The organism is Xanthomonas sp. NCPPB 2866, from assembly GCF_041475745.2.
GTDB lineage: Bacteria > Pseudomonadota > Gammaproteobacteria > Xanthomonadales > Xanthomonadaceae > Xanthomonas > Xanthomonas arboricola.
In genome coordinates, this window is the sequence record NZ_CM192975.1 from 4290822 (window position 1) to 4406164 (window position 115343).

The following is a 115343-nucleotide window of genomic DNA, read 5'->3' on the forward strand; positions in this document are numbered from 1 at the left end:
GCCTCGGCGCCGATCTCGACCTTCAGGAACAGGTTGATCTCGCGCGACTGCTGCACGCTGCCGGCCAGCAACTTGACGTTGTCCAGCGCGATCGACAGCCCCAGCGGCAAGGCCAGCGCCAGCGCCATCACCACGATGGTCAGCAAGGTGGCCCACGGCTTGCGCATGGCACGGCCCAGGCTGAAGGCGATGCTGTGCAGATGATGGTCGATCCACACGCCGACCCGCGAGGGGGCGACGGCTTCGGTATTGGCGGGCTTGCTCATTCGGCCAGATCCTGCGGCGAGATGTCGTCGACCAGGCGGCCGTGATCCAGGATCAGCACGCGCTTGCGCATCTGCTTGAGCAGGGCCAGGTCATGGCTGACCACCAGCACGCTGGTGCCGCGCGCGGGCAGTTCGGCGAACAACTGCATGATTTCCGCGGCCAGCGCCGGATCCAGATTGCCGGTGGGCTCATCGGCCACCAGCAGGCGTGGTTCGCCGACGATGGCGCGGGCGATGCCCACGCGCTGCTGCTCGCCGGCCGACAACTGCGACGGCAAGGCCCGCTCGCGATGGGCCAGCCCGATCCGCTCCAATGCCGAGCGCACGCGCTTGCCGATCTCGGCACGCCGGGTGCCGCGCAGGATCAGCGGCAACGCCACGTTCTCGGCGATGCTGCGGTCGTTGAGCAGGCGATGGTCCTGATAGACCGCACCCACCTGGCGACGGTGCAGCGGAATCTGCCGGCCGCGCACCTTGAGCAGGTTGCGTTCGCCCAGCAGCACCGCGCCCTGGCTGGGCCGCTCGCTGAGGTGGATCAATTTGAGCAGGGTGCTTTTGCCGGCGCCGGAGTGGCCGGTCACGAACAGCATCTCGCCATCGGCCACTTCGAAGCTGACATCGGTCAGCGCCTGGTGGCCACCGGCGTAGTGCTTGCTGACGTTGTCAAAACGCAGAACGGTCATTCAGCGATTATGCCGGAGCGCCAGCGCTTGCGTCGCATCGCCGGAGCCCGGCAATGCGACGCAGGCCGCAGGCGATCAGTTGCCGGACACCAGCGAGCGCAGGCGACGGCCGATGCGGCTCAACAGCGACGGGCTGCCGGACGGCTTGGCGGCGCTGCGCACCGGCTTGGCGACCACCTGGGTGGGCTTGCGCGGTGCGGCAGGTGCGGCGACCGGTGTGGAGGCCACTGCCGGCTCGGCACCTTCGACCGGACGGCCGTTGCGACGACGGCGCCGCTTGCGTGGTGCGCGCTCGGCATCGGCCACGATGGTGGAAGGCGCCTCGACCGACGCCGCCGCAACCACCGGCGTTTCGGTCGGCGCTGCCGCTGCCGGGGCTTCGCCCTCCACACGCGGCTTGCGACGCGGACGCGGCTTGCCATCGGCACTGCCGCCGTCGCGGCGACCGCCGCCACTGCCGCTGCGCGATGCGCCACCCGAACCGCTGCGACCACCGCCGCGGCGCTGCTCTTCGGCAGCACGCTGTTCGCGCGCCTCGCGGAAGATGGTGCCCACGCTGTCGCCAGCATCCTCGTCGGCCTCTTCGCCTTCCACCGGTACACGCGCGGTGCGCGGCAGCGGCGTCAGCAGCTCGGAGGTCACCGGCTCGACCGGGATCTTCTGCTCGATATAGGCCTCGATGTCCGGCAGGCTCATCGCATAGCGCTCGCAGGCGAAGCTGATCGCATCGCCCTCTTCGCCCAGCCGCGCGGTACGGCCGATACGGTGCACGTAGTCTTCCGCATCGAACGGCAGGTCGTAGTTGTAGACGTACTTGACGCCGTCGATGTGCAGGCCGCGCGCGGCCACGTCGGTGGCGACCAGGATTTCGAGCTGGCCCTTCTGGAAGCGGTTGAGCAGCGACTCGCGCTTCTTCTGCGGCACGTCGCCCGACAGCACGCCGACCCGGTAGCCATGCCGCTCCAGCGTGCGCGCCACGCGCTCGACGAACGCCTTGGTATTGACGAACACCATGGTGCGCGCGCCTTCGCTGCGCGACAGCAGGCCCAACAGCAGCGTCTGCTTCTCTTCGTCGGACGGGAAATAGATGCGCTGGCGCACCCGTGCGGCGGTGATGCTCTCGGTTTCGACGACCAGCTTTTCCGGCTCGTTCATGTGCTCGTAGGCGAGCTCGAGCACGCGGTGGCTGAGCGTGGCCGAGAACAGCAGGGTCTGGCGGGTGCCGCGCTCGGGCATGCGCCGCAGCAGGAAGCGGATGTCCTTGATGAAGCCCAGGTCGAACATGCGGTCGGCTTCGTCCAGCACGCAGATCTCGCAGGCATGCAGCGAGACCACCTTGTGCTGCTTGACGTAGTCGATCAGCCGGCCCGGGGTGGCGATGATCACGTCCACGCCCTGCTGCAGCAGCTCGCGCTGCTTGTCATAGTCCACCCCGCCGTAGACCAGCGCAAAGCGCAGGCCCAGGTCGGCGCCGAACTTGACCGCATCCTTGTGGATCTGGATCGCCAGCTCGCGGGTCGGCGCCAGGATCAGCGCGCGCGGGTCTTCCGGCTTGCGGTCGGCCAGCGCCGGGCGGATCAGCAGGCGGTTCATCACCGCCACCAGGAACGCCAGGGTCTTGCCGGTGCCGGTCTGGGCCTGTCCGGCGACGTCGCCGCCCGGCAGCGCGACCGGCAGGGTCAGCGCCTGGATCGGGGTACAGCGGGTAAACCCGGCGCTCTCCAGCCCGGCGATCAGCGCCGGATGCAGGTCGAACGTGGAAAAAGTCAAATCGGTCAGCGGTTTGTCGCTCATTATTCCGTCTTCGTGAGGCGCCCTGGGCAGCCCGGGCGCGGCTTGCATCGATGCCGACAGCGTCGCAAACTGCGGCTGTTGTGGCGGACAGCGCGGCTTCAGGACTGACACTTGATTCAGTCGCGCAATGCCCCAGTTTAACGCAATGTAGCGGCCTGCCCGTTCGGGCGGGCCGTTTTGGTTTCCAGGAGACCCAACGTGAGCGATAAGGTTCAACATGTCGGCGATGCCGACTTCGATACAGCTGTACTGCAATCCGGCGAACCGGTGCTGGTGGATTTCTGGGCCGAGTGGTGCGGACCCTGCAAGATGATCGCCCCGGTGCTGGACGATCTGGCCGATACATACCAGGGCAGACTGAAGGTTGCCAAGGTCAATGTGGACCAGAACCGCGCCTTGGCCATCAAGTACCACGTGCGTTCGATCCCGATGCTGTTGCTGTTCAAGGATGGCCAGGTGCAGGCCACCCAGATCGGTGCGGTTGGCAAGGGCCAGCTGACCCAGATGATCGACAAGACCCTGGGCGGCGCGGCCGCCTGAGCGAGCGGGCGTCCAGCGATGGGCGCCCCGTGATGCGCCAGCAGTTAAATCCTGCTGCGGCAGGCGCTTGCGCGGTTGCGCGCAGCGGTGATAGTGTCAGTCGATCCGGAGCACGTTCGTGCGCCGACGTACCCCTCTAGAAACCTCTTCTAGACTCCCATCACCTAAAGTTCGCCCCCCAGCCGGGCGCTCGCACTCTTAGCGAGGAATCACGCACTTGTCCGATCATCCTTCCTCCGATACCGGGAGCAGCGTCGACGCTCCTGTCGAGAAGCGCGTGCGCAAGCCGCGCGTGAGCAAGACCGCCGCTGCCACCGACGACGGTGGCGCGCAGCAGCCCAACCTGCCCTTGCCCGCCAGCCCCGCACCCGACGCTCCACGTGCCCCGCAGGCACCGTCGCACGCTGCCGATTCGGCACCGGCGCAGACGTCCGGCGATGGCGCTTCTTATGCCGGTAACGCCCCCAGCGCCAACCAGGGCAGCCAGGGCAACGACACCCATGGCGACTCCCGCGAGGGTGGCCAGACACAGCAGCAGCGCTTCAATCAGGCGCAGCAGCAACAGAACCAGAATCAGGCGCAGCACCGGGGCCAGGGCCAGAACCAGGGTCAGCCCCAGGCGCAGGGTCAGGGTCAGGGTCAGGACCAAGCCCAGAATGGCGGCCAGCATCAGCAAGGCCAGGGCCAGGGCCAGGGGCAGAACCAGCAGGGCAACCGCCGTGACCGCTTCCGCAACCGCCGCGACCGTGGACGCGACCGCTTCGGCAACGAAGGTGGTGGTGGCATGCCGTCGTCCGATGGCAGCAATGAGCCGTTCGTCGCGCGCCCACACCCGGCCGTGCCGGAAGGCTTCCCGGTCTACTCGCTGAGCGATCTCAAGCGGATGCCGGCGCAGAAGCTGCTGGATATTGCCGACCAGCTCAACATCCAGGAAGGCGTGGCACGCGCGCGCAAGCAGGACGTGATCTTCGCCCTGCTCAAGGTGCTGACCCGCCACGGCGAAGGCGTTGCCGCCGACGGTGTGCTGGAAATCCTGCCCGACGGCTTCGGCTTCCTGCGTGCCGCAGAAGCCAGCTACCTGGCCGGCCCGGACGACACCTATATCTCGCCCAGCCAGATCCGCCGCTTCAACCTGCGGACCGGCGATCACCTGTCCGGCCGCATCCGCTTCCCGAAGGACGGCGAACGCTATTTCGCGCTGTCGATCGTCGACACCATCAATGGCGAGCCGCTGGAAGCCAGCAAGAACAAGGTGCTGTTCGAGAACCTGACCCCGCTGTTCCCGCGTCGCCGCTTCCGTCTGGAGCGTGGCGATGGATCGACCGAGGACATCACCGGCCGCATCCTGGACCTGATGGCGCCGCAGGGTAAAGGCCAGCGCGCGCTGATCGTCTCCCCGCCCAAGGCAGGTAAGACGATGATGATGCAGCAGGTGGCCACGGCCATCACCAGCAATCATCCCGAAGTGCACATGATCGTGCTGCTGATCGACGAGCGCCCGGAAGAAGTGACCGAAATGCAGCGCACCGTGCGCGGCGAGGTCATCTCCTCCACCTTCGACGAACCGGCCGCGCGCCACGTGCAGGTCGCCGAGATGGTGATCGAGCGGGCCAAGCGCCTGGTCGAGCACAAGAAGGACGTGGTGATCCTGCTCGACTCGATCACCCGTCTGGCACGCGCCTACAACAACGTGGTGCCCAGCTCCGGCAAGGTGCTCACCGGTGGTGTGGACGCCAACGCGCTGCACCGTCCGAAGCGCTTCTTCGGTGCGGCCCGTAACGTGGAAGAGGGCGGCTCGCTGACCATCATCGCCACGGCGCTGGTGGAAACCGGCAGCAAGATGGACGAGGTGATCTACGAAGAGTTCAAGGGCACCGGCAACAGCGAAGTGCATCTGAACCGTCGCATCACCGAAAAGCGCGTGTACCCGGCGATCGACATCAACCGCTCGGGCACGCGTCGCGAAGACCTGCTGATCGAGCCGGAGCTGCTGCAGAAGATCTGGATCCTGCGCAAGCTGCTGCACCCGATGGACGAAATCGCGGCAATGGAATTCCTGCTGGACAAGATGAAGACCACCAAGTCCAACGACGAGTTCTTCAGTTCGATGAAGCGCTGAGTCGGTCGGTATTCTCGACAAGAAAAAGCCCCGCATTGCGGGGCTTTTTTTGTGGGTGCGTGGTTGCTTGCAATCACAAGCCTGGTTGGTCGAGTGCGCGGTTCCCTCGCCGCTCGCGGGACACACCGCAGGTACGTACGTGTAGGCTCGGGAGCGGCATCCTCGCCGTCCGCGGTCCCGCAAGCGGCGAGGACACCGCACCAGGAAGTTGATCGGCAGGGCCAATACCTGCCTATCGCCGCGTCTGCGTTGGGATGCCAGAAGGCTTTGCAGGGTGCTTGTTGAAAAGCCTGCCTTCTCTCGGTTTGAAATGGAACGCTGGTGGGACGCGCTGTGACTCAAACAACAAACCTCATGCTCTGCTCGCAAACATGCACACCGACCATTTCGACGGGTCCTTGCCCGCCCATCGTCGCGGGACCTTACGCGGCATGGATGCCGCGTAAGAGCCTACAAGGACGTACTTGCGTCGTGTCCCGCGAGGGTGGGGGGGCCAAGGGCCCTGCAGCCAACTGGCAGATCAGCTGCCTTGTAGCCAAGCCCTGATAAGCCGTCCGGCAGCGAACGATCAAGACCATCCGCTCTGCAAGCAACAGGCGTGAGGTAGCTTCGCCAGCCGCGCTGATGTTGGCTTCGCGCTTAAGTTCCTTGCAGCGGCGTCACCAGCCGCACACCTTCTCCGCGTGCGGAGAACAAGCCACTACCCGGCAGCGCATCCGGACTGTCGGTCGATGCCGACGCATCGCGCTGCTCGTGCCAGGGCGCCGGCTGACGCGGGCCCGGCAGATAGGATTGCCACTTTTTGGTTTGCTTTGCAGCGATCGAATTGCCTGGCCAGGATTCGATGGCGAAGGTGACCGGAACCCGCATGACCCAGTACGGCGCGTCGGCCTCGGCGCCTTGCGTTGGCGGCACAAATGTCCAGCCTCGCGCCTTGGCGATTGCAACGTCGGCAAACGCCTTGCGCCAGCGCGGGCGCTTGGATTCCGGCGCCAGCGTGGTCAGGTTGACCTGCTCGGCGACTAGATCTTCGACCTTGCCATCGCGCCCGACCTTGAGCAGCAGATAGACCACCCCGGTCACACCTTCTCGAAACGCATGCTCAGGGTACGCAGGTGCCGGCATGTCCTTGGCAGCGACGCTGGCTGCAGCTTGCTCCTGGCTGCCGAAATGCGCGCTGCGAATCGATACGGAATAGGTGCCGTTATCGGCCGGCTTGGCGACCAGCAGCAGATTCATCAGCAATTGCGCGGGCAAGGCGCTCCCATCGTCTTTGACAGGGTCAAAGCGCCAGGAAGCGATCGATTGTTTGACGCGGTCGCGGACCACTAGCGGCAGGCTTGCTTCGTCAGTGAGCTTGACCTCCGTAACGGTACCGTCCGGCGTCAGCGTCAATTCGCCTGCGATATTCATGCTGGCCTCCATCTGTGCCTGTACCTGCGCGGCACTGGGAACTGCCTGCACGCCGCTGACACTCGCCATTGCCAACAAAATGCCCAAGCCCAAGCGTTGCTTCCACTGCATGACCGCACTCCATGGTTATTGAGTTTCGTTGTACCAGCTTGGCGCATACGCGTAAATCGTCAGGCCAGTTTTCGCGAGTCTGCGTAGGGCGGGGTGTCGGGGTAGTCGTCCTCGCGCAGGCGGGTTTGCAGGTCGCGCCACCATTGCGGGTCGAATAGTTCCGGGTGCAGGTGCTTGACCGCTTCCAGCTGCGAGGGTGGCAAGCCCATGAACAGCGCGAAGCGCTCGGGGAACACATCGCGCGGGCCGACGTGGAACCAGGGCTCGGCAGCCATCTGTTCTTCATAGGTGGTGGCGGTCGGCCAGTCGCGGAAGGTGCATTCGGTGATCAGGCACAGCTCGTCGTAGTCGTAGAACACCGCGCGCTGATGGCGGGTGATACCGAAGTTCTTCAGCAGCATGTCGCCGGGAAAGATATTGTTGCGCGCCATGTCCTTGATCGCCTGGCCGTAGTCCAGCGCGGCCGCATGCGCGGCTTCGGGCAGCTGTTCGCGCAGGTAGAGATTGAGCGGGCGCAGGCGGCGCTGCACGTAGCACAGCGCGATCAGCACGTCCTGGCCATCTTCGCTCAGGCTCGTCGCACAGCTGGTCTGCAGCTCGTCCAGCAACGCGGGCGAGAAACGCGACTTGGGAAACCGCAGGAAGCGATACGGCTGCGCGTCCAGCAAGCGGCCGATGCGATCGAGCTGGAACACCAGCTCGTATTTGCCTTCGACCTGCGCACGACTCATGGTCTTGGGATAGGCAAAGCGGTCGCGAATCAGTTTGAACACCAACGGATAACTGGGCAGGGTAAATACCACCATGACCATGCCGGGCGTGCCATCGGCATGCACCAGTTGTTCGGAGGGATGCGCCTGGAAATGGCTGAAAAACGTGCGATAGCGTTCGGTCTTGCCCTGCTTGGCGCGCCCGAGCATCGTGTACAGCTCGTCGACCGGCTTGTGGGTGAGCAGGCTGCGCAAGAACACCACTGCGTCGCCGACGGTGGCCAGATCGGCCTGGAAGTAACTGCGCGAGTTGCTGAACAATTGCGCGACGTCGCTGCGCCGGGTCAGCACCGCTTCGGCACGCAGGCCGGCGTCGTCGTTGACCAGGGCGATGACGCATGGCGAGAAGCGATGTTCGCCGAACACGCGGCCGACCAGGTAGGCGCGCCGTTCGCGATAGAACACCGTCTCCAGCAATTCCACGCTGCGCACCGGGTGCTCGCCCCAGTGCGCGAGATCATCGAGCAGGCGCACCGCGATCGCCGCTGCACAGCGGGTGCGATGCGCATACGGAACGTCGAAGGAATAATCGCCGAGCACGCGCACCAGCATGTCGGTCAGCCGGCCGGGCGAGACCGCATAGGTGTGCCGCGCAACCGGCACCGTGATCGCGTCGGTCGGCTCGATATCCAGCGCGATGAATTCGATCTCCGCATCCACGCCGTGGGTGCCGAAGTAACGCCGGGTCAGGGTGTTGTAGAAGGTCTTGTACAGCTCCTGGTCGATCAGCCCGCTCAGCAGCGCGGCGTAATGCACGCGTGCACGCATCCACAGCGCGCGATCGTGCGCCTGCCCCAGCAGCACCGCACGCAAGCGCAGCATGCATTCGCTGATGTACTGGTCGTACAGCGCGATCCGCGCCACCGCATCATCGCGCGCGCCGCTCCAGTCGCGCGTTTCAAAGCGCTGTTTGGCGCGTGCGGTGATCTCGGCAAACCGGGCGTGGTAATCCTCGAAGGCGTCGTACACGGCATGGGCGATCGCCAGCGCACGGCGCTCGGACTGTGGCGGTAACGGGAGCTGGCTCATGCCGGCAGTGTACCCAGCGCATGTTGCGACGTGCAGCGGAGACAAACGATCCATCGAACAGGCGCACAGTCGGCCAAATGCCGAGACTGCTCGCACCGAGGCGCAGGATCTCTCGCAGGCAAGGCACTGCCAGGTCGTGAGGCCTGGCACGCAACGACCGTGTTCTCGCTGTTGCGCGCAAACGCCGGAAACGACAAGGCCCGCCCCTCATCGAGGCGGGCCCTGCCTGTTGCACCTGCTGGACGCACCGCCAGGCGGTGCGCTGGATCAGGCCTTCAGCGTGGCCAACACGTCGTTGAAGGTCTTGCTCGGGCGCATCGCCTCGCTGACCTTGGCCAGATCGGAGTGATAGTAGCCGCCGATCTCGACCGGCTTGCCCTGGGCGCCGTTGAGCTCGGCCACGATGGTGGCTTCGTTCTCGGTCAGGGCCTTGGCCAGCGGTGCGAACTTGGCCTGCAGGGCGGTGTCCTCGGTCTGCGCAGCCAGGGCCTGCGCCCAGTACATCGCCAGATAGAAGTGGCTGCCGCGGTTGTCCAGTTCACCGACCTTGCGCGCTGGCGACTTGTTGTTGTCCAGGAACTGGCCGTTAGCGACGTCCAGCGCCTTGGCCAGCACCGTGGCCGACGGGTTGTCGTAGCGGTTGCCCAGATGCTCCAGCGAGGCGGCCAGGGCCAGGAACTCGCCCAGCGAATCCCAGCGCAGGCTGTTCTGCTCGACGAACTGCTGCACGTGCTTGGGCGCCGAGCCACCGGCACCGGTCTCGAACAGGCCGCCACCGGCCATCAGCGGCACGATCGACAGCATCTTGGCGCTGGTGCCCAGCTCCAGGATCGGGAACAGGTCGGTGAGGTAATCGCGCAGCACGTTGCCGGTGACCGAGATGGTGTCCTGGCCCTTGCGGATGCGCTCCAGCGAGAAGGTGGTCGCTTCCACCGGCGGCAGGATGCGGATATCCAGGCCGTTGGTGTCGTGATCCTTCAGATAGGTTTCGACCTTGGCGATGACCTGCGCATCGTGCGCACGCGCCTTGTCCAGCCAGAACACCGCAGGCGTCTCGCTCAGGCGCGCGCGCTCGACCGCCAGCTTGACCCAGTCCTGGATCGGCGCGTCCTTGACCTGGCACATGCGCCACAGGTCGCCGGCTTCCACCGCATGTTCGAACACGGTGGCGCCGGTGTCGTCGGTGACCTTGACGGTCCCGGCGGCGGCAATCTGGAAGGTCTTGTCGTGCGAACCGTATTCCTCGGCCTTCTGCGCCATCAGGCCGACGTTGGGCACCGAGCCCATGGTGGACGGATCGAATGCGCCATGCGCCTTGCAGTCGTCGATCACCGCTTGATAGACATCGGCGTAGCAGCGATCCGGGATCACTGCCTTGGTGTCCTGCAGCTTGCCTTCGGCATTCCACATCTGACCGGAGTCGCGAATCATCGCCGGCATCGACGCATCGACGATCACGTCGCTGGGCACATGCAGGTTGGTGATGCCCTTGTCCGAATTGACCATGGCCAGGGCCGGGCGCTGCGCGTATTCGGCCTGGATATCGGCCTTGATCTGCGCCTGCTGGTCGTCCGGCAGCGTGGCGATGCGTGCGTACAGGTCGCCGATGCCGTTGTTGGGGTCGAAGCCGACCGACGCAAGCGCTTCGGCATGCTTGCTCAGCGTGTCCTTGTAGAACTCGCCAACCACCACACCGAACAGCACCGGGTCGGAGACCTTCATCATGGTGGCTTTCAGATGCACCGAGAACAGCACATCCTTGGCCTTGGCATCGGCGATCTGCGCGTCGATGAAGCTGGCCAGCGCGCGCTTGCTCAGCACCGCGGCATCGACGATTTCGCCGGCCTTGACCGCCACCTTGTCCTTCAACACGCTGCTGCTGCCGTCGTTACCGACGAACTCGATCTTCAACGCGCCGGCGGCCGCCACGGTGGCGGATTGCTCGCTGCCGAAGAAGTCGCCGTCGTCCATATGGGCCACGTGCGACTTCGAATCGCTGCTCCACTTGCCCATGCGGTGCGGATGCTTGCGCGCGTAATTCTTCACCGACAGCGGCGCGCGACGGTCGGAGTTGCCTTCGCGCAAAACCGGATTGACCGCGCTGCCCTTGACCTTGTCGTAGCGCGCCTTGATGTCCTTTTCGGCATCGTCCTTGGGCGTGTCCGGATACGCCGGCAGCGCATAGCCCTGACCCTGCAGTTCGGCGATGGCGGCCTTGAGCTGCGGCACCGAGGCGCTGATGTTGGGCAGCTTGATGATGTTGGCTTCCGGCGTGGTGGCCAGCTCGCCCAGCTCACCGAGGTCGTCGGCGATCTTCTGCGCGTCGCTCAGGTGCTCGGGAAACAGCGACAGGATGCGGCCGGCCAGCGAGATGTCGCGGGTTTCGACCACGATGCCGGCAGTATTGGTGTAGGCATCGATGATCGGCAGCAGCGACTGCGTGGCCAGATACGGTGCTTCGTCGGTGAGCGTGTAAATGATCTTCGGTGTCTTCGACATAAGGTGCGATGGCTCGTGTGGTCGGAAGGAGCGCCGGCGTTGTTGGCACTGGCGTTGGCGTGCGCGACGGGGGTCGCTGCTGGCACGCCGATCGGCCGGCGCGTGGAACGCGGCGATGGATCAGCACGGCATTGTCGCGTCTGAGCCGCGCCCGGGTAAAGCGACCACAGGCGGATGCTCCATCCCGCCACTCGGCCAATGCGATGGATGCAGCTGTAACGAATGTGCCGGCTGAGAGAATTACGCAGAAAAAAGGGCGCGATCGTGTGATCGCGCCCCGATGGCCTGCTTAATGAGCGTTGGGGCAGCGCGATGGACGCGCGTGTCCGACATGCTTGGGATCAGTGCGCTACCCAGGTTGCGAGCACGCATCCCTATCTGCAGACTGCCTGCTCGCGTGGCTGCTTACTTGACCGTGATGGTCTGCGGAGTGCCCGCCGGCTTGCCATCCACCATGACCTGCGCGGTGTAGCTGCCAGCCGGCCAGCCATCGGGCTTGCTGAAGCTGAGGTTGGTGGTTTCCGGGCCAGTCGTGGTCAAGGTGGCATTCTGCTCGCCGGCCACCTGGCCATCCTGATAAGTGAGCTTGGCTGCGACCGCCACATTGCTCGCGCTGCCATCGGTTTTCACCGAGACGATGATGGTGTCTTTGCTGCCGATGTTGGCCGACGGGGTCACCGACTTGTCGGCGGTCGCCGTCGTGCCGACCACTACGCTTGACACCGTGACTGCCGAACCCATTGCGGCTGCGGTATCAGTGCTGGCAGCGCCGGTCGCGGTGCTCTGGTCGGCCTGATCGCTCGCCGGCGGTGTTGCGGCCGGGCCTGGCATCGCCTCGGTGGCAGCCCCGGAGGTCGGATCCTTGGACACGCTGTCGTCGTCGGCCTTCTTGCTGCAGCCCGACAGGGCGAGAACGCCGGCAAGGGCAATGGCGAGGGTGCTAGAAACGGATGTAGTACGCATGGATCGATCTCCGGATATCAGAATAAAAGTGGGTTTCGAAAGGTGCCAGGGGTGCGGTGCGCCTATGACTTCGGCGGCAACTGCAGGACCTGACCTGGAAAGATCTTGTCCGGATCCTTGAGCGTTTCGCGGTTGGCCTCGAAAATCCGCGGCCACAGGTTGCCGTCGCCGTAATGACGCTTGGCGATGCTGGACAGACTGTCGCCCGCCTGCACGGTGACCGATTCGCCGACCAGCTGCGCAGTGCTCTGCACGCTGGTACGCACGTTGGAGAAATCCGCCGCTGGCGCGACGTCTGCGGTGCTGTCGACCGAGGACGTCACGTTGGAAAAATCTGCTTTCTTGTCGACATTCATTGCCGCAATCCCTTTGCATCACGATGACTGCAGGGTGCGCGGCGCGCTGTTAAGCGTGGATCGCGCCACCGTGAAGCTGGCGCGAGCCTTGAATGGGCGCGATTACTGGCGCAGGTCGCGGAAGATCGATAGCGGCGTCGGCACGCTGGGCGAGCTGCGCAAGGGGTTGATGTCCAGCCCGCCACGGCGGGTATAGCGCGCTTCCACCACCAACCACTCGGGCGCACAACGGAGCAGCACGTCATGGAAGATACGCTCTACGCATTGCTCGTGAAACTCGGCGTGGTCGCGGAAACTCACCAGATAGCGCAGCAGGCCTTCGCGGTCGATCGGGGCGCCGCGGTAGCGCAACGTGACGCTGGCCCAATCCGGTTGACCGGTGACCGGGCAATTGGACTTGAGCAGGGCCGAGGTCAGCACTTCTTCCACCACTGGTTGTGCATGCGCCGCCAGATATGCGGCATTGGGCGGGCCGTAATCGTCGATGCTGACATCCAGTGCGTCGATCGACTCGCCCTCACCCACCGCATCGATCGGCGGCAGACCGAATTCCACCACCACATCGGCACCGGCGCGCGTGGACAGGTCGGAGGCGATGCGCATACGCACCGCTTCGGCGCTATTGAAGCGGGTGGCATTGAGCGAATTGAGATACAGCTTGAGCGACTTGGATTCGATCAACGACGGCGACTCGCTGGGCACGTGCAAGGTGGCGGTGGCCACGCACGGCTTGCCCTGCGCATCGAGCCAGCTGAGTTCGTAGGCATGCCAGCGGTCGCGGCCGATGAAGGGCAAGGCCCCCGTCAGGCCGATCGCCTCGCGCCCGGCCGCGCGCGGAATCGGGAACAACAGCGACGGATCGTAGCCATTGGGATAGGCGACCTCACGACCGAGGGTGGAATCTTCTGGGGTATTCATCGCGCCATTTTAGGCCGAGCGGGCTGGCCGTGAGGTGTATAGCGGACGCTGGAGCACGCTGGCAACAAAGGCAGCGGGCCGTCAAGCGACCCGCCGCCCCACACGATCACCAACGCTCAGCGGGAACCGCGCAACTGCACACGATTCCCGATTCCCGATTCCCGATTTAGCCAGCCTCCCCCTGATGCAGGTAATCCAATGACACCTGCAACAGCGCGCGCAGGCCCACATCCAGCGACGATTCGTCGAGCAGGAACTGCGGCGAATGGTTGCTGGGCGCGGTGGCCGGGTCGATGCCCTTGGCGGTGGAGCCGACGAAGAAGAACATCGACGGCACCTGCTGGGCGTAGAAGGAGAAATCTTCCGCGCCCATCTGCAGCGGCGGTTCGTAGACATTGTCGGCGCCGACCACGGCCTGCAGGCTGGGCAGCATCCTGGCGGTCAGCGCCGGGTCGTTGACCGTGGCCGGGTTGCCGGGCTGGTCCGGCACCTGCGCCTCGACCTTGGCCCCGTGGGCGGCAGCGGTGTGCTCGGCCACCGTCTTGAGGTCGGCGAAGATCTGCTGGCGCATGGCTTCGTCGAAGGTGCGGATGGTGCCGACCATTTCCACGTCGTCGGGGATGATGTTGTAGCGGATGCCGCCCTTGATCGCGCCGAAGCTCAACACCGCCGGTTGTTTGGACAGGTTGGCGCGGCGGCTGATCACGGTCTGCGCGGCACCGATCATGTCGGCGCTGGCCACGATCGGGTCGATGCCGTTCCACGGCGCCGAGCCATGCGTCTGGCGGCCGATCATCTTGATCGCAAACCGGTCCGAGGCGGCCATCAGCGGGCCGCTGCGCACCGCAATCTTGCCGGCCTGCACGCTGGAGAACACATGCAGGCCGAACACCGCCTGTGGCTTGAAGTCGGCGAACAGGCCTTCCTTGAGCATCAGCGAGGCGCCGCCCTCCTCGTTGCCGGGCGCGCCCTCTTCGGAGGGCTGGAAGATCAGCATCACTTCGCCAGGCAGCTGCTCGCGCATGCCGACCAGCGCTTCGGCCACTCCGAGCAGGATCGCGGTGTGGGCGTCGTGGCCGCAGGCGTGCATCACCCCGACCTGCTCGCCGCGGTACTCGGCGGTGACCTTGGAGGCATACGGCAGGCCGGTCTGCTCCTTGACCGGCAAGGCATCCATGTCCGCGCGCAAGGCGATCTTCGGACCCGGCTTGCCGCCCTTGATGATGGCCACCACGCCGTGATGGGCGATGCCGGTACGCGGCTTGAGGCCGAGCTTGCGCAGCTGCGCGGCCACGGTGGCGGCGGTGCGCTCCTCGCGGTTGGACAGCTCCGGGTGCTGGTGGAAGTCGCGGCGCCACTGCACCAGCTTGCTCTGCAACGGCGCGGCGGCGGCCTGGACGTCGGGCCGGGGCGCGGCCTGGGCGGCGGCCAGGGTGGGCAGGGCGAGCAGCAACGCGCTGGTCAGCAGGCGGGAGTGGCGCATCAGCAATCCTCTAAAGATGGTCGCTTAATGTAGTGCAGGTGCACGCTCGGTGGGCTGCAGTGGGGCTCGATTCAGTCCTGCGGTCAACCACATCGGCCCTGACGCGTTGCCGCTGCATTGCATCTGTGAACGCTGCAGTCGTTTCGTCCGGCGGGCCGTTACTTCAGTAACGCTCAATTGCCTGATCGCAACGATATGCTTCGCACAGCCGCCCCACGGTCGCACCAGCGCCCGGCCCGCCCTCAGGAGTTGTCGCATGTCGCGTTTTTGGAAGATCACACTGCTGGTCGTAGCGGTGCTCGTCGTGGTGTTCGTCGCAATGCGGATGTTCGGTGGGGGCAACCACGGCAAGCGGGCGGACGCGCCGGACGGCAATGGCACCGAGAACAGCGGCCCGGTACCGGTCACGGTCGTGGCCGCCACCACCCAGGATGTGCCGGTCTACGCCAGCGCGCTGGGCACGGTGACCGCGCTCAATACCGTCACGGTCAGCCCGCAGGTCGGCGGCCAGCTGATGAGCCTGAATTTCAAGGAGGGCCAGGAAGTGAAGAAGGGCGAGCTGCTGGCGCAGATCGACCCGCGCACCCTGCAGGCCAGCTACGACCAGGCACTGGCGGCCAAGCGCCAGAACCAGGCGCTGCTGGCGACCTCGCGGGTGAACTACCAGCGCTCCAACGACCCGGCCTACAAGCAGTACGTCTCGCGCACAGACCTGGATACTCAGCGTAACCAGGTGGCGCAGTACGAGGCGGCGGTATCGGCCAACGATGCACAGATGCGCTCGGCGCAGGTGCAGTTGCAGTTCACCCGCGTGACCGCGCCGATCGACGGCATCGCCGGCATCCGCGGCGTGGACGTGGGCAATATCGTCAGCGCCAGTTCCACCATCGTCACCCTGACCCAGATCCGCCCGATCTACGTGTCCTTCAACCTGCCCGAGCGCGAGTTGCAGGCGGTGCGCAGCGGCCAGGCGGCCGCCCCGCTGGACGTGGCAGCGCTGGACCGCGGCGATGCGCACGTGATCAGCGGCGACGGCAAGCTGGAGGTGATCGACAACCGCATCGCCGCCGACAGCGGCACCTTCGGTGCGCGTGCGATCTTCGCCAACACCGACAATGCCTTGTGGCCGGGCCAGTTCGTCAACGTGCGCCTGCAGCTGCGCACCATCTCCGGCGGCACCGTGGTGCCGACCCAGGCCGTGCAGCGCGGCCCGGACGGCGATTACGTCTACGTGGTCGGCAACGACAACACCGCGCAGATGCGCACCGTGGTGCAGGGCGTGGAAGTGGACGACAGCCATGTGCAGGTCACCAAGGGGCTCAAGCCAGGCGAGCGTGTGGTGACCGAAGGCCAGTTCCGGCTCAAGCCGGGCAGCAAGGTCAGCGCGCTCAAGCCGGGCGAAACCCCGCCGGAGCCGACCGAGGCCGAACTCAAGGCCGCGCAGGACAAGAGCCGTGGCGGCGCCGGTGGCCGACGCAGCGGCGGCGGTCCGCGCTAACTCGCGAGCACCGGCGACGGGCCTTCCGTCGCCGGTGTGCATCGGCGCTGCGCGCGCCGGCATCGATTGACGTCTTCAGCAAGGACACCCCCCGTGGGCTTTTCGACCATCTTCATCCGCCGTCCCATCGCCACCTCGTTGTTGATGGCGGGCATCCTGCTGCTGGGCATCCTGGGCTACCGGCAATTGCCGGTCTCGGCGCTGCCGGAGATCGACGCGCCCAGCCTGGTGGTCACCACCCAGTATCCCGGCGCCAACGCGACCACCATGGCCTCGCTGGTGACCACGCCGCTGGAGCGCCAGTTCGGGCAGATCTCCGGGCTGCAGATGATGACCTCCGATTCGTCGGCAGGCCTGTCCACGATCATCCTGCAGTTCTCGATGGACCGCGACATCGACATCGCCGCGCAGGATGTGCAGGCGGCGATCCGTCAGGCCACCCTGCCCTCGTCGCTGCCGTATCAACCGGTCTACAACCGGGTCAATCCGGCTGACGCGGCGATCCTGACCCTCAAGCTCACCTCCGACTCGCTGCCGCTGCGCGAGGTCAACCGCTATGCCGATGCGATCCTGGCCCAGCGCCTGTCGCAGGTGCCGGGCGTGGGCCTGGTGTCGATCGCCGGCAATGTGCGGCCTGCGGTGCGCATCCAGGTCAACCCGGCGCAGCTGTCGAACATGGGCCTGACCATGGAATCGCTGCGCAGCGCGCTGACCCAGACCAACGTCAGCGCGCCCAAGGGCTCGCTCAACGGCAAGACCCAGTCCTACAGCATCGGCACCAACGACCAGCTCACCGACGCGGCGCAGTACCGCGAGACCATCATCAGCTACAGCAACGGCCGCCCGGTGCGGCTGGCCGATGTGGCCAACGTGGTCGACGGGGTGGAGAACGACCAGCTCGCCGCCTGGGCCGACGGCAAGCCGGCGGTGCTGCTGGAAATCCGCCGCCAGCCCGGCGCCAACATCGTGCAGACGGTGGAGCAGATCCGCAGCATCCTGCCGCAGCTGCAGGCGGTGCTGCCGGCCGACGTGCACCTGGAGGTGTTCTCCGACCGCACCGAAACCATCCGCGCCTCGGTGCACGAGGTGAAGTTCACCCTGGTGCTGACCATCGCGCTGGTGGTGGCGGTGATCTTCGTGTTCCTGCGCCGGTTGTGGGCCACCATCATTCCCTCGGTGGCGGTGCCGCTGTCGCTGGCCGGCACCTTCGGGGTGATGGCATTTGCCGGCATGTCGCTGGACAACCTGTCGCTGATGGCGCTGGTGGTGGCGACCGGGTTCGTGGTCGACGATGCGATCGTGATGATCGAAAACATCGTGCGCTACATCGAACAGGGCAAGAGCGGGCCGGAAGCGGCCGAGATCGGCGCCAAGCAGATCGGCTTCACCGTGCTGTCGCTGACCGTGTCGCTGGTGGCGGTGTTCCTGCCGCTGCTGCTGATGCCGGGCGTGACCGGGCGCCTGTTCCATGAGTTTGCGTGGGTGCTGTCGATTGCGGTGGTGATCTCGATGCTGGTGTCGCTGACGCTGACGCCGATGATGTGCGCCTACCTGCTCAAGCCCGACGCCCTGCCCGAAGGCGAGGACGCGCACGAACGCGCCGCGGCCGCCGGCAAGACCAACCTGTGGACGCGCACCGTGGGCGCCTACGAGCGCAGCCTGGACTGGGTGCTGGCGCACCAGCCGCTGACCCTGGCGGTGGCGATCGGCGCGGTGGCGCTGACCGTGGTGCTGTACATGGCGATCCCCAAGGGCCTGCTGCCCGAGCAGGACACCGGCCTGATCACCGGCGTGGTGCAGGCCGACCAGAACGTGGCGTTCCCGCAGATGGAGCAGCGCACCCAGGCGGTGGCCGCGGCGCTGCAAAAGGACCCCGCCGTGACCGGCGTGGCCGCCTTCATCGGCGCCGGCACCATGAACCCGACCATCAACCAGGGCCAGCTGTCGATCGTGCTGAAGACGCGCGGCGACCGCGAGGGCCTGGACGAGGTGCTGCCGCGCCTGCAAAAGGCGGTGGCCGGCATTCCCGGCGTGGCGCTGTTCCTCAAGCCGGTGCAGGACGTCACCCTGGACACCCGCGTGGCCGCCACCGAGTACCAGTATTCGATGTCGGATGTGGACAGCAGCGAGCTGGCCACCTGGGCCGGGCGCATGACCGAGGCGATGCGCAAGCTGCCCGAGCTGGCCGACGTGGACAACAACCTGGCCAACCAGGGCCGGGCGCTGGAGCTGAGCATCGATCGCGACAAGGCCAGCATGCTCGGCGTGCCGATGCAGACCATCGACGACACGCTGTACGACGCCTTCGGTCAACGCCAGATCTCCACCATCTTCACCGAGCTCAATCAGTACCGGGTGGTGCTGGAAGTGGCGCCGGAGTTCCGTAGCAGCACCGCCTTGATGAACCAGCTGGCGGTGGCCAGCAACGGCAGCGGCGCGCTGACCGGCACCAATGCCACCAGCTTCGGCCAGCTGACCTCGTCCAACTCCTCCACCGCCACCGGCGTGGGCGCGCAGAACACCGGCATCGTGGTCGGCGCCGGCAGCATCATTCCGCTGGCCGCACTGGCCGAGGCCAAGGTCACCAACACGCCGTTGGTGGTCAGCCACCAGCAACAGCTGCCGGCGGTCACGATCTCGTTCAATCTGGCGCCCGGCCATTCGCTGTCGCAGGCGGTGGAGGCGATCGAGCAGGCGCGCCAGGATTTGAAGATCCCCACCCAGGTGCATGCGGCGTTCGTCGGCAAGGCGGCCGAATTCACCGGCAGCCAGACCGATATCGTATGGCTGCTGCTGGCCTCGATCGTGGTGATCTACATCGTGCTGGGCGTGCTCTACGAGAGCTACATCCACCCGCTGACGATCATCTCCACGCTGCCGCCGGCCGGCGTCGGCGCGCTGCTGGCGCTGATGATGTGCGGGTTGAGCCTGTCGGTGGACGGCATCGTCGGCATCGTGTTGCTGATCGGCATCGTCAAGAAGAACGCGATCATGATGATCGACTTCGCCATCGACGCCCGCCGCGACGGCGCCAACGCGCACGAAGCGATCCGCCGCGCCTGCCTGCTGCGTTTCCGCCCGATCATGATGACCACCGCCGCCGCGATGCTGGGCGCGTTGCCGCTGGCGCTGGGCACCGGCATCGGCTCGGAACTGCGGCGTCCGCTCGGCATCGCCATCGTCGGCGGCCTGCTGCTGTCGCAGCTGGTGACGCTGTACACCACGCCGGTGATCTACCTGTACATGGAACGTGCCGGCGAGCGGCTACGCGATTGGCGCGCACGGCGTGCCGCCCGCCGCGACGGCGTGCCCCCGGCCTCCACTTCGGAGCGCCCGGCATGATGACCGGCGCAGCGATGGCTGATCGGATTACCGGACCGCGGCTTCGCCTGCGCGCAGGCGCGCTCGGGCGTGGCGCTGCCCCCGCTTGCCGAATCCCTAATCCCGATTCCCAAATCCCGGCACCACAGCCATGAACATCTCCGCGCCCTTCATCAAGCGCCCGATCGGCACCGCGCTGCTGGCGATCGGTTTGTTCGTGATCGGATTGATGTGCTACCTGCGGCTGGGCGTGGCGGCGTTGCCGAACATCCAGATTCCGGTGATCTTCGTGCACGCCACGCAGTCCGGCGCCGATGCCAGCACCATGGCCTCCACCGTCACCGCACCGCTGGAACGCCACCTGGGCCAGCTGCCCGGCATCGACCGCATGCGCTCCTCCAGTTCGGAGAGCAGCAGCCTGGTGGTGCTGGTGTTCCAGAGCAATCGCAACATCGATTCGGCCGCGCAGGATGTGCAGACGGCGATCAACTCCTCGCAATCGGACCTGCCGTCCGGGCTCGGCACGCCGATCTATTCGAAAGCCAATCCGAACGACGACCCGGTCATCGCCATCGCACTGACCTCGGACACGCAATCGGCCGATGAGCTCTACAACGTTGCCGACTCGCTGCTGGCGCAACGGCTGCGCCAGATCACCGGCATCAGTTCGGTCGATATCGCCGGCGCCTCCACGCCGGCGGTCCGCGTGGATGTGGATCTGCGCGCGCTCAACGCGCTGGGCCTGACCCCGGACGATCTGCGCAATGCGGTGCGCGCGGCCAACGTCACCTCGCCGACCGGATTCCTGTCCGACGGCAACACCACCATGGCGATCGTGGCCAACGATTCGGTATCCAAGGCCGCCGATTTCGCCCAGCTGGCGATCTCCACCCAGTCCAATGGCCGCATAGTGCGGCTGGGCGACGTGGCCACCGTCTACGACGGCCAACAGGATGCCTATCAAGCGGCCTGGTTCGACGGCAAACCGGCGGTGGTGATGTACGCCTTCACCCGCGCCGGCGCCAACATCGTCGAAACCGTGGACCAGGTGAAGGCGCAGATTCCCGAGCTACGCGCCTACCTGCAGCCCGGCACCAAGCTGACGCCCTACTTCGACCGCACCCCGACCATCCGCGCCTCGCTGCACGAGGTGCAGGCCACGCTGCTGATCAGCCTGGCGATGGTGGTCCTGACCATGGCGCTGTTCCTGCGCCGCCTGGCGCCGACGCTGATCGCGGCGGTCACCGTGCCGCTGTCGCTGGCCGGCTCGGCGCTGGTGATGTACATGCTGGGCTTCACCTTGAACAACCTCAGCCTGCTGGCGCTGGTGATCGCCATTGGCTTTGTGGTCGACGATGCGATCGTGGTGATCGAAAACATCATGCGTCATCTGGACGAAGGCATGCCGCGTCTGGATGCCGCACTGGCCGGTGCGCGCGAGATCGGCTTCACCATCGTGTCGATCACTGCCTCGCTGGTGGCGGTGTTCATTCCGATGCTGTTTGCCAGCGGCATGATCGGCGCGTTCTTCCGCGAGTTCACCGTGACCCTGGTGGCGGCGATCGTGGTGTCGATGCTGGTGTCGCTGACCTTGACGCCGGCGCTGTGCAGCCGCTTTCTGTCCGCACATACCGAGCCGGAAAAACCCAGCCGTTTCGGCGCCTGGCTGGACCGCATGCACGAGCGCATGCTCGCGGTGTACACGGTGGCGCTGGATTTCTCGCTGCGGCACGCCTTGCTGCTGTCGCTGACGCCGCTGCTGTTGATCGCCGCCACCGTCTTTCTCGGCGGCGCAGTCAAGAAGGGCTCGTTCCCGGCACAGGACACCGGCCTGATCTGGGGCCGCGCCAATTCCAGCGCCACGGTGTCGTTTGCCGACATGGTCAGCCGCCAGCGCCGCATCACCGACATGCTGATGGCCGACCCGGCGGTGAAGACCGTCGGCGCGCGGCTGGGCTCCGGCCGGCAGGGTTCCAGCGCCTCGTTCAATATCGAATTGAAGAAGCGCGACGAAGGCCGCCGCGACACCACCGCGCAGGTAGTCGCACGCCTGAGCGCCAAGGCCGACCGCTACCCGGATCTGGATCTGCGCCTGCGCGCGATCCAGGACCTGCCCAGCGACGGCGGTGGCGGCACCAGCCAGGGTGCGCAGTACCGCGTTTCGCTGCAGGGCAACGACCTGGCGCAGCTGCAGGAATGGCTGCCCAAGCTGCAGGCGGCGTTGAAGAAGAATCCGCGCCTGCGCGATGTCGGCACCGACGTGGATACATCGGGTCTACGCCAGAACATCGTGATCGACCGCGCCAAGGCCGCGCGCCTGGGCATTTCGGTCGGTGCCATCGATGGCGCGCTGTATGGCGCCTTCGGCCAGCGCTCCATTTCCACCATCTATTCGGATCTCAACCAGTACAGCGTGGTGGTCAATGCACTGCCCTCGCAAACGGCAACGCCCAAGGCGCTGGACCAGGTCTTCGTGCCCAACCGCGCCGGCCTGATGGTGCCGATCACCTCCGTCGCCACCCAGGTGCCCGGGCTGGCGCCGCCGCAGATCGTCCACGAAAACCAGTACACCACGATGGATCTGAGCTACAACCTCGCACCGGGCGTGAGCACCGGCGAGGCGGACCTGATCATCAAGTCCACCGTGGAAGGCTTGCGCATGCCAGACGGCATCCGCCTCAGCGGCGACGACAGCTTCAACGTGCAACTCAGCCCCAACTCGATGGGCGTGTTGCTGCTGGCCGCGGTGCTCACCGTCTACATCGTGCTGGGCATGCTCTACGAGAGCCTGATCCATCCGGTGACCATCCTGTCCACGCTGCCGGCCGCCGGCGTCGGCGCACTGCTGGCGTTGTTCCTCACCAACACCGAGTTGTCGGTGATCTCGATGATCGCGCTGGTGCTGCTGATCGGCATCGTCAAGAAGAACGCGATCATGATGATCGACTTCGCGCTGGTGGCGCAGCGCGTGCACGGCATGGATGCGCGCGCGGCCGCACGCGAGGCCTCGATCGTGCGCTTCCGCCCGATCATGATGACCACGATGGTGGCGATCCTGGCCGCGGTGCCGCTGGCGGTCGGCCTGGGCGAGGGCTCCGAACTGCGTCGCCCGCTGGGCATCGCGATGATCGGCGGGCTGATCTTCTCGCAGAGCCTGACCCTGCTCAGCACCCCGGCGCTGTACGTGATTTTCTCCTGCCTGAGCGAACGCTGGAAGGCGCGTCGCGCACGTGCGCGTGCACGCCGGGCAGAGCGCGCGGCGGCACGGCGCCCGGCGGCGTCGGCGCACTGAGGCGAAGCAGCACACGCGCCGGTCTGCACGGACCGACGCGTGCCGGCCGGCATCGCGGTTGGCCATCATCTCTCACCGTCGCTTGCCAATTGCTGGCAGGACGCCGGGGCATCGCTGCTGGCAGCGTATTCAAATGCGGCACAGTGATGCGAGCTGCAAATGCACGCTCGACTCACGCGGCTTTTGGCCAGAGCCCACGTGTTTGACCGCATCCAGACGACACTGCGACCGGAAGTTCGGCTGCCTTGACGTGTTGGACGGCAGGGATGGATCAGTTGTCGCGCGGCGGGGCTGCGGCCTGGTTGCAGGGCCCTTGCCCGCCTACCATCGCAGGACACGCCGCAAGTACGTCCGTGTAGGCGCTTACGCGGCATCCATGCCGCGTAAGGTCCCGCGATGATAGGCGGGCAATGACCTGTCGAGATGGTCGGTGTGCAAGATGCAAACCGTGCGTTACATGCGTTGTTCGGGCGACGGCGCGCCCTGACCGCTACACCAGCAACGCCTGCAGCGACGCACGCTCCAGCTGCGCGTACAACGCGCACTCATCCTGCACCTGCGCACCCAGCGCCTGTTCGAAACTGCGCTTGCTCGAATGGGCGGCATAGGCGCGTTGTTCGGCGCCACCGAGATTGGACTGGAAGATACCGGCCGCACTCACCGGCAGAAAATCTTCATAGATGATCGGATCGGCACTGAGCAGACCGAGCGCAATCGCGGTTTCTGCCGGCATTGCCGCCACCTGCGCGGGGTCGGCACGTCCGGCCTCGGTCAGCGCATAGCGGAAATAGCCCAGACCTTCCTGACGCAGCACGGCTTCGTCGTCGGGAAACGCCACGAACGCGGTCTGCAGCCGCGTGGCGTAATCGGTACCGGTGCTGCCCGCGCCATCGCTGTCGCGTGCCTGCGCCAGCAGCGCGTCGTACAGCGCGCGGCCCTTGGGCGTCAGCGCGAGCCCGCGTTGTTCGATCTCGCCGAAGCGCGCGGTGTGCGTGCCGTGCTCGGCCTGCCCGCTGTCGCCGACAAAGCGCACCGGCTCCTCCAGTGCCTTGAAACTGGTCTGGCGCAGCAGGATCGGCACCCGCCGACGCGGCGGCCCTTCGATCACCGCCTTGGCGTCGATGCCGGCGCGCTGCATCTGCGCCTGCGCCGCATCGATATCCAGCGTGCGTGGCGTCAGGTGGTTGATATGCGGCCCGTGGAAGCTCACCACGTCGGCGATCAGCTTGTGCGCCTCGCTCAGCGCGCGGTAGGTCGGCAGCGACACCGTGGCATCGCCATGCCAACGGAAGGTTTCCAGCGCTTCGTCCACGAACTGCTGCGCCTGCGCCGCCTCCAGCCCGCCGTGGCGCTCGTGCTGCTCGATCAGCTCCAGCGCGGCGGCGGTGAAGATCTGCCGCTGCTCCAGGATCTGCGCCGCCTGCGTCCGCAGCGCGGCGTCTTCGATCAACTCCAGCCGCAGCAACGAGGTGAACACGCGAAACGGATTGACCGATAGCGCCGCCTCGTCGATCGGGCGGAACGCAGTGGAATGCACCGGCACACCGGCCACCGACAAATCGTAATAGCCCACCGGATGCATGCCCATCACCGCAAACAGCCGCCGCAACGTGGCCAGTTCCTGCGCCGTGCCGACCCGGATGGCACCGTGCCGTTCCAGATCCAGCCGCGCGCGTTCGTCGTTGCGTTGCAGGCGCGCGGCCAGGGCGGGATCGGCGCTCAGGGTGTCGGCGTTGACCTGCGCCACCAGCGTCATCAGGTCGCCGTACAACGGCACCTCGGCGCGATACATGTCCGACATCGCCTGCGCGAACAGGCTGCGGATGTGATCGGGGGAGACAAACACGGTATCGCGCATGGGCTGGTCTTGGCAGGGCCGGCCAACGCCGGCGTTGCGGCATTCTCGCCGACCGCGCCCTGCGGCGGCCAGCTGCACGGCAGCATGCCGGCGCCTGTGTTGGCGCGCAGACAGGCGCGCAGCCGATCGGTCACCTCACGTCTTGCCGCTGCGCAGGTTCCCACCAGGCGTGAAACGCATCGAGTGGCGGCTGGCGATCCGTGGCGAGCAGTCGTCCGCTGGATGCGGATGGTGGGCACGCTCGGAACCGAAGCGCACGGCGTGGTCCATGTCGGTCCTACTGCCGGCTGCGCCTGTGTGGCCGGGAGCGCAGTCACCTGGCTGGTCGCTCCGGGGATGGCCAACAAGCGTGAGAGGCCGCCAGCCTCGCCCAGGCTCAGGCCGACCCGGCGCGCATCGAACGGCCGGCACAGCTCAGGTGCCACTACTGCAGCGAGTTGACGCCGAATAGCACGCTGCCGCGCCGGTAGCCGACACCACCTTGAGCCGGCAGCCACCGGATGTGCGTGGACGGCGCGCAGGAACCGCAGCGCACGAGTGCTACACGCCGGTTCCTAGCACCGCCACACCGGCCTGGCGGCTACGCCGTCGGTTTGCCAGCCGTTCTAAAGCCCGGCCTGCGCCGCTGCCTCGGCCGCCTCGCTGGCCTGGCGCGCGGCTTCCAGCCGTTGCGCGTGATCGCCGAGCTGGCGGCGCAGCAACGCGTCCAGCGTGATCGGACGTTCCCAGCGGTCGTAACTGGCGACGATGGCGTGCCGCAACGCGCGCATATGCACGGTCTCCGGCGTGACCGACAGCCGCGCGATCACGCCCTCCCAGCCGTCATGATGGTCGCGGCTGTAGGCGCGCACGGTGTCGCGGCAGGACAACTGCAGCGTCTGCGCCCAGAAACAGGCGAAATAGATGTCGCCGGCGTGCCAGCCATGCACCTGCAACAATGCCTGCACATAGCCGCGCGGGGTGCCGGTGTAGCGCGCAACTTCGCCGATGAAGCTGTCCGGGTAGCGCTGCGCGTAGCTGCCCATGTCGGCCAGATGCTGGTCCACCCAGGCATCGCCGGTGCCCGGCGTCACTGCCGGCGCAGCAGCCGGTGCCGCAGTGGCAGGCGCAGGCGACGTCTGCGCAACTGCCAGCATCGGCAGCAGCAGCGCACTCAGCAGCGGCAGGGATCGCAACGGCGAGGTAAGCAATGAAGGCATGCGCCGATGATGCCGCATGCCCGCGTCGCTGTCAGGCCGAGCGCTTGCGTACACGCAAGTTGCATCTGCAGACTCAGGTCGCGGCGCTGGCCGCGACGGAAGTCAGCTTAGCGCGTGCTGCCGGGCCACTGCATCCAGCGCATGCACTGCCGCCGGCCAGCCGGCGGCGTCGGGCACTTCGCGCATGCGCGGCTCGTCGGCAGCCACGCCGTGCTCCTGCTCGTGCGCCCAGGTCACCGCGTACGGGGTGTAGATCCCCCAGCCGCCGATGGCCAGCACCGGCTCCACGTCCGAGCGCAAGGAATTGCCGATCATCACAAAGCGCTGCGCCGGCAGGTCGAACTCGCCCAGCACGCGCGCATAGGTCTGGGGATCCTTCTCGGACACCACCTCCACGCGCGGAAACAGATCGGCCAGACCGGATTGCTCGATCTTCTGCTCCTGATGGAACAGGTCACCCTTGGTGATCAGCACCACCGCATAGTCGGCGGCAATTGCGCTGACCGCCTCACGCACGCCGGCAATCACCTCCACCGGGTGCTGCAGCGTGGCGCGGCCGATCTCGACGATGCGCTGGATGTCGCGTGCGGCGATGCGCGCCTGCGTCAGTTCGATCGCCGTCTCGATCATCGACAGCGTCATGCCCTTGGCGCCGTAGCCAAATACCTTGAGATTGCGCCGCTCCACCGCCAGCAGGTGCTGCTGCATGCGGCTGTCGCCCAGATCCAGGTAATCGGCCAGGATCGCTTCGAAATCCGCTTCGGCAGTGCGGTAATAGTCCTCGCTTTTCCAGAGGGTATCGTCGCCGTCGAAGCCGACCAGTTGGATCGCCTGGCCGTCGCGCTGTGCAGAAGAGGTCATCGCGCCAGTTTAGCAGCGCACTGGAGCGCTGCCGCGGTCAATCCCCCGTGGCGTCGCCTGGACCGGGCTGGTAGCTGGCGAATTCGTCGCGCGACAGGCGCCCATCACCATTGCTGTCGAAGCCGGCAAAATTCTCGCGCAGGACGGGGTCGGCGCCGGCTTCGTCTACGGTCAATGAGCCGTCGGCGTCGCTGTCCAGGCTGCGGAAGGTCCGTGGCGCCAACGTGCCGGCCTGCGGCGCCAGTGCGGCCTCCGCACCGCCTTTGGCAGCCGATGGCGCTGCAGCGTCGGCCGGCAGCAAGGGCGTTGTGGCAGGCGGTGGTGGGTCGATCGGCAACGGCGCCATTGCCGGTGTTGCCGGCCCTGTGGTGGAGGTCGCACGCGACGGGTTGGCTGGCGGCAACTCCGGCGGCGCCGCGAGCGCCCACAGTGGACTCGACAGGCCGACCAGCATGGCGATACGCAGCAGCATGAGAGTGTGTCGAAGGAACGAGCGGGCAATCTAGCGCGGTGCACGTAAAGAAAACGGGAGCGACCCTGGCAGATCGCTCCCGCGTGTCCATCCTGTTACGTGGTCATGCTGCTACTTGCCGATCACGGGCATCCACGAAGCGATGCCACGGATCAAACGACAACAACTGCTCAAATGACTGCAATTGCGAAAGCTGCCTCCTGATGTCGAAAAAACACGTCAGCAAACGAACTCACTACCTTGCGACCTACTACCTCAGTTGCCTTGCGACCCACTTCCCGCTGCGCCGCCCTGCTGCTTGGCGACAAACGCCTTGTATTCGTCCGGGGTCAGCTTGCCGTTCTTGTCGGAATCGGCGTCATTGAAGATCTGCGCGAGCCCGGCATTGACCTGGGCCTCCTGTGTGCTGATGGCGCCGTCGCTATCGGTGTCGACGCTCGCCCAGGTCTGCCCGCCGCCGGACTGCGCAGGCTGTGCCGCGCTCGTGGCAGAGCTTCCCGACTGGGCCGACGTCGCGGCGGCATCCTGCTGCGTACTCTGCGCCATCGCCGGCAGCGCCAGGGCGGCGGCAAGAGCGGCGGTGGCGGCGAGCAGCGAGGTGCGGTTGCGATTCTTCATTGGGTGGTCTCCTTGGCTTGGGAATGCGCGGTGTCGCCGCACATGGCCCCACCTTACCCAGCCCGAATGAACGCAAAACCCGCCGCAATTTCCCGCAAAACATCCTCTTAACCACGCGTCGGACGTTTGCGCCTAGCCATCTGTTAGACATCGGTGAGCCAAACAGAAGCAGCTCATTCAATGCATCGAAATATGCGAACCGTGCCCCATTTCATAACGTAAATTTACGCATTCGGTGCCTCGTCATCCCAGCTTCCGGAGCTGAACAGTTTCCAACCCAGCACCACACCGGCGATCGCCCCGGCCACTTCCAGGATCACTCGCGATCCCAATTCGTTGGGATCGTGAATCTTGGCCAATGCCAGGCGCGCGTACAGCGGCGACTCCAGCCGCACGATGCTGGTGTAGACGAGATTCCAGATGTCGTAGCCGCCGCCGATGGCGACCGCGAGCAGACAGGCAATACCCAGCGTGTGCCCGTGGGTGAATTGCAGACGCCGGCCGATATGCTCGACCCCGGCGAAGACCAGCACACCCAGCACCAACGCGATCAGGCCAGCCTCCAGCGAACCGAGCAGACCGAAGTGCAGAGGCAGATTCATCGTGACGATCCAGGCAGCAGGCGCATCAGTCTAGCGGTTGCGGGTGATGGATCCCGGCCCAAGCAGCAAGCGCGAGCGCTTACGCGAACGCGGACCGGCCGGGCGCTACGAGTGCCCGATGCTGCGGCACGCCGCGCTCACGCATCGTCCTGCCCGCGCGCACTCACCTGCGCCTCGCCTTCCTCATCCCACTGCACGCTGACCGAGATCGGCTTGCAGCACACCTGGCAATCTTCGATGTAGTGCTGGTCGCCGCCGGTCAGATCCAGCGTCAGGGTGATCCACTCCCCGCAATACGGGCAGGCGATATCGATAAAACGTTCCGGGTCGGACATGGCAATTCCTTGCAGCAATTTGGGGTGATGCACAACATGGACAGGCCGGTGGCCGAGTCACCGCCTGCGGCGCGGTTGCTCAGTTGACCGGCACATCGAACGCGGTATCCGGCATCGGCTCGGGGCGGAAGGTGAAATGCCACCACTCCATCGGATAGTTGGCAAATCCCTCCGCCGCCATGGCACGCAACAGCTGCTGGCGGTGGGCACGCTGGGCGGGGCTGATGTCGCGCGCATCGGTATGCGCACGCGCATCGAAGAAATCGAAGTCGGTGCCCATCGCCACCGGCTGGCATGGGCCCTGCCGGCAATCGAGCAGGCCCAGGTCCAGCGTTGCGCCACGGCTATGCCCCGAAGTCTCGGCAATGTAGTCGCCCAACAGCGCGCGCTTGTCCACACGGGGGTAGTACTGCGCCTTGGTCGACTGATCCTGCAGATCCGCAGCCCAGGCCACGAACGCCTGCACCGCCCGCACCGGCCGGTAGCAGTCGAACACCTGCAGTCGATATCCCTGGGACTTGAGCGACCGCGCCACCCGTGCCAGCGCCTCCGCCGCCGGACGCAGCAAATAGCACGTGGGCGCCTCATACCCCGGCACCACACGCCCGGTGAAGTTGTTGCTGCCCGCATAACGCATGTCCACCGCGATCTCGGGCGCAAGGCCCTGCACATTGACCAGACCGGCTTGTGCGGCGGTTGTTGCCGAAGAGACATGCACCTCGGCAGCTGCGGCAACCAACGGCACCACCGCGATCGACAGCAGTGCCTGACAGACCGCTCCCCGAACCCGCCGACGCAATGTCCGCACCGACCTGATTTGCCTCATCGTTTTTTCCCTTGTAATCAATGGGGACATTGCACATCAGGCATCACGCCCGAATCGGTCGCCAGGATGGCGCTGGCGAACGCGACCACGATGCACTTATGAGCCTTCGCTCTCAAGCTGCTTGGCAGTAACTGGCACGCTGAGTGGTCGCAGCGGCCCGGTCAACGCATGCAGGATGCGCAAATCCTCGGCATCCAGCGTGCGGGCGTCGCTGCCGCGGTAGTGATGATGAAATGCCTGCAGCGTCGCAGCAGGATCGTCGACGCTGTAGCCGAGCAGGGCAAGCGCCTGCCAGGGATCGAAGCCTGCCGGCGCGGCGGGGGCATCGGCGGCAGGCCAGCGGCCGAAGCCGGCGTCGGCCAGGCGCTTCCACGGAAACAGCGGGCCGGGATCGTTCTTGCGGGTGGGGGCCACGTCTTCATGGCCGACGATCTGCGTACGCGGGATGCGCAGGCGGGTGCACAGGTCGTCCAGCAACACCAGCAGGCTGTCGATCTGGGCGGGCGCGAATGGCTCGCTACCGTCGTTGTCCAGCTCGATGCCGATCGAAGCGGAATTGATGTCGGTGATGGTGCCCCAGCGCCCGGCGCCGCCATGCCAGGCGCGCTGGTCGTCGCTGACCAGTTGATAGCGCGCGCCATCCTCGCCGATCAGATAGTGCGCACTGACCCGGCCGCCGCTATTGCGCCCGCGCAGCGTGCCCAGGCTCTGCGGCACCGATTGCTGGTCTGTGAAGTGCAGCACGATCAGGATTGGCCGCCGCGCGTCGTAGTTGGGCGATGGCACCCACTGGGCCAGCGGGTTGCGCTGCGGCGCATGCGCGCACGCCCCCAGTGACAGCACCACCAGGCACAGCGCGGCACGGAGCCAGGGCAATGGCGACAGCGTGGGAGCAGATGACATCGGATTCTCCTGGCAAAACGGCAAGGGCTTGCGCTGCACCAGCACCCTGATGGGCCGCGCAGGCGATGTACCCATTATCTGCCGTGCGAACGATGGCATGCAGCATGCGGCTGCGGCCAGTGGCAGACAGACTGCGAGTGTGCAGAGACCGACAGACCTTACAGCGCCGCTGCCCCCATGCGACACGCACCAGTGATAATGCGCATGCGTACACTAAAGACCGGCGCGGTTGGCGCAGGTCTACCCTGCGCTTGCCGTAATGATTTCCCGCACAGAGCCTCGCCAGTCGCTGTATCCCATCAAGAGCCCTCTTCATGCCACTGTCGCGCCGCCTGCTGACGTTGTTGCTGCTGGTCATCGGACTGTCCTGTGTTGCCGCTGCGGCAACGCCTGCCAGCCCGATACCGCACACGGCACCGTTGGCGGCCAGCGATGCGCAGCTGACCGCCGACTACTGGATCCAGCGCGCTGACAACGCGCAGACGCTGCGTATGACTGCCGCACAGATCGCCGGCTTCAATGCGCGTTTGCTGCGTGACGATGGCTCCATGCACGACCTGTCGCAGCTGGCCGAAGTGCTGCCAGCGGCCGAGGTGCGCGCGCGCATCGAAACACTGTCGGCCATGCCGACGCGTGCGCTGTACGACAGCGAAGGTCACAGCATCGATGCCTCGCGCCTTGCGACGCTGCGCCACGCACTCGCACTGGATGCACTGCCTGCGCAGGTCACGCCACGGTTTGCACTGGTGGTGCAGCGCGCGGCACTGCGCACCTTCCCGACCGCGCAACGCGTGTTCAGCACCACCGACGACCATGATATCGACCGCTTCCAGGAATCGGCGCTCTACCCCGGTACACCGGTGGCGGTGCTGCATACCAGCGCCGATGGTGCATGGCACTTTGTGCTGGCAGCCAACTATGCGGCCTGGATCGCCGCCGACCGGATTGCCGTGGGCACGCGTGAGGAAGTGCTGGACTATGCACAACGCAGCCCACGACTGGTGGTCACCGGCGCACGCGTGCAAAGCGCCTACACCCCGGAGGTGCCCGCCATCTCCGCACTGGCGCTGGACATGGGCACCAGCGTGCCGCTGCTTGGCGACTGGCCGCCGCAGCAGCCGGTCAACGGGCAGTTGCCGCAGGCCGCCCATGTCGTGCAGCTGCCGCTGCGCAACAGTGATGGTCGCTTGCAGCTGGTGCCGGCACTGATCCCACGCGGCGCCGACGTGCGCGTGGGCCCGTTGCCGGCCACGCCTGCAGCGTTGTTGCAGCAGGCGTTCAAATTTCTCGGCGAACGCTATGGCTGGGGCAACGATTACGATGCGCGCGACTGCAGCGGTTTCGTGCTGGATGTGTATCGCAGCCTGGGTATTGCATTGCCGCGCAATACCGGCGATCAGGCACGCAGCCCTGCGCTGCTGGGCGTTCCGTTCCAGGCGCAGGCCGCACTGCCGCAGCGCCTGCAACAACTTGCCCGGCTGCAGGTCGGCGACCTGATCTACATCCCTGGTCATGTGATGCTGGTGGTCGGACACGAGCGCGGTGCGCCATGGGTGATCCATGACGTGGCCGGCGCCAGTTACCGCGACGCAGCCGGCAACGTGCAGCGCGCGCGCTTGAACGGTGTGTCGGTGACGCCGCTGCTGCCACTGCTCGCCAGCGACGGCACACCGTTCGTCGACCACATCACCCGCATCCAACGCATCGCACCGATTGGCTTTCCATGAAGATCACCGGCTTTCGCCTCGGCATGCTGCGCGTGCCATTGAAGACCCCGTTCAAGACAGCAGTGCGTACCGTGCAGGCGATCGAGGACGTGGTGGTGCTGCTGCAGACCGACAGCGGCCACATCGGCTATGGCGCAGCGCCGGCCACCGCCCCGATCACCGGCGATACGCACGGCTCCATCATCGCTGCGATCCAGCATTGCATCGGGCCGACGTTGATCGGCCAGGACGTGGCCGATCTCAACCGGCTATGCGCGCTGGTGCAACACGCGCTGGAGCGCAACACCAGCGCCAAGGCGGCGGTGGAGATCGCGCTCTACGACCTGTGGGCGCAGGCCCTGGGCGCCCCACTCTACCGGGCGCTCGGCGGTGGCATGCCGCGCATCACCACCGACATCACCATCAGCGTCGATAGCATCGACGTGATGGTGGCGCAGGCGCAATCCGCGCTCGCGCGCGGCTATCGGTCGCTGAAGATCAAGGTCGGCAAGGACAGCGGCTCGGACCTCGAGCGGATCACCGCGATACATACTGCTGTCGCTGGCCGCGCATCGCTGCGCCTGGATGCCAACCAGGGCTGGACGCCCAAACAGGCGGTGCGCACCATGCGTACACTGGAACACGCCGGCATCGTGATGGAACTGGTGGAGCAGCCGGTCAAGGCCGCGGACATCGACGGGCTGGCGTTTGTCACCGCGCGGATCGACACGCCGGTGATGGCCGACGAAAGCGTGTTCTCGCCGGTCCAGGTGATCGACCTCATCCAGCGCCGTGCCGCCGATATCGTCAACATCAAACTGATGAAGACCGGCGGGCTATCCAACGCAATCCGCATCGCCGATATCGCTGGCTTGTACGGCGTGCCCTGCATGATCGGCTGCATGATCGAATCCAGCATCAGCGTGGCTGCGGCAGTGCATCTGGCGGTGGCCAAGGCCGGCAGCATCACCCTGGCGGATCTGGATGCGCCCGCGCTCGGGCAGTTCGATCCCACCGAGGGCGGCGTGCACTTCGACGATGCGCAGATCCATATCGACGACTCGCCCGGCCTGGGCATCCGCCGCATCCACGGGCTGGAGCTCTTGCCGGCTTAAAACGTCAGTAGGATCTCCAGGCCGCATTGGCCCAGGCATGGCGCCGTCAGCGCTTCTTTGCACACGCAGTCACCCGGACAGCGAACGTCGTGCATTGCTTGCACCATGCCCACCGATCATCTCGACAGGTCCTTGCCCGCTCACCGTCGCGGGACCTTACGCGGCATGGATGCCGCGTAAGAGCCTACAAGGATGTACTTGCGGCGTGTCCTGCGAGGGCGGGCGGGCAAGGGCCCTGCAACCATGCCCCAGATCAGCCGCTCTGCAGCCAGCCACAGAGGCCAACTCTCCCAGAACAACAAAACACACTCGAAGCCCGGCCAAGCAGTCGCACAAACCAGGCGCGCGCATGCGGCACACGGCCACATTGCTGAGTACAGTAGCGACATGATGGTGTGCCCAACGCGGCACCAAAGCAGCGTACTGTCTCCGTCAACCGTGTATCGCCCCCAGACTCGTCCCCCGCTCGACCCATTCCCCCCGGAGCCTGCATGCGCCTTGCCACCTTGTTTCGATCCGCTGTGCTGTTGGCGCTGGCGAGCTGCGGCAGCGTTGCCGTCGCTGCCGGGCCGATCGATGCCCTGAATCAAGCGCGCGCATTGATCGTGGTGACCACGCCGGACTGGGACAGCACCCAGGCGCGCCTGCAGACATTCACCCGTGTGGACGGCCACTGGCAACCGGCCGCACCGGGCTTCGCGGTCGCGCTCGGGCGGCATGGCAGTGCCTGGGGCGATGGCCTGCATCCGGCGCAGGCGCAAGGCCCGCAGAAGCGCGAAGGCGACGGCCGCAGCCCGGCCGGTGTATTCGCGATCGGCCCGGCCTTCGGTTACGCCCAGCAGATCGACAGCGCCATGCCGTACCAGGCGATGAGCGCCACCCACTACTGCATGGATGTGCCGAGTTCGCCGCTGTACAACCGCATCGTCGATGCCGCGCAGATCGGTAAGGCTGCAGTGGCCGGGTCGACCGAACCGATGCGCCTGGACCTGCAACATCCCGGCGATGCGCGTTACAGCGAGGGCTTCGTGATCGCCCACAATCCCGATGCGGTTCCCGGGCGCGGCAGCTGCATCTTCGCGCACCTGTGGCGCACGCCGGGCCAGTTCACCGCCGGCTGCACCGCGATGGCGCCGGCCGATATGCAAGGCCTGCTGGCCTGGTTGAAGCCCGACGACAAACCGCTGTTCGTGCTGTTGCCACGTGCCGAATACGCACGCCTGCAAGCCCGCTGGCAGTTGCCCGAGTTGAGGGAGGCAGCACGATGACCACCCCAGCTCCTGCACCCGATTCCACTGGCCTGGTCCGCGTGGTCAGCCGCTGGCAGATTGTCGGCTTGTCGATCAACGATGTCATCGGCAGCGGCATCTATCTGCTGCCCGCGGCCACCGCGGCACTGCTGGGGCCGATGAGCCTGTGGGCGGTGATGCTGGCCGGTCTGGCGGTGGCGTTGCTGGTGTTGTGCTACGCGCAGGCGGCCAGCTATTTCGACACGCCGGGCGGCAGTTACCTGTACACGCGTGAGGCGTTCGGCCCGTTTGTCGGCTTTCAGATCGGCTGGATGATCTGGCTCACGCGCATCAGTTCTGCAGCGGCATTGAGCAACGGCCTGGCCGATGCGGTGGCGCGGTTCTGGCCGACCGTGGCAACCGATCACTGGGCGCGCTTGCTGGTGGTCGTCGGTTCCCTGGGGCTGCTCACCGCCATCAACGTGATCGGCGTGAAATCGGCTGCGCGTACCGGCATCGCGCTGGTGATCGGCAAGCTGGTGCCGTTGCTGCTGTTCGTGGCCATCGGCCTGTTCTACGTGGACTGGTCGTGGGCCTTTGCCGGCACCACGCCGGATCTGCGCGACCTGGGCAATCTGGGCGAAGCGGCCTTGCTGCTGCTGTTTGCCTATGCAGGCTTTGAGAACATTCCTGCGGCCGCGGGCGAATATCGCAACCCACGCCGCGACGTGCCGTTTGCGCTGATCACCATGATCGTCACGGTCACCTTGATCTACGCCGCGGTCCAGGTCGTCGCACAGGGCACGCTGCCCAATCTTGCCGCCTCGCCCACGCCATTGGCCGATGCCGCAAGCCGTTTCGGCGGCGAAGCGCTGGCGCTGATCCTCACCGTGGGTGCCACCATTTCCATCCTCGGCACCACCAGCAATACGGTCATGCTCGGGCCGCGCTTTCTGTTCGCGCTGGCACAGGATGGCTACGGCCCCGCATTCCTGGCACGTGTGCATCCGCGCTTCCACACCCCGGCTGCGGCAGTGCTGACCCAGGGCGTGCTGTCGCTGGCGCTGGCGGTGTCCGGCTCGTTTACGCAGCTGGCATTGTTGTCGATGGTCACGCGGCTGTTTGCCTACATCGGCACTGCTGCGGCAGTGATCGTGCTGGCGCGTCGCTACCGGCAACGCACCGACACCTTGCGCCTGCCTGGCGGGCCGGCCATTCCCATCGCAGCGCTACTGCTGTCGCTGGGCCTGCTGGCCAGCGCCAGCTGGCAGAACCTGGCGGCCGCCGGGGTGGCATTGCTGGTGGGCTGGCTGATTTACCTGTGTCCGCGCAAGCCCGCATAGCGGTTTTCGCAGGACGCTCGCACAGCGATCACGCACGACTAACCGTGTCCGTCCAACGCTGCAGTTCTCACCTGCATGGGAGCTTGCGATGAAACTGCGCCGTGTCTACAGCACGCCCGATATCGAAAGTGCGCAACGCGTCATGCAGGCCGCACGCAGCGCCGGCATCGACAACGATGCGCTGTCCTTGATTGCCCGTTCGGATATCGAGCTGGAAGGCATTCCCGATGAACGCAAGGATGCCAAGACGGATTTTCTCCCTGCTGCCGCGCGCGGCGCCGCCACCGGGGGCGCTGCGGGCTTGGTCGCCGGACTGGTTGCCATCGCCGTGCCTCCGATCGGCCTCACCATCGCCGGTGCCGGCGTCATGGCGCTGGCAGGCGCCCTGGTCGGCACCTGGTCGTCTGCACTGATCGGCGCCACCGTCCCCGATCCGGTCCGCCGCCAATTCGAGGACGAAATCCAGGCAGGGCGCGTCCTGGTCATCATCGACGCCGACGAGCCCTCGCTGCAGCATGCCGAAGCCAGCCTGCGTGCCGCCGGTGCCACGCCACTACCATACGAAGCTGCATCGGCAGCGACGTGACGCGCGCCGACCACCGGCTGAATCGTTGGGCGCGGCGCACCGTGTCGCGCAAGGGCGCGCCAGAGAGCGTCACCAAGTGCAGCATGCCTTGATGCCCTCCTCACCTGTCCTGGCAACGGATTTAACACCTGCCCGCCTAGGTTAGGGCGCACATTCAACACGGAGACGAGCATGAACGTGCCGTATCAGATTCCGGGCCGCGCACCGGACGAAGACCGCAGCCAGAACGTGTCCAATTATTGGCGCGAGCGCTTCACCGAAGAACCGTATTACACCGAAGGTGACCGCTACGAAGATTACGAGGGCGCCTATCTCGCAGGACACCAAGCGCGCATCCGCGAAAACGCCCGCGCCTACGATCAGGTGGAAGCGGAATTGCACCGCGAGTGGGAAGCCAACCGAGGTACCGATGGCCTGAGCTGGAGCAAGGCCCGTCACGCCGTCAAGCGTGCCTGGGAAAATGCGACAGACTTCGTGACTGGCGACAACAAGTCCAAGCCCTGAAAACAACAACGCCACCGTCGAGGTGGCGTTGTGGTATCAATCTGTCTGTATTGCATCAGTCCAGCGGTGGCGGTACTGCGCGAGAGTAATGCGATGCGTTGGCGACATCCATCGCATCGCGGGTGTTCTTTTGCACCGCAACCGCGCCGAACAGGCTTAATGCGTAGGCCATCGCGTAGAAACCTTTCTCGCTCAGCAATAGGGTCGCGTTGATCAGGCCGATTGCCAGTAGCAGCAGCGCGATGACCAGCGAGAACCAACAGATCGCGTAGTACAGGCCCGTCACCGGAATTCCATCTGCGCGGTCACGCACACTCTTCTGCAACGACACCGATGCGAACAGGCCAAACAACAGCAGCGTGAAGTAATAGCCTTTTTCGTTGAGCATCATCTGCGCATTCCATAGCCCGACCAGGTAGGCAATGCCACCCAACAGCAATGCAGCCCAGGATGCGGCGATAAAAGCAGGTGACGTTTTTTGCGTGGCAGCCATGGAAACTCCTTTTCATGGTGAAGCAGTGATGTGGGACGCACACGTCTCACAAAGAAAGTGATCTACGACAAGGCGGCCTTGAAGGCGTCGTGTAAGGTACTTTAAAACCCGACGCAGGACACGTTGCGGGAGGGCTGCAACGTCACTGCGCCCATTCCCTGGAGGACCTCATGTCTGTCCGACGTCTGCTTGCCCTGGCCTGCTCGGCCAGCTTGTTCACCGCCGCCACCGCATGTGCCGCGCCTGCCGTCGCGCCGGCGGCCGCCATTCCCAAGGCGCAGTGGCCGTTCCAGGCCACCACCGTTGCCGATTTCGACGAACCCTGGGCAATGACCTTCCTGCCCGACGGCAGCCTGTTGGTCAGCGAAAAACGCGGTGCATTGATGCGGCTGGATCTCAAGACCAACCGCAAGAGCGCCATCACCGGCATTCCGGTGGTGGCGTACGGCGGCCAGGGCGGCTTCGGCGATGTCCTGGCGCATCCGCGCTTTGCCAAAAATGGCCTGGTCTATGTCAGCTACGCCGAACCGGGACAGGGCGATACACGCGGCGCAGCGGTGGCACGCGCCACGCTCACGCTGGATGCCAGCGGCGGCGGCACGCTGTCGGACCTGAAGGTGATCTGGCGCCAGGATCCCAAGGTCACCGGCAACGGCCACTTCGGCCACCGGCTCGCGTTCGGGCCGGACGGCAAGCTGTGGATCAGTTCCAGCGAACGCCAGAAGTTCACCCCCGCCCAGGACATGCAAGCCAATCTCGGCAAGCTGATCCGTCTCAACGATGACGGCAGCGTGCCGGCCGACAACCCGTTCGCTGCGCAGGGCGGCGTTGCCGCGCAGGTGTGGTCGCTGGGTCACCGCAATATTCTCGGCCTGGCCTTTGACGGCAAGGGGCGCCTGTGGGAACACGAGATGGGCCCGCTCGGCGGCGATGAGTTGAACCTGATCCAGCGCGGCGCCAACTACGGTTACCCGATCGTCTCCAACGGCGACAACTACGACGGCACCCCGATCCCGGATCACAACACCCGCCCGGAATTTGCCGCGCCCAAGATCAGCTGGACACCGGTGATCTCGCCAGCCGGCTTTGTGATCTACAGCGGCAAGCAGTTCCCGGCGTGGCGCGGCAACGGCTTTATCGGCGGCTTGTCGTCGATGTCGCTGGTGCAGGTCTCGCTCGGCGATCAGCCGCGCGAGGTGGCCCGCTACGACATGGGCGCGCGCATTCGCGAAGTGGAACAGGGTCCGGACGGCGCGCTGTGGTTGCTGGAAGACGAAGCCAGCGGCAGCACCGGGCGCCTGCTCAAGCTGACGCCCAAGAGCAAGGCAGCAGTCGAGAACGAGGCATAACTCCGCAAGATCGCGCCCAGGGGAGTCGTGCCACCGCCACGCGTCGAATGCGTGCTGGCGGTGGCCACGATTTTCGCGGCGAAGCCGCGTTCGATTAGGTGCGGTGCATGGCGCGATACATACAGATGCGAGCAGAGCCGTGGTCACATCGACCAGGCATGCGCTTACATCTTCCCTGACCCAATGACGGCGCGCCCTTGGGCCACGTCCGTCACCGTCATCTCAAATCCCGCGTAGCAGCCGCACTCCGCTGCGTATCGCGTGAGTGCGCCCTACCACGCCCGCGGGTGTTTAGGCCTCCAGCAATTCGAACGTCACCGCCTCGCCACTCTTGGCCGAGGCGCACACCCACACATCGAACACGCCCGGCTCGGCGCCAAACACATTCTTGTGGTTGGTAAAGGCCAGTGCATCACGCGTCAGGGTGAACACCACGTCCGTACTTTCGCCAGGCTGCAACAACACCTTGCGGAAACCCTTGAGTTCGCGCACCGGACGCACCCGGCTGGCCACGCGATCGTGCACATACAGCTGCACCACTTCTTCGCCGGCCACGCGACCGGTATTGGTGACGCGCGTGGTGATGGTCAGGGTCTGGTCCCAGCCGAGCTGCGCACTGCTCAGCTGCGGCTGCGCATACGCAAAGGTGGTGTAGCTCAAGCCGTGGCCAAACGGATACAACGGCTCGTTGGGCATCTCGCGCCAGCGTGCCTTGTACTCGGACAGCGTCGGCAGTTCCGGGCGGCCGGTGCGCAGATGGTTGTAGAAATACGGCTGTTGCCCGGTCACCTGCGGAAAGCTGATCGGCAGACGCGCGGAGGGGTTGTAGTCGCCGAACAACACGTCGGCCACGCCGGTACCGGTCTGCGTGCCCAGGTACCAGGTCACTGCGATCGCATCGGCATCGCGCACCGCACCGCTCAGGGCCAGCGCGCGGCCATTGCGCAGCAGCACCACCATCGGCGTGCCGGTGGCGGCGATGGCTTCGGCCAATGCCTGTTGCGCCGGCGGCAACACGATCTCGGTGCGCGACTGCGCTTCGCCACTGAAGCGCTGCGGCTCGCCCAGCGCCAGCACCACCACGTCGGCGGCCTGCGCCGCATCGATGGCGGCGGAAATACCGCCCGGCAGTGCGTCTTCCAGGCCACAGCCCGGCACCACCGTCAGATGCTCGCTGTCGACCACCGCGCGCACACCCTGCTCCAGGGTCACGTAGCGCTGCTTGTCGCCGAACAGTGTCCAGCACCCCTCGATGTTCTCGCGGTCCTGCACGAACGGCCCGATCAACGCGATGTGCTGCCCGCTTTTCTTCAGCGGCAACACCTCGCCCTGGTTCTTCAGCAACACGATCGAACGCCGCGCCGCATCGCGCGACAACGCATCGTGCGCGGGCAGATGCGCGGTGTCGGCTTCGCGTGCCGGATCCAGCGAACGGTACGGGTTGTCGAACAGCCCGATCGCCTCCTTGAGCTGCAGCATGCGGCGCACGCTGGCATCCAGCGTGGCCATCGGCACCTCGCCGCTTTCCACCAGCGACGGCAGATGCGCGGCATAGAAGCCGCTCTGCATGCTCAGATCCAGGCCGGCCAGGAACGCCTTCTTGGTCGCATCGCGCTCATCGGTCGCATAGCCGTGCGCAATCAATTCCATGTCGGCGGTGTAATCGGATATCACCACGCCGGGGAACTGCCATTCGCCGCGCAGGATCTCGGTCAGCAATTCGTGATTGGCACTGGCCGGCACGCCGTTGATGTCGTTGAACGAAGACATCACGGTCAGTGCGCCGGCATCGAAGGCGGCCTTGAACGGCGGCAGGTGCACATCGCGCAGTGTCTGCGGCGCGATGTCCACGGTGTTGTATTCCATGCCCGCAGCCACGGCGCCGTAGGCGGCGAAGTGCTTGGGGGTGGCCAGCAGGCAATCGTCGGCCTTCAGATCGCTGCCCTGGAAGCCGCGTACGCGGGCGGCGGCAAACGCCGCGCCCAGCACCACGTCTTCGCCGGCGCCTTCCGCGCCACGGCCCCAGCGCTGGTCGCGCGCGATATCCACGGCCGGTGCGTAGGTCCAGTGCAGGCCGGCGGCGGTCGCCTCGATCGCGGTGGCGCGCGCGGTGCGCTCGGCCAGCTCGGGCTCGAAGCTGGCCGCCTCGCCCAGCGGGATCGGGAACACCGTGCGCATGCCGTGAATCACGTCCGCCGCCAGGATCACCGGGATGCCCAGGCGGCTTTCTTCCACCGCCACCTTCTGGATCTGCACGCCCAGCGCGGCGCCGACGCCATTGAACAACGAGCCGACCCGGCCTGCGCGCACCTGCTGCAGCACCTCGTCGGCGTTGAGCACATTGGCTTCGGGATTCACGTCCGGCGCGAACGGCCGCACCATGTCGGCGAACACACCCAACTGTCCGACCTTCTCTTCGACGGTCATCTGGGCAATCAGGGTTTCGATACGATCAGCAGCCATGAGATCCTTGAGAAAACGTTTACATGGCCGTCAATTCTAGCCTGAGGCGACCGCGAGGGGGCAAGTGCCGGGATTTGGAATTCGGGATTCGGGATTTGTCGGGTCCGGTTGAACCGCGCCTTGGGGCTGGGGATCGTTGGCGTGGTCGTAGATCTCGGTCCGGTGCCACCTAGGTTTTCCGGGGCGCGGCCAAGGATCGGAGCTCGCTGAGCGAGCCCGCGGCCGGTGGCCGTCAGCGGGCCCGCTCGCGCTCGATGATCACTCCCACCGCCTGCGCGCCGCGCACCGCACCGGGCTTGCTCAGCTTCAACCGCAGCCAGTGCACGCCGAACTCGTCCAGCACGATCGCCGCGCAGCGCTCGGCCAGGGTCTCCACCAACCCGAAGTCCGAGGCCTGCACGAATTCGATCAGCCGCTTGCTCACCGCCTTGTAGTTCAGTGTGTCGGCGATGTCGTCGCTGGCGGCCGGAATGCGGTTGTCGAAGCCCATCTCCAGATCGAACCGCAGCGTCTGGCGGATGCGCCGCTCCCAGTCGTAGATGCCGATCAGCGCATCGATTTCCAGGCCTTCGATAAAAACTTTGTCCATTGGGAGCCGTGATTGGGGATTCGGGATTGGGGGATTGGCAAGAGCGCGACAGACAGCAGGTAGAGGGACTAGCTTCTACGAATCTCCAATCCCCACTCCCGAATCCCGCGCCGCCGCCAGCGACGGCAAGCCAGCCATATCCCAACGCGGCGTCACATGCACTGCCGCGTCGGCGCGCTCGCCGGCCTCCAGCCGCAGCGCGCCGGCGAAGGCGATCATCGCGCCGTTATCGGTGCACAGGGCCGGCCGCGGGAAGCACACCCGGCCGCCGCGCCGCTGCGCCGCGTCCTGCAGGCGTGCGCGCAGGCGCTTGTTGGCGCCCACGCCGCCGGCCACCACCAGGGTGTTGCAGTCGGCCGCATCCAGCGCGCGCAGGCATTTGATCGCCAGCGTCTCCACCACCGCATCCTCGAACCCGCGCGCGATGTCCGCCCGCGTGGTGTCGGACTGGTCGCTGCCGCGCCAGGCCAGCAGCACCTGGGTCTTGAGCCCGCTGAAACTGAAATCCAGCCCGGGCCGGTCGGTCATCGGCCGCGCGAACTTGTAGCGCCCCGGGGTGCCGGTTTCGGCCAGCGCCGCCAGTTGCGGCCCGCCCGGATACGGCAGGCCCATCATCTTGGCGGTCTTGTCGAAAGCCTCGCCGGCCGCATCGTCCAGCGTCTCGCCAAGCACCTCGTACTCGCCCAGCGCCTTCACCGATACCAGCTGGGTGTGGCCGCCGGAGACCAGCAGCGCCACGAACGGCGGCTGCGGCGGGTCGTCTTCCATCAGCGGCGCCAGCAGATGGCCTTCCATGTGATGCACGCCGATCGCCGGCACATCCAGCGCCCAGGCCAGCGACCGCGCCACACCGGCACCAACAAGGAGTGCGCCGACCAGGCCCGGGCCGGCGGTATAGGCCACCCCATCGAGTTCGTCGATCCGCAATCCGGCCTCGTCCAGGGTCTGGCGGATCAGCGGCAGCAGCTTGCGCACATGGTCGCGACTGGCCAGCTCGGGCACCACGCCGCCGTATTCGGCATGCAGCGCGATCTGGCTGTAGACCGCGTGGGCCCGCAGCGCCGGCACGCCCGACAGCGCGGTGTCGTAGACCGCCACGCCGGTCTCATCGCACGATGATTCGATCCCAAGAACTTTCACGGCAACTCGGCAGGCAGGGACATGCGGGCTATTTTCGCAGCTTTTACCCTGCGCAGATCGGCCAGGGGCGATCTGCTGCGCGGCCGTGTGCTCGCCACCGGATCACCCGCAAGCGCAGGCTTTATCAGGCTTGCTCGCGCAGATGCCGCAGGGGGCTTGCAGGTCGTTGGCAAGTCGTTATAATGCGCGGCTCGCCGGGGCAACCCGGAAATTCCGTCACGCGAGTCCGCTCGCACCCGCCCGGGGCTCCCGGACGGAAATCCCATTATCTGGAGAACCCATGCCCAGCGTTAAAGTCCGCGAGAACGAGCCCTTCGAATTTGCGCTCCGTCGTTTCAAGCGCACCTGCGAAAAGGCCGGCGTGCTGGCCGAAACCCGCAAGCGCGAGTTCTATGAAAAGCCGACCCAGGAGCGCAAGCGTAAGGCTGCCGCTGCCGTGAAGCGTCAGTTGCGTCGTTCCTCGCGCGACGTCACCAAGCGCCAGCGCTTGTACTGATCGAACGCGGTTCCTTGCCGACGGGCATGCGCTGAAGGCGCGGCCCATCGGAGTGGAACCCAAGAGCCGGCACGCGCAAGCGTCGCCGGCTTTTTGTATTGGTCGCTGCCAGGCGACCGCTGCGTTCTGCGCAGCTGCAGAGCCGACCGGCATCGCTGCCGCCATCCGCGCCTGCCCAGCCCGACGTCCTGCACAGCCCGACTTCCTGCCGATGCACCGCGCCCGTCATGGCGCATCGGCACATCAGCAACACGCACTCCCAGGAGTTACACCATGCCCCTCAAGCAACAGCTCACCGATGACATGAAAGCCGCCATGAAGTCCGGCGACAAGCACAGCCTGGGCGTGATCCGGCTGATCAATGCCGCGATCAAGCAGAAGGAAGTGGACGAGCGCGTCGAGATGGACGATGCCGCCGTGATCGCCGTGCTCGACAAGATGGTCAAGCAACGCAAGGACTCGGTCACCCAGTTCGAAGCCGCTGCACGCGACGACCTGGCGCAGATCGAGCGCGAGGAGATCGTGGTGATCGAGCGTTACCTGCCGGCCAAGATGGGCGAGGCCGAGATCGTCGCCGCCATCCAGGCAGCCATCGCGCAGACCGGTGCCAGCAGCCCGGCCGACATCGGCAAGCTGATGGGCGCACTCAAGCCCAAGCTGGCCGGTCAGGCCGACATGGGCCTGGTCTCGACGCTGGTCAAGCAGCATCTGGCAGGCTGAGTCTTCGCCTGCACAGTGCCCTGTGCCCGATGGCCAGGGCACTGCAGCGAGCCGCCCGAGTGCGGCTGGCTGCAGCGCCGTTTCAATAGCAGCACACGCGCAACATCCAGCGCCCGCTTTCACCCGATCTTTGAACATGCCCTGTTAGAACACTTTCGCCAGCACAGGTCCGGGTGAAGCATTCCGCATGCCGGCTTCACCTCACGATGCCTGCGCGCACAACGGTATGCCCAAGGATTCCCCGCCGGTGACGAAGCTCTCAACCGAACACCTGCAGAAACATCTGAGCCGCCTGCAGCGCAGCCTGCCGATGGCACTGCTCAATCGCTTTCTCGAGATCGACGTGATGACGCAGGCCGCGTCGCTGTCGTTCTACGCCTTGCTGTCGCTGGCACCGCTGCTGGTGCTGCTGCTGTGGCTGACCGCATCGCTGTATCCACCTGCGCAGGAAGCGCTGGTGCAGCAGATCGCGCAACTGGCTGGCGGTAGCGCGGCGGAAGTGGCCGACACGGTGATCCGCAACGCCACCGATCAACCCGGGGTAGGCTCGTTGGCCGGACTGTGGAGCACGTTGCTGCTGTTCATCGGCGCCACGGCGGTGTTTGCGCAGTTGCAGAACGCCCTGAACCTGATCTTCCGCACCGACAAGCAGCGCCTGGAAGGCCTGATGGCGTGGCTGAAGAAGCGCGTGTTCTCGTTCGGCGTGATCCTGGCCCTGGGCTTCTTGTTGATCGTGTCGATGATTGCCACCACCGCGTTGCAGGTGGTGTTTGCACGGCTGCCATCGGTGCTGCCGGCGATCGGCTACATCACCACCCTGGCGCTGTATTCGCTCGCCTTCGCTTTCCTGTATCGCTATCTGCCCGATCGCACCGTCAACTGGCGGCAGGCCTTCGTCGGCGGTGTGATCACCGCGCTGTTGTTCGCCCTGGGTCGCTACGGCATCGGCCTGTACATCGCCAAGGCCGCGCCTGGCAGCGCATACGGTTCGATGGGCACCTTGGTCATCCTGCTGGTGTGGATGTACTACGCCTCGGTGGTGTTCTTCGTCGGCGCCCTGCTGACCGCGGTGATCGACGAGCGCGTGCGCTCGCATCGCAAGCTGCGCGAGGCCGGCGTGGATACGGACAACCTGCCGCCGGTCGCCGCCGAACCAGACGCCACGCTGCAGCCGCCGGAAGCACCGACGCGCAGTTGATTGCGCATGCGGCGCGTGCCCGAGCGGCATACGCCGCTTTGCTGAGGGCCCTCGCTCACTGAAATCGGCGCGCGCCGGCGGCTGGGATATCCTAGCGGGATGGCCCGCATCCCCGACGCATTCATCGACGAACTGCTTGCACGCACCGACATCGTCGAGGTGGTGGGCGGTCGCGTGCCGCTCAAGCGTCAAGGCAAGGAATACTCGGCGCGCTGCCCGTTCCATGACGAGCGCTCGGCCTCGTTCACGGTCTCGCCGACCAAGCAGTTCTATCACTGCTTCGGCTGCGGCGCGCACGGCACCGCGATCAGCTTCCTGATGAATTACGACCGCCTCGAATTTCTCGATGCGGTCGACGAGCTGGCCAAGCGCGCCGGCATGGAAATCCCGCGCGAGACCCAGCAACGCACCCCGCAGCAGCAGGACGACAGCCGCGAGCTGTATTCGGCACTGGAAGCGGCAACCAAGTTCTTCCAGCGTCAGCTCGAGGGCAGCGAACGCGCCCGCGACTATCTGGACAGCCGCGGCGTGGATGCCGACAACCGCGCGCGTTTCCAGATCGGTTACGCGCCCGATGGCTACAGCGCACTGAAGGACACGCTGGGCACCGATGCGCGCCGCATGAGCGTGCTCGAACGCGCCGGGCTGTTTTCCAAGAACGATCGCGGCCATGTCTACGACAAGTTCCGCGACCGGGTGATGTTCCCGATCTTCGACCGCCGCGGCCGCGTGATCGCGTTCGGCGGACGCATCATGGGCGCGCCGGCCGACGGCCGCGACCCGGGGCCGAAGTACCTCAACTCGCCGGAAACCGCGCTGTTCCACAAGGGCCGCGAGCTGTACGGCCTGTGGCAGGTGCGCCAGGCCAATCAGAAGATCGAGCGGCTGATCGTGGTGGAAGGCTATATGGACGTGGTCTCGCTGTTCCAGTTCGGCGTCACCCAGGCGGTGGCCACACTGGGCACGGCGACCACGCCAGAACATGCCGAGTTGCTATTCCGTAACGCGCCGGATGTGTACTTCTGCTTCGACGGCGACAACGCTGGCCGCAAGGCGGGCTGGCGTGCACTGGAATCGGTGCTGCCACGCATGAAGGACGGCCGCCAGGCGTTCTTCCTGTTCCTGCCCGATGGCGAGGACCCGGACACCATTGTGCGCAAGGAGGGCGCGCAGGCTTTCGATCAGCGCCTGAAGCAGGCCACGCCGCTGTCACAGTTCTTCTTCGACGAGATGTCGCGCGAGATCAACCTGCACACGCTCGATGGCAAGGCACGGCTGGCCGAACGCGCCAAGCCGATGCTGGCACAAATTCCCGAAGGCGCGTTCGGCGACCTGATGAAGCAGGAGCTGTCGCGCCTGACCGGCGTGGGCGTCAGTCAGGCGGCGCAGGCGTCCACATCGCAGGCACGGCCACCTGCCCGCATGGGTGCGCCTGCGCAGAAACGCAGCCTGGTGCGCGCGTCGATCGCGATCCTGCTGCAGCGTCCGTCGCTGGCGATGAGCCTGGAGGGCGACCACGATTTTTCCGGCCTGCGCCTGCCCGGCATCGACCTGTTGATGGAACTGCTGGCACTGGTGCGGCAACGCCCGGAAATCAGCACGGGCGCGCTGCTGGAACACTTCGCCGAACGCGACGAACAGGCCGCGCTACAGAAACTGGCCGCACAGGCATTGCCCGGCGACGAACACAGCTGGGCGATGGAACTGCATGACGTCGTTGCGCAACTGGACAAGCAATTGCTGCGTCAGCGCCTGGACGAACTGCAGGACAAGCAGCGCGCGCAGGGCCTGGACGACACCGACAAGTACGAATTGCGCGAGCTGTTCAAGGCGCTCGCTGCGTTGTAGTGCGGGTAGCGCGAGGGGATCGGTTTACGCTGTCGTGTGCGGGCCAGGCGCGCACGCTGCACGACACCATGGCCCAGTTGCACCGGCAACTGCTGCAGCAGCGCATCGAAGAGCTGTAGACAAGGCAACGCGCACACGGACTCGACGAGATCGACCAGCGCGCCCTGCTGCGCCTACGTCGAGGCGCGCGCCGAGCACCTGGCGCATGCTGTCAGACCACCTGTTGCCGACGCAGCCGGCCAGCGCTGGCCGCCGCATGCAGATGCGCGCTCATAGCTGCTTGAACAAGGTCTTGGCCATCGAGCCGAGCGCCGCGCTGACCGCTTCGATCTTGTCGGCATCGGCCAGTGCGGCGTGGCCGGCATGCGCGGTCAGCCGCTCGATCAGGGCATCGCGCGCGGGCGCTTCGTCGGCACTCTGGCTCTGCGGCGTACCGGACACCGGCGTGAGCCATGGGGCAATCAAGGCCTGATAGGCGGTGGTGTGCTGGGAAGCCATCTGCTCGAGAAATTGCAGGACCGTCGTGGGGGTGCCGGTGAGCGTGCCGGTCAGCGGCTGGTTGGCGATCTGCCGGTAGTTCACCGTGGACGCCACCGCATTGGCGATGGCCACATCGACCAGCACATCGATCTCCTTGATCGGCGCGTTCCCGTACAGCGTCTTGATCTGGCTGAGCATCGGCACGGTCCAGGCATGCGGCACGCAATCGAGCGTGTTCCACAAGTCGGCATTCCAGATCTGATACGGCGCCGCGCCCGGCGCTGGAGAGGGCAATGCCTGCGCATACAGCGCGGCGAACCCGCCGTTGCCCGGCGTGGCGCCGGCGGTGGGATAGCAGTGCACGACGCTGAAATTGTCCAGTTTGCCGTTGCTCTTCAACCAGGTCGCCAAGGTCGGCGACAGCGCACCGCCCAGGCTGTGTCCGGCAAAGATCACCGTCGCCTTGCTGCCATCCAGCGCTTGCAGGAAATCCAGCAGCGTCGTGTTCGGCGCCAGTGCGGTGGAGGGGCTGACCATGTTGAGCAGATGCCACACACCGGTGGCGGCCCCCATCGAGATGACCGCCGAACCTGGCTTGACGGGTTTCTTCGCCGCAACCGGCGCGGTGCCGAGCAACGGCGTGTAGGTCGCAAAATCCACCACCGAGGACACATCGAAGTCTTCGGTGAACCAGTCGTAGAGCGACTCCGGGTTGGTGGCGCTCAACGCGACCACATACGCCTCGCCGATGCCCGGCATGGCGTCGGTATGGGCCACGTACATGGCATTGCCCGACAGCGACGAATCGGCCGCCTGCCAGACCTGCGGCCCCCACACCAGTTGCCAGTCGCCGATCCGGTCCTGGGTGTCGGCCGATGCCAGCGTCTGCAGCAACGTGGCCTGGTAGTCCGCCTGCAACGCCGGCTGGCTGCCCCTGCGATCGCCCACCCAGTTGGCCAGGGCGGAAAGCGCAAAGGTCTGTTGATATTGGTCGTAATGCATGGACTGGCTCCTTTCCTTAGGCCTTGCGTGGAAACACGAGCGAACACGGACGCGGCGCGCGGACACCGTTCGGGCACGGAGGCGCGCGGCGTGTGCAACCGGAATCTAACAAAGGATGTGCGTGCCAGAAGCGCCCGCGCAGCGGAATCTCGACGCATCGCACGAATCGCTCACCACCCCACGCGGCGCCGTCTGCAGTGCTGCAGGCAGGCGCAAGCGCACGCTGCTGCCGGAGCCGGTGCGAGCACGCATGCGTCCCCGGCCTGCGCTGCGCGGCCGACTCGCACGGTGCACGCTGGCCTCTACAATGGCACTCTGCAGGCAGCCCTCCCCCTGAATACGCACGATGATCAAACACTGGCTGGCGCGGTTGCGCATTGATCCATTCACCCTCGCGCTGCTGTGCACGGTCACGCTCGCCTCGTTCCTGCCGGTCTCCGGCACCGCCGCGGCGGTCATGGACGATGTCACCGACGTGGCGATCGCCGCGCTGTTCTTCCTGCACGGCGCGCGCCTGTCGCGCGAGGCGGTCAAGGCCGGCGCGCTGCATTGGCGCCTGCATCTGGTGATCCTGGCCTGCACCTTCGTGCTGTTCCCGCTGCTGGGGCTGTTGTTCAAACCGCTCGCGCATCTTGCGCTGACACCGGAGCTGTATATCGGCGTGCTGTTCCTGTGCGCGCTGCCGTCCACGGTGCAATCGTCGATCGCCTTCACCTCGATGGCGCGCGGCAACGTGCCGGCGGCCGTGTGTGCCGCCTCGCTTTCCAGCCTGCTGGGGGTGTTTTTCACACCGTTGCTGATGGGCGCCCTGGTCGGCAGCCAGGGCGCGATGGCGCACCCGGCCGAGGCAATCGGCAAGATCCTGCTGCAGTTGCTGGTGCCGTTCCTGGCTGGCCATTTCATGCGCCCGTGGATCGGTGGCTGGGTCGAACGGCATCGCGCGGTGCTGCGTTACACCGACCAGGGCACCATCCTGCTGGTGGTCTACACCGCCTTCAGCGCATCGGTGAACGAAGGCCTGTGGCAGAAGACACCGTTGCCGGCCTTGCTCGCGGTGCTCGGTGCCGCCGCGCTGTTGCTGACGGTGGCGATGCTCTCGATCACCTTCATCGCGCGGCGCCTGCGCTTCAACCGCGCCGACGAGATCGCGATCGTGTTCTGCGGTTCGAAGAAGAGCCTGGCCACCGGCGTACCGATGGCCAAGGTGATGTTCGCCGGCGGTGGCCTGGGCGCGATCGTGTTGCCGATCATGCTGTATCACCAGCTACAGCTCATTGTCTGCGCATTCGTGGCCGCGCGTTATGCGCGCAACGCGCCGGGCGAGCCGCAGATCACTCCCGGTGGTCATTGAAGGTAACGGCCACTGCACGGCGGTGGTCTGATCGACGACACATGGCGCAGCCCACGCGGCGTGCCCTGCAAAGGCTTGCTTGCCGCCGGCGCGTTGCCTGCGCGCCATCGCCGGCCCGCTACGCCCGACGCGACACCGGTTCGCGTTGCATGCCGGCGCCGGTTGTAAGCAGATATACAACGGTTATGACGCACTCCGACGCTGGCACGGTGCCGCTCGCTAGAGTGTTCGATCCACCTTGCCGCCCCCATCGGTGATTGCCATGACGCTATCGTTCCGACGCCCTGCCCCGTCCCTGATCGCGCTGCTGGCGGTGCTGGCCACGCTCACTGCCTGCAACAAGCCTGCCACGCCGCCAGCCCCGACACAGACCAAGGCGGCCGCCACGCCGGCACCCGCGTCCAGCATCGCCTGGCGCGAGGGCGATGTCGAAGATGCCTTCGCCGAGGCCAGGGAAAGCGGCAAGCCGATCCTGCTGTACTGGGGTGCGGCCTGGTGCCCGCCCTGCAATCGCCTGAAGGCCACCTTGTTCAAGGACCCGGCCTTCATCGCCCGCACGCAGCAATTCGTGGCGGTGCATCTGGACGGCGATTCGGAGGGCGCGCAGGCCTGGGGCGAACGCTTCGGCATCAAGGGTTACCCGACCATCATCGTGCTGCGCCCGGATCGCAGCGAGATCACCCGCCTGGCCGGCGATGCCGACAACGCGCGTCTGGCCGATGTGCTGCGGGTCGCGGCCAAGAGCACCAGTACCGCCAGGCAACTGCTCGACACCGCATTGCAGACCCCGCAGCAGCTCAGCGCGGACGACTGGGCCGTACTCGGCAACTATGCCTGGGGCACCGACGATCGGCTGGTCAAGCCGGAGCAGGCCGTGGATGTGCTCACGCGCCTGTCCAGGTCGGCGCCGCAGCCGGCGCTGCAACGCAGCTTCGCCCTGGCGGCGATTACCGCAGCCAAGGAACCGCCTGCTCCCAGCGCGGCGTCGCGCACCTTGCTGGAAGCGGTGCTGGCCGATCCGGCAGAGGTGCGCGCCAATCTCGGCACGCTGAGCTACATGCCTGCACGGCTGGTCGCCGCTGCCAGTAGCGATGCCGGTGAGCGCACCGCCTTGTCCAATGCGCTGAATCTGGCATTGGACAAGGTCTACGCCGACACCGCACTGCCGATCGCCGACCGGCTCGGCACCGCGTATGCGCGCATCCAGCTGGCACGCCTGGCACAAGGCCAGCCCACCGAAACCGAGGCCAAGGGCCCGCAACCGCCGTTGCCCAAGGCCGTGGTCGACACCGTGCAGCAACGCGTGCAATGGGCGACCGACACCGCCAGGACCGATGAGGAGCGCCAATCCACCATCAGCACCGCCGCGGCATTGCTCGGCGAGGTGGGCGACCGCAGCGGCGCCGAACAGTTGCTGCTGGCCGAGTTGACGCGCAGCAAGACGCCTTACTACTACATGCCCGAGCTGGCCGATCTGGCCGAACAACGCGGCGATAAGAAGACCGCGTTGTCCTGGCTCAGGAAGGCGTACGAAAGCGCGCAAGGCCCCGCCACTCGCGTGCAATGGGGCGTGATGTACGTGGATGGCCTGATCCGGCTCAGCCCGGACGACACCGCCGGCATCGAGGCCGCTGCCACGCAGGTGATCGGCGAGCTGGCCGGGCAGCCCGATGGCTACCGCCAACGCACCCGGCAGCGCTTCGCCACGCTGGGCGCCACGTTGAAGACCTGGAGCAAGCAGCATCGCCAGGAAGGCAATGCGGTGCTGACGCGCCTGCAGCAGAAGATGCAGAGCAGCTGCGACAGCAAGAACACCAGCGACTGCGCCAGCTGGTTGAGCTGAGCCGGCGTGAGCGAGCAGCCCGCTACGCGGCGAATTTGAGTGCATTAAGTAGCGATTGCGCGCCGTATGCCCAACGGCACGCACAACGGGTGTGTAAGAGCGAGATGGGCCGGTCCCAGCCACCGACCGCATCGGCCTGACGGCTGCCTCGGTCGCAGCCCTATCGATCGCCTTGATGGCAGCAGCTGGCATTTGCTGCCGCTAGCGCACCCACGGCAACAGCAGGTGGTCCACCATCAGAAACGCGAACAGCGCCATCAGGTAGACGATGGAGTAACCGAACATCTTCATCGAGAACAGCTCGTCCGGCGGGTCGAGCATGCGCCAGGCGTACCAGAGGAACACCACGTTGAGCACCACCGCGCCGCCCAGGTAGAACAGCCCACTCATGCCCACCGCCACCGGCAGCAGGGTCACGATCGCCAGCAGCACCGTGTACACCAGGATCTGCTTGCGCGTATGCGGCACGCCATGGGTGACCGGCAGCATCGGGATCGCCGCCTTGGCGTAATCGGCACGGCGGAAGATCGCCAGCGCCCAGAAATGCGGCGGCGTCCAGATGAAGATGATCAGCACCAGCAGCGAGGCGTTGATCCAGTCGGCGCTGGTCGGCAAGCCAGTCACTGCGGCCCAGCCCAGCATCGGCGGCGTGGCACCAGCCAGGCCGCCGATCACGATGTTCTGCGAGGTCGCACGCTTCAGGTACACGGTGTAGATCACCGCGTAACCGATCAGCGACGCGAACGTCAGCACCGCGGTGATCACATTCACCCAGACCACCAGGATGGTCATGGAGATCACGATCAACACGCCGGCAAACAGCAGTACCTGCCACGGCCGTACCTTGCCCACCACCAGCGGGCGCCACGAGGTCCGCGCCATCTGCGCGTCGATCTTGGCGTCCAGCAACTGGTTGATCGCTGCCGCCGCCGACGCCGCCAGCCAGATGCCCAGAAAACCCAACGCACCGGTGCGCACCTGCACCCACGTCGGCACATCGGGGATGGCCAGGAACATGCCCACCAGGGCGGTGAACACGATCAGTGCCACCACCTTGGGTTTGGTCAGATCCCAGTAATCGCGTGCGCTGACAGCCATGCTCACTCCGGCGCGCGCAGCCGCGCCAGCAGCGAGACCAGCACGAACAACAATGCGACCGCGCCGCCGTTATGCAGCACCGACACTTCCAGCGGCAACGCCAGCTTGACGTTGAGCATGCCCAGCGTCACCTGCACCGCCACCAGCACCGCCAGCGCACCGGCCCACACCCGCATGCCCGGCGAACGCGACAGCCGCCAGGCCAGCCACCACAGGTATAGCGCCGTCGCAATTGCCCACAACCGGTGCGCCATCTGGATGGCGATACGCGCTGCGCCATCGAGCACACCGCCTTCGTAATCCACCCCGATCCCGCGCCACAGCGTGAAGCCTTCGCGGAAGTCATGCGGCGGCCACCACTGGCTGACGCAGCGCGGGAAATTGTCGGCCGACCAGCTACCGCCGCCGCAGGCCAGCGCCGCGTAATTGGCACTGACCCAGCCGCCGAGGGCGATCTGCAGGCCCAGCACCGCCACGCCCGCACGCAGCAGCCACTTGAGCCGCGAGGCATCGGCCAGCGTGATCGGCAGGTGGGTCGCGCGCCAGGCCATCCACACCAGCAGCGAGAACATCAGCATGCCGCCGAGCAGATGGCCCATCACCACGATGGGTTTGAGCAGCAGCGTCACCGTCCACATGCCCAGCAGCGCCTGGAAGATCACCACCGCCAGCGTCAGCACCGCCGCACGCGCCAGGTCGATGTTGCTCCAGCGCAGCGCCGCCAGCAGCAGGATGGCCTCGCCGGCAATCGCCACGCCGAACGCCAGCGCGTGCCAGCCGGACATGTACAGCGGAATCGACAAGGCCACCAGCACCGCGGCAGAGACCACCTGGGCGATGCCCATGCGGCGGCGGCGCACCGCCAGCAACGACAGCACCAGCACCTCCACCCCGAGCGCGCCGGCCAGGAAGCGGTGCACCTGCTCGCGCCAGGCCTTGTGCGATTCCAGCGGCCGGATCTTGCTGGCCACATGCGTATTGGCTTCGTCGCTGGTCTGCGGCCAGGTAACGCGGCCGTAGCAGGTCGGCCAGTCCGGGCAGCTCATGCCGGCATCGGACAGGCGCACGAACGACCCAAACAGGATCGTGCTCGCAGTGAACAACGCAGCCAGCCAGGCCATGCGATGGAAGTGGCGGAACAATGCCGGTGGCGCAAACAGATTCATCGAAACGGGCTCACATCAGTTTCAGCAGTTTGACCAGATCGGCACGCAGGCCGGCCGGGTCGAACCCCGGGGCGTACCGCAGGATCACGAAGCCATTCGGGTCGATTACATACACCGGCACGCCGGCGGCATCGTTGGCACGCGGCAGGCCCTGCCGCAGCCGCGCGTCGTCGCGCAGCACACGCAGGGCCGGCATCGGCGGCAGACCGGCCGGCGGGGCGCCGATCCACAACACCTCCACCTTGTCGGCGCGATGCCCGAGCAGCTGCCACACCTTGTCCAGTTCGGCCGCCAACATCACGCACTGCTGCGTGCAGCCGGCAGGCGGTGCGAGCGCAATCCGCCACACACGTTCGGCAGGCGTCCAGGCATACGGCTGCCCGTCCGCGCGCACCGGCACCAACCCGCGCAGGTCCGCGGGCGGCTTGAGCAGTTCGCCGTGATTGCGCATCGATGCCGGCTGCCATCCGGAGAAGCGCAGCACGCCGGCCAGCAGCATCGAGCCGAAGAACAGCACCGCCAGTGCAATCAGCATCCTGCGGCCGCGTTTGACCGAATGCGGCGTGGCCGATGTGGAGGAGGTCATGCCGGCGATTTTCTCATGCCGCAGGCGTCAGTGCCCGCGTTGACGGCGGCGACGCGCACGCCAGCTCAGCAGCGTCGCGGTGACCAGCACGGCCGCGGCCAGACCGAACCATTGCACCGCATAACCCAAGTGCCGCGCGGGTGGCAGCGTGTTCGGCAGCATCTCCAGGTCGCGTGCATACCCGACCGGCAGGGCGGGATCCAGGCGCAGGACCTGCGACGAAATGTCGCGCCTGCCCAACGCGCTGCGCAGGGCGCTGGTATCCAGACGCGTGGCCAGCCAGGTCTGCGGCGCATTGCCGGCGGCCAACGCCGGCCCGATCGCAAGTCCGGCCGAGGGCGGCGCACTCAGCAAGCCCTGCAGTGTCCGGGTGCCTTGCAGCGGGGTGATCGTCGGCAACTGCCGATTGGCCGGCAACGGCAGCCAGCCCAGATCGACCAGCAGCGTGACCGGGCTGCCTTGCGGCGCGGCAAGTTGATAGATCCGCACACCGGCACGCCCGGCATGCAGCTGATTGTCCAGCAGCACCTGCTGCGGCAGGAACCGCACCTCTCCGCTCACCCAGGCCAGCGCATGCGGCGTGGCCAGCGCCTGTACCAGGGTCAACGGCGTCTGCCGCACATGCGCCGCGCGTTCCAGCAACGCCTGTTTGTCGTGCATGCGCTGCAGCTGCCACTGACCAAGCGCCGCAAACCCCGCACTGACCAGCACGGCCAGACACCATCCCAACACCGCCGTGTGCTTGCGCGTCATGACAAGCGACGCAAATAGGCGTGCAATGCCGCTACCACGCCGACGACCACCGGGGCTGTTGTGAACGATTCGCTCAAGACGTTGCTGATTGTCGCCTTCCTGATCGTGATCCTGTGGAACCTGGGTGCGGGCCTGTACTACCTGCTCACCGACCGTGGCGAAACCAAGCGCACCGTCAACGCACTGACCTGGCGCATCGGTCTATCGGTCGCACTGATCGCCGTCGTGATCCTCGGCATCTACACCGGCTGGATCAAGCCGCATGGGCTCGGCCGCTGACGCGGCCGATGGATTGGGGATTGGGGATTGGTAACAGCAAACGCAGATCGCTCTTGCGAATCCCCAATCCCGACTCCCCAATCTCCGCCCTCAAAGTACATACACGAACAGGAACAACGCCAGCCATACCACGTCGACGAAGTGCCAGTACCAGGCCGCCGCTTCGAAGGCGAAGTGGTTGTCGCGGGTAAAGTGCCCGCGCGCCACCCGCAGCCACATCACCGCCAGCATGATCGTGCCCAGCAGCACGTGCATGCCGTGGAAGCCGGTGAGCATGAAGAAGGTCGATCCGTAGATGCCCGATCCCAGCGTCAGATTGAGCTCGGTGTAGGCGTGGATGTATTCCTCGGCCTGCAGGAACAGGAACACGCAGCCCAGCAGCACGGTCAGGCCCAGCCACAGCAATAACGCCCCACGACGGCCGCCCTTGAGCGCGTGGTGCGCAATGGTCAAGGTCACGCCGGAACTGAGCAGGATCAGCGTATTGATCAGCGGCAGGCCCCAGGCCGGGATGGTCTGGAACTGCCCACCGATCGTGCCGGGGCCATTGGTCGGCCATGCAGCGGAATAGCCGTTCCACAGCAGCTCGTTGGTCATCACGCCATCGCCTTCGCCGCCCAGCCAGGGCAGCGTCAGCACACGCGTGTAGAACAAGGCGCCGAAGAAGGCGCAGAAGAACATCACCTCGGAAAAGATGAACCACACCATCCCCATGCGGAAGGAGCCGTCCACCTGGCGGTTGTAGTGCCCGGCGTTGGATTCGCGGATGACATCGCCAAACCACATGAACAAGGTCGCCAGCAACATCGCCATGCCGACGAAGAACGTCCAGCGCCCCCATGCCGCATCGTTGAGCCAGCTGGCCACGCCGATCATCATCACGAACATCGCAATCGACCCGACAAAGGGCCATTTGCTCTGGCTCGGGACGAAATACGCATCGGCGTTGGGACTATGGTCGGCCATGGCGTTGCTTCCGTGTCGGTGCTGCGTGTGGATGAAGGATCAAGGCGCCGCGCGCGGCGCGCTGGATGCGCCACCGCCCTGCAACTCCGAGGTCAGGGTGTCGTTGCGATAGAACGTGTAGGACAGGGTGATCGTGGTGACTTCCGGCGGCAGTGCCGGGTCGACGATGAAACGCAGCGGCATGTCGCGCGTTTCGCCGGCCTGCAACGCCTGCGCGGTAAAACAGAAGCATTCGGTCTTGTTGAAGTATCCGGATGCCCGCGCCGGTGCGACCGATGGCACCGCACTGCCGACCACTGCCCGCGCACTGTCATTGCGCGCGAAGTACAGCGCCTCGTTGAGTTCGCCCGGCACCACATCCATCGTCATCTGCTCGGGATGAAAGGTCCACGGCAGTTTGGAATTGACCCCGGCATCGAACTCCACCCGAACCGTGCGTTTGCCAGCCCCTGCAGTCGCAGCTGCATTGCCACGCGTACTGCCCGGCGCGCGCTCCATGCGGATGCCGAAGACTTTTTCGCACGCGATGCGATACAGCGGCACCAGCGAAAAGGTCAGCACGAACACGCCCAACACCACGCCCAGCAGCTTGAACAGGCCGGCCGTCGGTGCAGGTGCGGGCGCCCGCGCGTTCACCGCCCGATGACTCCCGACGCAATGAAACCCGCATAGATCAGCAGCGCGATGATGCCGACGGTGATCGCCGTGCGGCGCACCGCACGACGCTGTTGCGCCTGCCGTTCGGCAGCGGAGAGCAGACGTGCCACAGCCGGCGGCGCGGACTCAGTGACCGATGTCTTCATGCGCAAGATCTCCAGGCTTGATCACCGGCGGCACGGTGAAGGTATGCGCAGGTGCCGGCGACGGCACCGTCCACTCCAGTCCCTTGGCGCCTTCCCAGGCACGTGCGTCGGCCTTGGCGCCGCTGCGCAGCGAGGCGAGCAGGATGCCGGCCATCAGGAACGGCGTGGCGAACATGCCGAACGCGCCGATCGAGCTGATCAGGTTCCAGTCGGCAAACACCACGTTGTAATCGGGGATCCGCCGCGGCATGCCGGCCAGGCCAAGGAAATGCTGCGGGAAGAACAGCAGATTGACGAACACCATCGTCCACCAGAAATGGAACTTGGCCCAGGTCTCGTTGTACATCCGCCCGGTCCACTTCGGCCACCAGTAGTACACCGCCGCAATCAGCGCGAAGACCGCACCGGTAACCAGCACATAATGGAAATGCGCGACCACAAAATAGGTGTCGTGATACTGAAAATCCGCCGGCACGATTGCCAGCATCAAACCCGAAAATCCACCGATGCTGAAGAGAATCACGAACGCCACCGCCCACAGCATCGGCGATTCGAACGTCAGCGAGCCCTTCCACATCGTGCTGACCCAGTTGAACACCTTCACCCCGGTCGGGATGGAGATCAGCATCGTGGCAAACATGAAGTAGATTTCGCCGCCCAGCGGCATGCCCACGGTGAACATGTGGTGCGCCCACACGATGAAGCTCAGGAACGCGATCGCCGCGATCGCATAGACCATCGCCTGATAGCCGAACAGCGGCTTGCGGCTGAAGGTCGGGATGATCTCACTGACCACGCCGAACGCCGGCAGGATCATGATGTAGACCTCCGGATGCCCGAAGAACCAGAAGATGTGCTGGTACATCACCGGGTCGCCGCCGCCGGCCGCATTGAAGAAGCTGGTGCCGAAGAACTTGTCGGTCAGCAGCATGGTCACCGCACCGGCCAGCACCGGCATCACCGCGATCAGCAGGAAGGCGGTGATCAGCCACGCCCAGCAGAAGATCGGCATCTTCAGCAGGTCGATGCCCGGCGCGCGCATGTTCAGCACGGTGGCGATGATGTTGATCGCACCCATGATCGAACTGACGCCGGCCACATGGATCGCGAACACGCTGAAGGCCACGTTGTAGCCGCCCTGCAGCGACAGCGGCGGGTATAGCGTCCAGCCGCCGGCCGGCGCACCGCCGGGCAGGAACAGCGTCAGCAGCAGCAAGGTAAACGCCACCGGCAACAACCAGAACGACCAGTTGTTCATGCGCGGCAACGCCATGTCCGGCGCGCCGATCTGCAGCGGAATCATCCAGTTGGCCAGGCCGACGAAGGCCGGCATCACCCCGCCGAAGATCATCACCAGGGCATGCACGGTGGTCATCTGGTTGAAGAATTCCGGCTTGACGAACTGCAGCCCGGGCTGCATCAGTTCAGCGCGGATCACCACGCTCATCGCCGCGCCGATGATGAACATCACGAAGGAAAACAGCAGATACAGCGTGCCGATGTCCTTGTGATTGGTCGAGAAAAACCAGCGCTCGACGAAACCGGGCTGGTGGTGTCCGTGGTGATCGACTGCGGTATGCGCCATGACGGAACGACCTCTACGAAGCGGTGCGGTTGCGGGCGATTAAAGAGCGGCGGTCGGTGCGGCGGTCGGAGCAGGCGCTGCGGCTGGGGCGGCCTCACCGGCAGGCGGTGCTGCAGGTGTGGACGCCGGCGCCGGGGTGCCGGCCGGTGCAGCAGGCGCTGCGCTGGCACTGCGACGGGCCGCCAGCCAGCGCTGGAATTCGGCCTTGGGTAGCGCTTCCACCACGATCGGCATGAAGCCATGATCCTTGCCGCACAACTCGGCGCACTGCCCGCGATACACGCCCGGCTGCTCGATATTGGTCCATGCCTCGTTGACGATGCCGGGGATCGCGTCCTGCTTCCAGCCAAGGGCCGGCACCCACCACGCATGGATCACGTCGTCGGCGGTGATCACGAAACGGATCTTGGTGTTGACCGGCAGCACCAGGCGATTGTCCACGTCCAGCAGATAATGCGGTTGCGATGCAGCGGTCGGACGCTCGCCACTCTGGCGGATGCGATCGGATTCGCGCGCCAGCCGGCTGGTGAACTCCACGCCCTGGCCCAGATACTCGTATTTCCACATCCACTGGTAGCCGGTGACCTTGACGGTCATTTCCGACTCGCGGGTGTCGTACATCGCAATCAGCTTGGCCGTTGCCGGCCAGGCCATCGCAATCAGCACCAGCACCGGGATCACCGTCCACAGCACCTCTGCCGTGGTGTTGTGGCTGAATTGCGCGGCCACCGCCCCCTTGGACTTGCGGAACTTGAAGATCGCATAGCCCATCGCACCGAACACCAGCGCGCCGATCACCACGCAGACCCACAGCGCCACCATGTGCGCCTCGTAGGCCATGCGCGCGGTCTGGGTGACCCCGCGGCCCATGTTGAGCTGCCATTCCTTCGGGTCGGCCGATTGCGCCCAGGCAACCGAGGCGCTCGACAGCGCCAGCATCGCCAAAGCCAATTTCGGATACGTCGCCTTCCAGCTGCTGCGTTGCGTCATTGCCTAGACCCTTACGTCATCGGTGACGGCCATTGGCGGCCGCGAGCAAGCGTTTCAGCGTAGTTGCCAGTTCCACACGTTCGGCCGGCCCGAGAAAACTTCCAATCTCGATCTGCTTGCCGCTGCTGACCAGCACCACCCTGTCGTCGCGTTCCATGCATAACCGCACCCAATGCGGATGTGCCTGAAACGCTGGTGGCGCATGTCCGGATGGAAACACCTCGACAACGGTCTCCCCTACCCGGATCGCTTCTTCGCGCTCGCCACTTCGCCACAACTGCCGTAGCGCCAGCGCCACCACACCACTGTGCAACAGGGCGAACACCGGCGCGAATGCATTGCCGGTCCACCACCCCAGGCCCGCAAATACCCACATCGTTCCCGCCAACACTGCGAACAGCTGCACGAATTGCCTGGCCGACAATGCCCGCGGAGGCCGCAACCGCAACTGCGTCCCGACCCCTTCGGACATCAACGGCAGTACTTCGATCATTGGCAACACGCAGCGCACTGCGGGAATGGCCCGATGGTAGACCCGCACGAACGCATGCGGCAAGCGTTTCCGGCAATCATTCGATTGCTGCAGTGCAGCTAAAAACACGCGTAAATCAATCACTTCCCGGTGCATGTGCCGATGCCCGCGGCTGCGGCCGGCAAGGATCGAGTCCGTTTTGGGCCTGCGCCGGCCACGTGCACAAAACGGCGGAAAAGTTGCCGCTTCCACACAAGTGCGCAGGGGCTGCGGCTCTCTAGAATGAGCAAGGATTCCCAGGCACCCTTCGCATGAACGCTCAGCTCGACCCGCTTGCCTCTCCCTCAGTTGCGCGCCCGCTGCTGGCGCCCGAGCTGCCTGCCGCACCCGGCGCATTGCGTGCGGCGATCACCGCCGCCTGGCTCAAGGACGAAACCGAGCACGTCCGCGAATTGCTCGACCAGGCGCGTCTGCCCGCCGCCGAACAGGCCAAGGTGCAGGCAGTGGCCGCCGATCTGGTCACCCGCGTCCGCGCACGTGCGCAGGACCAGGGCGCGATCGAAGCCTTCATGCGCCAGTACGACCTGGGCAGCGAAGAAGGCGTCTTGCTGATGTGCGTGGCCGAAGCACTGTTGCGCATTCCCGACCAGGACACCGCAGACAAGCTGATCCGCGACAAGCTCGGCGATGCGGACTGGAAAAAACACGTCGGCGGCAGCGACTCGGTGCTGGTCAACGCATCGACCTGGGGCCTGATGCTCACCGGCAAGCTGGTGCAGCTCAACGACCTCACCCGCGCCGACGTGCCGGGGGCGTTCAAGCGCCTGATCGGCCGCGTCGGCGAGCCGGTGATTCGCCTGGCAGTGCGCCAGGCGATGAAGATCATGGGCCACCAGTTCGTCATGGGCCGCACCATCGGTGAGGCCCTGTCGCGTTCGCGCAAGGGCGACAACGCCGATTACCGCTATTCCTTCGACATGCTCGGCGAAGGCGCATTGACCATGAAGGATGCGCAGCGCTATCTGCAGGCGTACCGCGATGCCATCCACGCGATCGGCCGCAGCGGCAGTTTCGTCGGTACCGATGTCTTTGCGGCGCCCAGCATCTCGATCAAATTGTCCGCGCTGTATCCGCGCTACGAGCATGCCAAGCGCGCACGCGTGATGGCCGAGCTGGTGCCGGGCGTGCTCGAGCTGGCGCAACTGGCCAAGTCCTACGGCATCGGCTACACCGTCGATGCCGAAGAAGCCGACCGTCTGGAACTGTCGCTGGACATCATCGAGGCCACCTTCTCCGACCCGTCGCTGGATGGATGGGAGGGCTATGGCCTGGCGGTGCAGGCGTATCAGAAGCGCACGCCGTATACGATCGATTTTCTCGCCGATCTGGCACGCCGCGTCGGCCGTCGCATTCCGGTGCGTCTGGTCAAGGGCGCGTACTGGGACGCGGAGATCAAGCGCGCACAGATCGAAGGTCACCCCGGCTACCCGGTCTTTACCCGCAAGCAGAATACCGACGTGTCGTATCTGGCCTGCGCGCGCCGCATGTTCGCGCACAGCGATGCGCTGTATCCGATGTTCGCCACGCACAACGCGCAGACCATCGCGGCGGTACGCGCAATCGCAACGACCAAGCATTACGAACACCAGAAACTGCACGGCATGGGCGATGACCTGTATGCCGAAGTGATTCCGGCCGATCGCCTGGGACTGCCATGCCGCGTGTACGCCCCGGTCGGCTCGCACGAGGATCTGCTGCCGTACCTGGTGCGTCGCCTGCTCGAGAACGGCGCCAATTCCAGCTTCGTCAATCGCATCACCGACGAGGACGTCGCCATCGAAGACCTGATCCGCGATCCGGTCGAAGCGGTGTCCTCGTTCGGCTCCATTCCGCATCCCAAGATTCCGCTGCCCACCGATCTGTTGCGCAGCCAGAACCAACACAGGAAAAACTCCATGGGCGCCAATCTCGCCAACGACAACGATCTGCGGCAGCTGGCCGAGCAACTCAATGCCGCCATCAAGCCGTGGAAGGCCACCCCACTGGTGCCCGGCGCGGTGATCAGCACGCAGAGCGAGGCGGTGCGCAACCCGGCTGACCGACGCGAAACGGTCGGGCACTGGCAGCCGGCCGATCCGGCCACCGTGCAGACCTCGCTGGCAACCGCCGCTGCCGCGCAGCCGGCCTGGAACCGCACGCCGGCGGCCAGCCGCGCCACCATCCTGGAGCATGCCGCCGACCTGCTCGAAGCACGCATGCCCGAGTTCATGGCGATCTGCGTCAAGGAGGCCGGCAAAACCCTGCCCGACGCCGTGGCAGAAGTGCGTGAGGCGGTCGACTTCCTGCGTTATTACGCAGCCCAGGCACGCGCGCAGTTCGGCGCACCCGAGCGTCTGCCCGGGCCAACCGGCGAATCCAACGAACTGCAGCTGCATGGCCGCGGTGTCTTCGTCTGCATCAGCCCCTGGAACTTCCCGCTCGCCATCTTCCTCGGCCAGGTCGCCGCCGCATTGGCTGCCGGCAACAGCGTGATCGCCAAGCCTGCAGAGCAAACCAACTTGATCGGCTACGCTGCAGTGAAGCTGCTGCACGAAGCGGGTATCCCCGAAGCGGTCGTGCAGTTCCTGCCGGGCGACGGCGCCACCGTCGGCGCTGCGCTGACCAATGATCCGCGCGTGGCGGGCGTCGCCTTCACTGGCTCCACGGAGACCGCGCGCGTCATCAACCGTACCCTGGCGTCTCGCGATGCCGCGATCGGCGTGCTGATTGCCGAAACCGGTGGCCAGAACGCCTTCATCGCCGACTCGTCCTCGTTGCCGGAAGCCGTCGTCAAGGACGCGATCTCCAGCGCCTTCATGTCCGCCGGCCAACGCTGCTCGGCGGCCCGCGTGCTGTTCGTGCAGGACGACATCGCCGACAAGGTCATGACCATGCTGGCCGGCGCAATGGGAGAGCTGAAGATCGGCGATCCTGCGCTGCTGTCCACCGATGTTGGCCCCGTCATCGACGCAGATGCGCTCAAGATCCTCGACGATCATGCGGCGCGCATGGATCGCGAAGCCCGCCCGATCGGCACCACCACCCTGGACCCCGCCACTGCCAACGGCAGCTTTTTCGCCCCGCGTGCGTACGAGCTGGCCTCGCTCGCGCAGCTGCAGCGCGAAATTTTCGGGCCGGTCCTGCATGTCATCCGCTGGAAAGCCGACCAACTCGACGTCGTCATCGATCAGATCAATGCCACCGGTTACGGACTGACCCTGGGCGTGCACTCGCGCATCGACGAGACCATCGATCGCATCACCACGCGTGTTGCGGTCGGCAATGTCTACGTCAACCGCAATCAGATCGGTGCGGTCGTCGGCGTACAGCCCTTCGGCGGCCAGGGACTGTCAGGTACCGGCCCGAAAGCCGGCGGCCCGCATTACCTGCTTCGTTTTGCCACCGAGAAGGTCGTCACCGTCAATACGACGGCCGCAGGCGGCAACGCCTCGCTTCTGACACTGGGCGACTGAGGGCCAGGCCCACAACTATCAGGCCATCTCTCTTGGCTTGCTGAGGAAAACAAGAACCCCGCATCGCGGGGTTTTTGTTGTGCCCAGATGTCCGCACAAGGTCCCGTGCCCGTAGATCTGCATTGCGTAGAAGTAAGCGGTAGGTCATTGCCGCGCACAACGGCATCGTTGCCAGCACCTACCTCTCGGCATCGACTGAAAGTCAGAGGACAGAGGAGAGAAATAAGCTCAACCTTGGATGGTGTCAGTGACATGCGTAGGCAGCCGCGTCAGGTGCTGCATTACATGTCGATGAGTCCCCATATCACAGCGTGGCAGGGTGCCAAGGGATGCGCCTGGAGCGTCCGAGTGCCCGATTGCCCTGGCGCTACTCGGCTTCAGCTCTGCCTCTGGCTTTGCTTTAGCTCTGGCTCTGGCTTTGGCTTTGGCTTTGGCTTTGGCTTTGGCTTTGGCTTTTCGCGGTCGAATTTCGCACAAAAAGAAACCCTCAGTCCTGTTGGACTGAGGGTTTCGGGTAAAGCCCCTGGCGATGACCTACTCTCGCATGGCTTGAGCCACACTACCATCGGCGCAGCTGCGTTTCACTTCCGAGTTCGGGATGGGATCGGGTGGTTCCACAGCGCTAATTTCACCAGGGAGACGGTTGGAGCAGCGCTTGATAGCGCTCGTCTCGCATAGGTAACTTGTGACGTAGCTTGCGTTTGGTGATCTACCAACGTTCGTTGGGACCAAGGCAACTTGAGGTTATATGGTCAAGCCGCACGGATCATTAGTATCAGTTAGCTCAATACATTGCTGTACTTACACACCTGACCTATCAACCACATAGTCTATATGGTTCCTTTAGGGGGCTTGTGCCCCGGGAAGTCTCATCTTGAGGCGCGCTTCCCGCTTAGATGCTTTCAGCGGTTATCGCTTCCGAACATAGCTACCCGGCAATGCCACTGGCGTGACAACCGGAACACCAGAGGTTCGTCCACTCCGGTCCTCTCGTACTAGGAGCAGCCCCTCTCAAACTTCCAACGCCCATGGCAGATAGGGACCGAACTGTCTCACGACGTTCTGAACCCAGCTCGCGTACCACTTTAAATGGCGAACAGCCATACCCTTGGGACCGACTACAGCCCCAGGATGTGATGAGCCGACATCGAGGTGCCAAACACCGCCGTCGATATGAACTCTTGGGCGGTATCAGCCTGTTATCCCCGGAGTACCTTTTATCCGTTGAGCGATGGCCCTTCCATACAGAACCACCGGATCACTAAGACCTACTTTCGTACCTGCTTGATCCGTCGATCTTGCAGTCAAGCACGCTTATGCCTTTGCACACAGTGCGCGATGTCCGACCGCGCTGAGCGTACCTTCGTGCTCCTCCGTTACTCTTTAGGAGGAGACCGCCCCAGTCAAACTACCCACCATACACGGTCCCTGATCCGGATAACGGATCTAGGTTAGAACGTCAAGCACGACAGGGTGGTATTTCAAGGATGGCTCCACTGCAGCTAGCGCCACAGTTTCATAGCCTCCCACCTATCCTACACAGACGAACTCAACGTTCAGTGTAAAGCTATAGTAAAGGTTCACGGGGTCTTTCCGTCTTGCCACGGGAACGCTGCATCTTCACAGCGATTTCAATTTCACTGAGTCTCGGGTGGAGACAGCGCCGCTGTCGTTACGCCATTCGTGCAGGTCGGAACTTACCCGACAAGGAATTTCGCTACCTTAGGACCGTTATAGTTACGGCCGCCGTTTACTGGGGCTTCGATCAAGAGCTTCGCCTTGCGGCTGACCCCATCAATTAACCTTCCAGCACCGGGCAGGCGTCACACCCTATACGTCCACTTTCGTGTTTGCAGAGTGCTGTGTTTTTGATAAACAGTCGCAGCGGCCTGGTTTCTGCGACCCTCTTCAGCTATAGCTCGCATGAGCCACCAAAAAGGGTGCACCTTCTCCCGAAGTTACGGTGCCATGTTGCCTAGTTCCTTCACCCGAGTTCTCTCAAGCGCCTGAGAATTCTCATCCTACCCACCTGTGTCGGTTTACGGTACGGTCTTCGTGAGCTGAAGCTTAGGAGCTTTTCCTGGAAGCGTGGTATCAGTGACTTCGCCATAAAGGCTCGTCTCGGTGCTCGGTCTTAAAGGATCCCGGATTTGCCAAAGATCCAAACCTACCGCCTTTCCCCGGGACAACCAACGCCCGGTACACCTAACCTTCTCCGTCCCTCCATCGCACTCACGCGAGGTGCAGGAATATTAACCTGCTTCCCATCGACTACGGCTTTCGCCCTCGCCTTAGGGACCGACTAACCCTGCGTCGATTAACGTTGCGCAAGGAAACCTTGGGCTTTCGGCGTGCGGGCTTTTCACCCGCATTATCGTTACTCATGTCAGCATTCGCACTTCCGATACCTCCAGCAGACTTCTCAATCCACCTTCGCAGGCTTACGGAACGCTCCTCTACCGCGCATAAAACAAGTTTTATGCACCCCAAGCTTCGGTTCACTGCTTAGCCCCGTTAAATCTTCCGCGCAGACCGACTCGACCAGTGAGCTATTACGCTTTCTTTAAAGGGTGGCTGCTTCTAAGCCAACCTCCTGGCTGTCTATGCCTTTCCACATCGTTTTCCACTTAGCAGTGAATTTGGGACCTTAGCTGTGGGTCTGGGTTGTTTCCCTTTTCACGACGGACGTTAGCACCCGCCGTGTGTCTCCCGGATAGTACGTACTGGTATTCGGAGTTTGCAATGGTTTGGTAAGTCGCGATGACCCCCTAGCCATAACAGTGCTCTACCCCCAGTAGTATTCGTCCGAGGCGCTACCTAAATAGCTTTCGAGGAGAACCAGCTATCTCCGGGTTCGATTAGCTTTTCACTCCTAATCACAGCTCATCCCCGTCTTTTGCAACAGACGTGGGTTCGGGCCTCCAGTACCTGTTACGGCACCTTCACCCTGGCCATGACTAGATCACCCGGTTTCGGGTCTACTGCCCGCGACTATGCGCCCTTATCAGACTCGGTTTCCCTTCGCCTCCCCTATACGGTTAAGCTTGCCACGAACAGTAAGTCGCTGACCCATTATACAAAAGGTACGCAGTCACTCTTGCGAGCTCCTACTGCTTGTACGCACACGGTTTCAGGATCTATTTCACTCCCCTCTCCGGGGTTCTTTTCGCCTTTCCCTCACGGTACTGGTTCACTATCGGTCGGTCAGGAGTATTTAGCCTTGGAGGATGGTCCCCCCATATTCAGACAGGGTTTCACGTGCCCCGCCCTACTCGTCTTCACTGGAGTGGCCCTTTTAAATACAGGGCTATCACCTTCTATGGCCAATCTTTCCAGATTGTTTTTCTAAAGCCATTCCAGCTTAAGGGCTGCTCCCCGTTCGCTCGTCACTACTTAGGGAATCTCGGTTGATTTCTTTTCCTCCGGTTACTTAGATATTTCAGTTCACCGGGTTCGCTTCCAGCAGCTATGAATTCACTGCAGGATACTGCCGAAGCAGTGGGTTTCCCCATTCGGATATTGCCGGATCAAAGCTTGTTGCCAGCTCCCCGACACTTTTCGCAGGCTACCACGTCCTTCATCGCCTCTGACCGCCTAGGCATCCACCGTGTGCGCTTATTCGCTTGACCATATAACCCCAAGTTGCCTCGGAGCTACATGCCGTGTTGTGTGGGGTACAAAGCCACCAACGCGAACATACGACTCAATTATTTAGGGACTCGAAGTCCCCGCCTTAGCCTCAACGACACGTTTAGATAGATATCTCAAACGCTCGCTACGTCACAAGTTATAAAAGAACATGTATCAGCCTCAACGCTGATCCATATAAATTCTTAAGTGTGCACTACATTCAGAGTGGTGGGTCTGGGTAGACTCGAACTACCGACCTCACCCTTATCAGGGGTGCGCTCTAACCACCTGAGCTACAGACCCGAAGTCTTTTCACTCAATATGGTGGAGCCTGTCGGGATCGAACCGACGACCCCCTGCTTGCAAAGCAGGTGCTCTCCCAGCTGAGCTAAGGCCCCAAAAGGGACTTCGCATACCGACCTGTGCCGGTATGAATCTCTGAATGCAGGTAATTTGTGAGGACGCCCGCAAGACGATGACGTCATGCTCAAAAGGAGGTGATCCAGCCGCACCTTCCGATACGGCTACCTTGTTACGACTTCACCCCAGTCATCGGCCACACCGTGGCAAGCGCCCTCCCGAAGGTTAAGCTACCTGCTTCTGGTGCAACAAACTCCCATGGTGTGACGGGCGGTGTGTACAAGGCCCGGGAACGTATTCACCGCAGCAATGCTGATCTGCGATTACTAGCGATTCCGACTTCATGGAGTCGAGTTGCAGACTCCAATCCGGACTGAGATAGGGTTTCTGGGATTGGCTTACCCTCGCGGGTTTGCAGCCCTCTGTCCCTACCATTGTAGTACGTGTGTAGCCCTGGTCGTAAGGGCCATGATGACTTGACGTCATCCCCACCTTCCTCCGGTTTGTCACCGGCGGTCTCCTTAGAGTTCCCACCATTACGTGCTGGCAACTAAGGACAAGGGTTGCGCTCGTTGCGGGACTTAACCCAACATCTCACGACACGAGCTGACGACAGCCATGCAGCACCTGTCTCACGGTTCCCGAAGGCACCAATCCATCTCTGGAAAGTTCCGTGGATGTCAAGACCAGGTAAGGTTCTTCGCGTTGCATCGAATTAAACCACATACTCCACCGCTTGTGCGGGCCCCCGTCAATTCCTTTGAGTTTCAGTCTTGCGACCGTACTCCCCAGGCGGCGAACTTAACGCGTTAGCTTCGATACTGCGTGCCAAATTGCACCCAACATCCAGTTCGCATCGTTTAGGGCGTGGACTACCAGGGTATCTAATCCTGTTTGCTCCCCACGCTTTCGTGCCTCAGTGTCAGTGTTGGTCCAGGTAGCCGCCTTCGCCACGGATGTTCCTCCCGATCTCTACGCATTTCACTGCTACACCGGGAATTCCGCTACCCTCTACCACACTCTAGTGACCCAGTATCCACTGCAATTCCCAGGTTGAGCCCAGGGCTTTCACAACAGACTTAAACCACCACCTACGCACGCTTTACGCCCAGTAATTCCGAGTAACGCTTGCACCCTTCGTATTACCGCGGCTGCTGGCACGAAGTTAGCCGGTGCTTATTCTTTGGGTACCGTCAGAACAATCGGGTATTAACCGACTGCTTTTCTTTCCCAACAAAAGGGCTTTACAACCCGAAGGCCTTCTTCACCCACGCGGCATGGCTGGATCAGGCTTGCGCCCATTGTCCAATATTCCCCACTGCTGCCTCCCGTAGGAGTCTGGACCGTGTCTCAGTTCCAGTGTGGCTGATCATCCTCTCAGACCAGCTACGGATCGTCGCCTTGGTGGGCCTTTACCCCGCCAACTAGCTAATCCGACATCGGCTCATTCAATCGCGCGAAGCCCGAAGGTCCTCCGCTTTCACCCGTAGGTCGTATGCGGTATTAGCGTAAGTTTCCCTACGTTATCCCCCACGAAAGAGTAGATTCCGATGTATTCCTCACCCGTCCGCCACTCGCCACCCATAAGAGCAAGCTCTTACTGTGCTGCCGTTCGACTTGCATGTGTTAGGCCTGCCGCCAGCGTTCACTCTGAGCCAGGATCAAACTCTTCACTTAAAATTACATGCCCGAAGGCAAATTACTTTAGCTGCAGAAGTTCAACCACTGGCAACTTATCGCTTGCAAAGCAATTAATATGTTGCATTTTGATTAAACGTCTGCAAGATGGACAATCATCCTTCCTGCAGGCGTCCGCACAAATTACCTGCGCACACTGTCAAAGAACATTGGGAAGTGGCCTCAGCGCCGTTCCCGTCAGCTTCGTCGTTTCCGTCGAAGCGAGCCGCCCATTATAGCGGACTTTTTCTTGCCGTCAACACCTCATTTCGAGGTGGTTGACGCTGCTTCGTTTCGACCCGAAGGTTTTCTGCGAAGCGAGCCGGCCATATTAGCAGGCTTTTCATCTTCGTCAACCCCTCGTGAAGAGGAAGTTGCCGCTGCTGCACTTCAATCCGCCGTAGCGTCTTTCCGTGTAGCGAGCCGCCCATCATAGCCGGCTTTTCCGTTTCGTCAACACCCTAAATCAGGGAATTTTCGAACCCTTTTCGCTCTGGTTCCGCGTTTGCGGGGCCGTTGCGTCGGGGGAGGCGAACTATAGGCCCAAGCGGAGCATTTGGGAAGGGTTTTGTGAAAAAAATTTCACGATCTTCTTCTCTGCTGCAACGGCACGCCCTTGTGGTGCGCTATGGCAAGCCGCCGATCCGACTCAGGCGTTACGCCCCTCTCTATATAGAGGTCACCGCACAGCGGGGTTGCCGCTATGCAGCAACCTCGCGGCAGCTCAGCCGCCGACCAGCGCCACACGGGCGAAATTGCGTTTACCTACCTGGATGACACCTTCGAAGCCTGGCCCGAACTGGCGTGCCGGATCTTCGACCACTTCGCCATCGATCTTGACCGCTCGCTCCTTGAGCTTGCGCGTAGCTTCCGAATTACTTGGCGTCAGGCCGGCTGCAGTAAGCAGGCTTGCGATCCGCAGACCTTCTGCCGGTACAGCGACCTGCTGCAGCGGCAACAGGCTGGTGTCGCCCTGCCCTGTCACTACCGCGTGCCAGCCGGCGATGGCCTGCTCCGCGGTAGCAGGGTCATGGAAACGTGCGGTGAGTTCGCGTGCCAGCCGCAATTTGACCTCACGCGGGTGCAGTTCACCCGAGGCGACCTGCGCCTTCAGGCGCTCTGCTTCGGCCACGCTGATGTCGAAAGACAGCAGATCGATCCAGCGCCAGGTCAGCTCGTCGCCGATCTTCATGGTCTTGGTGACGATGTCGATGGCCGGCTCGTTGATGCCGATGTAGTTGCCCAGCGACTTGGACATCTTGGCCACGCCGTCCAGGCCTTCCAGCAGCGGCATCGTCAGCACGACCTGCGGGGCCTGGCCGTAGTGCTCCTGCAGGCCACGGCCCATCAGCAGGTTGAACTTCTGGTCGGTGCCGCCCAGTTCGACGTCCGCCTTCAGGGCGACCGAGTCGTAGCCCTGCACCAGCGGATACAGGAATTCGTGGATGGCGATCGGCTGCTGGCCAGTGAAGCGCTTGGCGAAGTCGTCGCGCTCGAGCATGCGCGCCACCGTGTGCTGCGCGGACAGCTTGATCATGTCCGCCGCGCTCATCTGGCCGAACCACTCGGAGTTGAAGCGCACCTCGGTGCGTTCGCGGTCCAGGATCTTGAAGACCTGCTCCTCATAGGTACGCGCGTTGGCCAGCACATCGTCGCGGCTCAGCGGCTTGCGGGTGACGTTCTTGCCGCTCGGGTCGCCGATCATGCCGGTGAAGTCACCGATCAGGAAGATCACCTGGTGCCCGAGCTGCTGGAACTGCCGCATCTTGTTGAGCAACACGGTGTGGCCCAGATGCAGATCCGGCGCGGTGGGATCGAAACCGGCCTTGACCCGCAGGGGTACGCCTGATTTCAGTCGCGCTTCGAGCTGATCGAGCTTGAGGATCTCCTCGGTGCCGCGACCGATGAGTGCGAGGGATTCTTCGATAGTGGCCAACCACAGACTCCAGCGGCGTTTGCCGTCAACAACGTGAACGATGTTAAACGCGGGTTAATTCCGCGCCAAATGAAAATGTTGAACAGGCTCAATGGTTTGACGCGCTGTTACAGGCTGTCTATGGTACCGGCGATTGGGCTCGCACTTCGAGCCAGCGAGGAATTTGAACGATGCAGAATTCAGAGCAGGGCCGTGCACGCAAGCGGCGCTTTCACGAACGCCTTCACGTCCTCCACGACACTGCCCTGCATCGCAAGCTCAAGGCGCATCTCCCGGCGGCGTTCAACGACCGGTGGACACGCCGTCATTGGATCCATGCCAGCCTGTTCGCGACCATCGGTGCGCTGGTGGCCACGATCGTGCCGGGCTTCTCCAACGCCATCGATACCCCGCTGTCCAGCCATTCCACGCTGGCCTTGCCGCTGCCGCCGCTGGTGCCGAGCCGCAAGCAACTGGCGCCGAGCACCGATTGGGAAATTCTGCAGGTCAAGTCCGGGCAGACGCTGAGCACCTTGTTCGGCGAGTTGGGAATCCCGACGGCGGTGATGTACCAGGTACTGGCGCATCCGGGCACCAAGGAGGCGCTGACCAAGCTGCGTCCGGGCGCCGAGATCGCCTTCGATATGCCGACGCCGGGCGAGTTGCGCGCCTTGCGCTTCGACCGCGACGACAGCCACCGCGTGGAGTTGCGCCTGCTGGGCGACAGCGTGCGCGAGAACGTCACCGAGCGGGCGACGACCACGCGCACGGTGGTGGCGAGTGGGGAAATCAGCAGCTCGCTGTACGCCTCGGCCGGCAAGTCGGGGTTGTCGCCGGCAGCGGTGGCGATCATGACCGACGAGATCTTCAAGTACGACATCGACTTCGACAAGGATCTGCAGCCGGGCGATCGCTTCAGCGTGGTGATGGACGAAACCTGGCGCGAGGGCGAGCGGATCAATACCGGCGACATCCTGGCAGCGACCTTTACCACCGGCGGCAAGACCTACACCGGCTTCCGCTTCGAGCGTGCCGGCAAGCCGGCCGAGTATTTCGACATCACCGGCCGGCCGTTGAAGAAGAGCTTCATCCGCATGCCGGTGGCCTACAGCCGCATCAGCTCGACCTTTGGCGCACGCAAGCATCCGGTGCTGGGCACCATGCGCATGCACAAGGGCGTGGACTACGCGGCAGCCTCGGGCACGCCGATCATGGCTGCCGGCGATGCGCGGGTGGTGTTCGTCGGCACCCAGCGCGGCTACGGCAATGTGGTGATCCTGGACCACGGCAGGAACTTCAGCACGCTGTACGGGCATATGTCGCGCTTCGGCAAGATCAAGGCCGGCCAGCGCATCAACCAGGGCACGGTGATCGGCTATGTCGGCATGACCGGCCTGGCGACCGGCCCGCACCTGCATTACGAATTCCGCGTTGCCGGGCAGCAGCGCAACCCGATGTCGGTGACCATGCCGCCGCCCGAGCCCTTGCAGGGTGCCGAACTGGCCGCCTTCCGCGCGCAGACGGCGCCGGCACTGGCGCGTATCGAAGGCATGGAGAAGTTGATCTATGCCGACGTCGGCAAGCCTGCCAAGGGCAAGCCGCGCGGTTGAGTGGCGGCGGCTGACTCCTCAGCCGCCGACATGGCCATCGCCGGTCGGATGGCTGCGCGGCGTTCGCGAAGGAGCTGATAGCTCATGCAACGTTGCGGCCGGCACCGGATCGCTGCCAGCGTCCAGTGGAAACCATGATGCCGACGCGACAGTCGGCGCTGCCGGTGCAGCGCTGACTATCGAGCGTAGAGCCGATTGGCCTCATCGCGAGGCATGCCGGGGCGGTTGACTCTCCCACCCCGGCTGCACAAGCTGCATGACCACTGTGCAACTGGCTCTGGCATGTCTGCTCCGGAACACCTGGAATCCCCGCTCTACCTGGGCCTGATGTCGGGCACCAGCGCCGACGGCATCGATGCCGCACTGGTGCGCTTTGCCGATGACAGCCATCGCCGCTGCGAACTGGTTGCCGGCACCACCGTGGCCTGGGAGCCGCAACTGCGCGACACGCTGGTGATGCTGGGCCAGGGCGCCGACGTGATCGCCATCGATGCGCTTGGACAACTGGATGCGCAGGTGGGGCTGGCGTTTGCGGCCGCTGCCAATCAACTGATCCGCGACAGCGGCATCGCGCGTGGGCGCGTTCGCGCGATCGGCTCGCATGGGCAGACCATTCGGCATCGCCCCAAGGCCGATCCGGCCTTTACCTGGCAGATCGGCGATGCCAGCCGGATTGCCGAGCACACCGGCATCACCACGGTGGCCGATTTCCGCCGTCGCGATGTGGCTGCCGGCGGTCAGGGCGCGCCGCTGATGCCGGCCTTTCATCTGGCCATGCTGGGCACGGGCGATGAAGACCGCGCGGTGCTCAATCTGGGCGGCATCGGTAACCTGACGCTGATCCCGCGCGATGGCGCGGTGCTGGGCTTCGATACCGGGCCGGCCAATGCCTTGCTGGACAGCTGGTGCCAACAGCATCGCGGCACGGCGTTCGATGCCGACGGTGCGTTCGCCGCCAGCGGGCGCGTCGATACCCCACTGCTGCAGGCGTTGCTGGCCGACCCGTGGTTTGCGCTGGCGCCGCCCAAGAGCACCGGGCGCGAGCAGTTCCATCTGGACTGGGCGATGCAGGCGATGCGGTCGCTGGGAGACGTGGCGCTGTCTGCGGCCGATGTGCAGGCGACCCTGCTCGAACTGACCGCGGCCAGTGTCGCCGACGCGTTGCTGCGGCTGCAGCCCGATACCCGCCGGGTGCTGGTGTGCGGTGGCGGGGTGCGCAATCCGGTATTGATGGCACGACTGGCGGCGCGACTGCCGGGCGTGGTGGTGGAATCCAGCGCGCGGCATGGGCTGGATCCGGACTATCTGGAGGCGATGGGGTTCGCATGGTTGGCCGCGGAGCTGCTCGCAGGCCGGGCCGCCAATCTGCCGTCGGTGACCGGGGCGGCCGGGCCGCGGTTGCTGGGGGCGATCCATCCGGCGTGACAGGCCTGGATCAGTTGCGAGCGCCCGCAGTCGCAGCATCCTCGCGCCGGATGGATTCGCACGCGAGGCAGCGCTGGCTGACCGTTTGCAGCTACGGACTATTCCCCGCCGGCAGCGCCTTGAGCGCGGCAATCGCTTCGGCCAGGGCATCGACTTCCGGGTGTTGCAGGCCGCCGGTGACTTCGTATTCGCTGGCGAACAGGCCCTGTTCGAGCAGATGCATCACGGTCTGGTGCTGGGTCCAGCCGCGAGCGACGGAGATGCGACGGATCCTGTCCACCAGCAATGGATCGATGTCCCGCAACACCAGATCGGTCATGCCCTGCCTCGTGCACTGCGCTGCCCCGCCTGCATCATCGGTAACCTTGGCGGCCGTTTCAATCCGGGCGCCCATCGCGGGCATCCAGCCGCGGCCACAGCCAGGCAAGCAGGGCCAGCGTGGGAACCACGGTCAGGGCGCTGAGGATGAAGAAGGTGCTGTAGGAGGTGGCCTCGACCAGGAACCCGGACACACCGCCGGCGAATTTACCCGGCAAATTGGCCAGCGACACCAGCAAGGCGTACTGGGTGGCGGTGAAATTGCGATTTGTCAGCGATGACATGAAGGCCACCAGCACGGTACCGGCGAACCCCTGGAACAGATTGTCGGCACTGAGTGCGGCGTAGAACGCCCACAATTTGCCAGGGTTCTGCGCCATCAACAAAAACGCCAGGTTGGACAGCGCCACGCCCAGGGCGGCCACCAGCAGCATGCGACGGAAGCCGAACGCCGCCACCGCCGCACCGCCGGCGAACGCGCCGACGATGCCCATCCACACGCCGAACAGCTTGGACACCGTGGCGATGTCGGCCTTGGTGTAGCCCGAATCCAGATAGAACGGCCCGGCCATCACGCCGATCACCTGATCCGGGAACTTGAACAGGCCGACAAATGCCAGCAGGACGATGCCCAGCGCCAGCCCATTGCTGGAGAAGAAACTGGAAATGGGCTGCCAGAATGCGCCGGCTACGTCGATGCGACGCACCACCGTGACCAGCGGCCGGTCCGGCTCGCGGCATACCAGGGTGGTGATGATCGGCAGCAGCATCAGCGCCGACATGGCCAGGTACGCCGAAGTCCAGTTGAGGTATTCGGCCAGATACAGCGCCCCGGCGCCACCGAGGATCAGGCCGATCCGATAGCCCAGAGTGTAGGTCGCCGCCAAGGCGGCCTGCGCGGTATCTGGGGCAATTTCGATGCGGTAGGCATCCACCACCGAATCCTGCGTGGCGCCCCAGAACGAGGCGAACAGCACCCAGGCGACCAGGCCGGTGACACTCATGTCCGGGCGCGAAAACGCCAGTGCGAACAGGCCGGCAGTGACGCCGAGTTGCGAGACCAGCAGCCAGGAACGCCGGCGGCCCAGAAACGCGGTGATCGGGAACGCATAGCGGTCGATCAGCGGAGCCCACAGGAACTTGAGCAGGTAAAAAAAGCTTGCCAGGCTGATCAGACCGATGCTGCCCAGATCCAGCCCGACGTCGCGCAGCCGGGTGGACAGGGTCTGCGAGGCGATCAACAGAAACGGCAGACCGCTGCCGAAACCCAGCAGTGCCATGGTTGCCGCCGATGGCGTGGCGAAGGCCTGCCGGATGCCGCGCAGTCCTTTGTAGTTGGGTACAGGCTTGGTCATGCGCGTGGCCGCTGGGAACGGGTGCTGATTGTTGCCGGGCGGGCAGTATCGCTAGCCGCTGCACGGATTGACCTGCCGGAAACGCATGATTGGCTCCATGAAGGATCCATCGCCATCAGGCTGCGGCCAGGCACAGCCTGCACGCACTCGACGTTGATCTCCATGGGGTGGCTAGAAGCACACCGCTGGGGGGCCTGGCCAACCGTCCCCATGCTCGTCTCTGCCAGCCGCGCGCCCTCACTCACTCCGCGTAATCCACGATGTACGGCGCGTGGTCGGAGAAGCGCTGCTCGCGGTAGATGGAGCAGGCCTTCACCTTGTCGCGCAGGCCGGGGGTGACCAGTTGGTAGTCGATGCGCCAACCGACGTTGTTGGTGCGCGCCGCGCCGCGGTTGCTCCACCAGGTGTAGTCCTGGCCCTGGGGATGCAACACGCGGTAGGTATCGACCCAGCCGCGGCCGCTGGCGGCGTTGGCGTCTTCCAGCGCATCGGCACACAGGCCGTTGAGCCAGTCGCGCTCGGGCGGCAGGCAGCCGGAATTCTTCTGGTTGGACTTCCAGTTCTTGATATCCAGCGCCGAGCGCACGATGTTCCAGTCGCCGCACAGCACGTACTGCCGGCCGCTGGCCAGCCACTGCTCCAGGATCGGCCGCAGCCATTCCATCACCTGGAACTTGTAGCCCTGGCGCAACTCGCCCGACGAGCCGGACGGGATATAGAAGGACACCACGCTGAGGTTGCCGAAGCGCGCTTCGACATAGCGGCCTTCTTCGTCGAACTCGGGCCAGCCCAGCGCGGTGCGCACTTCATCGGGCTCGTGCCTGCTGTAGATGGCCACGCCGCTGTAGCCCTTCTTGGTGCTGGCGTCGCGAAACCAGGCCTTGTAGCCGGTGGGCAGGAACTTGGGACCGGCCAGCTGATGCTCCTGGGCCTTGGTCTCCTGCACGCACAGCACGTCGGCGTCCTGGTCGGCGAACCACTCGAAGAAACCCTTGGTGACGGCCGAGCGCAGGCCGTTGGCGTTGAAACTGATGATGCGCATGAATGAAGAGCCGGGATTCGGGAATGGGGATTGGAGATTCGGGAAAGCGTACCGCATCAGCGGATGCCGCAAGGCGCGACCGGCTATGCTTTCCAATCCCGAGTCCCCACTCCCCAATCTCGTCACCATGACCGACCACCGCACCCGTTTCCTGCAGCTGGCCCTGGGCGCCGATGCCCTGCGCTTTGGCGAGTTCACGCTCAAGTCCGGGCGGCTCAGCCCGTATTTCTTCAATGCCGGGCGCTTCGATTCGGGCGCCAAGACTGCGCAGCTGGCGCAGTGCTATGCCGATGCGATCGATGCGGCCGGGGTGGAGTTCGATCTGTTGTTCGGGCCGGCCTACAAGGGCATCCCGCTGGCGACCGCACTGGCCTGCGCCTATGCCGGACGCGGGCGCGACCTGCCGCTGGCGTTCAACCGCAAGGAAGCCAAGGACCATGGCGAGGGCGGCAGCCTGATCGGTGCGCCGCTTGAGGGCCGCAAGGTGTTGATCGTCGACGACGTGATCACCGCCGGCACCGCGATCCGCGAGGCGCTGGGCATCATCCGTGGCGCCGGCGGCATTCCGTCCGGGATCGTGGTGGCGCTGGACCGGCAGGAGATCGCCTCCGAGCAGGATCGCCGCTCGGCTGCGCAGGCGGTGGCGGCCGAGGCCGGCATCCCGGTGATCGCGGTGGCCAACCTGGGCGACCTGCTTGCTTTTGCGGCAGGAAACGCCGACCTTGTGGGCTTCCGGGAACCGCTGCTGGCCTATCGTGGCCGCTACGGCACCGACACCACAGGCTGACGGCAGGCGACAGGGGGCTGCGATGATGCCGAGACACACCCGTTTGGCGTTACTCGCCGCCGTTGCGGCAGCCGTGGCCGCCGCACCTGCCATCGCGCAGGACAAGCCGGCCGCGAAGAAGCTGTATTGCTGGAACCAGAACGGCGCCCGGGTATGCAGCGATACGCTGCCGCCGGAGGCGGTCAATCAGGCGCGCGACGAATTCAACGCCAAGAGCGGCCTGCGCAGCGCCGAGGTGCAGCGCGCCATGAACAGCGACGAGCGCGCCGCAGCAGCCGCCAGCGAGCAGCAACGCCAGGCCGACTTGGCCGCCGAGCAGATGCGCCAGCGCACCGACCAGGCGATGTTGATGTCCTACCAGAGTGAGGACGACCTGCGCCGGGTCTTCAACGAGCGCATCGCCATCGTCGACAACAACATCCACACCGCGCGCTTCAACGTGACCAGCCTGCGCGAAGGGCTGGCCAGCATGCTGCGCAGCGCCGGCGACCGCGAACTGGCCGGCCAGGCGGTGGCCGACAAGCTGGCCGCCGACATCCAGCAACGCCATCGCGAGCTGATGGCGCAATTGCGTCTGCAGACCAGCTTCGAGCAGCAACGGGTGGCGCTGGACGGCGAGATCGCCGACATCCTGCAGCGCTACCGGGCGATGAAGGAGCCGCCGGCCGGCGCCGCGCCCACCGGCTGACCGGCGCAGCCGTCATTTCCGCCCGTGCAGCGCACTGCGGCGGGCGGCATTTCCCGATCCGACGCCCTGCCCGCATAATGGCCGGTCTTACTCCCTGCCCACGAGGCTCTCCCGCATGGCCCGGATCATCGCCATTGCCAACCAGAAAGGCGGCGTCGGCAAGACCACGACCGCTGTCAATCTGGCGGCCGGCCTGGCGCGCGCGCCCAAGCGTGTGTTGCTGGTGGATCTGGACTCGCAGGGCAACGCGACCATGGGCAGCGGCATCGACAAGCGCGATGTGGCCGCCTCGACCTGCGACCTGCTGCTGGGCGAAAACACCGCGGCCGAAATCCGCGTCACCGCGCCGGAAGGCTTCGACCTGCTGCCGGGCAACATCGATCTGACCGCGGCCGAGATCCAGCTGATGGATCAGGGCGAGCGCGAGCAGCGGCTCAAGCGCGCCCTGGCGCCGATCCGCGACGAGTACGACTTCATCCTGATCGACTGCCCGCCGGCGCTGTCGCTGCTGACGCTCAATGCCCTGACCGCGGCCGATTCGATCATCGTGCCGATGCAGTGCGAGTACTACGCACTGGAAGGACTGACCGCGCTGCTGGAAACCATCGAGGCGTTGCGCGCCAACCTCAATCCGGCGCTGGAAATCGAAGGCGTGCTGCGCACGATGTTCGACATCCGCAACAACCTCGCCAATGCGGTGTCGGCCGAGCTGACCGAGCATTTCGGCGACAAGGTGTTCCGCACCATCGTGCCGCGCAACGTGCGCCTGGCCGAGGCGCCCAGCCATGGCCAGAGCATCGTCGGTTACGACCGCACCTCGCGCGGTGGCGTGGCCTACCTGGGGCTGGCCGGCGAAATCGTGCGCCGCCAGAACGACCGCAACAAGGCCTACCGGCCCGTGGAGACCGTCTGATGAACAAGCCGATCCCCGCAAAGAAGCGTGGCCTGGGCCGTGGCCTGGAAGCGCTGCTGGGGCCGAAGGGCGCGGCCGCCGCCGCGGCGCCGAGCGTGGCCAGCGAGGAGGCCTTGCAGCCGGGCGACAGCCTGCGCCGGTTGCCGGTCACCCAGTTGCAGCCGGGCAAGTACCAGCCGCGCAAGGAGATGGACGAGGTCAAGCTGGCCGAGCTGGCGGAGTCGATCAAGGCGCAGGGGGTGATCCAGCCGATCGTGGCGCGCGAGCTGGCACCGGGGCAATTCGAGATCGTGGCCGGTGAACGTCGCTGGCGCGCCTCGCAGCTGGCCGGGCTGAGCGAAGTCCCCGTGGTGGTGCGCGAGCTGGACGACCGCACCGTCATCGCGATGGCGCTGATCGAGAACATCCAGCGCGAAGACCTCAACCCGCTGGAAGAAGCGCAGGCGCTGCAGCGCTTGATCGACGAATTTTCGCTAACCCACGCCGAGGCCGCCGGTGCGGTGGGCCGCTCGCGTGCGTCGGTGTCCAACCTGCTGCGGCTGCTGGAGTTGCCGGTGGCGATCCGCGTGCTGCTGGAAACCCGCCGCCTGGAAATGGGCCATGCGCGTGCGCTGCTCACCCTGGCGCCGGAGCTGGCCAGCAAGCTGGCGCAGGAAGCAGCCGACCAGGGCTGGTCGGTGCGCGAGGTTGAACACCGTGCGCAGCAGTTCGCCGCCGGCAAGGTGCCCGGCGCATTGCGCAAGGGCAAGCCGGCCGCCGCTGCGCCGCAGGCCGATATCGCCTCGCTGGAAACCGAACTGTCCGAATCGCTGGGCACCAAGGTGGTGTTCAACCACGGCCGCGGCGGCAAGGGCAAGCTGGTGATCCACTACACCGACCTGGACACGCTGGACGGCGTGCTCGAACGCCTGCGCCTGCAGCGCAGCTGAGCCTGTGCACCCGCACCAGGAGCATCCCCGGCAATGAATCCCGCCAAGGTCGATCGCAAGCACCTGCTGCATCTGACCGACCTGCCGAACGTGGGGCCGGCCTGCGAAAAGGATCTGCAGCGGATCGGCATCCGGGTTGCCGCGCAACTGCGCGGTCGCGATGCGTACGACATGTATGCGCAGCTGTGTCTGTGCACCGGCGTGCTGCACGACCCCTGCGTGATCGACGTGTTCCTGTCGATCACGCGCTTCATGCAAGGCGAGGCGCCACGGCCCTGGTGGGCGTTCAGCGCCGAACGCAAGGCAGCCCTGGCCAGCGAAGCACCGCTCAGTCTGGGGTGAGTGCGCGCATGCGACCAGGTGCGGCCATCAACCGGAGCAACCCATGAGCACTGAAGACGACCAGATCAGCCCCGGCGGCAGCACGCTGATGCTGCACGCGCAGGAAAAGGCATTCGAGCCGGCACACGGCGGCGACTGCATCGAGCAGATCAGCGCACATATCGAGCAGCACCTGGGGCCGATCTCGGCAGTGCTGCACGAAATCATCTCCGACGCCGTGCATCTGGACGTGCATGTGGTGCCCGCCACCGCGGATGTCCCGTACCTGCGGCTGGTGACCTCGGGCATGAGCGACCGGCCGATGACCCTGCCCGAGGGCGTGGAAGCGCCGCAGTACATGGAGCTGATGCTGAGCCTGCCCGCCGATTGGCCGATGGACCAGCGCGACTTCGAAGACCCGCGCCACTACTGGCCGATCCGCCTGCTCAAGACCCTGGCCCGGCTGCCGCACAAGTTCGAGACCTGGCTGGGCTTTGGCCACACCATTCCCAATGGTCATCCGGCCGAACCCTACGCACCCGGCGTGCGTTTCGATGGCGCCATCGTGCTGCCGCCGGTGAGCGCGCCCGAGGGATTTGCGCGCCTGGCCATCGATGCCGACAAGACCATCGTGTTCATGACCGTGGTGCCGCTGTATCCGGAGGAGATGGCGCTGAAACTGAAGGACGGCAGCGATGCGCTGCTGGATCGCTTCGATGCCAAGGGGATTGGGGACATCATTGCGCTCGATCGCGTCAACGTCGCCAAAAAGCGCTTCGGGCTGTTCTGAGCGCCACCTGCCTGCCCGCCCGCTTCCGATATCTCCAGGACCACTGCAATGACCATTCTCGTCACCGGCGCCGCCGGTTTCATCGGGGCCTACACCTGCCGCGCGCTGGCTGCGCGCGGTGAGTCGGTGGTGGGCCTGGACAACTACAACAGCTACTACGACCCGCAGCTCAAGCGCGACCGGGTGGCGGCGCTGTGCCCGGGCATCGACATCCGCACGCTGGACCTGACCGACCGCGACGGCCTGGCCGCGTTGTTCGATCAGATCCGGCCCACGCGCGTGGTGCATCTGGCCGCGCAGGCGGGGGTGCGTTACTCGCTGGAAAACCCGTCCGCCTACGTCGACAGCAACCTGGTCGGCTTCGTCAACATGCTCGAACTGTGCCGGCATCGGGGCGTGCAGCACCTGGTGTATGCCTCGAGCAGTTCGGTGTACGGCGATTCGGCCACCCCGCCGTTTTCCGAAGACCAGCGCGTGGACCAGCCGCGCTCGCTGTATGCGGCGACCAAGGCCGCCAACGAACTGATGGGCTACACCTATGCGCAGCTGTACGGCCTGCGCGCGACCGGGCTGCGGTTCTTCACCGTGTACGGGCCGTGGGGCCGGCCGGACATGGCGCCGCTGATCTTCAGCCGCGCGGTGCTGGCGGGGCGGCCGATCGAGGTGTTCAACCACGGCAAGATGCAGCGCGACTTCACCTTCGTCGACGACATCGTGGCCGGCGTGCTGGGCGCGCTGGACACGCCCAGCGGCGAGCCAGTGCCGCACCGGGTGTTCAACCTGGGCAACCACACCCCGGTGGAGCTGGAATACTTCATCGACGTGATCGCCCAGGCCGCCGGGCGCCCGGCCGAGAAGGTCTACCGGCCAATGCAGCCGGGTGACATGATCCGCACCATGGCCGATACGCAGCGCGCACACGCCGCCTTCGGCTTCGAGCCGGCCACCCCGGTCGAGCACGGCCTGCCGCAGGTGGTGGACTGGTGCCGCAGTTATTTCGGTGAGCGCGCCTAAGGCACAGGTTCGCTTCATGCCTGACTCAGACAGTCAGGGCACAATGCGCGATCTTTTTCGCTCAGCCTTCATCTGGCACCACGAATCCATGAGCCAACCCCAGCTTTCCGTCGTCGTCCCGGTGTTCAACGAGCGCGACAACGTCGCCGCCCTGGTCGGCGAAATCGTCGCCGCCTTGCGCGGGCTGGTGGCGTTCGAGATCGTCTATGTCGACGACCACTCGCGCGACGACACCCTGGCGGTGCTGCAAGGCCTGAAGACCACCACGCCGGAACTGCGCGTGTTGCATCACGTGACCCAGAGCGGCCAGAGCACGGCGGTGCGCAATGGCGTCAAGGCCGCGCGTGCGAGCTGGATCGCCACGCTCGACGGCGACGGCCAGAACGACCCAGCCGACATTCCCAAGCTGCTGACCGCCCGCGCCAGTGCCGAGCCGCAGGTGAAGCTGTTCGCCGGCTGGCGGGTCAACCGCCAGGATTCGGGGTCCAAGCGCTGGGCCAGCAAGTGGGCCAACGCGATCCGTTCGCGCATGCTGCACGACAACACCCCCGATACCGGCTGCGGCATCAAGCTGTTCGAGCGCGAGGCGTTCCTGGACCTGCCCTACTTCGATCATATGCACCGCTATCTGCCGGCGTTGATGCAGCGCGCCGGCTGGCGCACGGTGAGCGTGCCGGTGCATCACCGCCATCGCACCGCCGGCGTGTCCAAGTACAACAACCTCAATCGCGCGCTGGTCGGCATCCGCGACCTGCGCGGCGTGGCCTGGTTGATCACCCGCAGCAAGCGCACCGTGGTGCAGGAGCGCTGATGGAACTGCATTGGCTGGATCAACCGCTGACCTGGCTGTACTGGACCGGGCTGCATGTCACCGGCTGGAAGCTGATCGGCTATGTGGGCGCACTGATGTTCGGCGGCCGCTGGCTGGTGCAATTCGTCGCTTCCAAGCGCGCCGGCAAGCCGGTGATCCCGCGCATGTTCTGGTACATGAGCGTGGTCGGCAGCCTGATGACGCTGAGCTACTTCGTGTTCTCGGCCAAGCAGGATTCGGTGGGCGTGCTGCAGAACCTGTTCCCGGCGTTCACCGCGTTCTACAGCCTGTATCTGGATGTGAAGCATCGCGGCTGGAGGCGGGATCGGGCGGTGCATTGAGCGGGGATTGGGGAGTGGGGATTGGAGATTCGTAAGTGCGGCACTCCCGCTCCACGTTTCCGGGCTTTGAGGCGATGCTGGTTGCGTAGCTGAGCTGATTGAGCGTGCCGCATTGACTCTGCTTTCGGTGGATAACGTCAGGGGCTCGCTAGCTGGGGTCAACGCGTTTTTTCGTACGTCGCGATGCGATGGTTACCGACCTGGGATGAGGCGCGTGGCCGATGCCGCGGCTGTTTGCTCATCGGCATGCTGTGCCTATGTCCAGCGCGCTCCTCCATCGTCCGTTGTCCGGGTCGGCGCCGCTTGCGGCGCATTGGCACCTGCGGCTGTACACGCATCAGCAGGTGCCGTTGTTTGCCGACTGGCGTTGCGCGCGGGCGGCAGCGGCCAGCCTTGCGGCGGCCGGTCATTGGCAGGGTGCACAGTTGCTGTGCTGGGTGCTGCTGCCGGACAGTTGGTGCGCGCTGTTGCAGGCGCCGGGCAAGGCTGCGCTGCTGCAACTGGCTTGGGTCGCACGACAGGCGGCTGCCGAGGCGGTCAATCGCGCGCGCGGCCGTGGCGGGACGGTGTGGCAGCCGCAGATGCAGGCATCGGCGCTTGCGCCGACTGAGGACCACCGACAGTTCGCGCGCGCGCTGGTGGCGTTGCCAGTACGCGCAGGGCTGGCCGCGCAGATCGGCGGATATCCATACTGGGATGCGGTCTGGCTGTTGCACGACCACGCTGCACACGGCGCTGCGATTGCGGTGCCAGATGATCGCGCACGCATGCCGGGTCCGGGACGCAGGTGACCGTGATCGCGTGCATTCGTCTGGCTTGAGCCGGAAAGACTGATACGCGTCTTCGCCTGTCAGCCTTGCGGGATATCTGTGTGAGCGACGTCTGCTCGATCAACATTTGACGTCCAGCGGCGCCTACTCGATCAACGTCTGACGTCGAGCGGCGTCTGTTCGGGCGACGCCTGACGTCGACCGCCTACGCCTGTCGGAGCGGGCCGCGCGCTGCGGTGATGGCCTGCATCTGCCAGCGCCGAGCACGGTGTGATCGGCAGCTACGGCGCCGCGACCTGCCCTGCCCTGCCGGTACGCCGGCAGGGCAGTCGCCCGTGACGCACCGGCCGGTCAAAATTCCAGTGGATGGTCCGGCAGCAGGGCCTGCAACTGACTGCGGAACAACCCGCGAATCCGCTGCAGTGCGTCTTCGGTATCGGCCTCGAAGCGCAGCACCAGGATCGGCGTGGTGTTGGAGGCACGCACCAGGCCCCAGCCGTCGGCGAAGTCCGCACGCAGCCCGTCGATCGTCGACAGCCGCGCCGATTCGAACGGCGATTCCTCGCCAGCCTGCGCACGCTCGACAAAGCGCGCGACCAGCGCGTGCGCATCGCCGTCCACCGGCACCTTGATTTCAGGCGTGGACACGCTTTCGGGCAGGGCGTCCAACACCTCCGACGGGGTTTCCTCGCGCTGGGCCAGGATTTCCAGCAGGCGTGCGGCCGCATAGATGCCGTCGTCGAAGCCGTACCAGCGCTCCTTGAAGAAGAAGTGTCCGCTCATCTCGCCGGCCAGTTCGGCGTCGGTCTCGCGCATCTTGGCCTTGATCAACGAATGCCCGGTCTTCCACATCAACGGGCTGCCGCCGTTGCGCAGCACGTGATCGGACAACTTGCCGGTGCACTTGACGTCGTAGATCACCAGCGCGCCGGGATTGCGCTGCAGCACATCGGCGGCGAACAGCATCAGCAGACGGTCCGGGAACACCATGGCACCCTGCTTGGTGACCACGCCCAGACGATCGGCATCGCCATCGAAGGCCACGCCGATATCGGCATCGAAGCGCTGCACCATCTTGACCAGGTCGTCGAGGTTGTGCGGCTCGCTCGGGTCGGGATGATGATTGGGGAAGGTGCCGTCGATCTCGCAGTACAGCGGGATGACCTCGGCGCCTATCGCTTCCAGCAGGCGCGGTGCGATATCGCCGGCCACGCCGTTGCCGGCATCCACCACCACCTTGATCGGGCGGTCCAGCTGCACGTCGTCGGCAATGCGCTGGATGTAGGCGTCGCTGATTTCGCGCTGTTCCAGCTCGCCAGGCGTTGCCGCGGTGTGCAGGCGGCCTTCGTTGATGCGCTGGTGCAGTTCGGCGATCGCCGCTCCGGACAGGGTCTCGCCACCGATCACGATCTTGAAGCCGTTGTAGTCGGGCGGATTGTGGCTGCCGGTGACCGCCACGCAGCTGCCGGCGCGCAGTTCGTAGGCGCCGAAATACACCACCGGAGTGGGCGCCAGGCCGATGTCGATCACCTGGCAGCCGGCGCGGCGCAGGCCGTCGATCAGGCCATTGGCGAGCTCCGGGCCCGATAGCCGCCCATCGCGGCCGACCACCACCTCGCGCAGGCCCTGCGCCTGCATCACGCTGCCGATGGCCTGGCCGATCAACGCGGCGACGCCGGGATTGAGATCCTTGCCGACCACGCCGCGGATGTCGTAAGCGCGGAACATCTCGGTGGCGACCTGCACGGCCGGCACCAGCGCTGGCGGTGAGGGCGGCGCATCTGCGTCCAGCGGGCGCGCCTGGCTGGCGAGGCTGGCGTCGTGCTGCAGGCTCTGGCTGAAGGTGGGTTCGTCGGCGGTTGGCTCGCCGGCCACGCGGCGACGCGGCAAGGCGACGCGGCCACGGCTGGCCAGCACCAACAGCACGGCGATGACGAGCAGCAGCGCGGCCACGATCGCGCAGCCCACGGCGCCCAGACCCAGCGGGCCGTCATCGCGTTGTGGTACCGCGGCGGCCACGCGCAGGCCGCTGTTACCCAGGGGCCTGGCCAAAGTCTCGGCAGCATCGGCCAGCACCAGATCGCCCTGCTGGGCAACGTTGTAGCTGCCCTGGCGCAAGGCCAGGTACGCGCTGCCGGGCACTGCGATCGCATCCAGCGGGCCGGTCAGACGTAACAACGGCAGCCGCGCGTACGCCACCGCCGGTTGCGCGCCCAGGCGCACCGCTGCCGCCACGCCGAGACGGACCTGCTTGGCATCGCGCACCACGTGCACCTGCGCACGCTCGGCCACCAGTGCCGACTCGAGCAGGCTCAGCCGCGCGTAGCCGAAGTCCTTGGGATTGTCGTAGGCGGCAGCGAGGTCGCCGGACAGGACCTGCACATCCTCGGCGCCCTTGAAGCGCTCGCGGATGCTCGAGGCGGCCGCCAGCGCGTCGCCATTGGCCAACGCGGCGATGACCTGTGGCTGCTTGAGCACGGCGTCGAGCTGGCTGGCCTGCTGGGCCATGGCCCGGCTGATGTCCTGTACGGCGCGGTCGCGCGCCTGTTCCAGCTCCTGCGCAACCGCATCCTGGCGCCATTGCGCATAGCTGCTCCAGCCGAACCAGGCAGCCAGCAGCACCAACACCCCCCCCAACACCGGACCACTCGTACGCACGCTGGACATCGACTGCCTGCGCTCGTTCGCCTTGCTCATGTGACGTCCCCCGTCAGCGCACGCCGGTGTGGCCGAATCCACCCGCTCCCCGCGCGCTGTCGACGAAAGTATCCACCACTTGCAAGCCCACGCGCACGATCGGCAGGATCACCAGCTGTGCGATGCGGTCGCCCGGCTCGATGGTGAAGGCCTCACGGCCGCGATTCCAGGTGCTGATCAGCAGCGGCCCCTGGTAATCGGCATCGATGAGCCCGGTGCCGTTGCCGAGCACGATACCGTGGCGATGGCCCAGGCCCGAGCGCGGCAGGATCACCGCGCACAGCTGCGGGTCGGCCAGATGGATGGCGATGCCGCTGGGAATCAGCGCCGCATCGCCGGGTTCCAGCGTCATCGGCGCTTCCAGCGCAGCGCGCAGGTCCATGCCGGCGCTGGCGTCGGTGGCGTAGGCCGGCAGCGGCCACAGATCGCCAAAGCGCGGGTCGAGCAGCTTCACCTGCAAGGACTGGGTCGGGGTGCTCATGCCTGCAATCTCTCCGCGATCAGGGCCAACAGCTGGTCGGCCAGTTCGGTCTTGCTGCTGCTGGGGAAGGCGCGCTCGCCGCCCTGCCAGTAGGCGGTGGCGGCGTTGTTGTCGCTTTCGAAGCCGCCGCCCTCGATCCCCACCTGGTTGGCGATGATCAGGTCCAGCCGCTTGGCGGCCAGCTTGCCACGCGCGTAATGCTCCACGTCGTGCGTTTCGGCGGCAAAGCCGACCACCAGCTTCAGCGCGCCGGTCTGCGCGGCGACCTCGGCCAGGATGTCCGGGGTGCGCACCAGTTCCAGGGTCAGCGTCTCGCCGGTCTTCTTGATCTTCTGCGCGACCACCCGCTTGGGGGTGTAGTCGGCCACTGCGGCGGCGCCAATGTAGATGTCGGCGGGGAACGCGCCCAGCACCGCATCGCGCATCTGCGCAGCCGAACGCACGTCGATCCGCCGCACCCCGGCCGGGGTGGTCTGGTGCACCGGGCCGCTGACCAGTACCACGTCGGCGCCCTGGCTGGCCGCGGCAGCGGCCAGGGCATAGCCCATCTTGCCGCTGCTGCGGTTGCCCACGTAGCGCACCGGGTCCAGGTCCTCGAAGGTGGGGCCGGCGCTGATCACGATGCGCAGGCCGTCCAGTTGCGCGCTGCTGGGCACGAACGCCGGGGTGGCAGCAGCCTTGGAGGCGAGCGGCGCGGCGCTGCCGGCACCGCCGGCCAGGGCGGCGATGATCGCCGCCGGCTCGGCCAGCCGGCCGGGGCCGGACTCGCCTTCGGCCAGCGGGCCGTCCTCGGGACCGACCACGCGCGCGCCGCGCGCGGACAGGGTCGCCACGTTCGCCTGCGTGGCCGGGTGCAGCCACATGCGGTGGTTCATTGCCGGGGCCACGGTCAGCGGCGCGGTGGTGGCCAGGCACAGCGTGCTGACCAGATCGTCGGCCAGGCCGTGCGCCAGCCGCGCCAGCAGGTCGGCGGTAGCCGGGGCGACGATCACCTGATCGGCCCAGCGCGCCAGTTCGATATGTCCCATCGCCTGCTCGGCGGCGCTGTCCCACAACGTGGTGCGGGTGGGCTGCCCGGACAGTGCCTGGAAGCTGAGCGGGGTGACGAATTGTTGCGCGCCGCTGGTCATGGCGACCTGCACCTGCGCACCGGCGTCGCGCAGGCGGCGGACCAGTTCGAGCGATTTGTAAGCGGCAATGCCTCCGCCGACGCACAGCAGCAAGCGCTGTCCGTCCAGGGGGCGGGCCTGAGTGGAGCCGATCACGTCGGAGTCGTCCTACGGTTACAAGGACAACTAGATTAGCCGATGCCCCCGTCCGGCCTGATAGGCGTGAGCGATGAGCACCGGCAATCTCGCCATATGCACATTCACGACTGGCCCACCCACGAACGCCCGCGCGAGAAACTGCTGGCGCGCGGGGCGCCTGCCCTGTCCGATGCCGAGCTGCTGGCGATCTTTGTCGGCTCCGGCCTGCGCGGCCAGGACGCCGTCCAGACCGGACGCAATCTGCTGCTGCGCCACGGCCCGCTGCGCGTGCTGCTGGATCACACGGCGCCCGCCCTGGCGCGCCTGCCCGGCCTGGGTCCGGCCTCGGCCTGCAAGCTCAGTGCGGCGCTGGAACTGGCGCACCGCCACCTGCTGAGCGCACTGGAACGCGGCGACGCGCTCAGTGACCCGCCCAGCGTCGGCCGCTACTTTTCGCAGCGGCTGCGTGCGCGCCCCTACGAGGTGTTCGCGGTGCTGTACCTGGACACCCGCCATCACGCCATCGCCTTCGAGGAAGTGTTCACCGGCACCATCGACGGGGCCGACATCCACCCGCGCGAAGTGGTGCGGCGGGCGCTACTGCACAATGCCGCGGCGGTGATCGTCGGGCACAACCACCCTTCAGGCAATCCGGAGCCGTCCGAGGCCGACCGCGCGGTCACCCGGCGCCTGCTGGATGCGTTTGAGCTGGTGGATATCCGCCTGCTGGACCACTTCGTGATCGGTGACGGGCGTCCGGTCTCGCTGGCCGAGCGCGGCTGGCTGGGATGAGCGCGCGGCGGTGACCTGAACCGTCGGCCCGACCCCGGGGCGCGCGGTCGGGTAAAATCGGTGGTTTCGTTCCAAGCAGATCCCACGTGAAAGCCCAACTCCGCGCACTGATCGGCCAAGGCATTGAAGCCTTGCGCGCCAACGGCACCCTGCCTGCCGACACCCTGCCGCCGGATTTTGTGGTCGAGCGGCCCAAGACGCGCGAGCACGGCGACTTCGCCACCAATGCCGCGATGCTGCTGGCCAAGCCGGCGCGCAGCAACCCGCGCGCGCTGGCCCAGGCGCTGGTCGCCGCATTGCCGGCCAGCGACGATGTGGCCAAGGTGGAGATCGCCGGCCCGGGCTTCATCAATTTCCACCTCGCCCCCACCGCCTACCAGCGCGAAGTGGCGCATGTGCTCAAGCAGGGCCACGACTACGGCCGCGGACTGGCCGGCAACGGCCGCTCGGTGGGCGTGGAATACGTGTCGGCCAACCCGACCGGCCCGCTGCACGTCGGCCACGGCCGCGCCGCGGCGATCGGCGACAGCCTGGCGCGCGTGCTCGATGCCAACGGCTGGAACGTCAAGCGCGAGTTCTACTACAACGATGCCGGCGTGCAGATCGAGAACCTGGCCTTGTCGGTGCAGGCGCGCGCGCAGGGGCTCACCCCCGACAGCGACGGCTGGCCGGAGAACGGCTACCGCGGCGACTACATCGCCGATGTGGCCACCGCCTACCTGGCCGGCGACACCGTCGACCTGGAAGGCCATCTGGTCACCGGCGGCAAGGACCCTGCCGACTTCGACGCGATCCGCCGCTTCGCCGTGGCCTACCTGCGTAACGAGCAGAACCACGACCTGGCCGCGTTCCGCGTCGATTTCGATATCTATTTCCTGGAAAGCTCGCTGTACAAGGACGGCAAGGTCGAAGAGGCGGTGCAGAAGCTGATCGCCTCCGGCCATACCTACGAGGAAGGCGGTGCGTTGTGGTTGAAGTCCACCGACTTCGGCGACGACAAGGACCGGGTGATGCGCAAGTCCGACGGCACCTACACCTACTTCGTGCCGGACGTGGCCTATCACCTGACCAAGTGGCAGCGCGGCTACGAGCGCGCGATCACCGAGCTGGGGGCCGATCACCACGGCTCGCTGACGCGCGTGCGCGCCGGCCTGCAGGCGCTGGAACTGGGCATCCCGCAAGGCTGGCCGGAATACGTGCTGCACCAGATGGTCACGGTGATGCGTGGCGGCGAGGAAGTGAAACTGTCCAAGCGTGCCGGCAGCTACGTCACCCTGCGCGATCTGATCGAGGAAACCAGCGCCGATGCGGTGCGCTGGTTCCTGATCGCGCGCAAGCCCGACTCGCAGCTCACCTTCGACATCGACCTGGCCCGTCAGCAGAGCAACGACAACCCGGTGTTCTACGTGCAGTACGCACATGCCCGCGTCTGCAGCGTGCTGCGGCAGGCGCAGGAGAAGGGCTACAAGTACGAGCAGGCGCATGGACTGGCCGAGCTGGCGCGCCTGGACGACGAGCATTCGCTCAACGTCATGGTCGAGCTGTCGCGCTATGCGGAGGTGGTGGAAATCGCCGGGCAGACGCTGGAGCCGTACCAGATCGCGCAATACCTGCGTGAATTGGCGCACGCCTTCCACACGTGGTATCACAACACCAAACTGCTGGTGGACGATGCCGCAGAGCGCGACGCCAAGCTCACCCTCGCCGTCGCCACGCAACAGGTGCTCGCCAACGGCCTGGAACTGCTTGGCGTCAGCGCCCCAGAAAAGATGTAAGCCGGGCCGCATGGCCCGCAACGACGTGATTCGGAGAAGTGGTAGATGGCAGCACGACGCGGTAAGAGTCAGGCGCGACGCAACACCAGCAATGGCACCCCCGGTTGGGTGTGGTTGGTGGCGGGCGCTGCGATTGCGGCAGTGATCTTTCTGGCCGCGCCCAACCTGTTCAAGAAGGATGGCGACGGCTTCCTGCGCGTAGGCCCGCGCGCCAACCCCGACGCGCAGCCCGAGCCGGTGGCCGATGCCGACGTGGATACGCCGGCAGAGCTGCCCAAGCCCAGCGCGCAACCGCCCAAGCCGCAGGCCAAGCCGGGCGATGCGCAGACCCAGTACGACTTCTATACCTTGCTGCCCGGCAAGGAAGTGCAGATGTCCGATGCCGAACTGGCGGCCAGCGCGCGCGCCGAGGAAGCTGCACGTGCGCGCGCCGCATTGGAAGGCAAGCCGGTCGCGCCTGCACCGGGTGCGAGTGTGGCGGCAGCCACGCCGGCCGCCAGCGTGCCGGTCCCGTTGACCGAAACTGCCGCCAGCGCGCCGAAGCCATTGGCCGAGACCGCCCCGGCACGCCCGGCCGCCACCCCGGCCCCGGCCAGCACTGCGGCACTGAGCACGCCGGCTGCAACCGCTGCGCCGAAGCCGGCAGCGACGGCAGCAGCTGCCACCCCGGCAGCTACCTCTGCAGTGACCGACAACACCCGCTACATCCTGCAGGCCGGCTCGTTCGGCGCCTCCGGCGATGCCGAATCGACCAAGGCCAAGCTGGCGATGATGGGCCTGGCCGCACGCGTGGAGTCGGCCGACATCAGCGGCAAGACCGTCTACCGCGTGCGCATGGGGCCGTACGGCAGCGCCAGCGAACTGGCAGAAGCCAAGCAGAAACTGACCGGTAGCGGCTTGCCCGCCATTGCGATCAAGGCGCAGTAGCCGCCGTGCTGCAGCGCACCGCCGGCCTGTGGTTGTGGTGGGGACTGATCGGCGCGGCGCACGCCACCGAGCAGATTCCCGACCGCATCCGGATCGACGGGCAGGACGCGGTGCTGCTGGCCGAGCCATTGGCGCCGGTGCTGGACGACCAGGCCACCTGGCAACGGTTCGTGGCGCATGCGCGGCCGGCGCTGGGCAGTTGCAGTGCAAACTGGCGCGGCTACCAGGCCGATTGGCGCGTGGAGCAGACGCAGGTGCTGCTGGATCGCATCGTCATCGGTGCCTGCGACACCGCGCCGCCGGCGTTACCGCTCGAGGTGTTGTTCCCCGGACGAACCGCCCCAGTCGCCGCGGACTGGATCGATGGCGAGCTGGTGATCGCCCTGCCAACCGCCGCGAGCACCGGCGACAGCGCACCCGGCACCGCAGAAGCACCGTATCTGCTCCTGCAGGTGCAGCACGGCCGCGTGGTGACGCGCGAGCCGCTCAGTGAGGCAGAGTTGCGCGCGCTTCGCGCCCAGGCCAACACACCTGGTCCTGCCACCACACCCTGATCCCTTTGCCTGATCCCCTCGTTCGCAGGAGTTATCCCCCATGTCCAAGACTGTTCTGATCACCGGTGCCACCTCCGGATTCGGCAGCGCCGCCGTGCGCCGTTTTGCCGCCGCCGGCTGGAAGATCATCGCCACCGGCCGCCGCGCCGAGCGCCTGGACGCGTTGGCGGCCGAGCTGCCCGCCGGCCAGGTGCACACCGCTGCCTTCGACATGCGCGATGCGCAGGCCCTGTCGGCAGCGATCGACGCATTGCCGGCCGAGTTTGCCGACATCGATGTGCTGGTCAATAACGCCGGGCTGGCGCTGGGCACCGCGCCTGCACAACAGGCCGACCTGACCCAGTGGCAGCAGATGATCGACACCAATGTCACCGCGCTGGTCACCCTCACCCACCGCCTGCTGCCGGCGCTGATCGCACGCCGCGGCGCCATCATCAACATCGCCTCGGTCGCGGCGACCTACCCCTACACCGGCGGCAACGTGTACGGCGGCACCAAGGCGTTCGTGCAGCAGTTTTCGCTGGGCCTACGCGCGGACCTGCACGGCACCGGCGTACGCGTGACCTCGATCGAACCGGGCATGGCCGAAACCGAATTCACCCTGGTGCGCACCGGCGGCAACCAGGCCGCCTCCGACACGCTGTACCGCGGCGCCACCCCGATGACCGCCGAGGACATCGCCGAGCAGATCTTCTACGTCGCCAGCCTGCCGGCGCATCTGAACATCAATCGGCTGGAAATCATGCCGGTCACGCAGTCGTTCGCCGGTTTCCAGGTGGCGCGCGACGCGCAGTGACGGTGGCCTCCAACGCCAATGCCTCGGTCGCGTCGCGATCCGATGGTGGGTTGGTCGGCGCGTTGGCAGATTGCGCCGCATCCAAGCTGGGTACGGCGCTGCAACCGGCGCACCGCCAGGGATGACGAAAACGCCGCGCATTGCGCGGCGTTTTGCTTTACCCGGTCAGCCGCGATCGGCGGCAGCCAACGGCTGCGCGCTTGGCCGCAGCGTCCTGTCGCGCAGTTGCAGGAACGGGCGCTCCACCGCGTAGTGCAACAGTGCGCCACCCAGCACTGCCACCAGGCCATACACCGCAAATGCCAGCACGCCCCGCCCCTCCAGCGCCGGGCCGAACCAGCCCTGGGTGAGATGGAAGACGGCCTTGTGGGTCAGATACAGGCTGTAGGAGATGGCCGCCAGCCATGCCGCGCCCGGCACGTGCAAACCGCCAAGCACACCGCTGCTGGCGGTGCCGGCGAGCACCAGCAAGGCCAGCCCCAGCGACAGCACCGGCCAGCCCACCGCATTGCCGAGCAGGCCGGTGCGCTCGCGGAACAGCCACAGTGCCAGCGCCAGAATCGCCACGCCGGCACACAGGATGGCGTTGCCGTGTTGCTGCAGCCGTTGCCACGTCATGGGGCGAAACACCTTCAGCACCGCCAGCACGACACCGGCCAGCAGACCATCCAGACGATTCCAGGTCGGGTAGTAGATGTCTTCGATAAACCAGTTGCGCTGCAGACCGACGCCAGCGCTGTCCAGGGCGGTGTTGTGCCACCAGATGCCGGCACGCAGCGCGATGCCTGCAACCACGACCAGCACGCAGAGCACGCCAAAGCGTGCGGCCGAGGGCCGACGCAGCAGCAGCGTCGCCAGCAACGGAAACACCAGATAGAAATGTTCTTCCACGCACAACGACCAGGCGTGCGAGAACGCGGCGTCACGGCCGTAGTCGACGAACAGGTTCAGGGTGAAGGTGACGAACATCCACCACGGCGCCAGCCCGGGCGACTCGCGAAAATCCGGCCACGCCATGTAGATCACCAGCACCAGCAAGAACGCCGGCAGGATGCGAAACGCGCGGCGCAGATAGAACTCCTTGAAGTCCAGGCGTTGCCCGCGCGCCAGCGGCCTAAGCACCTGCGTGCCGATCAGAAAGCCGCTCAGGACGAAGAACAGGTCCACGCCCATCCAGCCGTAGCGCGACAACCACGCCCAGTCCGGCCCCAGACCGCCGACCACGAAGGAATGGAACAGCATCACCCAGACAATGGCGAGGCCACGCAGCAGATCGAGAGCGGGGTAGCGCATGCGGGCGATGCAAAGCCGAGGGAGCCCGATTGTGCCGCATCCTACCGATGCGACGATGCCGGCGCTGGCCGCAGTCGCCAGCTCGGATCAGCAACGCAGACGTTGTTTCCACCTCACTCAGTCGTGCAGGCATGGTCCGGTCGACCACCTATCGGCGGCGGCAATAGGCCCCAGCGCCCCACCCGTGCAGCAGCCAAGGGGCTTCGATGAGGCTATCCACATTGCCGCAGCCAATCCAATGTTGACGCTGTGGCTCCCCCACAGCGTCATCCATCACGGATCCGCCTGTGTCACGCGACGGCCTGCTGCTCGATCCGCACGGCCGGCGCCACCGACAGCGCCGGTTGCAGCAATCCCCAGGCTTCCAGGTGCTCCACCGCACGGCCGATTCCGTCCTCCTCGCGGATGCGCTGCCCCAGCGCGCGCGCCGCTGCGCGCATGCTCGGCGCGCTGGCCTGGCCGATGGCATCGGCCAGGGTCTCCGGCTGCAGCCCGACCCGTGCAAGCGCCGGCGGGGCGACGCCGCGTTGGGCCAGGCAGTGCGCCCAGAACGGCTGGTCATAGCCGAACGGCAGCACCACCGACGGAATCCCCGCAGCCAGCGCCGCACCAGTGGTGCCGGCACCACCGTGATGCACGGCCACCGACACCCGCGGAAACAACCAATCGTGCGGTGCCTGCTCCAGCTGGAAGAAGCGCTGGGCATCGTCGGATGCGTCTTCCGCGGCCGCCAGCCCGCCCCAGCCGCTGGCCAGCAGCGCGCGTTGACCGGTCAGACGCACCGCCGCCTTGACGATGGCGGTGAGCTGGGCCGCATCGCTGCTGATCATGCTGCCGAAACCGATATACAGCGGCGGCGGGCCGGCCTGCAGAAACCCCTGCAGCGCGGCCGGCGGCTGCCACTGCGGCTGCGGCAACTGCCAGAAACCGCTGACCTGGGCCCGGTCCGGCCAATCCGGCGGGCGTGGGCACAGATGCTCGCTGTAGCCATACACCACGCGCTGCGCGCTGCGATCGGGGCCGCTCCACGGATATGCCGGCAGCCCCAAGGCCGGGCGCACGATGCCGTTGAGCGCCGGGCGCATCAGCTGCCAGCCGGCAAAGCGCACCGCGTGATGCAGCGCCACGCTCACCAGCCCGGGCAGGCGCACGGTGGGCATGACCATCAACGGCACATGCCGCGAGGCGGTCAGCGGCTGCAATTGCGTGAACACCACCGGCAGGCCGTAGGCCTGGCCCAGGCTATGCGCCAGCAGGCTGGCGCTGCCGACGCCGAGAATCAGGCCGGCATCGGCACAGGCCGCGCGGCCCTGCTCGGCCCAGTCGCGCGCCCACTCCAGCAGCTGCGCGCGCAAGGTGCCCCAGATGCCGCGCCAGCCACCGCGCATCTCGGCGACGTCCGGATGGCCCTGCAGCAGTTTCTGGTGATCGCCGCTGAGCGGGAAGAAGTCCAGCCCATTGGCGCGGATCAGCGCTTCGAAGTTGGCACTGGTCAGCACCCGCACCGGGTAACCGCGCGCCTGCAAGCCACGGCCCAGCGCGATGATCGGGCGCACATCGCCATGCGTGCCCAGGGTGGCGATCAGCACCGGGCGCCGGCGTCCCGCGTTGAAGGAAGACTCAGGCATATTCGGCCACCCCGTCGCTGGCGGTGGCGATGCTGCCATCGCGTTGTGCGGCTTTCGTGGTGGCCGCGTGCAGCAGTGCGCTGAGCGTGGCCGCATGCGTGGACGACAGCATCGAGTGGTGGTCGCTGTCCAGCACATGCAGCTGCAGGTTGCGCACATACGGGCGCCAGGCCTGCGGCCGGTAATCCACCCACACCGTATCGTCGCCGCCGGAGGTCATGCGCACGCTCGCTTCGACGAACACCACATCCTGGTCCAGCGGCTTGGGACGATGACGCCGCGCCAGATGCAGGTGGTGCTGGGTCATGCCGCCCATGTCGTCCAGCAACGTGGGGCGTTGCTCGAGCAGCTGACGCACTGCAGGCAAGTCGTTCAAGCCGTAGTGATCGCACAGCAGGCTGGCCAGTTCGGCCACCGTGGTGGGCATCGGCTGGCCGGGTGCCAGATGCAGGCCCAGCGCATGCACCGATGCACGCACGTTTTCCGATTCCGGCAGCGACGCGGCCTGCTCCAGGTGCGGGTAGCTGTCGAGCATCGCCAGCAATTCGACTTCTTCGCCCAGCGCATGCAGTTCGGCGGTGATGGCATGGGCGATCAAGCCGCCCAGCGACCAGCCGATCAATCGATACGGCCCCTGTGGCTGCACCGTGCGCAGCCGCGCCAAGTAATCGCGCGCGATCGCCTCGATGCTTTCCGGGCGATGCTGCGGGTCGCTCAAGCCCGGCGACTGCAAGGCATACACCGGCCACTGCGGATCCAGCTGACCGAGCAAGGTGAGATACGACCAGCCCAGGCCGACCACCGGGTGGATGCAGAACAGCGGCGGCGTACCCGGGGTGCCCGCACGCAACGGCAACAGCACGCCGAGCGGGTCGTTCGGAGTCTGCGCGTTGCGCTTGATCACCTCGGCCAGGCCGGCAATCGTCGGCGCATGGAACAGGGTACCCAGCGGCAGTTCGACACCGAACGTCTGCGGGAAACGTGCTGCCATTTCTGCCGCGCGCAGCGAGTCGCCGCCGAGCTCGAAGAAGTTGTCTTCGACACCCACCACTTCGATGCCCAGCACGTCCTGCAGCATCGCGGCCAGCTGCTGTTCGAGCGCATCGCGCGGCGCCACATGCGCGCGCTGCGGCAGCGCACCTGGCGAGGGCAAGGCGCGGCGATCCAGCTTGCCATTGGGTGTCAGCGGCAGTGCCTGCAATGGCACCCACAAGGTGGGAATCATCGACGCCGGCAGGCGCTGCTGCAGATGGGCGCGCAAGAGCTCGGGTGATGGCGTCGCGCCATGCTTGCCCACCACATACGCCAGCAACTGCAGCGCGTCGTGGTCGCCATCGCGATGACCGACCACCACCGCCTGCGCCACCTGCGAGTGCAGCAGCAAGGCGTTTTCGATTTCGGCCGGCTCCACGCGATGGCCGCGGATCTTCAATTGCGCATCGGCGCGGCCGATGAATTCCAGCATGCCGTCGCGGCGCTGACGCACGCGGTCGCCGGTGCGGTACATGTTGCTGCCGTCATCGGCGAACGGGTCGCGCACAAAGCGCTCGCTGGTCAGCTGGCGCTTGCCGCGATAGCCCTTGGCCACGCCCGCGCCACCGATGTACAACTCGCCGATCGCGCCGGTCGGCAGCGGTTGCCGCTGCGCATCGAGCACATAGACGCGGGTATTGAGCAGCGGCCTGCCGATCGGCGGGGCGGCAGCGTCGGTGAGCTGCAACGGCATGATGGTCGACCAGATCGTGGTTTCGGTCGGCCCATACAACTGGGTCAGGCGCCCGACCCGGCTCAGCAACTGGGTCGCCAGTTCCGGCACCAGGGCTTCGCCGCCGACCAGGGCGTGGATACGGTCCAGCGCCAGATCCTGATTGGCCAGCAGGATGCGCCACAGCGACGGGGTCGCCTGCACCATGCTGATCTGCTCCTGCGCGATCAGCCGCGACAGGCTGCGTGGATCGTGGGTGATGCCGGCCGGTGCGATGACCACGCGCGCACCCACCAGCAACGGCAGATACAGCTCAAGCCCGGCGATATCGAAGGTGATGGTGGTGACCGCCAGCACGCGGTCGCGCGGACGCAACGCAAGCTCATGCTCCATCGCATGCAGGAAATTGAACAGGTTGCGATGGCTGATTTCCACACCCTTGGGCGCGCCGGTCGAGCCGGAGGTGTACAGCACATAGGCCGTACCGTCCGGCGTGGCCAGCGGCGCGATTGCCGCCGGCAGCACCGCCGGGCGCGGATCCAGCCAGACCATGCCGCCGAGCAGATAGCGCTCGCACAACGCCGGCTCGCAGACCAGCGCGATGGCACCGGAATCGTTGAGCATCTGCCGGTTGCGTGCGGCCGGGCTTTCCGGGTCCAGCGGCAGATACGCCGCCCCGCTCCACATCACCGCCAGCAGGGCCACCAGCAATTGCTCGCTGCGCGGCAGCGCGATGGCGACCACGTCGCCAGGGCGGACACCATCGGCCACCCATTGTGCGGCGATGCGCGAGGCCAGTTCGCACAGCGTGGCGTAGTCCAGGGTGCGGTTGTCGTATTGCACCACCACTGCCGCCGGCATCACTTCGGCACGCTGCAGCATGCCGTGCAGCAGCGTGGCCGGTTCCGGCAGCGCTGCGGCGGTGGCGTTCCAGGTCTGCAACAGGCGGCGGCGTTCCGCATCGCCCAGCACATCGATCTGGCCCAGCGCGCATTCCGGATCGGCCAGCACCGCATCGGCCAGATGGGTCAGCCGGCGGCAGTGCTCGGCCAGCTCGTCGCTGTCGTACAGCGCCGGATTGGCATCCAGATCGAAGCGCAACGCGGCACCGTCGCCGCGCTCGTAGCAGAAGATGGTCAGATCGTCGGCCGGGCCGTTGGACAGGTTATGCGGCATCGCATAGGCCTGGCCAAAGCGCAGTGCGTAGTCGAAGGCTTCGATGTTCACTGCCAGGCGTGCGAACTTCTGATCGATCCCGAACATGCCCAGATCGCGGCGCACGTCCTCGAAGCGGTATTGCTGGTGGCGCAGCGCATGCCTGACCACCGAGGACACCTGCGCGAACAGCGCATGCACCGGCTGTTGCGGATCCATTTTCAGGCGCAGCGAAATCACATTGGCCACCAGGCCTGCGGTCTGCCGGTAGCGCGCATTGATGCGGCCGGTCACCGGCATGGCCAGCACCAGATCCTCGGCACCGGTGCAACGATAGTAGTACGCGGCGATCAGCGAAATCAGCATCTGCGGCAGGCTGGCGCCATAGTCCTTGCCGAGTGCGCGCAGCCGCACCACCTGCTGCGGCGAGAACTGTCCGGTGCCACGCAACAAGCCGGTCGACAGGTGATTGCCCGGACGCGCCAGGGTCGCCGGCGGCGGCAGGTCGGCCAGCTGCTGCATCCAGTAGCTGCGGTCGCGCTGAAAACGATCGGACTCGCGATACTGCTGTTCCAGCTCGATCAGCGACAGCGCGCTGCCGTACTGTGCAGGCTCCGGCTCGATGTTTTCTGCGTAGGCGTTATACAGCACCGCCATGCGCTGCATCATGATCGAGGCGCAATAGCCATCCATCACCAGATGGCTGACGCATTGCACCCACATATGGTGGTCTTCGCCAAGGCGGAACACCGCGCAATGCCATAACGGCCCATTCTGCAGGTCTTCCGGCTTGCGGATTTCTTCGTCGACCCAATGCTCGGCGGCGTTGCGCGGGGAAGGATCTTCGCTGACGTTGAAATACGGAATCGCGGCGGTGTATTCGGGCAGGACCACCTGATGCGGCACGCCGTCGTGCTCGGCGATGCATAGCCGCAGCGTGTCGAATTCGCGCGTCAGCTGCATGCTGGCGCGGATCAGCAGCTGCGGATCCAGCGGGCCGAACATTTCCAGGGCTTCGGACAACATCAAGGTGTTGTCGGTATGCAACTTGCTGGCCACCCACAGGCCGCGTTGCGCTTTGGTCAGGGGAAACATCGGAAAGTCGTCAGTGTGCATTGCGTGCATCCTTCTTGTGTGGCGCGCAGTCGCCCGGTGCGCCATGTCCGCAATGCGGTCAGTGGGACGCCGGATCAGCACCTGGCCTTGAGAACGTGAGGTAAGAGACACCGACGACCGCCAACGCATGCCGGCGATATACGATGGAAACGCACAATGGGAACGCACCACGAAGCGACGTGCAGCGTCGCTACCACGACGTGCAACGACATTGCTAAAAGCACTTGTTTCCCGACAAGTTAAACAAACACTAACAATTAGCCACCGCGATAAACCGTGCAAAAATCACGAAATCCGCGTCGCCTGCGAAAATTTTTTGCCGAAGTGTGATTTCAACTAATGTTCTGGATGCATACGCCCATAGCGCGCGTTTTCCGGCGGTTGCGCGCTACCGAACCGACGGCCATGCATCGCACCGCAGCCGGTGAAGGCTTTTTTTCCGGGAATTTTGCATGGCCTGCGCCGCGCCCATGGCCGCATGCACTAAGACCATTATGTGCAACGGCGTTGACGTTATTGCATTGCCGGCGCAACCACTTCGCAAAATACAGTGATTTTTTGCAATGCCGTCTGCAACCGTGCGGTCACGCCACGGTTACTTGATTGTCATTGCCATGCTGAGGCGATCACGTATGCACAGCTGTTGCTGGTGATTGCCTGGCCCTGGCTGGGCCGATGGCGTTGATCGTGGCACGCCGTCGTTGCAGGCAATGCGTTACCGGGCTCGGCCAGGGCGCATAGAAACCATGGCGTCCAGCGATGGCACCGGATCATGAACATGAGTTACACCACATGACGGCCGCGCAGCGATGCTGCGGGCCGTCGCGTCAATGCAGTGCGCGCCAGGGTGAAAACAGCATGGCGCGCCACGGCCCCCGCAGCGCGCAGTGCCTCAGCCCAACGGTTCGTCGGACAGATAGGTGTAACCGGTCAACCCTGCTTCCAGCGCATCGCTCAATTCCTGTGCGCGCTCGGGCGACAGCTGCGCGGCGGCGATGCGCTCGGCATAGGTCGCACGCAGCGTGTCCAGCTGATAGCCCACGTAGTCCAGCATCACATCGGTGGTATCGCCGCGGCGCTGCTGCGCGATGCGATAGCCATCGCCGTCCACGGCCACTTCCACCGCATCGGTATCGCCGAACAGGTTATGGATATCGCCCAGGATTTCCTGGTAGGCACCGACCAGGAAGAAACCGATGCGATAACTCTCGCCCGGATTCAGCGTGTGCAGCGGCATCGAGCTGTCCAGGCTTTCGTTCTCGACGTAGGTCTTGACCATGCCGTCGGAGTCGCAGGTCATGTCGGCGATGATGCCGCGCCGCTGCGGCGCTTCGTTCAAGCGCTCGATCGGCACGATCGGGAACACCTGGTCGATCGCCCACACATCCGGAATCGACTCGAATACGCTGAAGTTGACGAAGTACTTGTCGACCAGCCGCTCGTTGAGCTCGTCCAGCACCGGGCGATGGCTCTTCTCGTCGAAGCTCAGGCGTGCACGCACGCCATGCGCAATCGCATAGAACAGGTCGTCGATACGCGCGCGGTGGGTCAGGTCGATCTGGCCCAGTGCATACGCACTCAAGCCTTCGGCATGGAAGTGCTGCGCCTCCTGGAACAGTTCCACCGCCGGGCGCACATCGAGCTCGTCATGGATCTCGCGCAGGTGGCGGATCGCTGCCGGCTCGTCGTCGTGTGCGTCCGGCACGCGGCCTTCCGGCGCCTGCTCCACTTCGGACACGTTGGCGATCAGCACCGCATGGTGGGCGGTCATCGCGCGGCCGCATTCGGTGACGATGCGCGGCGGGGTCAGGCCGTGCTCTTCGCAGGCGCTGGCCAGCGGCTGCACGATGTTGCTGGCGTAGGAATGCAGGCCGTAGTTGATCGAGCAATAGCTGCGCGAGCGCGTGCCTTCGTAATCGATGCCCAGGCCGCCGCCGACGTCCACATGGCTGATCCTGGCGCCCAGCCGCGACAGCTCCACGAAGTAGCGCGTGGCCTCGCGCATGCCGTTGGCGATGTCGCGCACATTGGAGATCTGCGAGCCCATGTGGAAATGCAGCAGCTGCAGGCTGTCGGCGTACTCGGTGTCGCGCAGGGTCTTCCACAGGTCCAGCACCTGCCGTGGCGACAGCCCGAACTTGGCCTTGTCGCCACCGCTGTTCTGCCACTTGCCCGCGCCAAGCGAGGCCAGGCGCATGCGCACGCCCAGACCCGGCTTGACGTCCAGCGCGCGCGCCTCCTCCAGCACCAGCTTCAGCTCGGAGGGCTTTTCGATGACGATGAAGGTCTGCAGGCCGAGCTTGCGACCGATCAGCGCCAGGCGGATGTATTCGCGGTCCTTGTAGCCGTTGCAGACGATCAGCCCGCCCGGACGCGACAGCGCCAGCACCGCCATCAGCTCCGGCTTGCTGCCCGCTTCCAGGCCGAAGCCGTCGCCGTGGTGGCTGGCCAGCGTGCCGGCCACGCCGCGATGCTGGTTGACCTTGATCGGGTACACGGCCGTGTAGCCGCCGGCGTAGTCCCATTCGGATTGCGCCTGCGCGAACGCCGCCTGCAGCTTGCCCAGGCGCTGGCCCAGGATGTCCGGGAAACGCACCAGCAGCGGCAGCTTGGCGCCAGCTGCGCGCGCGGCGTCCACCACCTCGGGCAACGACACCGACGGACCGTCGCTGGTCGGCGTGACCACCACATGTCCGGCGTCGTTCACATCGAAATACCCGTCGGCCCAATGCGGGATCGAATAGGTCTTGCGGGCTTGGTCGAGGGACCAATCGCTCATTTCGCTGACTCGGCTGGGGCAAAAAGGGCGTGAAGTGTAACGCCTGGCACGCGCAGGGTCCGTTACAATCCGCGCCGACTTCACGCCCTGCTCCTGATTGGAGCGGGGTTGGCGGGGGTTCGGGATGGCCGCCAGCAGCTTGCCTGTGCGCGGCTGCGCCCGACCCTCATCCGGCGCTTTGCGCCACCTTCTCCTAAGTGGGAGAAGGAACAGCCCCATCTTTCAGGACCTTGCATGAGCGCCAACGACAACTGGTACATCGAACACTTCCAGCCGACCGGCTCGGCGATCGGCTTCCGCATCAGCGGCAAGCTGGACGAGGTGCAGTCCCCGTTCCAGAAGATCGAGATCTACCAGACCACCGACTGGGGCAAGCTGATGCTGATCGACGGCGCGGTGATGCTGACCAGCCGCGACAATTTCTTCTATCACGAGATGATCAGCCACCCGGCGCTGTTCACCCACGCCGCGCCCAAGCGCGTGGTGATCATCGGCGGCGGCGACTGCGGCACCCTGCGCGAGGTGCTCAAGCACCCGGGCGTGGAAAGCGCCACCCAGTGCGACATCGACGAGCAGGTCACCCGCATGTCGGAGAAGTATTTTCCCGAGCTGTGCGATTCCAACCACGATGCGCGTGCCGAGCTGCTGTTCGACGACGGCGTGGCCTACATGGCCAACTGCCCGGCCGGCAGCGTGGACATCGTGATCGTCGACTCCACCGACCCGGTCGGTCCGGCCGAGGGCCTGTTCAACAAGGCCTTCTACGAGAGCTGCTTCAAGGCATTGAAGGACGACGGCATCCTGGTGCAGCAGTCCGAATCGCCGCTGGCGCTGCTGGAGCTGATCAAGGAAATGCGTACCGAAATGGGCAAGGCCGGCTTCCAGTCGTTCAAGACCCTGCCCTTCCCGCAGCCGTGCTACCCGACCGGCTGGTGGAGCGTGACCATGGCCAGCAAGCAGGCCAACGCCGACTTCGCCTTCCGCCTGGACGCTGCGCAGGCCAAGGGCTTTGAGACGCTGTACTACACCGCGCACCTGCATACCGGCGTGCTGGTCGCACCGCCGTTCGTGGCCAAGGCGCTGGGCGAGTAAGCGCGGCTCACGCACCGTAGCGCGCCGCCAGCGGATGCGGGCGGCGCGCCAGTAATCACGGCCAGGCCGGGCCGTGACCAGGCAACCGTGCCGAGCGCCCTACAACCGCGCCAGCACCTCGGCCTTCTTGGCGTCGAACTCTTCCTGGGTCACTAGCCCCGCATCCAGCAGCTGCTTGAGCTTGCTCAGCACCTGGATCGGATCGTCCGCGGCCGCTGCCGTGCTCTGCGGTGACGAGGACGCGCTGCCCTGCGCGGTGGGTGCGTGCACCACCACGCCACCTGCCGATGCGCGCAACTTGTCGAACTCCAGCTGCTGGCGCTTTTCGTAGGCCGATTCCTCCACCTGCTGCGCATAGGCGTAGACCCGCCGGGCCTGTTTCTTGGGCAGGCTGTCGATGGACAGGTAGCCGCCTTGCGTGGTGCGGCACATGATCGTCGCTCCCAGCATCTGCTCGCTCATATGCACGTCGAGCACCTCGCGCCAGGGGACATCGCGAAACGTCATTCCGAACAGCGTGGGGTGCACCACGATGAATCTGCGAGCGGTCAGCACCACCGCGGCCGGCGACAGGTTCACCACCATTTTCTTCTGCACTGCGATGTACTCGACCTGCTCGTCCCGCGTCAGCAGCTCGTTCACCTTGGGCAGGATCTTGCCCACGGCCACCGGATCCTGCTCATCGGTCAGGAATTGCGTAAAGACCTCCATACCTTCCTCGTCGTGATCGCCTGCGCCGCAGCGTTGTCTTGTATGACACCACATCCAGCATGCAGGTTGCGGCATCGCACGCGCTGCAGGCCTCGGTTCATCCAAGGATTCAGCGCTCTCCACGCTCCAAACACGACAGGGCGGATGCCACCATCCGCCCTGTCGTTACACACTTTTGATCAAGCAACCGGTCAGAAGCGAACTTCAGCGCCAACGTTCAACACTTCGGCACGATTGATGGTGATGTCTTCGTCGGAGTAGTAATAGTCGTTGGCATAAAGATAGTTGGTATAGAACACGCTCAAACTGGCGTGCCGGCCAATGTCTACGCCAAAGCCGGCACCCGCGTACGCACCTGACACGCGCTCATTCGATTCGCCGTTGGAATTGGCCGACCAATAGCCCAGGCGTACCACAGCGAAAAGTGGACTGTCACCAAAGTTGAAACGCGCAGTGCCGCCCAGACTGCCGAATTCCACGCCGGGTACGTAGGAGTCCTCGTGATCGCTGATGCGGGCCAGCTTTCCCACCGCCGCTTCGATGCCGATCAGCGTCACCGGGCCTGCCCGCCAGCGATAGCCGGCATTAAAGCCGAGCATGTCCTGATCGATGCCTTCGTATACTTTCCCCTGACCGCCCTGCACACCAAGAAAGACACCGCTCTTGAGACGTTGCCCTTCCTCGCGTGGCGTCGCCGACCCATACGCGAGAGCCGGCGACGGCGCCACGGCCGTGGATGGAGCAGAAGCGATGGTGGTGGCTTCGGCAGGTCCAGCTGTGGAACTACCATTGGCTGCGGCTGACTGCAGCGCGTCGTCGTTCGTTTGTGCAGTGCTCGATGCCGCTGGCGTCGCCAGCTGCGCTGCGCCGCTCTGTGCAGCGGCCTGTTGCTGCTTTTGCTGTTGCCGATAGGTGTCCCAGCCACGCGACAACGACTGTGCGGCCGCGTCGGAAACGCAGCCCAGCGCCGTGCAGGCCAACAGCCATGTTGCGGTCCTTTTCATTGCATTCCCCAATGAGTCGTCCTCCATCGTCCCCGCATCCATGCGCACGCAGGCATGACCTGGCGGCGTCCGGAAGTGGCGCAGTTGCTGTCCCATTCGGGGGCTTTCCCAGCATCACCGGATCGTGCGCGTACTCGGCTTCAGGCATCGTCCGCGTGGACGTGCCGGTACTGACGTGTGATGCAGCCCCCTGACCGCAGCCGGCACAGTGAATCGAGTCTCAGCAGCTGTCAAGAAGGGCTGTGATCGCTGACCATCGGTGCGCACAGTGCGCGGCCAGTTGCCCCGAGAAGCGCTGCTGCCGACGGGTACGGCGTGCGCTGCGCTCCACGCACGCACGCCCGCTGCAGGCAGCGCGTCGTATGGACATATCGACAAGATTGACCGCAGCTGACGCGGCAACCTATTGATTCTTCGAGCCGTTCCACTCCCGGAACATTTCATTTGTTAAACAAATGTAATTTCAATACTCGCAAGTTCTAAAATTCACCGGACCGATCCCCCGCGATCATCGTGAACCTGCCAGACGCGTGATTCCTCCGCGCCGCCAAGGTCCGGAGACTTGCCATGCATTACCAGCCGCTGGACACCTCCAGCCTGCAAATCGTCACGCCCGTGCTGCTCAAGCAGGGCACCCGGCTGCTCGAGCCCAACGTCTATCGCACGCATCTGGATGGGCAGCTGGCGGTGGTCAAGGACTACAGCCGCTACCGCCGTACGCTGCTGGCGCCGATCGCGCGGCTGATGGTGCGGCACGAGGCCAAGATGCTGGCCCGCCTGCACGGCTGGCGGCACGCGCCGGCCCTGCTCGGCACGCTGGGCGGGCTGGCGTTGGGCATGGAGTTCATCCCCGGCGACACCCTCAGCGCCAGTGCGGTGGTCGGCCAGGAAGTGTTCCAACAATTGCAGCAGGCGCTGCGCCGCCTGCACGCCGTCGGCATCACCCACAACGATCTGCACGGCACCAATGTGGTGATCAGTGCCGGCGTGCCGGTGCTGATCGATTTCACCTCGGCCTGGCGCTTCCCGCGCTGGTTGCGGCGCGGCACGCTGGCGCGGCAACTGCAGCGCAGCGACCTGGCCAATTTCCAGAAGATGCGCCAGCGCCTGGCCGGGATCGCGCCGACCGCCGACGAGGCCGCACGCAGCGCCGAGCCGCGCTGGGTACGCACCATCCGCGGCAGCTGGAAGCGGCTGTATCGGCACCTGAAGCGCGATGCGCAGCCAACCAGTGCCGACTGAAACCCGCTGACCGGCAGGCCGCAAACCCGCCACCGAGGCAGCGCGCACGCGCCGTGATGCCTGGCTGGTGACGTGCAACCGCGCCCTGCATTCAGCACCGGCGTTGGCACCTGCGCAACAACGTATATCGATCTGCGTCCCGCGTGCTGATCCGGCGACGCGGGCCACTCCCACCGGGCTGCAAGCCTGGGCATCCCGATGCCACCGTGCGCCGATCTTCCTGGCGAGCAATCGACAGGCTGTGCCCAACGGCGCGGGAGGAATCGCCGGGGACAGGGGTACGCGCCGACGCAGCGCACCCGGCGGCGCCCTCCAGGCGGCTAGCCGGTCGTCCGGTCGCCGCCCCGGCTCCTCACTGCGCGCCGGCCGCTTTGGCTGCCGACGGCGCGCGGTAGGCGATCAGTTGCGGCGCGTCGGCGACGAAGCGGTCCAGCACGCCATCGGCGATCTTGACCGGGCCACCGAAGCGCGTGGCGCCAAGGATCGAGGGGATCGCCGCAGCGTCGGCGGCGATCCGCTTGGCATCGGCAAACGCAACTGCTGCCTGCGCGTCACCGCGATTGGCGGCATCCAGCCCGGCTGCGGTCTGCTGCAGCGCGCGGCCCCAGCCTTCCATCGCCTCCAGCCAGGGGCGCGATTGTTCTGCAAAGCCCTTGTCGGCCACGCCTGCACGAATGGTCTGCGGCGCGGCCGCGAACGCGTCGGCCGTACGCGCCAGCTCGGCGATGGCCTGGCTGCGCGCTGCCGCATCGCCCAAGGCAATCGTCTCGCGCACCTGGTCGAGCACCCCCTTCAGCCGCGGCGCCTGTTCCTGCCACGGCTGGCTGCCGAAGGTCGGCGCCAGATGCTGGGTATCGAAGAAGGTCAGCAGCGCAGCGGTCACCTGCGCGTCGCCACCGGCCAGGTCGCGTGCGGCCGCATGCCAGGTGCGCTGGGCGTCGTAGCCGGTGTCGTTCCAGGCGAAGGCGGTCAGCCCCATCACCGCCACCCGGCTGGGCACTTCCTGATTCATCGGGTTGGAGACGATGCCGGACAACTCCGCCGACAGGCCGGCCTCGCGCCGCGCATACGGCGCCATCAGCAGGCGCCCGGCCGAGGTTTCGAAATCGTTGACCGGGTAGTTGTCCCACAGCAGCGTCTTGCGGCCGAACGCCTTGGTCGCCGCGCGCGCATCGGGAATGGAAATGGCCGGCGGCACCACGTCGGTGCCGGTCCACTGCACCACGATCTTCGGGTCCAGATGCTTGCGCAGGGCTTCCTTGTACGGGCTTTCCTTGGCGTCGTAATACTCGGTCGGCACCATGATCAGCTCCGAGGCTGCATCGTGGCGGGCGACCAGATCGGCCTGCACCAGGTTGAGCAGATGCGACTGCGCGATACCGGCCGCCTGCGCGCCGGACGCGCCGAAGGTGGTCTTGTCGCGCTCGCAGTTCCACTTGGTGTATTCGATATCGTCCAGCGCCACGTAGAAGCTGCGGACGCCCAGCGCACGGAAGGCATCGAACTTGCGCAGCAGCGCCTTGGCATCGGCCGGATCGGAGAAGCACACCGACGGCCCCGGCGAGATCGCATAGACGAAGTCGACATGGTTGCGCCTGGCGGTGGCCGCCAGCTTGCCCAGCGCTTTCAGCGTCGCGGCCGGATATGCCTCGCGCCAGCGATCGCGCGCGTACGGGTCGTCCTTGGGGCTGTAGATGAAGGTATTGGCCTTGCTGCGGGCGAGAAACGCGATGTGCTTGCTGCGGTCGGCCATCGACCATGGCGCGCCGTAGAAGCCTTCGATGGTGCCGCGGATCGGCATCGCCGGATGATCCTGGATCGCCAGGGTCGGAATGGCCGGGCGCTCGACCAGCTGGCGCAGCGTCTGCGCCGCATGGAACAGCCCGTCGTTGTCATGACCGGCCAGCGTGATCAGGCTGCCGGTGCCGAGCGCCACGCTGGCGAGCGTATAGCCCTCCTTGTGGGTGTCCTGCACCGCCTTGCTGCGGGTCAGCGCATCGCGCACCACTGCCGCCTCACCGGTGCCGAGCACGATGTGCGGGCGGTCGAGCGTGGCTGGCAGACGCGCCGCGGTGGCGATCTTGGTGACGCCGGCCGTACCGAGGATGCGGCGTACCAGCGCGACCGATTCCGGATCCGCACCCGGCGCCGCCACCAGCACCACTGACTGACCCAGCGTGACGGTGCCGCCCTCCAGCGTGATCGAAACCGGCGTGGGGAAGATCGCCGGCTGGGTGACTGGCTGTGCCAGCGCGGGGACGGTTGCCGCTGCCAGGCCCGCTGCCAGCCAGAGCGAGAGCGGGCGCAAGCCCGACTTCCTATCGCGTCGCTTCATCCCCGAACTCCGGTATTGAAATGGTATTACGCCCTAGAGTAGGCAAGTCGTCGCGTGGCGACAAGCGGGCCCGGCCTCACGACATTTCCTCAGAGCAGAACGGCAGGCTGCGTGACGGCACAACGCTGAGGCCGCTGCTGGCCTCAGGCGCCGGATTTGATCTGCGGTATTGAAATGGTATGAGCACACGCGTGGGCGTGGTACCGCTCGGGTCATGTCGCGGGCCAACTGCCCCGGATGAGGTTGCGCACGGGGCACCGTCTCGCAGACGCGTCGGCCGTCGATGCCAGATGCCGCCTACCCACGGCGAATGGTGACCCACGACGCAGTGGTGGACGCCGTGGCGCTGTGTCGCGGCAATCGGGCGATGACGGGTGCGGTATCTCAGCAATCGGCCAATCGCCTGAGTACCAACAGCGCAGCAGCGGCCGAAGGCGCTGCCCGCTGACGCCTTACAGCGCGTCGCTGTCCAGCTCGCCGGTGCGGATGCGCACCACGCTGCCCAGGTCGTAAACGAACACCTTGCCGTCGCCGATCTTGCCGGTCCCGGCCGCGGTCACGATGGCTTCGACCACGCGCTCGGCCTGGTCGTCGGTCACCGCCACTTCGATCTTCACCTTGGGCAGGAAATCGACCACGTATTCGGCACCGCGATACAGCTCGGTGTGCCCCTTCTGGCGCCCGAAGCCCTTGACCTCGGTGACCGTGATGCCTGCGACCCCGCAGCCGGCGAGCGCTTCGCGCACATCGTCGAGCTTGAACGGTTTGACGATGGCCATGATCATTTTCATCGGTGCAGATCCAGCGGCATGACAGGGCGCGCAGCATACCGTGGACGGCCGTAACACTCACCCCGTGGCGCGCGGCCGTCACCGCGGCCGACAGTCGAATGGGACTATCCTTACCGCCTGCCGACTGCCTTGCCGATGTCCCGCGTGTCCCGGCCTGCACTAGGCTTCCTACGGACCTGCGGAGAACACCCATGATCGATTTCAACCAGCTCGACGACCTCGCCCGCCGCCTCAGCGACCTGGTGCCGCCGGGCCTGCGCCAATCGCGCGAAGAACTGCAGAGCACCTTCAAGGGCGCGCTGCAGGCCGGCCTGGGCAAGCTGGACCTGGTCACCCGCGAAGAGTTCGACGTGCAGCGCGCGGTGCTGCTGCGCACGCGCGAAAAACTCGACGCGCTGGAGCAGGCCGTGGCCGCGCTGGAAGCCCGCGCGCCCGCGACGCCGCCCGCAGCGCCACCTGCCGCTCCCTGACCAGGGCCCTCCACCATGAGTCTGGCGCTGGTGCACAGCCGTGCCCGCGTGGGGGTGCATGCGCCTGAGGTCCGGGTGGAGGTGCATCTCTCCGGCGGGCTTCCCTCCACCCAGATCGTGGGCCTGCCCGAGGCTGCGGTACGAGAATCGCGCGAACGCGTGCGTGCGGCGCTGCTGTGCGCACAATTCGAATTTCCCGCCCGGCGCATCACCATCAACCTGGCCCCGGCCGACTTGCCGAAGGAAGGCGGCCGCTTCGACCTGCCGATCGCCCTCGGCATCCTGGCCGCCAGCGGGCAGATCGATCGTCAAACCCTTGCCGACTACGAGTTTCTCGGCGAGCTGGCGCTGACCGGCGAGTTGCGCGGCGTCGATGGCGTGCTGCCGGCCGCCCTGGCTGCCGCGCAGGCCGGGCGACGGCTGATCGTGCCGCTAGTCAATGGTGCCGAAGCGGCTGTCGCCGGGCACGTCGAGGCCTTCACCGCGCGTACGCTGCTGGAAGTCTGCGCCGCGCTCAACGGCAGCCAACGGGCGCCCGCTGCCGAAGTAGCGATTCCGGCGCTCGGCGCGCGCGCGCTGCCCGACATGGCCGATGTGCGCGGCCAGCCGCACGCGCGTCGCGCGCTGGAGATCGCCGCTGCCGGTGGTCACCATTTATTGCTGGTCGGCAGCCCTGGCTGCGGCAAGACCCTGCTCGCCTCGCGCCTGCCCGGCCTGTTGCCGGAATCCAGCGAGGCCGAGGCACTGGAAACCGCAGCCATTACCTCGGTCAGCGGCCGCGGGCTGGATCTTGCGCGCTGGCGGCAGCGGCCCTACCGGGCTCCGCACCATACCGCCAGCGCGGTCGCATTGGTCGGGGGCGGCACGCATCCGCGCCCGGGCGAGATCTCGCTGGCCCACAACGGCGTGCTGTTTCTGGACGAATTGCCCGAATGGCAGCGGCAGACGCTGGAAGTATTGCGCGAGCCCCTGGAATCGGGCCTGGTGACGATCTCGCGCGCCGCGCGCAGCGTGGATTTCCCCGCACGCTTCCAGCTGGTTGCTGCCATGAACCCATGCCCGTGCGGATGGGCCGGCGATGGCAGCGGGCGTTGCCGCTGCAGCAGCGACAGCATCCGCCGCTATCGCAGCCGCATCTCCGGCCCGTTGCTGGACCGGATCGACCTGCATGTCGAAGTGCCGCGACTGCCTCCGCAGGCCTTGCGCAGCGGCGATCCCGGCGAAGACAGCACCAGCATGCGTGCCCGCGTGGTCGCCGCTCGCCAACGGCAACTCGCGCGTGCCGGCGCACCCAACGCTCACCTGGATCAGGCACAGACCGATGACCACTGCCGCCTGGAAGGCGACGATCAGGTGCTGCTGGAACGCGCCATCGAACACTTGCAGCTCTCCGCACGCTCGATGCATCGCATCCTGCGCGTGGCCCGCACCATTGCCGATCTCGACGACAGTGCGGCCATTGCCACCCGGCATCTGACCGAGGCCATTGGTTACCGCAAACTGGATCGCGCCATCGGCACGGCGAGCGCGGCGTAGCAGCGCCGATCCAAACGCCTCAACGTGGTGCCATTGGTCCACCGTACGACGATGCCGCGCAGTTTCATTAGGACGCTAAGGAATTCCAGACGGCAATGCGATCGATCGCTGTCTCCATCGAAGGGTTATCTGCTGCCGGTTCGTCGGCAGGGCGCGTGCGCGTGCTTCCATCCGGCGGCACAGCATTCGCCGATACGTCCACACGCTCTCTCCAGCGTCGCAACATCCATTTCATGGCGATGCACGTACAACGTCCGCCTTCCCATTGCGCAGAGGCCGTCATGAGCCGACTTCCCGACCTAGTCACCGTCCCGTCCCTGGATCTGAATCGTTATCTGGGCACCTGGTACGAAATCGCACGGCTGCCGATTCGCTTCGAGGATGCCGATTGCACCGATGTGTCGGCGCACTATTCGTTGCAGGACGATGGCACGGTGCGGGTGCAGAACCGCTGCCTGACCGCCGAGGGCGAGCTGGAAGAAGCGATCGGCGAAGCGCGCGCCATCGACGACAGCAATGCACGGCTGGAGGTCACCTTCCTGCCCGAAGGCCTGCGCTGGATTCCGTTCACCAAAGGCGATTACTGGGTGATGCGCATCGATGCGGACTACACCGCCGCGCTGGTCGGCGGACCCGACCGCAAGTACCTGTGGCTGCTGGCAAGGCTGCCGCAACTGGACGAAAACACCACCCAGGCCTATCTGGCGCATGCGCGCGAGCAGGGCTTCGATCTGGCCCCGCTGATCCACACCCCGCACACCGGGCGACTGACCGAGCAGCCACTTCCCTGACAGCGACGCCAAGCCGACAAAGCAGCCTTCAACGTTTCTCGCCTGGGCACGCTTCCTCGGCCAGCGAATGGCTTGTGTCTTTGGGGATCGGGGTTGCGGGTAGCTCGACCGTAGAGCCAGACCAACTCTAGAGCGGCTGATCTGCGGCCTGGCTGCAGGGCCCTTGCCCGCCCACCATCGCGGGACACGCTGCAAGTACATGCCTGTAGGCTCTTACGCGGCATCCATGCCGCGCAAGGTCCCGCGACGGTAGGCAGCCAAGGTCCAGTCGAGATGGTCGGTGTGCATGGGGCAAGCAGGGCAAGACATGGTTGGTCGGAGTCACTGCATGTGCCCCCGGCTTCCCATCCCAAGCCGCGCAGCACACAGGTGTTCAACACGCAATCGACAAACGTCTCGTCTGCCCGCCGCAAGCTCAGGAACACGCTTTCGAGAAAGCGGCCGACCAACTTGCTAGTGCGGACCCCCGCCGGTTGCGGGACCCTTGGCGGCATCAATGCCGCCAGGGAGCCTATACGGACGGATTCACGGCGTGTCCCGCAAGCGGTGAGGGCGCCGCACCCTCGACCTACCCCCCTCGCCTATCTGATATTGGACGACTGGCGACCGGACTGCAGCCCGACTCAACCGTCGAGCGCACCCAGATCCTTGGCCGCAGCCTGCGCGCCTTCCAGGCTGTCGAAGGCGACGCCGGTGTCGCCGACCACGTACTTGGTCAGTTCGCCATCGCGGGTGGTTTCCTGCATCTTGAAGATCGGCACCGCATCGGTGCCGCCGACGCGTTCTTTCTGCGTTGTCATGGTGATTCCTCCAGGGAGAGTGCCTTGCACGGGGCCGGGTGGCGCCGTGGCTCCCGCTTGGGAGCACAGACACTTCGACCCTAGCGCGCCGCCTGGTGCAGGCGCGTGAATCCGTTGACGAGGCCGATTGCCACACCTGCCGGCATCGTCGTTTGCAGAAAATCACGTCTGCTTCGCTCCGCGGACGCGCGCAACCCGCGCGTCTGTCGTACATTCGCGACGTGCAGCCTCATCAGTCCACCGTCACTGTCTCCAGCGTCCTCGCGCGGCACGTCCGCGTGCGGCACCGGCAGGCTGCGCCAGTGGCGGGGCGATACGCGTCAGCGTCGCTCTGCACGGGCTGTCGTGCGTGAGCACCCCTCCACGCAGATGTGGGTGGTGAGGTGAAGCGTCAACGCATCATCAGTCTGACCGTGCTGCTGGTATTGCTGGGCGCAATGCTTCCGATCAGCCTGTCCTACTATCTGGCATGGCGGCTGGCGCTGGACCGCGAGGAGAGCAAACTCGCGCAGCTCGCGGCGCTGTCGATCCGGCGC

At 65.6% G+C, this 115343-nt stretch carries 93 protein-coding genes, 2 tRNA genes, 3 rRNA genes and 1 pseudogene (2 of these 99 cut by a window edge); 43 read left to right on the forward strand and 56 right to left on the reverse strand.

Features of this window, described 5'->3' with window-relative positions; genetic code table 11:
* The 3 genes from ftsX to rhlB form a co-directional block, all read right to left on the reverse strand.
* A protein-coding gene (gene ftsX / locus ACCQ04_RS18215; RefSeq protein WP_046344707.1) for a permease-like cell division protein FtsX crosses the window boundary here: on the reverse strand, nt 1-266 show its beginning. It extends 685 nt beyond the left edge of the window; only the first 266 of its 951 coding nucleotides appear in the window; the start codon lies at nt 264-266; its stop codon lies beyond the left edge, outside the window.
* The gene (ftsE, locus tag ACCQ04_RS18220; protein ID WP_016903688.1) at nt 263-949 is read right to left on the reverse strand and encodes a cell division ATP-binding protein FtsE; all 687 of its coding nucleotides are present in this window, start codon (nt 947-949) and stop codon (nt 263-265) included. The genes ftsX and ftsE overlap by 4 nt, the downstream gene beginning before the upstream one ends.
* A 75-nt stretch (nt 950-1024) precedes the next feature.
* A complete protein-coding gene (gene rhlB / locus ACCQ04_RS18225) occupies nt 1025-2743 on the reverse strand; it encodes an ATP-dependent RNA helicase RhlB (RefSeq protein WP_184231291.1) in 1719 nt (572 codons plus the stop codon).
* 198 nt (nt 2744-2941) lie between these two features.
* Between rhlB and trxA the strand changes: the two genes are divergently transcribed.
* Nucleotides 2942-3283, forward strand: a complete 342-nt coding sequence (trxA, locus tag ACCQ04_RS18230) for a thioredoxin TrxA (protein WP_005923050.1) — start codon at nt 2942-2944, stop codon at nt 3281-3283.
* Between the two features lie 217 nt (nt 3284-3500).
* Nucleotides 3501-5402, forward strand: a complete 1902-nt coding sequence (gene rho / locus ACCQ04_RS18235; protein ID WP_226427543.1) for a transcription termination factor Rho — start codon at nt 3501-3503, stop codon at nt 5400-5402.
* Between the two features lie 639 nt (nt 5403-6041).
* On the opposite strand, the gene ACCQ04_RS18240 is transcribed toward rho, so the two are convergent.
* The 7 genes from ACCQ04_RS18240 to ACCQ04_RS18270 form a co-directional block, all read right to left on the reverse strand.
* Nucleotides 6042-6926, reverse strand: coding sequence for an energy transducer TonB (locus ACCQ04_RS18240; RefSeq protein WP_226427544.1), 885 nt, complete (start codon nt 6924-6926; stop codon nt 6042-6044).
* 59 nt (nt 6927-6985) lie between these two features.
* A complete protein-coding gene (gene aceK / locus ACCQ04_RS18245; RefSeq protein WP_104575630.1) occupies nt 6986-8725 on the reverse strand; it encodes a bifunctional isocitrate dehydrogenase kinase/phosphatase in 1740 nt (579 codons plus the stop codon).
* A 267-nt stretch (nt 8726-8992) separates the two neighbouring features.
* Nucleotides 8993-11224 carry an NADP-dependent isocitrate dehydrogenase gene (locus tag ACCQ04_RS18250; RefSeq protein WP_226427545.1) on the reverse strand — a complete coding sequence of 744 codons (2232 nt, stop codon included), beginning with the start codon at nt 11222-11224 and terminating at the stop codon, nt 8993-8995.
* 405 nt (nt 11225-11629) lie between these two features.
* A complete protein-coding gene (locus ACCQ04_RS18255; protein ID WP_226427546.1) occupies nt 11630-12187 on the reverse strand; it encodes a hypothetical protein in 558 nt (185 codons plus the stop codon).
* A gap of 62 nt (nt 12188-12249) precedes the next feature.
* The gene (locus ACCQ04_RS18260; protein ID WP_102580498.1) at nt 12250-12543 is read right to left on the reverse strand and encodes a LysM peptidoglycan-binding domain-containing protein; all 294 of its coding nucleotides are present in this window, start codon (nt 12541-12543) and stop codon (nt 12250-12252) included.
* Nucleotides 12544-12645: 102 nt separating this feature from the next.
* Entirely contained in the window at nt 12646-13461 is an 816-nt protein-coding gene (queF, locus tag ACCQ04_RS18265; RefSeq protein WP_046344726.1) for an NADPH-dependent 7-cyano-7-deazaguanine reductase QueF, read from the reverse strand.
* A gap of 166 nt (nt 13462-13627) precedes the next feature.
* Nucleotides 13628-14944 carry a M20 family metallopeptidase gene (locus ACCQ04_RS18270; protein ID WP_046344728.1) on the reverse strand — a complete coding sequence of 439 codons (1317 nt, stop codon included), beginning with the start codon at nt 14942-14944 and terminating at the stop codon, nt 13628-13630.
* Nucleotides 14945-15200: 256 nt separating this feature from the next.
* On the opposite strand from ACCQ04_RS18270, the gene ACCQ04_RS18275 reads away from it, so the two are divergent.
* The 3 genes from ACCQ04_RS18275 to ACCQ04_RS18285 all read left to right on the forward strand — a co-directional run bounded on the left by ACCQ04_RS18275 (nt 15201) and on the right by ACCQ04_RS18285 (nt 23055).
* On the forward strand, nt 15201-16442 hold the full coding sequence (locus tag ACCQ04_RS18275; RefSeq protein ID WP_024938874.1) for an efflux RND transporter periplasmic adaptor subunit: 1242 nt from the start codon (nt 15201-15203) through the stop codon (nt 16440-16442).
* A gap of 93 nt (nt 16443-16535) precedes the next feature.
* Nucleotides 16536-19784 carry an efflux RND transporter permease subunit gene (locus tag ACCQ04_RS18280; protein ID WP_054591071.1) on the forward strand — a complete coding sequence of 1083 codons (3249 nt, stop codon included), beginning with the start codon at nt 16536-16538 and terminating at the stop codon, nt 19782-19784.
* Nucleotides 19785-19914: 130 nt separating this feature from the next.
* Nucleotides 19915-23055, forward strand: a complete 3141-nt coding sequence (locus ACCQ04_RS18285; RefSeq protein ID WP_065048602.1) for an efflux RND transporter permease subunit — start codon at nt 19915-19917, stop codon at nt 23053-23055.
* Between the two features lie 490 nt (nt 23056-23545).
* Here ACCQ04_RS18285 and hglS read toward each other — a convergent pair whose 3' ends face one another.
* The 10 genes and pseudogenes from hglS to ACCQ04_RS18335 all read right to left on the reverse strand — a co-directional run bounded on the left by hglS (nt 23546) and on the right by ACCQ04_RS18335 (nt 30729).
* The gene (hglS, locus tag ACCQ04_RS18290; RefSeq protein ID WP_065032981.1) at nt 23546-24913 is read right to left on the reverse strand and encodes a 2-oxoadipate dioxygenase/decarboxylase HglS; all 1368 of its coding nucleotides are present in this window, start codon (nt 24911-24913) and stop codon (nt 23546-23548) included.
* A 326-nt stretch (nt 24914-25239) separates the two neighbouring features.
* Nucleotides 25240-25394 (reverse strand): annotated as a pseudogene (locus ACCQ04_RS18295) (beta-ketoacyl-[acyl-carrier-protein] synthase II); the annotation flags it as partial.
* 124 nt (nt 25395-25518) lie between these two features.
* Nucleotides 25519-26130, reverse strand: coding sequence for a hypothetical protein (locus ACCQ04_RS18300; protein WP_226427547.1), 612 nt, complete (start codon nt 26128-26130; stop codon nt 25519-25521).
* 84 nt (nt 26131-26214) lie between these two features.
* Nucleotides 26215-26973, reverse strand: a complete 759-nt coding sequence (locus tag ACCQ04_RS18305) for an HAD family hydrolase (RefSeq protein WP_046344739.1) — start codon at nt 26971-26973, stop codon at nt 26215-26217.
* A 37-nt stretch (nt 26974-27010) separates the two neighbouring features.
* Nucleotides 27011-27445 carry an EF-hand domain-containing protein gene (locus tag ACCQ04_RS18310; RefSeq protein WP_372358592.1) on the reverse strand — a complete coding sequence of 145 codons (435 nt, stop codon included), beginning with the start codon at nt 27443-27445 and terminating at the stop codon, nt 27011-27013.
* A gap of 255 nt (nt 27446-27700) precedes the next feature.
* Nucleotides 27701-28063, reverse strand: coding sequence for an EF-hand domain-containing protein (locus ACCQ04_RS18315; RefSeq protein ID WP_024938867.1), 363 nt, complete (start codon nt 28061-28063; stop codon nt 27701-27703).
* Nucleotides 28064-28287: 224 nt separating this feature from the next.
* Nucleotides 28288-28665: a hypothetical protein gene (locus ACCQ04_RS18320; protein WP_054591068.1), complete on the reverse strand. Its 378-nt coding sequence runs from the start codon at nt 28663-28665 to the stop codon at nt 28288-28290.
* A 137-nt stretch (nt 28666-28802) separates the two neighbouring features.
* Nucleotides 28803-29000: a CPXCG motif-containing cysteine-rich protein gene (locus ACCQ04_RS18325; RefSeq protein ID WP_016903162.1), complete on the reverse strand. Its 198-nt coding sequence runs from the start codon at nt 28998-29000 to the stop codon at nt 28803-28805.
* A 79-nt stretch (nt 29001-29079) separates the two neighbouring features.
* Nucleotides 29080-29826, reverse strand: coding sequence for a M15 family metallopeptidase (locus ACCQ04_RS18330; RefSeq protein WP_225874111.1), 747 nt, complete (start codon nt 29824-29826; stop codon nt 29080-29082).
* 96 nt (nt 29827-29922) lie between these two features.
* Nucleotides 29923-30729 (reverse strand): N-acetylmuramoyl-L-alanine amidase, encoded by an 807-nt coding sequence (locus ACCQ04_RS18335; RefSeq protein ID WP_226427548.1) that lies wholly within the window; start codon nt 30727-30729, stop codon nt 29923-29925.
* A gap of 314 nt (nt 30730-31043) precedes the next feature.
* Here ACCQ04_RS18335 and ACCQ04_RS18340 point away from each other — a divergent pair, with 314 nt between their 5' ends.
* The 6 genes from ACCQ04_RS18340 to ACCQ04_RS18365 all read left to right on the forward strand — a co-directional run bounded on the left by ACCQ04_RS18340 (nt 31044) and on the right by ACCQ04_RS18365 (nt 37212).
* Nucleotides 31044-32456: an SH3 domain-containing protein gene (locus tag ACCQ04_RS18340; protein WP_226427549.1), complete on the forward strand. Its 1413-nt coding sequence runs from the start codon at nt 31044-31046 to the stop codon at nt 32454-32456.
* Nucleotides 32453-33550, forward strand: coding sequence for a dipeptide epimerase (locus ACCQ04_RS18345; protein WP_102580510.1), 1098 nt, complete (start codon nt 32453-32455; stop codon nt 33548-33550). Before ACCQ04_RS18340 ends, ACCQ04_RS18345 begins: the two co-directional genes overlap by 4 nt.
* A 491-nt stretch (nt 33551-34041) precedes the next feature.
* Nucleotides 34042-34818 carry a L,D-transpeptidase family protein gene (locus ACCQ04_RS18350; RefSeq protein ID WP_226427550.1) on the forward strand — a complete coding sequence of 259 codons (777 nt, stop codon included), beginning with the start codon at nt 34042-34044 and terminating at the stop codon, nt 34816-34818.
* On the forward strand, nt 34815-36122 hold the full coding sequence (locus ACCQ04_RS18355; RefSeq protein WP_226427551.1) for an APC family permease: 1308 nt from the start codon (nt 34815-34817) through the stop codon (nt 36120-36122). The genes ACCQ04_RS18350 and ACCQ04_RS18355 overlap by 4 nt, the downstream gene beginning before the upstream one ends.
* An 88-nt stretch (nt 36123-36210) precedes the next feature.
* Entirely contained in the window at nt 36211-36708 is a 498-nt protein-coding gene (locus ACCQ04_RS18360; RefSeq protein WP_016902823.1) for a hypothetical protein, read from the forward strand.
* A 171-nt stretch (nt 36709-36879) separates the two neighbouring features.
* Nucleotides 36880-37212 (forward strand): hypothetical protein, encoded by a 333-nt coding sequence (locus ACCQ04_RS18365; RefSeq protein ID WP_102256994.1) that lies wholly within the window; start codon nt 36880-36882, stop codon nt 37210-37212.
* Between the two features lie 55 nt (nt 37213-37267).
* Here ACCQ04_RS18365 and yiaA read toward each other — a convergent pair whose 3' ends face one another.
* Nucleotides 37268-37705 carry an inner membrane protein YiaA gene (gene yiaA, locus ACCQ04_RS18370; protein WP_046344757.1) on the reverse strand — a complete coding sequence of 146 codons (438 nt, stop codon included), beginning with the start codon at nt 37703-37705 and terminating at the stop codon, nt 37268-37270.
* A gap of 170 nt (nt 37706-37875) precedes the next feature.
* Between yiaA and ACCQ04_RS18375 the strand changes: the two genes are divergently transcribed.
* A complete protein-coding gene (locus tag ACCQ04_RS18375) occupies nt 37876-39054 on the forward strand; it encodes a PQQ-dependent sugar dehydrogenase (RefSeq protein WP_226427552.1) in 1179 nt (392 codons plus the stop codon).
* A 291-nt stretch (nt 39055-39345) separates the two neighbouring features.
* Here ACCQ04_RS18375 and ACCQ04_RS18380 read toward each other — a convergent pair whose 3' ends face one another.
* From ACCQ04_RS18380 to tsaD, 3 genes are all read right to left on the reverse strand, one after another.
* Entirely contained in the window at nt 39346-41517 is a 2172-nt protein-coding gene (locus tag ACCQ04_RS18380) for a glycoside hydrolase family 3 N-terminal domain-containing protein (RefSeq protein WP_184519252.1), read from the reverse strand.
* A 232-nt stretch (nt 41518-41749) separates the two neighbouring features.
* The gene (folB, locus tag ACCQ04_RS18385; protein ID WP_024938857.1) at nt 41750-42106 is read right to left on the reverse strand and encodes a dihydroneopterin aldolase; all 357 of its coding nucleotides are present in this window, start codon (nt 42104-42106) and stop codon (nt 41750-41752) included.
* Between the two features lie 75 nt (nt 42107-42181).
* Nucleotides 42182-43246 (reverse strand): tRNA (adenosine(37)-N6)-threonylcarbamoyltransferase complex transferase subunit TsaD, encoded by a 1065-nt coding sequence (gene tsaD, locus ACCQ04_RS18390; protein WP_184433097.1) that lies wholly within the window; start codon nt 43244-43246, stop codon nt 42182-42184.
* Nucleotides 43247-43526: 280 nt separating this feature from the next.
* On the opposite strand from tsaD, the gene rpsU reads away from it, so the two are divergent.
* The 4 genes from rpsU to dnaG all read left to right on the forward strand — a co-directional run bounded on the left by rpsU (nt 43527) and on the right by dnaG (nt 47508).
* On the forward strand, nt 43527-43742 hold the full coding sequence (gene rpsU / locus ACCQ04_RS18395) for a 30S ribosomal protein S21 (RefSeq protein ID WP_002808376.1): 216 nt from the start codon (nt 43527-43529) through the stop codon (nt 43740-43742).
* A gap of 273 nt (nt 43743-44015) precedes the next feature.
* On the forward strand, nt 44016-44462 hold the full coding sequence (locus tag ACCQ04_RS18400; RefSeq protein WP_016902816.1) for a GatB/YqeY domain-containing protein: 447 nt from the start codon (nt 44016-44018) through the stop codon (nt 44460-44462).
* Nucleotides 44463-44709: 247 nt separating this feature from the next.
* Nucleotides 44710-45660: a YihY/virulence factor BrkB family protein gene (locus ACCQ04_RS18405; protein WP_102580517.1), complete on the forward strand. Its 951-nt coding sequence runs from the start codon at nt 44710-44712 to the stop codon at nt 45658-45660.
* A 99-nt stretch (nt 45661-45759) separates the two neighbouring features.
* Nucleotides 45760-47508 (forward strand): DNA primase, encoded by a 1749-nt coding sequence (gene dnaG, locus ACCQ04_RS18410; protein ID WP_226427553.1) that lies wholly within the window; start codon nt 45760-45762, stop codon nt 47506-47508.
* A gap of 270 nt (nt 47509-47778) precedes the next feature.
* Here the strand turns inward: dnaG and ACCQ04_RS18415 are convergent, their stop codons facing one another.
* Entirely contained in the window at nt 47779-48990 is a 1212-nt protein-coding gene (locus tag ACCQ04_RS18415) for a lipase family protein (RefSeq protein ID WP_167763576.1), read from the reverse strand.
* A gap of 346 nt (nt 48991-49336) precedes the next feature.
* Between ACCQ04_RS18415 and ACCQ04_RS18420 the strand changes: the two genes are divergently transcribed.
* Nucleotides 49337-50341 (forward strand): bile acid:sodium symporter family protein, encoded by a 1005-nt coding sequence (locus ACCQ04_RS18420; protein ID WP_039524893.1) that lies wholly within the window; start codon nt 49337-49339, stop codon nt 50339-50341.
* A 262-nt stretch (nt 50342-50603) separates the two neighbouring features.
* Nucleotides 50604-52184 (forward strand): thioredoxin family protein, encoded by a 1581-nt coding sequence (locus tag ACCQ04_RS18425; protein ID WP_226427554.1) that lies wholly within the window; start codon nt 50604-50606, stop codon nt 52182-52184.
* A 201-nt stretch (nt 52185-52385) separates the two neighbouring features.
* On the opposite strand, the gene cyoE is transcribed toward ACCQ04_RS18425, so the two are convergent.
* The 4 genes from cyoE to ACCQ04_RS18445 are packed head-to-tail and all read right to left on the reverse strand — an operon-like array spanning nt 52386 to nt 55787.
* Nucleotides 52386-53282, reverse strand: a complete 897-nt coding sequence (cyoE, locus tag ACCQ04_RS18430) for a heme o synthase (protein ID WP_016902810.1) — start codon at nt 53280-53282, stop codon at nt 52386-52388.
* Between the two features lie 2 nt (nt 53283-53284).
* Nucleotides 53285-54448 carry a COX15/CtaA family protein gene (locus tag ACCQ04_RS18435; RefSeq protein WP_016902809.1) on the reverse strand — a complete coding sequence of 388 codons (1164 nt, stop codon included), beginning with the start codon at nt 54446-54448 and terminating at the stop codon, nt 53285-53287.
* 10 nt (nt 54449-54458) lie between these two features.
* On the reverse strand, nt 54459-55034 hold the full coding sequence (locus ACCQ04_RS18440; RefSeq protein WP_039816002.1) for a redox-active disulfide-containing membrane protein: 576 nt from the start codon (nt 55032-55034) through the stop codon (nt 54459-54461).
* Between the two features lie 27 nt (nt 55035-55061).
* Nucleotides 55062-55787 (reverse strand): SURF1 family protein, encoded by a 726-nt coding sequence (locus ACCQ04_RS18445; protein WP_046344778.1) that lies wholly within the window; start codon nt 55785-55787, stop codon nt 55062-55064.
* Nucleotides 55788-55847: 60 nt separating this feature from the next.
* On the opposite strand from ACCQ04_RS18445, the gene ACCQ04_RS18450 reads away from it, so the two are divergent.
* Complete coding sequence (locus ACCQ04_RS18450; RefSeq protein WP_006449736.1) at nt 55848-56066, forward strand: twin transmembrane helix small protein; 219 nt, start codon at nt 55848-55850, stop codon at nt 56064-56066.
* A gap of 90 nt (nt 56067-56156) precedes the next feature.
* On the opposite strand, the gene ACCQ04_RS18455 is transcribed toward ACCQ04_RS18450, so the two are convergent.
* From ACCQ04_RS18455 to ACCQ04_RS18480, 6 genes are read right to left on the reverse strand one after another with little or no spacing between them, the layout of a single operon-like run.
* Nucleotides 56157-57032 carry a cytochrome c oxidase subunit 3 gene (locus tag ACCQ04_RS18455; protein WP_016902806.1) on the reverse strand — a complete coding sequence of 292 codons (876 nt, stop codon included), beginning with the start codon at nt 57030-57032 and terminating at the stop codon, nt 56157-56159.
* A 39-nt stretch (nt 57033-57071) separates the two neighbouring features.
* Nucleotides 57072-57668, reverse strand: coding sequence for a cytochrome c oxidase assembly protein (locus ACCQ04_RS18460; RefSeq protein ID WP_102580522.1), 597 nt, complete (start codon nt 57666-57668; stop codon nt 57072-57074).
* Nucleotides 57665-57835, reverse strand: a complete 171-nt coding sequence (locus ACCQ04_RS18465; protein WP_024938846.1) for a hypothetical protein — start codon at nt 57833-57835, stop codon at nt 57665-57667. Before ACCQ04_RS18465 ends, ACCQ04_RS18460 begins: the two co-directional genes overlap by 4 nt.
* Nucleotides 57816-59420, reverse strand: coding sequence for a cytochrome c oxidase subunit I (ctaD, locus tag ACCQ04_RS18470; protein ID WP_016902803.1), 1605 nt, complete (start codon nt 59418-59420; stop codon nt 57816-57818). Before ctaD ends, ACCQ04_RS18465 begins: the two co-directional genes overlap by 20 nt.
* A 39-nt stretch (nt 59421-59459) precedes the next feature.
* Entirely contained in the window at nt 59460-60410 is a 951-nt protein-coding gene (gene coxB / locus ACCQ04_RS18475; RefSeq protein ID WP_024938844.1) for a cytochrome c oxidase subunit II, read from the reverse strand.
* A gap of 16 nt (nt 60411-60426) precedes the next feature.
* Nucleotides 60427-60903 (reverse strand): DUF2244 domain-containing protein, encoded by a 477-nt coding sequence (locus ACCQ04_RS18480; protein WP_016902801.1) that lies wholly within the window; start codon nt 60901-60903, stop codon nt 60427-60429.
* Nucleotides 60904-61193: 290 nt separating this feature from the next.
* Here ACCQ04_RS18480 and putA point away from each other — a divergent pair, with 290 nt between their 5' ends.
* Complete coding sequence (gene putA / locus ACCQ04_RS18485) at nt 61194-64394, forward strand: bifunctional proline dehydrogenase/L-glutamate gamma-semialdehyde dehydrogenase PutA (protein ID WP_226427555.1); 3201 nt, start codon at nt 61194-61196, stop codon at nt 64392-64394.
* A gap of 521 nt (nt 64395-64915) precedes the next feature.
* Here the strand turns inward: putA and rrf are convergent.
* The 6 genes from rrf to tyrS form a co-directional block, all read right to left on the reverse strand.
* Nucleotides 64916-65030, reverse strand: a 5S ribosomal RNA gene (gene rrf, locus ACCQ04_RS18490).
* Between the two features lie 112 nt (nt 65031-65142).
* A 23S ribosomal RNA gene (locus tag ACCQ04_RS18495) occupies nt 65143-68023 on the reverse strand.
* 227 nt (nt 68024-68250) lie between these two features.
* Nucleotides 68251-68327: transfer RNA gene (locus tag ACCQ04_RS18500), tRNA-Ile, on the reverse strand.
* Between the two features lie 19 nt (nt 68328-68346).
* A tRNA-Ala gene (locus ACCQ04_RS18505) sits at nt 68347-68422 on the reverse strand.
* A 92-nt stretch (nt 68423-68514) separates the two neighbouring features.
* Nucleotides 68515-70061 (reverse strand): 16S ribosomal RNA (locus ACCQ04_RS18510).
* Together the 16S, 23S and 5S rRNA genes with 2 tRNA genes alongside form the textbook arrangement of a ribosomal RNA operon.
* A gap of 724 nt (nt 70062-70785) precedes the next feature.
* Nucleotides 70786-71997 (reverse strand): tyrosine--tRNA ligase, encoded by a 1212-nt coding sequence (gene tyrS / locus ACCQ04_RS18515; RefSeq protein WP_226427963.1) that lies wholly within the window; start codon nt 71995-71997, stop codon nt 70786-70788.
* A 170-nt stretch (nt 71998-72167) separates the two neighbouring features.
* Here tyrS and ACCQ04_RS18520 point away from each other — a divergent pair, with 170 nt between their 5' ends.
* The gene (locus ACCQ04_RS18520) at nt 72168-73586 is read left to right on the forward strand and encodes a M23 family metallopeptidase (RefSeq protein ID WP_184381537.1); all 1419 of its coding nucleotides are present in this window, start codon (nt 72168-72170) and stop codon (nt 73584-73586) included.
* Between the two features lie 282 nt (nt 73587-73868).
* Entirely contained in the window at nt 73869-75011 is a 1143-nt protein-coding gene (locus ACCQ04_RS18525; RefSeq protein WP_226427962.1) for an anhydro-N-acetylmuramic acid kinase, read from the forward strand.
* 91 nt (nt 75012-75102) lie between these two features.
* Here the strand turns inward: ACCQ04_RS18525 and ACCQ04_RS18530 are convergent, their stop codons facing one another.
* The 3 genes from ACCQ04_RS18530 to ACCQ04_RS18540 all read right to left on the reverse strand — a co-directional run bounded on the left by ACCQ04_RS18530 (nt 75103) and on the right by ACCQ04_RS18540 (nt 77726).
* Complete coding sequence (locus ACCQ04_RS18530) at nt 75103-75330, reverse strand: hypothetical protein (RefSeq protein WP_016901952.1); 228 nt, start codon at nt 75328-75330, stop codon at nt 75103-75105.
* Nucleotides 75331-75388: 58 nt separating this feature from the next.
* Nucleotides 75389-76684 (reverse strand): AmpG family muropeptide MFS transporter, encoded by a 1296-nt coding sequence (locus ACCQ04_RS18535; RefSeq protein WP_016901953.1) that lies wholly within the window; start codon nt 76682-76684, stop codon nt 75389-75391.
* A gap of 241 nt (nt 76685-76925) precedes the next feature.
* Nucleotides 76926-77726: an exodeoxyribonuclease III gene (locus ACCQ04_RS18540; RefSeq protein ID WP_039524873.1), complete on the reverse strand. Its 801-nt coding sequence runs from the start codon at nt 77724-77726 to the stop codon at nt 76926-76928.
* Nucleotides 77727-77853: 127 nt separating this feature from the next.
* Between ACCQ04_RS18540 and pyrE the strand changes: the two genes are divergently transcribed.
* The 10 genes from pyrE to ACCQ04_RS18590 all read left to right on the forward strand — a co-directional run bounded on the left by pyrE (nt 77854) and on the right by ACCQ04_RS18590 (nt 85111).
* The gene (gene pyrE, locus ACCQ04_RS18545) at nt 77854-78513 is read left to right on the forward strand and encodes an orotate phosphoribosyltransferase (RefSeq protein ID WP_024940459.1); all 660 of its coding nucleotides are present in this window, start codon (nt 77854-77856) and stop codon (nt 78511-78513) included.
* A gap of 22 nt (nt 78514-78535) precedes the next feature.
* Nucleotides 78536-79201, forward strand: coding sequence for a hypothetical protein (locus ACCQ04_RS18550; protein ID WP_100224744.1), 666 nt, complete (start codon nt 78536-78538; stop codon nt 79199-79201).
* A 115-nt stretch (nt 79202-79316) separates the two neighbouring features.
* Nucleotides 79317-80114, forward strand: a complete 798-nt coding sequence (locus ACCQ04_RS18555; RefSeq protein WP_016901957.1) for a ParA family protein — start codon at nt 79317-79319, stop codon at nt 80112-80114.
* Nucleotides 80114-81043, forward strand: coding sequence for a ParB/RepB/Spo0J family partition protein (locus ACCQ04_RS18560; RefSeq protein ID WP_024940457.1), 930 nt, complete (start codon nt 80114-80116; stop codon nt 81041-81043). Before ACCQ04_RS18555 ends, ACCQ04_RS18560 begins: the two co-directional genes overlap by 1 nt.
* A 33-nt stretch (nt 81044-81076) precedes the next feature.
* On the forward strand, nt 81077-81385 hold the full coding sequence (locus ACCQ04_RS18565; protein ID WP_226427961.1) for a helix-hairpin-helix domain-containing protein: 309 nt from the start codon (nt 81077-81079) through the stop codon (nt 81383-81385).
* A 43-nt stretch (nt 81386-81428) separates the two neighbouring features.
* Nucleotides 81429-82154, forward strand: coding sequence for a suppressor of fused domain protein (locus ACCQ04_RS18570; protein ID WP_226427960.1), 726 nt, complete (start codon nt 81429-81431; stop codon nt 82152-82154).
* A gap of 48 nt (nt 82155-82202) precedes the next feature.
* Nucleotides 82203-83168, forward strand: coding sequence for an SDR family NAD(P)-dependent oxidoreductase (locus tag ACCQ04_RS18575; protein ID WP_226427959.1), 966 nt, complete (start codon nt 82203-82205; stop codon nt 83166-83168).
* Between the two features lie 88 nt (nt 83169-83256).
* Nucleotides 83257-83979 carry a glycosyltransferase family 2 protein gene (locus ACCQ04_RS18580; RefSeq protein WP_024940453.1) on the forward strand — a complete coding sequence of 241 codons (723 nt, stop codon included), beginning with the start codon at nt 83257-83259 and terminating at the stop codon, nt 83977-83979.
* Complete coding sequence (locus ACCQ04_RS18585) at nt 83979-84320, forward strand: lipid-A-disaccharide synthase N-terminal domain-containing protein (RefSeq protein WP_016901963.1); 342 nt, start codon at nt 83979-83981, stop codon at nt 84318-84320. The genes ACCQ04_RS18580 and ACCQ04_RS18585 overlap by 1 nt, the downstream gene beginning before the upstream one ends.
* Before the next feature lie 257 nt (nt 84321-84577).
* On the forward strand, nt 84578-85111 hold the full coding sequence (locus ACCQ04_RS18590; protein WP_226427958.1) for a hypothetical protein: 534 nt from the start codon (nt 84578-84580) through the stop codon (nt 85109-85111).
* A 330-nt stretch (nt 85112-85441) separates the two neighbouring features.
* Here ACCQ04_RS18590 and ACCQ04_RS18595 read toward each other — a convergent pair whose 3' ends face one another.
* From ACCQ04_RS18595 to coaBC, 3 genes are read right to left on the reverse strand one after another with little or no spacing between them, the layout of a single operon-like run.
* Nucleotides 85442-87787: a phosphomannomutase/phosphoglucomutase gene (locus tag ACCQ04_RS18595; protein WP_226427957.1), complete on the reverse strand. Its 2346-nt coding sequence runs from the start codon at nt 87785-87787 to the stop codon at nt 85442-85444.
* 13 nt (nt 87788-87800) lie between these two features.
* A complete protein-coding gene (gene dut, locus ACCQ04_RS18600; RefSeq protein ID WP_016901966.1) occupies nt 87801-88268 on the reverse strand; it encodes a dUTP diphosphatase in 468 nt (155 codons plus the stop codon).
* The gene (coaBC, locus tag ACCQ04_RS18605) at nt 88265-89533 is read right to left on the reverse strand and encodes a bifunctional phosphopantothenoylcysteine decarboxylase/phosphopantothenate--cysteine ligase CoaBC (protein ID WP_154832809.1); all 1269 of its coding nucleotides are present in this window, start codon (nt 89531-89533) and stop codon (nt 88265-88267) included. The genes dut and coaBC overlap by 4 nt, the downstream gene beginning before the upstream one ends.
* 96 nt (nt 89534-89629) lie before the next feature.
* Here coaBC and radC point away from each other — a divergent pair, with 96 nt between their 5' ends.
* From radC to ACCQ04_RS18630, 5 genes are all read left to right on the forward strand, one after another.
* Nucleotides 89630-90307, forward strand: a complete 678-nt coding sequence (gene radC, locus ACCQ04_RS18610) for a RadC family protein (protein ID WP_046344811.1) — start codon at nt 89630-89632, stop codon at nt 90305-90307.
* 86 nt (nt 90308-90393) lie between these two features.
* Complete coding sequence (gene argS, locus ACCQ04_RS18615; RefSeq protein ID WP_016901969.1) at nt 90394-92082, forward strand: arginine--tRNA ligase; 1689 nt, start codon at nt 90394-90396, stop codon at nt 92080-92082.
* Between the two features lie 45 nt (nt 92083-92127).
* On the forward strand, nt 92128-93009 hold the full coding sequence (locus ACCQ04_RS18620) for an SPOR domain-containing protein (protein WP_184616156.1): 882 nt from the start codon (nt 92128-92130) through the stop codon (nt 93007-93009).
* Between the two features lie 5 nt (nt 93010-93014).
* The gene (locus ACCQ04_RS18625; protein WP_226427956.1) at nt 93015-93563 is read left to right on the forward strand and encodes a hypothetical protein; all 549 of its coding nucleotides are present in this window, start codon (nt 93015-93017) and stop codon (nt 93561-93563) included.
* 40 nt (nt 93564-93603) lie between these two features.
* Nucleotides 93604-94359, forward strand: coding sequence for an SDR family NAD(P)-dependent oxidoreductase (locus tag ACCQ04_RS18630; protein WP_016901972.1), 756 nt, complete (start codon nt 93604-93606; stop codon nt 94357-94359).
* A 165-nt stretch (nt 94360-94524) separates the two neighbouring features.
* On the opposite strand, the gene ACCQ04_RS18635 is transcribed toward ACCQ04_RS18630, so the two are convergent.
* The 4 genes from ACCQ04_RS18635 to speA form a co-directional block, all read right to left on the reverse strand.
* Complete coding sequence (locus ACCQ04_RS18635; RefSeq protein ID WP_226427955.1) at nt 94525-95652, reverse strand: acyltransferase family protein; 1128 nt, start codon at nt 95650-95652, stop codon at nt 94525-94527.
* Between the two features lie 290 nt (nt 95653-95942).
* Nucleotides 95943-97280: a glycosyltransferase gene (locus ACCQ04_RS18640; protein WP_226427954.1), complete on the reverse strand. Its 1338-nt coding sequence runs from the start codon at nt 97278-97280 to the stop codon at nt 95943-95945.
* Nucleotides 97273-101199, reverse strand: a complete 3927-nt coding sequence (locus ACCQ04_RS18645) for a non-ribosomal peptide synthetase (protein ID WP_228912386.1) — start codon at nt 101197-101199, stop codon at nt 97273-97275. Before ACCQ04_RS18645 ends, ACCQ04_RS18640 begins: the two co-directional genes overlap by 8 nt.
* A gap of 949 nt (nt 101200-102148) precedes the next feature.
* Nucleotides 102149-104035, reverse strand: coding sequence for an arginine decarboxylase (gene speA / locus ACCQ04_RS18650; protein WP_046344820.1), 1887 nt, complete (start codon nt 104033-104035; stop codon nt 102149-102151).
* 234 nt (nt 104036-104269) lie between these two features.
* On the opposite strand from speA, the gene speE reads away from it, so the two are divergent.
* A complete protein-coding gene (speE, locus tag ACCQ04_RS18655) occupies nt 104270-105127 on the forward strand; it encodes a polyamine aminopropyltransferase (protein ID WP_226427952.1) in 858 nt (285 codons plus the stop codon).
* Nucleotides 105128-105226: 99 nt separating this feature from the next.
* On the opposite strand, the gene ACCQ04_RS18660 is transcribed toward speE, so the two are convergent.
* Both ACCQ04_RS18660 and ACCQ04_RS18665 read right to left on the reverse strand, forming a co-directional pair.
* Nucleotides 105227-105838 (reverse strand): PH domain-containing protein, encoded by a 612-nt coding sequence (locus ACCQ04_RS18660; RefSeq protein ID WP_226427951.1) that lies wholly within the window; start codon nt 105836-105838, stop codon nt 105227-105229.
* Nucleotides 105839-106029: 191 nt separating this feature from the next.
* Complete coding sequence (locus tag ACCQ04_RS18665; protein ID WP_102251058.1) at nt 106030-106842, reverse strand: hypothetical protein; 813 nt, start codon at nt 106840-106842, stop codon at nt 106030-106032.
* Nucleotides 106843-107409: 567 nt separating this feature from the next.
* Between ACCQ04_RS18665 and ACCQ04_RS18670 the strand changes: the two genes are divergently transcribed.
* Entirely contained in the window at nt 107410-108084 is a 675-nt protein-coding gene (locus tag ACCQ04_RS18670; RefSeq protein ID WP_046344826.1) for an RIO1 family regulatory kinase/ATPase domain-containing protein, read from the forward strand.
* Nucleotides 108085-108436: 352 nt separating this feature from the next.
* Here the strand turns inward: ACCQ04_RS18670 and ACCQ04_RS18675 are convergent, their stop codons facing one another.
* Nucleotides 108437-110419, reverse strand: a complete 1983-nt coding sequence (locus ACCQ04_RS18675) for a glycoside hydrolase family 84 protein (RefSeq protein WP_372358593.1) — start codon at nt 110417-110419, stop codon at nt 108437-108439.
* A gap of 452 nt (nt 110420-110871) precedes the next feature.
* Nucleotides 110872-111210, reverse strand: a complete 339-nt coding sequence (locus ACCQ04_RS18680; RefSeq protein WP_016904463.1) for a P-II family nitrogen regulator — start codon at nt 111208-111210, stop codon at nt 110872-110874.
* Between the two features lie 191 nt (nt 111211-111401).
* On the opposite strand from ACCQ04_RS18680, the gene ubiK reads away from it, so the two are divergent.
* The 3 genes from ubiK to ACCQ04_RS18695 all read left to right on the forward strand — a co-directional run bounded on the left by ubiK (nt 111402) and on the right by ACCQ04_RS18695 (nt 114007).
* Nucleotides 111402-111680: a ubiquinone biosynthesis accessory factor UbiK gene (gene ubiK, locus ACCQ04_RS18685; RefSeq protein WP_039524822.1), complete on the forward strand. Its 279-nt coding sequence runs from the start codon at nt 111402-111404 to the stop codon at nt 111678-111680.
* 15 nt (nt 111681-111695) lie between these two features.
* Complete coding sequence (locus ACCQ04_RS18690) at nt 111696-113216, forward strand: YifB family Mg chelatase-like AAA ATPase (protein WP_184381526.1); 1521 nt, start codon at nt 111696-111698, stop codon at nt 113214-113216.
* 281 nt (nt 113217-113497) lie between these two features.
* Nucleotides 113498-114007, forward strand: a complete 510-nt coding sequence (locus ACCQ04_RS18695; protein ID WP_046344852.1) for a lipocalin family protein — start codon at nt 113498-113500, stop codon at nt 114005-114007.
* A gap of 623 nt (nt 114008-114630) precedes the next feature.
* On the opposite strand, the gene ACCQ04_RS18700 is transcribed toward ACCQ04_RS18695, so the two are convergent.
* Complete coding sequence (locus ACCQ04_RS18700; RefSeq protein ID WP_046344854.1) at nt 114631-114807, reverse strand: hypothetical protein; 177 nt, start codon at nt 114805-114807, stop codon at nt 114631-114633.
* 383 nt (nt 114808-115190) lie between these two features.
* Between ACCQ04_RS18700 and ACCQ04_RS18705 the strand changes: the two genes are divergently transcribed.
* Nucleotides 115191-115343: the beginning of an EAL domain-containing protein gene (locus ACCQ04_RS18705; RefSeq protein ID WP_102582067.1), read on the forward strand. Its footprint extends 1407 nt past the window's final position; only the first 153 of its 1560 coding nucleotides appear in the window; the start codon lies at nt 115191-115193; the stop codon falls past the right edge of the window.

What these genes read in the sequence shown, in the direction of transcription:
- ACCQ04_RS18420 (WP_039524893.1), top strand. Translation starts at nt 49,337, where the DNA reads ATGATCAAACACTGGCTGGCGCGGTTGCGCATTGATCCATTCACCCTC.
- ACCQ04_RS18535 (WP_016901953.1), bottom strand. Translation starts at nt 76,684, where the DNA reads ATGACCAAGCCTGTACCCAACTACAAAGGACTGCGCGGCATCCGGCAG.
- rhlB (WP_184231291.1), bottom strand. Translation starts at nt 2,743, where the DNA reads ATGAGCGACAAACCGCTGACCGATTTGACTTTTTCCACGTTCGACCTG.
- ctaD (WP_016902803.1), bottom strand. Translation starts at nt 59,420, where the DNA reads ATGGCGCATACCGCAGTCGATCACCACGGACACCACCAGCCCGGTTTC.
- pyrE (WP_024940459.1), top strand. Translation starts at nt 77,854, where the DNA reads ATGACCGACCACCGCACCCGTTTCCTGCAGCTGGCCCTGGGCGCCGAT.
- ACCQ04_RS18530 (WP_016901952.1), bottom strand. Translation starts at nt 75,330, where the DNA reads ATGACCGATCTGGTGTTGCGGGACATCGATCCATTGCTGGTGGACAGG.
- ACCQ04_RS18620 (WP_184616156.1), top strand. Translation starts at nt 92,128, where the DNA reads ATGGCAGCACGACGCGGTAAGAGTCAGGCGCGACGCAACACCAGCAAT.
- ACCQ04_RS18595 (WP_226427957.1), bottom strand. Translation starts at nt 87,787, where the DNA reads ATGAGCAAGGCGAACGAGCGCAGGCAGTCGATGTCCAGCGTGCGTACG.
- ACCQ04_RS18635 (WP_226427955.1), bottom strand. Translation starts at nt 95,652, where the DNA reads ATGCGCTACCCCGCTCTCGATCTGCTGCGTGGCCTCGCCATTGTCTGG.
- ACCQ04_RS18305 (WP_046344739.1), bottom strand. Translation starts at nt 26,973, where the DNA reads ATGACCTCTTCTGCACAGCGCGACGGCCAGGCGATCCAACTGGTCGGC.
- ACCQ04_RS18255 (WP_226427546.1), bottom strand. Translation starts at nt 12,187, where the DNA reads ATGCGTACTACATCCGTTTCTAGCACCCTCGCCATTGCCCTTGCCGGC.
- ACCQ04_RS18540 (WP_039524873.1), bottom strand. Translation starts at nt 77,726, where the DNA reads ATGCGCATCATCAGTTTCAACGCCAACGGCCTGCGCTCGGCCGTCACC.
- ACCQ04_RS18580 (WP_024940453.1), top strand. Translation starts at nt 83,257, where the DNA reads ATGAGCCAACCCCAGCTTTCCGTCGTCGTCCCGGTGTTCAACGAGCGC.
- ACCQ04_RS18570 (WP_226427960.1), top strand. Translation starts at nt 81,429, where the DNA reads ATGAGCACTGAAGACGACCAGATCAGCCCCGGCGGCAGCACGCTGATG.
- ACCQ04_RS18330 (WP_225874111.1), bottom strand. Translation starts at nt 29,826, where the DNA reads ATGAGGCAAATCAGGTCGGTGCGGACATTGCGTCGGCGGGTTCGGGGA.
- ACCQ04_RS18315 (WP_024938867.1), bottom strand. Translation starts at nt 28,063, where the DNA reads ATGAAGAATCGCAACCGCACCTCGCTGCTCGCCGCCACCGCCGCTCTT.
- ACCQ04_RS18675 (WP_372358593.1), bottom strand. Translation starts at nt 110,419, where the DNA reads ATGAAGCGACGCGATAGGAAGTCGGGCTTGCGCCCGCTCTCGCTCTGG.
- ACCQ04_RS18590 (WP_226427958.1), top strand. Translation starts at nt 84,578, where the DNA reads ATGTCCAGCGCGCTCCTCCATCGTCCGTTGTCCGGGTCGGCGCCGCTT.
- ACCQ04_RS18325 (WP_016903162.1), bottom strand. Translation starts at nt 29,000, where the DNA reads ATGTCCGACCCGGAACGTTTTATCGATATCGCCTGCCCGTATTGCGGG.
- yiaA (WP_046344757.1), bottom strand. Translation starts at nt 37,705, where the DNA reads ATGGCTGCCACGCAAAAAACGTCACCTGCTTTTATCGCCGCATCCTGG.
- ACCQ04_RS18555 (WP_016901957.1), top strand. Translation starts at nt 79,317, where the DNA reads ATGGCCCGGATCATCGCCATTGCCAACCAGAAAGGCGGCGTCGGCAAG.
- rpsU (WP_002808376.1), top strand. Translation starts at nt 43,527, where the DNA reads ATGCCCAGCGTTAAAGTCCGCGAGAACGAGCCCTTCGAATTTGCGCTC.
- ACCQ04_RS18435 (WP_016902809.1), bottom strand. Translation starts at nt 54,448, where the DNA reads ATGAATCTGTTTGCGCCACCGGCATTGTTCCGCCACTTCCATCGCATG.
- ACCQ04_RS18350 (WP_226427550.1), top strand. Translation starts at nt 34,042, where the DNA reads ATGCGCCTTGCCACCTTGTTTCGATCCGCTGTGCTGTTGGCGCTGGCG.
- ACCQ04_RS18670 (WP_046344826.1), top strand. Translation starts at nt 107,410, where the DNA reads ATGCATTACCAGCCGCTGGACACCTCCAGCCTGCAAATCGTCACGCCC.
- dut (WP_016901966.1), bottom strand. Translation starts at nt 88,268, where the DNA reads ATGAGCACCCCGACCCAGTCCTTGCAGGTGAAGCTGCTCGACCCGCGC.
- ftsE (WP_016903688.1), bottom strand. Translation starts at nt 949, where the DNA reads ATGACCGTTCTGCGTTTTGACAACGTCAGCAAGCACTACGCCGGTGGC.
- putA (WP_226427555.1), top strand. Translation starts at nt 61,194, where the DNA reads ATGAACGCTCAGCTCGACCCGCTTGCCTCTCCCTCAGTTGCGCGCCCG.
- ACCQ04_RS18525 (WP_226427962.1), top strand. Translation starts at nt 73,869, where the DNA reads ATGTCTGCTCCGGAACACCTGGAATCCCCGCTCTACCTGGGCCTGATG.
- speE (WP_226427952.1), top strand. Translation starts at nt 104,270, where the DNA reads ATGAGCGCCAACGACAACTGGTACATCGAACACTTCCAGCCGACCGGC.
- dnaG (WP_226427553.1), top strand. Translation starts at nt 45,760, where the DNA reads ATGGCCCGCATCCCCGACGCATTCATCGACGAACTGCTTGCACGCACC.
- ACCQ04_RS18250 (WP_226427545.1), bottom strand. Translation starts at nt 11,224, where the DNA reads ATGTCGAAGACACCGAAGATCATTTACACGCTCACCGACGAAGCACCG.
- ACCQ04_RS18565 (WP_226427961.1), top strand. Translation starts at nt 81,077, where the DNA reads ATGAATCCCGCCAAGGTCGATCGCAAGCACCTGCTGCATCTGACCGAC.
- speA (WP_046344820.1), bottom strand. Translation starts at nt 104,035, where the DNA reads ATGAGCGATTGGTCCCTCGACCAAGCCCGCAAGACCTATTCGATCCCG.
- radC (WP_046344811.1), top strand. Translation starts at nt 89,630, where the DNA reads ATGCACATTCACGACTGGCCCACCCACGAACGCCCGCGCGAGAAACTG.
- queF (WP_046344726.1), bottom strand. Translation starts at nt 13,461, where the DNA reads ATGAATACCCCAGAAGATTCCACCCTCGGTCGTGAGGTCGCCTATCCC.
- ACCQ04_RS18375 (WP_226427552.1), top strand. Translation starts at nt 37,876, where the DNA reads ATGTCTGTCCGACGTCTGCTTGCCCTGGCCTGCTCGGCCAGCTTGTTC.
- ACCQ04_RS18425 (WP_226427554.1), top strand. Translation starts at nt 50,604, where the DNA reads ATGACGCTATCGTTCCGACGCCCTGCCCCGTCCCTGATCGCGCTGCTG.
- hglS (WP_065032981.1), bottom strand. Translation starts at nt 24,913, where the DNA reads ATGCGCGATACCGTGTTTGTCTCCCCCGATCACATCCGCAGCCTGTTC.
- cyoE (WP_016902810.1), bottom strand. Translation starts at nt 53,282, where the DNA reads ATGGCTGTCAGCGCACGCGATTACTGGGATCTGACCAAACCCAAGGTG.
- ACCQ04_RS18445 (WP_046344778.1), bottom strand. Translation starts at nt 55,787, where the DNA reads ATGACGCGCAAGCACACGGCGGTGTTGGGATGGTGTCTGGCCGTGCTG.
- ACCQ04_RS18665 (WP_102251058.1), bottom strand. Translation starts at nt 106,842, where the DNA reads ATGAAAAGGACCGCAACATGGCTGTTGGCCTGCACGGCGCTGGGCTGC.
- ACCQ04_RS18355 (WP_226427551.1), top strand. Translation starts at nt 34,815, where the DNA reads ATGACCACCCCAGCTCCTGCACCCGATTCCACTGGCCTGGTCCGCGTG.
- ACCQ04_RS18240 (WP_226427544.1), bottom strand. Translation starts at nt 6,926, where the DNA reads ATGCAGTGGAAGCAACGCTTGGGCTTGGGCATTTTGTTGGCAATGGCG.
- ACCQ04_RS18455 (WP_016902806.1), bottom strand. Translation starts at nt 57,032, where the DNA reads ATGGCCGACCATAGTCCCAACGCCGATGCGTATTTCGTCCCGAGCCAG.
- aceK (WP_104575630.1), bottom strand. Translation starts at nt 8,725, where the DNA reads ATGAGCCAGCTCCCGTTACCGCCACAGTCCGAGCGCCGTGCGCTGGCG.
- ACCQ04_RS18320 (WP_054591068.1), bottom strand. Translation starts at nt 28,665, where the DNA reads ATGAATCTGCCTCTGCACTTCGGTCTGCTCGGTTCGCTGGAGGCTGGC.
- folB (WP_024938857.1), bottom strand. Translation starts at nt 42,106, where the DNA reads ATGGACAAAGTTTTTATCGAAGGCCTGGAAATCGATGCGCTGATCGGC.
- ACCQ04_RS18700 (WP_046344854.1), bottom strand. Translation starts at nt 114,807, where the DNA reads ATGACAACGCAGAAAGAACGCGTCGGCGGCACCGATGCGGTGCCGATC.
- ACCQ04_RS18560 (WP_024940457.1), top strand. Translation starts at nt 80,114, where the DNA reads ATGAACAAGCCGATCCCCGCAAAGAAGCGTGGCCTGGGCCGTGGCCTG.
- ubiK (WP_039524822.1), top strand. Translation starts at nt 111,402, where the DNA reads ATGATCGATTTCAACCAGCTCGACGACCTCGCCCGCCGCCTCAGCGAC.
- ACCQ04_RS18415 (WP_167763576.1), bottom strand. Translation starts at nt 48,990, where the DNA reads ATGCATTACGACCAATATCAACAGACCTTTGCGCTTTCCGCCCTGGCC.
- ACCQ04_RS18285 (WP_065048602.1), top strand. Translation starts at nt 19,915, where the DNA reads ATGAACATCTCCGCGCCCTTCATCAAGCGCCCGATCGGCACCGCGCTG.
- ACCQ04_RS18340 (WP_226427549.1), top strand. Translation starts at nt 31,044, where the DNA reads ATGCCACTGTCGCGCCGCCTGCTGACGTTGTTGCTGCTGGTCATCGGA.
- ACCQ04_RS18575 (WP_226427959.1), top strand. Translation starts at nt 82,203, where the DNA reads ATGACCATTCTCGTCACCGGCGCCGCCGGTTTCATCGGGGCCTACACC.
- ACCQ04_RS18640 (WP_226427954.1), bottom strand. Translation starts at nt 97,280, where the DNA reads ATGCCTGAGTCTTCCTTCAACGCGGGACGCCGGCGCCCGGTGCTGATC.
- ACCQ04_RS18690 (WP_184381526.1), top strand. Translation starts at nt 111,696, where the DNA reads ATGAGTCTGGCGCTGGTGCACAGCCGTGCCCGCGTGGGGGTGCATGCG.
- ACCQ04_RS18365 (WP_102256994.1), top strand. Translation starts at nt 36,880, where the DNA reads ATGAACGTGCCGTATCAGATTCCGGGCCGCGCACCGGACGAAGACCGC.
- ACCQ04_RS18465 (WP_024938846.1), bottom strand. Translation starts at nt 57,835, where the DNA reads ATGAAGACATCGGTCACTGAGTCCGCGCCGCCGGCTGTGGCACGTCTG.
- ACCQ04_RS18275 (WP_024938874.1), top strand. Translation starts at nt 15,201, where the DNA reads ATGTCGCGTTTTTGGAAGATCACACTGCTGGTCGTAGCGGTGCTCGTC.
- ACCQ04_RS18695 (WP_046344852.1), top strand. Translation starts at nt 113,498, where the DNA reads ATGAGCCGACTTCCCGACCTAGTCACCGTCCCGTCCCTGGATCTGAAT.
- ACCQ04_RS18480 (WP_016902801.1), bottom strand. Translation starts at nt 60,903, where the DNA reads ATGATCGAAGTACTGCCGTTGATGTCCGAAGGGGTCGGGACGCAGTTG.
- ACCQ04_RS18585 (WP_016901963.1), top strand. Translation starts at nt 83,979, where the DNA reads ATGGAACTGCATTGGCTGGATCAACCGCTGACCTGGCTGTACTGGACC.
- ACCQ04_RS18270 (WP_046344728.1), bottom strand. Translation starts at nt 14,944, where the DNA reads ATGCGCCACTCCCGCCTGCTGACCAGCGCGTTGCTGCTCGCCCTGCCC.
- ACCQ04_RS18630 (WP_016901972.1), top strand. Translation starts at nt 93,604, where the DNA reads ATGTCCAAGACTGTTCTGATCACCGGTGCCACCTCCGGATTCGGCAGC.
- ACCQ04_RS18680 (WP_016904463.1), bottom strand. Translation starts at nt 111,210, where the DNA reads ATGAAAATGATCATGGCCATCGTCAAACCGTTCAAGCTCGACGATGTG.
- ACCQ04_RS18300 (WP_226427547.1), bottom strand. Translation starts at nt 26,130, where the DNA reads ATGCGGCATCATCGGCGCATGCCTTCATTGCTTACCTCGCCGTTGCGA.
- coxB (WP_024938844.1), bottom strand. Translation starts at nt 60,410, where the DNA reads ATGACGCAACGCAGCAGCTGGAAGGCGACGTATCCGAAATTGGCTTTG.
- ACCQ04_RS18400 (WP_016902816.1), top strand. Translation starts at nt 44,016, where the DNA reads ATGCCCCTCAAGCAACAGCTCACCGATGACATGAAAGCCGCCATGAAG.
- ACCQ04_RS18440 (WP_039816002.1), bottom strand. Translation starts at nt 55,034, where the DNA reads ATGACCTCCTCCACATCGGCCACGCCGCATTCGGTCAAACGCGGCCGC.
- ACCQ04_RS18550 (WP_100224744.1), top strand. Translation starts at nt 78,536, where the DNA reads ATGATGCCGAGACACACCCGTTTGGCGTTACTCGCCGCCGTTGCGGCA.
- ACCQ04_RS18380 (WP_184519252.1), bottom strand. Translation starts at nt 41,517, where the DNA reads ATGGCTGCTGATCGTATCGAAACCCTGATTGCCCAGATGACCGTCGAA.
- ACCQ04_RS18310 (WP_372358592.1), bottom strand. Translation starts at nt 27,445, where the DNA reads ATGCTGCTGCGTATCGCCATGCTGGTCGGCCTGTCGAGTCCACTGTGG.
- ACCQ04_RS18260 (WP_102580498.1), bottom strand. Translation starts at nt 12,543, where the DNA reads ATGAATGTCGACAAGAAAGCAGATTTTTCCAACGTGACGTCCTCGGTC.
- ACCQ04_RS18660 (WP_226427951.1), bottom strand. Translation starts at nt 105,838, where the DNA reads ATGGAGGTCTTTACGCAATTCCTGACCGATGAGCAGGATCCGGTGGCC.
- ACCQ04_RS18360 (WP_016902823.1), top strand. Translation starts at nt 36,211, where the DNA reads ATGAAACTGCGCCGTGTCTACAGCACGCCCGATATCGAAAGTGCGCAA.
- ACCQ04_RS18520 (WP_184381537.1), top strand. Translation starts at nt 72,168, where the DNA reads ATGCAGAATTCAGAGCAGGGCCGTGCACGCAAGCGGCGCTTTCACGAA.
- ACCQ04_RS18335 (WP_226427548.1), bottom strand. Translation starts at nt 30,729, where the DNA reads ATGTCATCTGCTCCCACGCTGTCGCCATTGCCCTGGCTCCGTGCCGCG.
- ACCQ04_RS18345 (WP_102580510.1), top strand. Translation starts at nt 32,453, where the DNA reads ATGAAGATCACCGGCTTTCGCCTCGGCATGCTGCGCGTGCCATTGAAG.